Genomic DNA, 112,919 nt, shown 5'->3' on the forward strand with positions numbered 1-112,919 from the left:
CGTCTTGCTGCCCGAGCTTGTGAAGTCCCGTGCGATACCCCCAAGTGCATCGGCGGCCATCGCGGCGTTTTCGGCGTCATCGGGATGGTAAAACCGGACCTGAGTTTCTCTGACCCGGTATCCCACCCGAGCTGTTGCCACCACCGTTGCCTGACCTCGGGCAAGCAGTTCCAATGCCCGGTTGCTGGTCTCTTGCGAAACTCTCGACGGTACAAAAAGCGAGACCTCCAGACCAATGGCTGGCGCCAAAAGAAGCGGTTTCACCTCGGTGTAGGGTCGATTGGCGGGTGTGTCGATCTCTTGCGGAACGGGATCATGGGCTATCTGTGATGTCTGCGATAATCCGCCCTTGTTCAGCGGATTGAGATTGCGAAATCGTGGATCAAACCGGGCTGGAATCGCGGCTTGAATGTCTGAAGCAGTTGCGACGGCCAACATGGGTTCCATCTGGGCAGGAATGAAAATCTTGGGCGGCGTTAAGGAAACTTCCGGCTTCTCCGTTGCCGCTTCAGGATTCGGGCCGGTTGCAAACTCGCTTTCCGGCATGACAGTGTTTTCCGGTTCCTGGGCGGGCGTTGCATCGGATTGATCCAAAATTACCGGATCGACGGACTCGCTATTTGGCTTGTCCAAGGGTTCGCTGACGTCGGCGGGGATTGAGAAAGGCTCAGGCTCGGAGGCCCCTGAAACCAAAAGATCCTCTGGCGAAGGGGCGTCTTTCGGGTCCGGCAGGCTGGTGGTTGCAGCCTCAGGCGGTTCTTCGGGGACCAGAAAGGTTTCAGAAAGCGCATTCAGAACAGCCTGATCTTCTGCGTCTGCGGATGGCCAGTCATCAAAAAGATTTGCAACGACCCATTGCAAGGCGGCCCCACACAAAAGGGCAAGCAGTACTAACGCGACCCAAGTTTTCCGTTTTTTTCTGACGCGCGGTTTGTCCAGATATAGCGAACGGACCCGCTCGGAAACGATCTGCTCAGTATCTGTATCATCCGGAGGGGGAGGATTGTCTGTCTGGACAGATGTCGAATCAGGTTCTTCCTGCGCCTTCGCAAGCACCGACGCGCGCTTCTCCCGCGCCTCTTTCAGGCGCGCTTCCCAGGTTTTCGTGCTTTTCGCAGCAACGGTGTTATCGAGTGTCCCGTTGCCGTTTTCAGTGTCAGACACGGGGTTCAAACTTTCAAAACATATCGAATTTATCCGAACAACACCAAGCGGTTACGACCAGAGCAATCATAACCTTCAGATCCCTACCCGGCGTAGCCCTTGGAAACATAACACCTTGCCGGACGTTTGAGAAGTTTTGCACCTGATACAGGACGGCAGGTTAATCCGGCTGCGTTTCACCCAAGGCGCAAACCACTTTCCATTGATCGTCTGTTACCGGCTGAACCGACAAACGAGAGTTTTTCACCAGCACCATGTCGGAAAGCCGTTCGTCGGCCTTGATCTGGTCCAGTGTCACGGGTTTGGAAAAGGGTCGGACGGCCTTGATATCCACGCATTCCCAGCGCTCATCATCGGTGGAACTGTCGGGATGTGCCTCGGCGCATACTTCGACAATACCCACAACCGATTTGTCCTTTTGAGAGTGGTAGAAGAACCCCCAATCCCCAATGGCCATCTGACGCATGAAATTGCGCGCCTGATAGTTGCGCACACCGTCCCATTCCTCGCCCGTGTCCCCCTTGGCCATTTGCTGTTCCCAGCTCCAGGTCGAAGGTTCGGACTTGAAAAGCCAATATGCCATCAGCCGATCACCTTTTTCCAGGGAATCAGTTCAACCGACTGGAACAATCCAGCCTTCGCATAGGGGTCATTATCTGCCCAGTTTTGCGCAGCAGCCAGATCTTCGACGTCGAGCACAACCAGCGAACCGATCATGGCGTCGCCATCCAACAGCGGCCCTGCCTGCGATACAACACCCGTTTCTTCGATATAGGCCAGATGGGCCGCGCGATTGTCCAACCGGGTCTGCAGTGCCCCGGCTTTGTCACGGGCGATGAGTGCGATCAGCATGTTATTCCTCCTTGAGTGGGCGATTGAGCAGGTTTTGGATGGCCTCGGTCACACTGTAGGCACCATGGCTCAGATCCGCCACAGTTGTACTGATGGGCATGTCCAGCCCTTCCTTGACGGCAATCTCTGACATGGCGCGCGCGGTGGCGACGCCTTCGACGGTAGTATGTTGGTCAAATGGTTGGCTCAGACCCAAACTAAGGCCAAAACGGTAGTTTCGGGACAGTTCTGAGGAGCAGGTCAACACCAGATCCCCAAGCCCGGACAAACCCATCAGGGTGTCAGAGCGCGCGCCACGCAGGGTGGCAAAGCGCTGCATTTCCGCAAAACCGCGAGTCATCAACGCGGCCCGGGCGCTGTCCCCCAGCCCCGCGCCGATTGCTGCGCCGCAACCGATGGCCATGATGTTCTTCAGCGCCCCACCAAGTTCAGCACCTATGGTGTCAGTGGTCCGATAGAGGCGCAGGTTTGCAGTGGCCAGTTTGGTCTGCAATGCTTTGCCAAGATTCGTATGACCGCAAGCCAGCGTTAACGCAGTGGGCAAACCGCGCGCTATGTCATCAGCAAAACTGGGCCCTGTCAGCAAAGCGATCGGGGCGTCGGGGACAACATCCCTGATGACCGCAACGGGCCCGAGGCCAGAATCCAACTCTATCCCCTTACAGCAAGCGACCAGTGTCTTGCCGCGCAGCACCGGGGCGTGATCCTGCAAGGCGCTGCGCAATTGCTGCATAGGAACGGCTAAAAGCAGAATGTCAGCCTTCGACGCCTCAGCGATATTTGCGGTTACGGCGATGTTCGTGGGTAAGGAAACCCCAGGCAGCCGGGTGGAGTTTTCGCGCGTCTCGTGCATCTGCCGCGCCTGATCGGCGTTTCTGGACCACAGAGTTACCGGCCCGTTGCCTGACAGCGAGATCGCCAAAGCGGTACCAAACGCACCGGATCCCAGGACAGATACGTTCATGCCTTGGCCCCTTTCTTACCGCTGCCCAGCATGGCCGGGCTGCGTTGATCCAGCGGCCAGCGGGGGCGGGCAGTCAGGTCCAGACCGTCGCGCGCGCCGGTGCGAATGCGTTCAAGACCCGCATAGGCAATCATCGCGGCATTGTCCGTGCACAAAGCCAGCGGAGGTGCTGTAAACCGAGCGCCTTGCTGCGCACAAACAGACTCTAATGCTGTCCGAATAGCCGAATTCGCTGCCACCCCACCTGCGACCGCGACAACGGGATCAACAGGGTTGTGATCAAGGTACAGATCAATCGCGCGGCGGGTTTTCTCGGCCAATGTGTCCACTATGGCCTGCTGGAATCCTGCGCACAGATCAGCACGGTCCTGACGGGTCAGCCCACCCTTGTCGGCTACGATCTGGTCGCGCATCCGCATCAACGCTGTTTTCAGCCCCGAAAAAGACAAGTCACAGCCGGGCCGGTCGAGCAGTGGCCTGGGAAAGCGGAACCGCTGGGGATTACCATCACGGGACTCAGCCTCGACAGACGGGCCGCCGGGTTGCGGCAGGCCCAGCAGGCGAGCGGTCTTGTCAAAGGCTTCCCCTGGCGCATCGTCGATGGTGCCGCCCAGGCGGGTAAACTGCTCGGGGCTATGGGCGATCAGGTATTGGCAATGGCCGCCCGACACCAGAAGCATGAGGTAAGGGAAGGCGACGCCGTCCGTCAGGCGGGGTGTCAGGGCGTGACCCGCAAGATGATTGACGCCAATCAGCGGCAGGCCCGTGGCGGCGCTCAGCCCTTTGGCGCACATGACACCGGACATGACCCCTCCGATCAGACCGGGCCCGGCGGTGACAGCAATGGCATCCATGTCGCGCAGCGACAGACCAGCGGCGTCCAGCGCCTGCATAACGCAGACATCCAGCTTTTCGGCATGCGCACGGGCTGCAATCTCGGGCACGACACCGCCAAAGGCGCTGTGCAGATCGGTTTGACCGTGCACCACAGAAGACAGGATTTCGGCTTTGGCACCTTCGGTCTGGCGCACGACGGCTGCGGCTGTGTCGTCACAGCTGCTTTCCAAACCCAATACGGTAAGTGTTTGCACCATCACCCTGATCCGTTGCATCATGTATATACGGCGGGGTATCACCCTGCGCGGATGCAAACAATCCTGAAGGGTCAAGGCGCCACACGTTGTTTTTGTTGATGACCCGCCCTCGCTCCGCCTCGGAAAGGTTTGTCGAGCAGCTGCCAACCCGCATCAGGTCCCGGGTTCAGGTCCTCTATTCGCCGATCATGGAAATCTGGCCTCTACCAGTTGCAGTGGATACCAAAGGTGTAAAAGGATTGATCTTTACATCGGCCAATGCGGTGAATGCTGCGGTCTCGAAAGGTGTTGACCGAACTCTGCCGGCCTATTGCGTGGGACCCGCAACAACCGGTACCGCGAAAGGGTATGGGTGGCAGGCCAAGATGGTCGGAACCACGGCAGAAGAATTGGTCGGGCATCTGCTCAAGCATCGGCCCAAAAGCCCCCTTTTGCACCTGCGGGGTGAGCATACACGGGGCAATGTCGCTGGCCGCCTGACCGAATCTGGTCTGACCGTTCGGGAACAGCCGGTCTATCAGCAGCGGTTGTTGCCGCTAACACCCGAGGCAACCGAGGCCGCCAGAGGAAATCTGCCGATAATTGCTCCGCTTTTCTCGCCGCGCACGGCGCGACATTTTGCCGATATCTGGGCCGGATCGGCCCCCCTTTGGCTGGTTGCGATCAGCCAGGCTACGGCTGATCCCCTTTATTCCTTGGGCTATGAGCACCTGAAGATCGCAAAACATCCGACACCCAAGAAAATGCGTAAAGCTGTTAAAAAGCTTGTGAAACATGTGTTGCGGGTTGAGGGTGGCGAGGTCCCCGATTAACTTAACCTGGGCTGTTATTCATCTGAATTTGGATTCGATAAGGGGAATATTGCGGTGGCTGGTAAGAAGAAATCCGATCAAAAGCCGGTGGAACCCCTCGTAGCGGATGATGCAGTTGAAACTGATCTGCGGCAGGAAGATACGCCTGTTGACCCGGCTGAACCCGTAGAAGAAGACCTGTCCGAAGCCGAAGCCGAAGCCGAAGCCGAAGCCGAAGCCGAAGCCGAAGCCGAAGCCGAAGCCGAAGCCGAAGCCGAAGCCGAAGCCGAAGCCCCGGTCGATGAAAAGACCGTCGAACGCGTAGTCGAAAAACGCGGCGGTTTCGTTCCGGCCCTGTTGGGTGGGGCGCTGGCTGCCGTTGCAGGTTTCGCGCTGGGCAATGGAGGGCTGTTGCCAACCGGCCCGGACAACTCGGGGGCGCTGGCGGCGCTGGAAGCAAAGCTGACAGAACAATCGGACCAGATCGCCAAGCTGTCACAGGCGCTTGCAAACGGCCCTGATGTGTCTGGACTGGCAGATCAGATCAAAGCATTGTCGGACAAGCTGACACCGGTTGAAGGCGACCTGAGCACGGTAAAATCCTCGGTTGATGCGCTGTCCGGTGAGGTCGCGCCATTGACGGACCGGATCGCCGCGCTGGAAAAAGCCCCGATTGCCTCCACGGCTTCACCCGAGGCAACCGCCGCGTTTGAGGCGGAACTGAAGAAACTTCAGGACTCGCTGGCCGCTCAACGGGCTGAAGTCGAAAAAATGGTTTCGGACGCTCAGGCTCTTGAAGCGAAAGCCTCGGCAGAAGCACAAGCCGCAACGAATGCTGCCATTCTGGCGCGTCTGCGTGGGCAGCTGGACACCGGCCAGCCTTTTTCGGAATTGGTTGCTGAATTGAAGGCAGGCGGCGTGAATGTGCCGGACGCCCTGTCCGGCCCGTCGGAAAAAGGCGTGGCAACTCTGACCGCGCTTCGGGCGTCGTTCGAGCCTGCTGCGCGAAATGCATTGGCCGAGGCGCGCGAGGCTGACAAAGGAACGGGTTTGGTCGCCTTCCTGCAACGTCAAACGGGCGCCCGTTCCGTCACGCCTCAGGAAGGTGATGGTCCAGACGCTGTTCTGTCGCGCGCGCAGGCTGCGCTGGCAGATGGCGACCTGACCAAAGCTTTGAATGAACTGAAATCACTTCCCGAAGTGGCGCAGGCTGCGATGGCCGATTGGGAGCAGGCGGCCGGGACACGAGCCGCCGCCGTTGACTCCGTGAATACGCTGGCTTCCAGCCTGAACTCGAACTGAAGGACCTGCCATGCTGTGGTCATTGTTTAAGATCCTCGTTTTTGTTGCGATTATCGGCCTGCTGGCGCTGGGCGGTCACTTCCTGATGCAAACCAGCGGTGGGGTGCAGATCACCGTCGCGGGCACGGAATTCACCCTTGGGCCGCTTCAGTCGGTGATTGCATTGGGTGTTCTGGTGCTTGCGGTCTGGCTGTTCTTCAAACTGCTCAGCCTGTTGGTTGCGACACTCAAATTCCTTAACGGCGACGAAACCGCCTTGTCGCGGTATTTCGATCGCAGTCGGGAACAGCGCGGCTATCAGGCGCTGGCCGATGGGTTGATGGCGTTGGCCTCGGGCGAGGGGCGCATTGCCATGACCAAGGCCAGTAAAGCCGAAAAGCTGTTGAACAAGCCGGAACTGACGGATCTTCTGGTGGCGCAGGCTGCCGAGATGACGGGTGACACCAAGAAAGCTTCGGACACCTACAAGAAACTGGTGACAAACAGTGCGACCCGATTTGTCGGGGTGCGCGGTATCATGAAACAGAAGCTGGCCGAGGGAGATGATGAAACCGCCCGCAAGCTGGCCGAAAAGGCACTGGCCATCAAACCGCGTCACGAAGAGACACAGGATGTTCTGCTGAATTTGCAGACCAAGGCGCAGGATTGGGCCGGTGCCCGGTCGACGCTGACTTCCAAGTTGAAAGCAGGGTATCTGCCGCGCGACGTATTCAAACGCCGTGATGCGGTTCTGGCGCTGTCCGAAGCCAAGGGAATCCTAGATGAAGGCGCAACTGTCGAGCAACAGGAGCGCGCGATCGAAGCCAATCGCCTGTCGCCCGATCTGGTGCCTGCCGCCGCCATGGCGGCCCGCGCGTATATCGCCAAGGGTAAGTCGCGGGCGGCGACAAAGATCCTGAAAAAAGCGTGGGAGGTTCGCCCACATCCGGATCTGGCCCATGCCTTTGCCGAGATCGCGCCGGATGAAACCCCGGAACAACGGGTCAGACGATTCACGGCACTGACCCGCATTCATCCTGAAAACATGGAAACTCGTTTGATCCTGGCCGAGCTGAACATTGTGGCCGAAGACTTTCCCGAAGCCCGCCGTGCCCTGGGTGATGTTGTCGAAAAACGGGGTGATGCGCGCGCCTATACATTGATGGCTGCTGTTGAGCGCGGCGAGGGTGCCACGGATGCCGTTGTCCAAGGTTGGCTTGCCAAGGCGCTGAACGCGCCGCGCGGCCCGCAATGGGTGTGCGACAACTGTCATGACATTCAACCCGAATGGGGACCTGTCTGTCAGAACTGCCACAGCTTCGATACGCTCAGCTGGCAGACACCACAGACACCCGAGATTGCAACAGCAACCGGGGTTCACATGTTGCCCCTGATCGTCGGCGCACTTGAGAACCAGACCGAAGAACCCGAAACAGTCGAGCCTGCGGAAGACGATGACGTGGTTGAAGCCACGGTGGATGCCGTAGAGGTCGCGGACGATGCAGAGGCTCAGAAACAGGTCTGAGCCCTGCTGTTGCTAACTGTGAATTGTCGCAATCAATTCGGTTTGCTAACGTCATCCTCGCGTCGGGGAGGGCGTTCAAATCCAAATGCTGGACTACTCTCACAACACTTGGTTGGTGGTGGCTTCGCTTGCCGTGGCGCTCATGGCCGGGTTCACGGGTCTGTACCTGACGCATGGCGCGTCAAGGCTGGATAGCCAGCAGCGCAAGTTCGTGGTGGCATTGGCCGCTGTCATTCTGGGCGGCGGCATCTGGTCGATGCATTTCGTAGCGATGCTGGGGCTGCAACTGCCAATCCTGTTCTACTATGATGCCCTGATCACTCTGATGTCGGCACTGGTCGCGATCCTGATGGTCGGGCTGGCGTTGCTGCTGCTGCATTTCCGGCCTCGCTCGGTTCAGACGATGATCGGATCTGGTGTGATTGTCGGGCTGGGCATCGTCGCGATGCACTTTGTCGGGATGGCTGGTATGCAGCTTTGCCGCCCCGTCTATGACATTTTCGATGTTGCTCTGTCAGCACTGGCATCAGTAATCTTGTCGGTGGCTGCAATTTGGGTGGCTTATGGCAACCGGACACAACGGAACATCCTGCTTGGCACGGTTTGTTTCGGGCTGGCGGTGTTCACCATGCATTTTATTGCCACGGGCCTGACTGATTTCGTCGCGAGCGACAGCCTCGGCGGGGCGGGTCCAGCGCTGGATAATCAGGTTTTGGCAATGGGGGTGACGGTATCCGTCTTTCTGATCTGTGGTGCTTTCCTGTTGACCGGTATTACGTTCATAGAGCCAAAGCCCGTGACTGCACCTGCCTCAGGACCTGTGTCGGAACCCACCCCAATGCGCGCTGGTGTTCCGTATGAGCGCGAAGGCCAGACTTTTTTTGCGCATCCCGCGCGGATCGCCGCAATTCGGGCCGAAGGGCATTACACGGTACTCTATATGGATGCAGAGAAACTGTTCTGCCCCTGGTCGATCACCGATGCGGAAACGCGGCTTTTGCCCGAAGGGTTCCTGCGGGCGCATCGCAGTTATCTGGTGAACCCGAAACACGTCTCGCGATTTGAACGTCACAAGGACAACGGCACCTGTTATTTCGATGGTGTTGACGCGCTGAGCAAGGTGCCGGTCAGCCGGTCCCGCCTGACAGATATTCGCGAGGCACTGGGGGTCTAGGCGCAACTCGTGCAGTTCTTTCGCATTTCGTGAAACAAGCCGCGCGCTCCGTTTTCCTTAACTGGATCAGTTAAATCCGCCGTTCTTTCCTTACCTCAGGTCCCCCAAGGCATATCGCCCGGACCCAGGGAGGAAAAACATGATACCAGCCGGCTTTGAGTATCACCGGCCAGGCGACATTGCCTCGGCCATCGGCATTCTACAGGAATATGGCGACGAGGCGCGCGTGATCGCGGGCGGGCATAGCCTGATCCCGATGATGAAGCTTCGCATGGCCGAGATGGGTCATCTGGTCGATCTTCAGGCCATTGAAGAACTCAAGGGGATAGAGGTCGGGCCTGACACCGTTACTTTGGGTGCGATGGTCACGCAGCACGAGCTGATCACCCACAGCGGTCTGGCCGAAGCCATTCCGTTGATCCGCGAGGCGGCGCTTCAGATTGCGGATCCGCAAGTGCGGTACATGGGCACTGTCGGTGGCAATGTAGCCAATGGTGACCCGGGCAATGACATGCCGGGTCTGATGCAATGCTTGAACGCCGCGTTCGAGTTGTCCGGCCCGGACGGGAACCGGACAGTTGCCGCGCGTGATTTTTATGAGGCCGCGTATTTCACCGCCCGCGAAGACGAAGAAATCCTGACCCGGATTTCGATCCCTGTACCGGGTGCAGGCGTGGGGCAGGCCTATCAAAAGCAAAAGCGCAAGATAGGAGATTATGCGACCGCCGCCGCGGCTGTGATGGTTGGCAACGGTCAGGCCTCGGTTGCGATGACCAATCTGGCCGACACGCCCATCTGGTCGGATGAGTCCAGCACCGCGCTGGCCGGGGGTGATGTCGAAGGGTGCGTTGCCGCAATGCTAGACGCAATCGATCCGGTCGCTGACAACCGCGGCCCCGTCGAATTCAAGAAACACGTGGCAGCCGTGGTGCTGCGCCGCGCCATCGACCGTGCGCAAAGCCGCGCGGGCTGAGGGAGAGGGAACCAATGTCGAAAATGCATGTCAAACTGACCGTAAACGGCAAGCAGGTTGAAGATCTGGCCGAGCCGCGCACGCTGCTGATCCACTTCCTGCGGGAAGACCTGAAAATCACCGGCCCACATATCGGGTGTGAAACCAGCCACTGCGGTGCCTGCACCGTGGATATCGACGGCAAGTCGGTCAAATCCTGCACCGCCTTTGTAGCGCAGGTAAACGGTGCTGAGATCACAACCGTTGAAGGCCTGACCAATGATGATGGCAGCCTTGGAGTGTTGCAGGAAATGTTTCGCGAACATCACGGGCTGCAATGTGGGTTCTGCACGCCGGGCATGATCACCCGGGCGCATCGTCTGTTGCAGGAGAATCCGAACCCGACCGAGGAGGAAATCCGTTTCGGCATGGCCGGAAACCTGTGCCGCTGCACGGGATACCAGAATATCGTCAAAGCGATCTCGGCCTCGGCTGATTTGCTCAATGCACAGAAGGAGGCCGCGGAATGACCGACCAGACTCTGACCCCCGAAGAACGCGCTGCCAACCTCAAAGGTATGGGCTGCGCCCGAAAGCGCGTCGAGGACGTGCGTTTCACTCAAGGCAAGGGTAATTACGTTGATGACATCAAGTTGGACGGGATGCTGTTTGGCGATTTTGTGCGCTCCCCCTACGCACATGCCCGCGTCATCAGCGTGAACAAAGAGGCGGCCTTGGCACTGCCCGGCGTGATCGCCGTTTTGACCGCCGAAGACCTGTCGCCTTTGGGATTGCACTGGATGCCGACACTGGCCGGTGACAAGCAGATGGTGCTGGCCGATGGCAAGGTGTTGTTTCAGGGCCAGGAAGTTGCCTATGTCGTGGCCGAAGACCGCTATGTCGCGGCAGATGCCGTTGAACTGGTCGAGGTCGAATACGAAGAGCTTCCTGTCATCACGGACCCGTTCGAATCGTTGAAGTCGGACGTGGTGCTCCGCGAAGACCTGGAAGGTCAGACCGAAGGCGCACATGGTCCGCGCAAACATCACAACCACATCTTTACGTGGGAACAGGGCGACAAGGACGCGACCGAAGCTGTGCTGGCCGAGGCGGACGTGGTCGCCGAAGAGATGATCTATTACCACCGCACCCATCCGTGCCCGCTTGAGACCTGCGGTTGCGTGGCGTCGATGGACAAGGTGACTGGCAAGCTGACTCTGTACGGGACGTTCCAGGCCCCCCATGCAATCCGGACAGTTGTGTCTCTGATTTCGGGGCTGGCCGAGCATAATATCCGCGTGATCAGCCCCGATATCGGTGGTGGGTTTGGCAACAAGGTGGGGGCTTACGCAGGCTATGTGTGTTCGGTGGTGGCCTCGATCGTTACCGGCAAGCCGGTGAAGTGGGTCGAGGACCGGATGGAAAACCTGATGTCCACTGCCTTTGCCCGCGACTACTGGATGCAGGGGAAGATTGCCGCCACCAAGGATGGCAAGATCACCGGATTGTGGTGTCACACCACGGCGGATCATGGTGGTTTCGACGCTTGTGCCGATCCGACCAAATTCCCTGCCGGCTTCATGAATATCTGCACCGGGTCTTATGACATCCCGACTGCCTATCTGGCGGTGGATGGTGTCTATACCAACAAGGCGCCGGGCGGTGTGGCCTATCGCTGTTCCTTCCGCGTAACCGAAGCTGCCTATTTCATCGAACGCATGATCGAGTTTCTGGCCATCAAGCTGAACATGGACGCGGCCGAGCTGCGCCGGATCAACTTCATCCGCAAAGATCAGTTCCCGTATCAGTCGGCGCTGGGCTGGGAATATGACTCGGGCGATTATCACACCGCCTGGGACAAGGCGCTGAAGGCCGTGAACTATGAGGGTCTGCGGGCGGAACAGGCGCAGCGGATCGCAGATTTCAAGGCTGGGAAAACGCGCAAGCTGCTGGGCATCGGCCTGACACATTTCACGGAAATCGTCGGGGCCGGACCGGTGAAGAACTGCGATATCCTCGGGCTGGGAATGTTCGACAGCTGCGAGATTCGCATTCATCCGACCGGATCAGCGATTGCGCGGCTGGGGACGATCAGTCAAGGGCAGGGCCACGCCACAACCTTTGCCCAGATCATCGCCAGTGAAATCGGCCTGCCCGCCGATGACATCACGCTGGAAGAGGGTGACACGGATACCGCACCTTACGGGCTTGGGACTTATGGGTCCCGGTCTACTCCGGTCGCTGGTGCGGCCACGGCGATGGCGGCCCGCAAAATTCGGGCAAAAGCCCAGATGATCGCGGCCTATCTGCTGGAGGTGCATGACAATGACGTCGAATGGGACGTGGATCGCTTTGCTGTCAAAGGCGCGCCTGAGCGGTTCAAGACCATGAAGGAAATCGCATTCGCCGCCTATAATCAGGCCATTCCTGGACTGGAGCCGGGTCTGGAGGCCGTCAGCTATTACGACCCGCCGAATATGACTTATCCGTTCGGGGCCTATATCTGTGTCATGGAGATTGACGTGGATACCGGTGAATGGGAGGTCCGGCAGTTCTACGCTTTGGATGACTGCGGCACCCGGATCAACCCGATGATCATCGAGGGTCAGGTCCATGGCGGTGTGACCGAGGCACTGGCTATCGCGATGGGGCAAGAGATTGCCTATGATGATATGGGCAATGTGAAGACCGGTACGCTGATGGACTTCTTCCTGCCAACCGCGTGGGAGACGCCGAACTATACCACCGACCATACGGTGACCCCGTCCCCGCACCATCCGATTGGGGCAAAGGGTGTGGGGGAAAGCCCGAATGTCGGCGGTGTGCCTGCGTTCTCGAACGCAGTGCATGACGCGTTCCGGCATTTTGGCTTGGTGCAGAGCCATATGCCGCACGACCACTGGCGGATCTGGAAGATTGCCAATGGTCTGGGGATGCATGGGTGAATGGGGTCGGACCGGCTGTTGCCGGTCCGACCGGACGGAGGGGGCTCTGCCCCCTCCGAACCTCCCCCGGGATATTTATGGCCAAATGAAGATAGGATCCTGGTTTTGACCTTTAAAGATGTGCAGAACGGGCTGGCCGCGCAGGGCTATGTTGCCGATGATCGGTTGGCCATGGCGCTGCATCTGGCGCAGCAACTTGGGCGCCCTTTGTTGCTGGAGGGGCCGGCGGGCGTGGGGAAAACCGAAGTGGCCAAAGCGGTGGCAGCATGGCGCGATACACGATTGATACGTCTGCAATGCTACGAAGGTCTGGACGCCAGTCATGCCATCTATGAATGGAATTATCAAAGACAGCTATTGGCGATAAGGGCGAGCGAAGCGCAAGGCGGCGTCGCGGAGGCGCAGCTGTTTTCGGATGAATATTTGCTGAAAAGGCCTTTGTTAGAGGCTATCTCGGAAACGAAACCTCCGGTTCTTTTGATTGATGAGATTGATCGGGCGGATGAGGAGTTCGAAGCCTATCTTCTGGAAATCCTGTCAGACTTTCAGATCACCATACCCGAGTTGGGAACGGTGCAGGCACATGTGCGGCCTGTCGTCATTCTGACGGCCAACGGGACACGGGATTTGTCGGATGCACTGCGCAGAAGGTGTTTGTACAGCTTTCTTGACTATCCTTCGAGGGAGACCGAACTGGCAATCCTGCGGGCACGCCTGCCTGAAATTGAGGGGATTCTGGCGCGTCAGATCATCGGTGTTGTACAGGCGCTGCGTCAGGAAGATCTTGAGAAGAAACCGGGCATCGCCGAAATGCTGGATTGGGCAGCAGCCCTGTCCGGGTTGGGTGTTAATGATCTGGCCAAATCCCGCGAAGACGTGCAGGCGTCACTGGTGTGTTTGCTGAAAACTGCCGCAGATTACAATGCGGCACCGCCCGAGGTGATGGATCGTCTGATCGGGAAGGTGGCATGATGCAGGTGACGCGCTTTCCCTCTCGGGCCTCGAGTCTTGCCGACCGTATGTCGGGTTTCATAGCGCATTTGCGAATGAACGGTATGCAATTGGGGGCGTCGGATGCGGCGGACGTGCTTGCCGCCTTGTCCGAAGTGGATGCAACGGATGCCAAACAGGCCCGGCAAGCCATGTGCGCGATATTGACCGGAGATGCAGAAGATTGGCGCCGGTTTGATGAACTGTTTGACGCCTATTGGTTCAACGCTGGCGCACAGCGTTCGGGAAAAGCGAAAAACAAGCATGTGCGGGTGCAGTCCGCCAAGCCAATGATCTGGCAGACCAGAACTCAGGGTGAGGACGAACCACGATCCGGGTCGGAGCAAGAGGCCACTCTGCCTGACTGCGGTGAAGGGGAAGCCGAAGGGGTGGACGGCAAGTTGATCGCCACGCGAACGGCCAACCTGTCACGCCGGGACTTGCGAGAGTTGATGGATGAAGAGGCCCTAAAACAGGCTGAAACAGCCGCGCTGACCTTGGCGCGGGCATTTCGGGACAGGCGATCGCGCCGCCGGAAACGGGCGTTGCGCGGGGCTGTTCTGGATATGCGCCAAATACAGCGCGCCAGTCTGGCGCGTGGCGGTGAGCCGCTGGACCTGTATCGCCGAGCGCGGCCACCGCGTCCGATGCGGATTGTGGCATTGTGCGACGTGAGTGGTTCGATGACCGCGTACTCACGCGTGTTTCTGGCCTTCCTGAAAGGGTTGATCGGCAGCGGGATCAAGGCGGATGCGTATTTGTTTCACACACGATTGATGCGGGTTACAGATGCGTTGCGCGACCATGACACCCTCCGGGCTGCGGGGCGATTGTCGCTGATGGCCGAAGGCTTTGGCGGCGGTACGGATATTTCCGGCAGTCTGGAGCGATTTCTGTCGGGATACGGCGCGCGAGCACTGAACGGGCGTACTGTAGTCCTGATCCTGTCGGACGGATATTGCAGTTCTGATCCGCAGGCTCTGGGGGATGTGCTGGCGCGTATCAGGCGCAAGGCACGCCGGATCGTCTGGCTGAACCCCTTAAAGGGCTGGAAGGACTATCAACCAATTGCGGCAGCGATGCAGGCGGCTGAACCCTATCTGGATGCGCATTTGCCGGCCAATACACTGGATGCATTGGCGGCGCTTGAGCCGCAGTTCCAAAAGCTGTGAAAGGAGTCTGACCTTGGCGAATTTCGACATTTTTGACACCATCGATCAGCTGCGCGGAACCGGAGAGTCCTTTTGTGTGGCGACGGTTTTGCGCACGGCGGATGCGACCTCGGCCAAAGCTGGGGGGAAGGCGGCGATTACCCGGGCGGGTGAAATTCTGGGGCATCTTGGCGGGGCTTGTGTGCAGCGCGCAGTCCGGGCAGCGGCGCAACAGGCTTGGGCGTCCGGGGCGCCGCAGATTATCCGTGTCAAACCTTCGGAAAAGGTGGTGAACATGACGGATCCCGATGGTGTGCAAACGTTCAAAAGTGGGTGCCCGTCCGGCGGTACAGTTGATCTTTTGGTCGAACCCTATCAACACGCGCCCCGGCTGGTGATTTTCGGCGAGGGGTTGATTGCCAAAGCTCTGGCGGCACATGGATCGCTGGCCGGATTTCGCACGGTTGTCGAGGATGGGCTTGATATTGCTGGAAACCATGTGCGGTTCGCCTTGGCTCAGGTCGATGCGCTGGGCGTGGAGCCGCGGGACTATGTCGTGGTGGCTGCGCAGGGGCGCAGCGATGCGTCCGCCTTGAAGGCTGCATTGGAAACCGATGCGGCACGCGTGTCGATGGTGGCCAGTCGCCGCAAGGCAGCTACGCTGACTGCAAAGCTTATCGCCCAGGGATTGGACCCTTTGAAAGTTGCGCGCCTGAAATCCCCGGCGGGGTTGGACATACATGCCATAGATCCGCATGAGATCGCCCTGTCGATTTTGGCCGAGATTGTGATGTGGCGGAACGGTGAAAAGGCAGCAAAGGTGTCGCATGATGAAAAGCTTGCTTGAACACCTTTGCCACATGTGGCCTGCGTGGCTGGCTCAAAGGATAGAAACGGCTGCAATGCGCCTATTTCCAAGATGTTGTTGAACAAAGGAAAGACCTGAATGGAACTGACTGATGAAATCCGTATCGCAGCGCCACGCGACGTCGTTTACCGCGCGCTTAACGATCCCGACATTTTGATGGAATGCATCCCGGGATGTGAGGAACTGACGCAGAAATCACCAACCGATCTTGAGGCGAAAGTTGTTCTGAAAATTGGCCCGGTCAAAGCGCGCTTTGCGGGTGAGGTCACATTGGACACGGCCAATGCACCAAACGGGTTCTCTTTGATGGGTGAAGGCAAGGGCGGGGCGGCTGGATTTGCCAAAGGCGGCGCAGACGTTTCGTTGACCGAAGAAGGTGACGAAACCGTACTGAAATACACGGCGAAGGTTGATGTTGGTGGCAAGATCGCTCAGCTCGGCAGTCGGCTGATTGCGGGAACCGCCAAGAAGTTGTCGGCAAAGTTCTTTACGCGGTTCGGAGAGATCGTGTCAGAGCAGTCGACTGCATGATCCGGGGCGTTCCATAGCCGAGAGGTTGTCAAAGCATGGACCACTGACGACAAGGCGGGGGAACCCGCCATCAACCGAAGTGTGGCAATCGGCGGTGACTGCAAATACTCAGTCAGGACAACACCCTTCAGCGAGAGCTGCGAGCACCCCTGTCAACGGGGGGTTGAAAATCGGGTTTTGCCCATAAAAAATTGGCTTTTCCCGAAATAACCGGTAGATTTTCTGCAAAAGGTGGAAAACACCGGAGGCAGTAAGAGAGCAGATGTCACAGGCAAAAACTCGTGTTTTGCGGACCACGATACCTGCCGGTCTTGTCGGCAAACGGGACGGTCTTTTTTTCTTGTGGGGCGAGATTGAGCGCGCCCGTTTGAAAATTGAAGACGGAGCCCACCACGACTCTGCAACGCCAGATGGGCCAAATGTAAACATGGCAGACGCAGCAAGGCGTCTGGTACAGGTGCCGGTGGACGAGTTCATATTTTATTGATGGGCAACGTCTGGATGGAAATAGCGGAATCTATTCTTTTTCAAAGATCAGGAAAACTTCGCCGAGGCGTACGCCAAAGCGTGAGACGTAAGCGCGGTTTAACAGACGGTCCTCGGTCAGCAGCCACATCCAGTCGTCAAAACTGACGCGCATCGTGCCATCTTTGACAGGCAGGTCAATTTTGTATTTCCAGTTGAAGGTGTCGCCCCTTTCGGTCCCGCTGGCGGTTCCCAGCACACCGGGCGCAGTACCAGTCCACGTGTCATCGCCAGTCTTTGTCAACGTCCAGATGCGCTGTTCAGTTGCGCCGTCGTCGTAGATAAAATCCTCGACCAGTGTCAGGGTTTTCCCGTCCCATGTGCCGTCGATATCGACTTCAAATCTGCGTGGAACATTCCCCAACACATCCTGAAACTGCCCGTAAGCTACGGTCTTTCCGTCGAAGAATTCCTCGAGGTTCAGTTGCCGTTCAGACAGAAAAGTTGTCGGAACCTTCGGTTTGCCAGAGCAGGCAACCAGAAGTGCAAAGCTTGCGACGGAAACGCATGTAATCAGAGAGCGACCTGTGATCATTGCACCAGCCGCCTTTCTGAAGTGGTGCTATACTCATTTGCGCCACCTACGTGGATCGGATGTGATTTGGGGGTCGGGCGCATTGTTGCAACGAGCTCAGCAACCTTGATGCCAAACTTACGCATCTCGGAACGATTCATAATGACGCCATGTTCTGTCAGATACATCCAGTCTGTAACATCCAGTGTGTGTCCTCCTGCGTCTTTGGGCAGAATGATCCTGTAGGTCAGCTTGATCGTTGCGCCGGATATCGTGCCGTGACCTTCGCCAACGATATCCTCTGCTGTTGCCGTGAACGTATTTCTGGTGCCTAGCGTCAGATACCATTTACGGTTCATCTTTTTGCCATTTGAGTACGTGAAGAACTCGGAAAGTGTGCCGGTGTTCCCATTCCACTCACCGATCATGCGGGCCACAAAGCTGTTCGACATCCTGCCATTGGGGCCATAGATCAGACCCTCGGACAGGATTTCACCGTTCAGATGCCTTTTCAGCGAAAAGATGGGCCCAGTACCGGCATAGTCTGACGGGGTCTGCGCACGAAAGCTCAGCAGTCGGGCGCGGAAAAACATTGCAATCAGCAGAGCCAGCAGGATGATGGCGAAAGCATTCATTTGCTTGTAACCTCGGTTGGCAGGGTCAGGACCATTCCAAAGGCCCCAAGTTTCAGGATGCAGGGCAGCACCGCGTAGGCGAGATTGAGTGAATCAAGCGCTTGGGCGGAATTGGTTTGACCGGGGGTGAAGCCACTGCGCTCCAGCAATGGCAGGGTAATAAAGGCTGCCAGAGCCAGGCCCAGCTTGCCAGCAAAGGACCAGATACCAAACGCTGTGGACGCGTTAAGACCGGCTCGGGTCAAAGTGACCGAAAACATGGCGGGCAGCACGACCATATCCGCGCCCAGAGCGGCACCCGAGGCGAGGCAAATCAACGCAAAACCGGTGAGGTTCCCAGCGCTCAGTGTGGCGGCACCGATAAACCCCGCGATGGAAAGCGGCATCGCAATTATCAGTGTCTGTTTCGAGCCAATTTTGTTGCTGAGCTTTGCCCAAAGCGGCACGCTTGCGCCCGCGCTGAGGAAAAACAGGATCAGCAACGGTCCGGCTTTGCCGGGCAGTTGCAAACGGTCCTCTACGAAAAAGAGAAACAGGGTCGATGTGGTGGCCACAGGCAGGCTGTTGATCAAAGCCAGCACCAGAAAGCGCAAACCCCCGGCCTTGCCCAGGCTTGCGAAAGACAGACCGGATCCGGTGATTGGGGGCCGCCGCCAGATCGGAACAGTCAACAAAAGGGTTGCGACCGATAACAGACCCAGAAACAGACCAAATGCGGGATAGCCTTGCGCGTGGGCTCCGGCGGCAACAAAAAGGGCAGGGGCACTTGCCGCGATGATAACGCCTGTCAGTTGTCCGCCTTCCCGATAAGCGGCGAGGGTCATCAACTCCTTCGCATCCGCGCGTTTTGCTAGCGTCGCACTTCGCCCGTAGAGCAGGATAGTCCCCAGGCTATAAGCCGAAAACAACAGTATCAGAAGAACAATCAATGTCAGTACATCTGCGCCTTGTTGCAGGCTGAACAGCGCCGGAAATCCAATGGCAAGGCCGAGAGCTGCCATGGACGCAAAGACAAGCTGGCCACCGGGCCATCTATCTATCGCCCAACCGATCAGTGGGTCCTGTACCAGATCGACCAATCGGATCATCAGCAAGACGGTGCCAATCACCCCCAGTCCAATGCCCAGATTCACCGCCGCAAATCGCGGTAGATGAATGTATAGCGGGATGCCCGCCGCAGCGAGCATCAGCGCGTATAAGCTGACCCGAGGGTAAAGCATCACTTTCCCTGAAGCATCTGGGTGAAGGACGCTGACCGTGTGTTTTCGCCGAGGAAAACCGACATGAAACTGCGTTTGATGCCCGGATATGCCATTGTGCAGGTCTTTCGACCGTTCAGCCAGAAACTGACCTTGTCTGGCCCGTCGGACACCGCCAGATAACTGTCACCCTTGGTGACACCCCTAAAACACACGTCCAGTTGGTCGCCGACCGGGGCAGGGTGGCCGACGCGTTTCATCTCGCCGAGCGTCGAGTTGACCAGCGCATTCTTCTTGATGCTTTTACGGTATGTCAGCTGAAGCCCGAAATCTTCACTCCAACTGAACGAAGCACCTTTGGGTGTGTAAAGCTTGGCGTCGTAAATCGGAAACCCGAGATAGCGGAAGGTTGCAGTTCCGCGAAGTTGTGCACCATCCAACTCTTCCGTCACAGGCGACGCGATCAACCCAGTGGGGGCCAGCAAGGAAAGGCTTAGAAGGCTCGCGCGCAACATCCCGCTATTCGGCGGCAACAGAGATGGCCGGATTTTGTCCAAGAATGGCATATTCAGCTCCGATTGTTTGCGGGGCACCATTTATCCGCTCAACAACATGCATCGCGCTGGCGATCCCGTCTTCGTGAAATCCGTGCCGGTTATACGCACCGGCGAACCAGGTTCGGTTCTGTCCTTGTATCTCGCGAATATGCCCCTGTGCTTTCAGGGCGGCTTTGTCGAATACCGGGTGGGCAAATTCGACCTGATCATAGATTTTATCCGCTGGAATCTCTGTCGAGGCGTTCAGCGTCACAAAAAGCGGGTCGTTGTCCGGTATGTTCTGTAGTCGATTCATCCAATATGTAACGCCTACGTCTCCGGCCTGTGATCGATAGGTCCAGCTGGACCAGCATGCACGCCGCTTTGGCATCTGGCCAGGATCACAATGCAGGGTGGCGGTGTTGGGTTGGAACCGAATTGCGCCCAGTGCAGCGGTTTCCGCCGGGGTGGCATTCCCGCCCAAAATGGCAAGCGATTGGTCAGAGTGGGTAGCCAGGATGATCTCATCAAACTGATCCACCGCACCCTGACTGCGGACCGTAACACCTGTCTCACTCCGGGAAATGTTCTGAACCGGACTGGCCAAACGGATTGCCGCCCCTCGTGCCCGTAGGGCGGCATCGATCCTGCGGACATATTCGATACTGCCACCTTTAACTGTGTACCACTGGTGTTGATTTGCGCGGCCACTGGCCAGAAGGGCGTGATTTCGAAAGAACTGCACCAATGAGCGTGCAGGGAACTGATCCACCAGTTCAACCGGAGTTGACCAGATCGCCCCACACATTGGCATCAGATAGTTGTGGCGGAACCAGTGTCCCAGACGAAGCTGATCCACCAACTCACCAATCGTGGTGTCGTCATCTCTTGCAGCCTCCGGAGCCTTTTTGCCAAAGCGCAGAATGTCGGCAATCATCTTGTAATAGGCAGGGCGCGCAAGATTGCGCCTCTGCGCGGTCAGGGTGCGCAGATTGTTCAAACCATATTCGATACGACCATTGTCGATTGTCGCTCCAAAACTCATTTCGCTTTCGATCACGGGAACATTGAGCTCATCAAAAAGTCGGGTCAGAAAAGGATAGGTTGCGTAGTTGAAGACGATGAAACCAGTATCCACCGGTTGATCGCCGTTCTTCCCGGCCATGACTGTGCGGGCATGGCCACCTAAACGCGGTTCCGCCTCATAGAGGGTCACGTCATTGTTTTCTGAAAGGTAGTAGGCGGCTGAAAGGCCTGAAATACCTGCACCAACAACTGCGATTTTCTTCCGTACACCCTGGGTTTCGTCGAACATTCCAGCCTCGTTATGTGGTTCTTAGAATGAAATACGCGGGGTAGGTGCAGCTGGATCAATCCGGTTGGAAGTTTTGTCAGAAGCGCGATCGCATTTGATCCAACTACGTCACGGGCCCGTAGAATATGAAACATGACTGAATCGGCCCGCGCATGAGCAGCTTTGACGGAAAAACCTATTGGATCATCGGCGCAAGCGAAGGTTTGGGTCGTGCTTTGGCTAATGCGCTAAGCGACAGCGGCGCGCATTTGATCTTGTCGGCGCGTAATTCCGAACGTTTGGCTGACATCTGCTCCGAGCTTCCCAATGCCCGTGCGATCCGGTGCGATGTCACCGATTTAGACTCTGTTCGCGGGGCTGTGGCCGAGGCGGGTCTGGTCGATGGGCTGGTTTACAATGCCGGCGCGTATGACCCCGTGCGCTCGGCGGATTGGGATACAGAAGCGTCGCTCAGGATGGGTGATGTGAACTATCTGGGTGCTTTGCGTGTGTTGGGTGAAACCGTTCCGGACCTTGTCAAGGCAGGTCGGGGGGATATTACGCTGATCGGGTCGCTCGCGGGCTATCACGGGTTGCCAGCGGCCATCGGATATGGGGCCAGCAAGGCGGCACTGATTTCTCTGGCGGAAACGATGCGCCACGATCTGGCGGGCACCGGCGTGACCGTGCGGATCATTAATCCCGGCTTCATCAAGACCCGACTGACTGAGAAAAACAGCTTCAGGATGCCCATGCTGATGAGCCCCGAGGATGCGGCGGGTCGTGTGGTCAAGGCGATGTCGCGGCGCCGTTTCCGTACGGATTTTCCTGCACCATTCTCGTGGTTTATCCGTCTGATTGACTATCTGCCGGATCTGTTGGTGTACCGAGGGAAATAGACCCTAACCAAACTGCCCGTGACAGAACCAGCCTGCAGACATGGTTCCGCCATGGCCGTAAAACAGCCACAACCGCTCGCCCTGCTGTGTCACCACAACCCAGTAGTCCCGCACGCCGCTGCGCCAGTTCGGGTCATCCAGCCACCATTCCGGTGCGATCCGTTCCGGGCCGGTGGCCTGCGCCAGCTGCCAGTTACGCCCGCGCCAGCGAAAGGCGCTGGGCACGTCAGGGGTTTCCGGTGCCATCACCGGCTCAGGCTGCCACATCAGCAGGGGGCGGGGGCGTGGCGGCGCAGGCCAGTCGCGGGCAGGTTCCGACCATGCCGCCGCCAGCGTTTGCGCCGTTTTCTCAGGGATGTGCGAGGCCGCGGGATGGCGCCGGGTGATCGCCTCAAGCCCCACCCGCGCGCCCAGCTTGCCGATCAGATCATCCACGGCGGTGTTGCCCGCCAGCCGGTTGCGGGCCACACGGCGGGCTTCGGCATGGCCGGCCACGGTACGGGCGTGGATGGGTTCTGTCTGAACCGCCTCAAGCCGCAGCATGTCGATGCCGTAGCCTGCGTCGATCTTGTCAACTTTCATCTCTAACAAAGGGCGAATGCGGTATTTATCGTAAGTTGGGCGGGCCAGGCCGACCTCGATAACCTCAGCTGCCTGATCGGCGCGGTGCGCCTCCAGCCGCAGGGTGCGGGCACCGCGCCCCTTTTCTTCCAGCTTGGTGCAAAGCGTTGGCAGAACCCGATCAACCGCAGCCATGACATCCTCAACCAGACCAATCGGGTTGGGCAGGGTCATCCGCACCGCGAAATGGTGCGGCGGGCGGGCGGGCGAAACAGGCTCGGGCGCGCTGCCCATGGCCTGATCCAACCGCAGAACCAGCCCGCGTCCAAACCTCCGCGCAAGGCTGGCGCGGGGTTGACCCAGCAGATCGCCGATGCGGCGCAGGCCCAGACGGTTCAGCTGCACGACAACCTGATCTTCCAATCGCAGCGCGGCGATAGGCAGGGGGCTGAGTGCGCCATAAGATTGACCCGGCGGTGCGATCCGCGCGCCTCCGCCCAGGGCCCTCACTTGCGGCGCGGTGCCGCCTTTGGTCCAGTGCCGCCGTTTACCCGCCCGGGCGCGGGTGGCACGGGCCTCCTGACTGATGGCGTCGCCATTGCGGTCGGATGTGGCCGCCTGCCCCGCATAGCGCGCCAAAGCCCAGGCTGCGCCCAGCGTGTCGGCGATGCCAATCTGTACGCTGAGGCCCATATCCGCGCAATCGGTTTCAAGAACGTTCAGCAACGCCTCCTCTCCGCCAAACAGATGGGCGCAACCTGACAGATCGACGATCAGCCCGTCCGGGGCCTCTTCGGCCACCCATGGGCTGAACTTTCCCGCCCAGCGACGCAACGCGGCCAGGAACGCGGCTTCGGCCGGGGCGTTACGGTGCCGCGTGATCAGGTTGGCACACATGGCATGAGCATCCCGCACCGGCTGGCCGATACGCAGCCCGACAGCCTGCGCATCGGCATTCACTGAGGTAATAACCTGCATGTTCGACTGTTCGGCCACGATGGCCAAAGGCCCGGTATGCAACCCCCGCGCAGCGCGGATCAGCCGTTCAGCCCCCAGACGGGGGAACCATAGCGAAAGTATTCGGCGTTTGGGCATTTGCAGGCATCACAATGTTCTTACTTTGTTCTTAAGTGAGAATCGATGCCTGAGTCGAGTCCGCCCTTATCCGCAGGTCAGCCGCAGGATGATCCCGTCGCCATTCACGTACACGTTCAGCCGGTCGATGCGGTAATCCTGTGTGGCGATGCCATCCGGGCCCAGCACGCGCGACCGTGCGGGCAGGTTTGCCTGAATGTTCGAAACCGGCTGGCCAACGGTATCCGAAAAATCTTCGCCCTGACAAAAGGCCAGATCGACCGGGGCAGGTTCCGGTGGCAGCAAAGCGTCTTCGGGCGCGGGCGGGGTCTCAGCGCAGGCCGCCAGAAAGATCAGGATCGGGAAAAATCGATGCATTGGCGTTCCTCATTCTGGCAATGTCGTTTCTGCAATATCAATTAATTAGCCAACCTGCCATGAAAGCACGGTTGAAAACACCCTGTAATTGACGCAGGGTCGGGGCAAAAGTGACAGGGAGATAAGTAGCATGCGTACCCGTGCCGCCGTCGCCATTCAGGCAGGCAAACCTTTGGAAGTGATGGATGTAAACCTCGAAGGCCCCAAGGCGGGCGAGGTTCTGGTCGAGATCAAGGCCACCGGCATCTGTCATACCGACGAATTCACTCTGTCGGGTGCCGACCCCGAAGGCTTGTTTCCGGCCATTCTGGGCCATGAAGGCGCAGGCGTGGTGGTCGAGGTCGGCCCAGGAGTGACCAGCCTGAAGCCGGGCGATCATGTGATCCCGCTTTACACCCCCGAATGTCGCGAGTGTGAATACTGTCTGCACCCCAAGACCAACCTGTGTCAGGCGATCCGGGAAACACAGGGCAAGGGTCTGATGCCCGATGGCACCTCTCGTTTCTCGACCTTGGATGGCGATCCGATCCTGCATTACATGGGCTGCTCGACCTTCTCGAACCACACGGTTCTGCCTGAAATCGCGCTGGCCAAGGTGCGCGAGGATGCGCCGTTCGACAAGATCTGCTATATCGGCTGTGGTGTCACAACCGGTATCGGCGCGGTCATCAACACGGCCAAGGTGGAAATCGGCAGCCGTGCAATCGTGTTTGGTCTGGGCGGTATCGGCCTGAACGTCATTCAGGGCCTGCGTCTGGCCGGAGCAGACCAGATCGTCGGCGTCGACCTGAATCCCTCCAAGGTGGAAATGGCCACCAGGTTCGGCATGACCGACTTCGTGAACCCGTCAGAGGTTGAAGGCGATCTGGTGCCGTATCTCGTCAACCTGACCAAGGGCGGTGCGGATTATACGTTTGACGCCACAGGCAATGTCGGCGTGATGCGTGCAGCACTTGAATCGGCGCATAAGGGCTGGGGTGAGTCGATCATCATTGGCGTGGCACCTGCAGGGGCCGAAATTTCGACCCGGCCATTCCAGCTGGTCACCGGCCGTTCGTGGCGCGGTACCGCATTTGGTGGTGCGCGTGGGCGCACGGACGTGCCCAAGATCGTCGACTGGTACATGGAAGGCAAAATCGAGATCGACCCGATGATCACCCACACCATGGGTCTGGACGACATCAACCACGGCTTTGACCTGATGCATAAGGGCGAAAGTATCCGTTCGGTGGTGATTTACTAAGAGTAAACACCAAAGTTGTCGAAAACGGCGCGCTGATCGGCGCGCCGTTTTTTAGACCTACTTTCCAGGCCGTGTTGCCCCTGTGTCTGCCCGGGGTGAACGAACCCGCAGAACCGGGGTGTTGACCGAGGTGGTGTTGGCCCGGCTTTCTCGCCAAACAACATAGACACCGGATGCGATGATGATGCTGGCACCGACGGCGACCCAGATGTCAGGGCGCTCGTCGAAGAAGATCATGCCAAACAGCGTCGCCCAGATGATCTGGCTGTACTGGCTGGGGGCGACGACACCGGCGGGTGCGGCGCGGTAGGCCAGAATGATCAGGTGTTGCGCGATGACCGAGAACACCCCAACCAGCGCCATCATCGCCAGATGCAGCAGGGACGGCGGCTGATATACAGCCGGTTGGGCAAGGCTCATCACAACGATAGCCAGCAACATCGGATAGAGGATCAGCACGGCCGAGCGCTCCTCATTCCCGATCTTGCGCACCAGGACCGAGGCAAAGGCGCTGCAGAAGGCGGCCATCAGGGCGGCCATGTGGCCCAGTGTGATATCCGTTGCACCGGGGCGCAGAACGATCAGGACACCGATCAGGCCGACACCAACCGCAGCCCAGCGCTGAACGCGGACCACTTCACCCAGTATCGGGATCGACAGCACCGTGACGATCAGCGGGAATGAGAACAGCAGGGAATAGACCTCGGCCAGTGGCAGAACCGAAAACGCGTAAAACGCGCAGGACATAGCCGTTACCATCAGGCCCGAGCGCAGCAAAACCAGCCATGGATGATGCGGCAGAAAATTTCCCGTCGTGCGGTCGGCCAGGATCGTGACGGCCATTGGAACGAACGAAAACAGCGTGGCGAAAAAGATGATCTGCATCACTGAATAGGTGCCGCCCAGCACCTTGATCAGCGCGTCGTGGCTGGCAAAGACGGCAAATCCCAGAAATGCATAGCCAAGCCCCCGCAGGGTGTTGTTTTGAGCACTCATCAATCCGGCCTCGGCCTATGTTGGTATGGTGACGATACATCATAGCAGCGCAGGCAGGGTTCCCGGCTGTCCGTAGTGCTGCTTAACCCTATTCCGAGGGCGCGAATAGCCCTTATTTTATCGCTAACATCGCATGGCCGCCATGATCCGGGATCATCGCAGGATCGGCGGCGCGTCTTTGGGCTGTCGTGCGGATTGGACACCTGCCTTCATGCCGACACCGATGCGGCGGGCCAAGGCGACCCACGGTGTGGCCGTTTCCGCGGGCAGGGTCCGGGCGGCGACCTCCTCGAACAGATCCAGCCAATGGGCAAAGAATTCCGGTTTCACATCGGGCCGTTCGATATGGACCCGTTGCGGATTGCCGTCATAGCAGCGCTCATACAGGATGGCATTGCGCCAGAAGGCGGCGATCTTGTCTTCATGCGCGGACCAGTCGGTGACGTGGTTTGCGAATACGGGTCCAAGAACCGCGTCTTGCCGGACACGGGCATAAAAGGCGCGAACTTGCGCGTTGATCTGCTCGGGCGTCGCGGGAAAGCGCGGGGGAAGGATGGGTCTGGTCATGACGGCCTGAATTTCGCCTCTGTTTTTTGGCAGATAGGGTGTTCCGGGGTTACGGAACAGAGGTGGTTTTGTCGCGCCCATCCGGTGTCAGCAGATGCCGCAGCAGGGCCACCGGGTGCGCCCGCAGGCTGAGGCGGGTGGCGACGTAATCTTCGACCACCTGTTCGCCCAGCGTCATTTGCGGCAGATAAGCCTCGGGTTCGTCCAGCGCCTCGCCCTCCAGATCTTGCGAAAACAGGGGCAGAGGCTTGGCTGTGGCAATTGCCTTGGCCTGCCACAGCGCCTCGCGCCGGGTCAGGTCGCAGGCGGCGAAGGCATCAGCCTCGGCCAGCCGTTCGATCACCGACGGCCCAAGGCCTGCGCGGCGCCAGACATCGTCGACCTGGGTGTAGCCGTTGCCGCGCGCGGCGGTCAGCCAGCTGGCGTCTTCCTCGCTCAGGCCCTTGATCTGGCGAAAGCCCAGCCGCAGCGCTAGCCCGCCATGACCATCAGGCTCCATCACATTGTCCCAAAAGCTGGCATTGATGCAGACCGGGCGCACCTGCACCCCATGCTCGCGCGCATCCCGTACAATCTGGGCCGGCGCGTAGAACCCCATCGGCTGCGAGTTCAGCAGGGCGCAGGCGAAGATGCCCGGATGGTGGCATTTGATCCATGCCGAGGCATAGACCAGCAGCGCAAAACTGGCCGCGTGGCTTTCGGGGAAACCGTACGAGCCGAAGCCTTCGATCTGGGAAAAGCAACGTTCCGCGAAATCCTGTTCATACCCGTTGCGCTTCATCCCGCGCAAAAAGAGCGCGCGGAACTCGCTGACATTGCCATGTTTCTTGAAGGTCGCCAGCGAGCGGCGCAGCCGATCGGCCTGTTCCGGGGTGAAGCCCGCGCCGACAATGGCGATCTGCATTGCCTGTTCCTGAAACAGCGGTACGCCCAGCGTTTTGCCCAGCACCTCGCCCAGCGCGTCCGAGGGGAAGCTGACCTCCTCCTCTCCGTTCCGGCGGCGGATATAGGGGTGGACCATGTCGCCCTGAATGGGGCCGGGGCGGATGATGGCAACCTCGATCACCAGATCATAGAAATTACGCGGCCGCATCCGCGGCAGGAAGTTCATCTGTGCACGTGATTCCACCTGAAACACGCCGATGCTGTCCGCCTTGCAGAGCATGTCATAGACTGCCGGATCCTCGGGTGGCAGGGTGGCAAGGGTATAGCTGGTCTGGTGGTGCTGGCCGATCAGGTCAAACGCCTTGCGGATGCAGGTGAGCATCCCGAGGCTGAGGACATCGACCTTGAGGATGCCAAGACTGTCGATATCGTCCTTGTCCCAGCAGATGACCGTGCGACCCTCCATCGTGGCGTTTTCGATGGGGACAAGCTCATCCAGCCGACCCTCGGTGATGATGAATCCTCCCACATGCTGCGAGAGGTGGCGGGGAAAGCCGTCGATCTCATAAACCAGCATTAGAGTCTGTTTCAGGCGCCGATCTTCGGGGTCGAGGCCAATTTCGCGCATCCGTTGCGCCTCAAGCCCCGAGGCCGAGAAAAAACCCCAAAGCTGTGAGGAAAGCGCCGAGATTGTATCTTCGGTCAGGCCCATGGCGCGTCCAACCTCGCGGATGGCGCGTTTGCCGCGATAATGCACGACAGTGGCGCAGAGGCCCGCGCGTTCGCGGCCATAGCGGTCATAGATGTGCTGGATCACCTCTTCGCGGCGTTCATGTTCGAAATCGACGTCTATGTCTGGCGGTTCATCGCGCGCCTCGGAGACGAAGCGTTCAAACACCATGGTGCCCATCTCGGGGCTGACCTCGGTGATGCCGAGGCAAAAGCAAACGACCGAGTTGGCAGCCGATCCGCGCCCCTGGCAGAGGATGCTGCGCGAACGGGCGAAATGGACGATATCGCGGACGGTCAGGAAGTAGGGTTCGTATTTCAGCTTGCCAATCAGCGTCAGCTCATGCGCCAGCATTTTTTTCGCCTTTTCGGGCGCCCCGGCGGGATAACGCCATTTCAACCCCTCATGCGCCAGACGGTGCAGGCGCTGGGTCGGGGTTTCTTGTGTGCTGCCCTCGTTGGGGTATTCATAACGCAGCTCGTCCAGCGAGAACGTGAGTTGTTCGCTGAGCGCATAAGCGCGGGCAACGGCCCCCTCATGACCTTTGAAGATGCGTAGCATCTCGGCCTCGGAGCGCAGGCGCTGTTCACCATTGGCCAAAGCGTCCCGACCCAATGCATCCACTTTGCGACGCAGGCGGATGGCAGTCAGCACATCGCCCAGTTTGCGGCGGGTGCCGTGGTGCATCATCGGTGTCGCGCTGGCGAGCGTTAGGATGCCAAGCTGTTTTGCTTCAGTCTCTAATAAAGAGAAAAATGCGCTATCGGCGCCATCATACCGGGGGTGCATCAACAGATGCATCCGCCCGGCAAAGCGGCGCGTCAGCTGCTGCGCCTGTGTCCGCCACGCGCCCGTGCCGCCCGGAGAGCCCGCCGCCTGTGGCCACAGCAGCAGGTGGAGGCCATCGGAAAATTCGAGCAGGTCAGACAGGTGCAGGATGCAGTCGCCTTTCTCGGCGCGCAGGCGGCCTTTGGAGAGGATGCGACACAGGTTGGCCCAGCCCTGCCGGTTCAGGGGCAGAGCGGTGACCGTGGGCGCATCGGTGAAGATCAGCCGCGCCGCCGGGATCAGGCGGGGAACCGCGTGGATGGGATAGGAGGGCGGCCTGGGGATGTGATCGGGGCAGGGTGGACCGATTGAGGTATTCTGTGCCTCCCACGCCAGCCGTTCGCGGACCTTGCGGGCGATCTCGCGCGCCTGAGTATGGGCGCGGACGATCCCGGCGACCGAGTTGTCATCGGCAATCGCAATGGCGGGTAGGCCCAGGGTGACGGCACGCTCCATATACTCCTCGGGGTGCGACGCCCCGGTGAGGAAGGTAAAATTCGACGTGATCGACAGCTCGGCATACATGGCGATTCCACATTATATTCACGTTTTGTTCTTTTTCGAGTCCTTTGCGCAGGAAACGGGTCGATTGGGTCCGGTCGCACGGGCATGGTCAGCAAAAAAGGAGATCCGAGATGTTCAAAATCACCGCTTTGCCCACCAACGATGTACGCGCCCTTCAGGCAGGTGGCGCGGATGCATATGGTTCAACGCCGGAACGCGCTGTTTCGACGGGTGCAGGTAACCCGTGCCGCCACTGCCTGCGACATATCCCCGAGGGCGATGAGATGCTGATATTGGCACATCGACCTTTTTCAAAGACACATCCCTATGCGGAAACCGGCCCGATCTTTTTGTGTGCAACACCATGTGACCGGTACGAGGAAGACGCGCTGCCCGAAATTCTGTCCACCTCGCCCGACTATCTGATCAAGGGCTACGGTACGGATGACAGGATCGTCTATGGCACCGGGGCGATCACGCCGACGGATCAGATCGGCGCAAAAGTCAGGGATATCTTTTCCCGATCCGACGTTGCCTATATTCACGTGCGATCTGCGCGGAATAACTGCTATCAGGCGCGAATAGACCGGGCTTAAAGCTTGACGCGGTGGATGCCCCGGCGTGGCTGATCCTGATCATCCGCCGGATGATCTTCGGTACGGGACGAGGTCAGGGCAAGGAATACGTCCTCAAGATCGGCCTCTTCGGTGCGGACGTCGCGGATGCGGATATTCGCGGCGCGTACCGATTCCAGAACCTGTTCGGCGCTGGTCTGGATGTTTCGGTATTGCAGGACAAGGCTGCCATCATTGCGGAGAGCTGCCTCGACGCCTTCTGACGCAGGCAGATCAATGATCGGGCTGTCGGGCACAATCACCATGGTGCGGCTGTCCATGCGGCCCAGCAGGTTGGCGGTGCTGTCCTGCGCGACCTTTTCACCGTGGTTGATAATGGCGATCTCGTCGCACATCTCCTGCGCTTCTTCCAGGTAGTGGGTGGTCAGGATGATGGTCATGCCCTGTTCGTTCAGCTTGCGCACATTGGCCCAGAGCATCTGGCGCAGTTCGATATCCACTCCCGCTGTGGGTTCATCAAGCACAAGGATTTTCGGGTGATGCACCAGTGCCTTGGCCAGCAGCAACCGCCGCCGCATACCGCCCGAAAGAGTGCGGGCATAGGCCTCGGCCTTGTCGCTGAGACCGACCAATTCCAGAATCTGATCACTGCGCCGTTGGGATTTCGGAACGCCATAGAGACCGGCCTGAACCTCAAGCGCGCCGCGCGGGGTGAAAAACGGGTCGAGGTTGAGCTCTTGTGGCATTACACCAATGGCCGATCGCGACTGGCGTGGATTCTGATCCTGGTCGAAGCCCCAGATCGCCACGCGACCCGCCGATTTTACCACCAGACCAGCCAGAATATTGATCAGGGTCGATTTTCCGGCACCATTCGGGCCCAGCAGACCAAAAACCGAGCCGCGCGGGACGGTCAGGTCAATGCCTTTCAGCGCATGCTTTTCGGGCTGACCCTTGCCTCCGCGATAGGTTTTGCGCAGCCCTTCGATCCTGATTGCCGCGTCGCACATGTGGCACTTGCCCCCGGTTTGATCATCGCTCATAAACGCACCTAATACATGCCCGCGTGGCCGACAACCGAAGAAGGATCGCCAGCCGTGACCATCGAAGCGCCGGAAACCAAGATCGTCGAAACCGCCCGTGTTGCCTGTGATGGCGGCGAAGGTGCGTTGGGCCATCCGCGCGTGTGGCTGCAAATTCCAGAAGACGCAGGCTGGGTTGAATGCCCCTATTGCGACTGCAAATATGTTCTGGCCGGGCATCAGACTGACGCCTGAGCCTGTGTTGCCCTGTCTGGGCATTGAGTATTTATGAAAAGATGAAGTTTGCGGCTGCGGTGCGGGTGGCTCTATCGTTGCGCCCGTGGCATTAGTGTTTTCGCAAACGATCAGAGAGGGCGCGAAATGACCACGAATTTCGGAAAAGGGTGTCACCTGCATCTGATCGACGGATCGGCCTTTATTTTCCGGGCCTATCATGCGCTGCCGCCACTGACCCGCAAGTCGGATGGGTTGCCGATTGGGGCTGTTTCGGGCTTTTGCAACATGCTGCAGAAATATGTCGAGGGAAACACCGGGGCAGATGCGCCGACCCATGTGGCAGTGATCTTTGATAAAGGTTCTCATACTTTCCGGAACGATCTTTACGACCTCTACAAGGCCAACCGCGAGGCGATGCCCGAGGATTTGCGCCCACAGATGCCGCTGACCCGCGAGGCGACAAAAGCGTTCAACATCGCCTGCAAGGAGATGGAGGGTTATGAGGCTGACGACATTATTGCGACCCTCGCCGTTCAGGCGCGGGATGCAGGTGGCCGTGTGACCATCGTGAGTTCCGACAAGGATTTGATGCAGCTGGTCGGGGACGGCGTCGAAATGCTGGATGCGATGAAGAACAAACGCATTGACCGGGATGGCGTGGTCGAGAAGTTCGGGGTCGGACCGGAACGTGTGGTCGATGTTCAGGCGTTGGCCGGTGACAGCGTCGACAATGTTCCGGGGGCACCGGGAATCGGGGTCAAGACGGCGGCTTTGCTGATCAACGAATTCGGCGATCTGGAGACCCTGCTGGACCGGGCAGATGAGATCAAGCAGCCTAAACGCCGCCAGACCCTGATCGAAATGCGAGACCAGATCGAGCTTTCGAAGAAACTGGTTCAACTGGACGAGAATACACCGCTGGATTTCACCTTGGACGACCTTGAGGTGAAGGACCCCGATGCGGACACGCTGTTGGCGTTTCTGGCTGAGATGGAGTTCCGCACCCTCACCAAGCGTATCGCTGACAAGCTGGGGGTTGAGGCTCCGGTGATTGCCGACGCCCCTGCGCCAGCGGTGGAAGCGGTCGAGGCCGAGGTGATCCCGTTTGACAGCTCGAAATACGAATGCGTGCGTGATGCAGCGGCCCTGCAAAAGTGGATTGACCAGGCCTATGAGCGTGGTTGGGTTGCTGTGGACACAGAGACCACGGGCCTGAACGAGATGATTGCCGGTCTGGTGGGTATTTCGCTGTGTGTCGAGGCCGGAGAAGCCTGTTACATCCCGTTGACCCACCGCGATGGATCAGCGGATGATCTGTTTGGCTCGGATGCTTTGGCAGAAGGGCAGATGCAATTGGATGAGGCCCTGAGGCTTTTGAAACCGATGCTCGAGGACCTGTCGGTCCTCAAGATCGGGCAGAACATGAAATATGATGCCAAGATCTTCAGGCGGTATGGCATCGACGTGGTACCCATCGACGATACGATGCTGATGTCCTACGCCATGCATGGCGGTGAGCATGGGCATGGGATGGACACCTTGTCCGAGCGTTATCTGGGCCACACACCAATCCCGATCAAACCGCTGCTGGGGTCGGGAAAATCGGCAATTACCTTCGACAAGGTCGCGATTGACGAGGCCACGGCTTATGCCGCCGAAGATGCGGACATCACCTTGCGTTTGTGGCAGCTGTTCAAGCCGCAGTTGCACCGGGCGCAGGTGACCACGGTCTATGAGACGCTGGAACGGCCGCTTGTGCCGGTGCTGGCCGAGATGGAGATGCATGGCATCAAGGTCGACCGTGATGTCCTGAGCCGGATGTCCAACGCATTTGCCCAGAAAATGGCCGGGTTAGAGGCTGAAATTCACGAGCTGGCCGGAGGAAGCTTTAATGTCGGGTCGCCTGCTCAGCTGGGCGAAATCCTGTTCGACAAAATGGGTCTGGAAGGTGGCAAGAAAGGCAAGACCGGCAAATACTCGACCGGCGCTGATATTCTGGAAGACCTCGCAACCGAGCATGAACTGCCGCGCCGTGTTCTGGACTGGCGGCAGCTGAGCAAGCTGAAATCGACCTATACCGACGCGCTGCAGACCCATATCAACCCCGACACAGGTCGGGTGCATACGTCTTATTCGATCACCGGAGCAAATACAGGGCGTCTGGCCTCGACCGATCCGAACCTGCAAAACATTCCGGTGCGGACAGAAGAAGGGCGGCGTATTCGTGAGGCTTTCATCGCCGAGCCGGGCAATGTGTTGGTAAGCCTCGACTACAGCCAGATCGAGTTGCGGATTCTGGCCCATATCGCCGATATTTCGGCTCTGAAACAGGCATTTTCGGACGGTTTGGATATTCACGCCATGACCGCGTCCGAGATGTTTGATGTGCCGTTGGATGAGATGACGCCTGAAATCCGCCGTCAGGCAAAGGCAATCAATTTCGGTGTGATCTACGGCATCTCGGGCTTTGGTCTGGCCCGAAACCTGCGCATTCCGCGGGCCGAGGCGCAGGGCTTTATTGATCGTTATTTCGAACGTTTCCCAGGCATTCGCCGTTATATGGACGACACAGTCGAATTCGCGAAAGAGCACGGCTATGTGCAAACCCTGTTCGGGCGCAAGATTCACACGCCCGAGATCAATGCCAAAGGGCCACATGCCGGGTTCTCGCGCCGCGCAGCGATCAATGCGCCAATTCAAGGTACGGCGGCGGATGTGATCCGGCGCGCGATGGTGCGAATGCCCGATGCGATCAACGGGTTGCCTGCCAGGATGCTGTTGCAGGTTCACGACGAGTTGCTGTTCGAAGTGGCCGAAGATGCAGTGGATCAGGTGATCGACGTGGCCCGAGACGTGATGGAGGGCGCTTCGGATCCTGCGGTCAAACTGGATGTGAAGCTGGTCGTGGATGCCGGGAAGGGTGCAAACTGGGCTGAGGCGCACTAGCGGCGTTGTTCATCAGTCCTCGGCGGGCTGTCCTTGCAGCGGGTCAGCCCTGCGGCCTGACCATACGGTTCACCATTCGTTGCACGGACGGGCCAAACAGCAGGATTACGGTGAAGGCAATGGGCCAGCAAAATGCCCAGGACGCCATCCAGTCGCCAACTGTGCCGGGGTTAAACCCGATTGCTTTGACCGTCGCGATCCCCGTTACAATCAAGGACATGAGGCCGGACATGATCAGGCTGAAAACGGCACGGGCATAGCGGGCTGGTATCAAGGCAGGCATCCTAATGGTCGCAATGCCCTTGATGTGCGGTATCTGAATGAAAATTACCAGTGCAAGTCCCGCATCCAGTCGAGTGTGTCGCAGGTGCGTTGAGTTGAGGGTGTGTATTCCGCGCTGATCCAGCCGCTATAACCTGCCGCGTCCATGGCCGAGAACAAGGCCTTGAAATCCGTTGGTCCGCGACCCGGTTCCGTGCGATCCGGGGCTGCGCCAACTTGGGCATGGACCACCTGCGGATGAAAGCGGTCCCAGACAGCCAGCGCGTCGCCATGGATCATATGGGCGTGAAAGCTGTCATATTGCAGGCCGACATTCGGGCGATCCACCTGGTTGAGCACCTCTGCTGCCAGATCGTAATCGTTCAAAAAATATCCGGGCTGTGAAACCGGGTTGAGCGGCTCGATGGTGAATTGTTGCTGTGGGGCGAAATCGGCGGCCCATTGCAGATTTTGCACAAAACAACTCAATGCATCCGGCCCGGTAGCGTATCCGGACATGATGTGGATCAGGCCGGGGCGTAGCACCCTTGCATATCGCAGGACACGGCGAATGTCCGACTGGAACCGCGATTGACCATCGGGGATTGCTGCGTAACCCGGCGCACCGCCGGTGTAGTTGGGCGGTGGTGCGTTGATCAGCACAAGCTCCAACCCGTTGGCAAGCAAGGCGCGGCGGGTTTCCGTCGCGGCGATGTCGTAAGGAAACAAGACCTCGACCGCTGTGAACCCGGCATCTGACGCAGCCTGAAACCGCTCCAGGTAAGGCATTTCGGTAAATAGCAGTGAAAGGTTGGCAGCAAATCTGGGCATGAGCGGTCAGTGGTTGTGTTGATCCGACCATAACCAAGGGATGATTTTCGGGGAAGGGATCGAAAACGACAGATTGTCGAAAATCGACCAGATCGCTTGCTCCGAATCAGCAAGGGTCAGCACAGCGCGGCGCGTCATTACGGGTGCCGCATTAACAAAAGGTCCGAATCCAATGGCGATGAGCCCGGAACCCGTACGCGGGGCAACTACCGCTATGTCTGGTGGCCGAAACCCTGCGTTGTCAGGGAATGGGTTGGCGGTTGCCTCCATGATTACCTGGGCGGCGGGGTTCCCGGCGGCGGAAGTTTTGCTGCAAACCTGGCCCCCTGTTGCATTGCTGACCGCGCGCCTGGCGCTGGCGATCGCCGTTCTGATACCGGTCTGGATCCTGCTGGATGGCCCCAGCAGAGTGTTACGCGCAAGATGGGGCCGGGCGATGGTTGTCGGCGGCTTTGGTTTTGGCTTTGCCATGTTTCTGCTGATCGTTGCGCAGAAAATGACGGACCCGGTGACAGTCGCGATCATTGCATCCTGCGCGCCTTTGCTGGCAACGGTACTGGAGCTGATGGCAGGAACCCGACGGCTGAAGTGGACCTTTGCGTTGGGTGTTCTGGTGTCGGTTCTGGGTGGGCTGATTGCAACCAGCACCGCCGCGCCCGAACAGCTGGGGCTGGGCGCGGTTCTGGCGATCCTTGCAACGGGCCTGTTTTGCTGGGGCAGCATGGCCACTGCGCGCGACTTCCCCGAACTTAGTCAGATCGGGCGCTGTACGATTACCTTCGTCGGTGGGTTGCTCATGGCCGCGGTGTTGAGTTTTGGGGCGGCCCAGCTGGGAATGGATGTGTTGCCAACCGCTGCCATTGATGGGCAGCAATGGGGGATGCTTGGGATCTATGCCTTGATATCACTGGGGCTCAGCCAGGTGCTGTTCATCTCGGCCGTGGGCAAGCTGGGCGTGGCGCTGGCTTCGTTTCACATCAATATCGCCCCGTTTTACGTGATGCTGATCATGCTGATGTTGGGGGAAGACTGGAATTGGACCCGTGCGCTGGGCGCGGGCGTGGTTGCTTTGGCCGTAGTACTGGCCCAGGATCGCGCATCTCGGTCAGCCAAGATCTGCTGAAGGGATGAGCGGGAAGAACTGTCCACCTGACCAGACACCAAACCAGCCCTCATGGTGGCTGCCAATCTCGACGAGGCGGTAAAAACTTTTGCGGTCTATGCGGGCTTCGAGGTTGGCGCGGATCAATATGTAGGGTGACGGTTCTTCTGTTGCGGGATCAATAACAACCCGGATCGGATGAGCGGGCCCTGCAACAGCGATGCCGTCCACTTGTGTGCGAAAGGTCAGGTTCTGCGTCTGACCTTCGCCGGTTTGCTCGAAATCCACGGCGATGAAGGGCGCGTCCTCGACAGTGATTCCCACCTTTTCAACCGGAGTAACCAGATAATATTTCCCGTCTTCTTTCTTAAGAATTGAGGAAAAAAGCTTCACAAGCTCGAACCGATTGATGGGCGAGCCTAAATAACTCCATGTACCATCTTTTGCGACACGAATGTCCAGATCGCCACAAAACGGGGGATTCCACAGGTGAACGGGCGGTAAACCTCGGGTTTTGGCGGCTTTAACCGATGCGGCCAATCCGTCGGGCGAGGGTTTCACAGGTTTTTGTCCGCTCATTGCTTTTGCCATTTCCTCTCAGCGCGATACACTTCAATCATATTCGTCCACGGAAGGGAAAGTCATGAACGAACCTGCCGACCTCGTAGCCGAGATCGAAGCGCTGGAAAACAAGCTGCAAGAGGCCAAGGCCTCGATCACCCGCCGCTTCATCGGGCAGGAAAGGGTCGTTGACCTGACCCTGGCTGCGCTTTTGTGCGGTGGTCACGCCCTTCTGATCGGTCTGCCGGGCTTGGGCAAGACGCGTCTGGTTGAAACCCTGTCAACGGTGATGGGGCTGCATGGCAATCGCATTCAGTTTACGCCCGACCTGATGCCAGCCGATATTCTTGGATCTGAGGTGCTGGATACGGCCGATGATGGCAGCCGCCATTTCCGTTTCATTCCAGGCCCGATCTTCTGTCAGCTGCTGATGGCGGATGAAATCAACCGCGCAAGCCCGCGAACGCAATCTGCGCTGCTGCAGGCGATGCAGGAGCGTACGGTGACAGTAGCCGGTGAGGACCGTTCCCTTGGTGTGCCATTCCACGTTCTGGCCACGCAAAACCCGATCGAACAGGAAGGCACCTATCCCCTGCCCGAAGCGCAGCTGGACCGGTTTCTTGTGCAGATCGATGTAGAATACCCCGACCGCCAGACCGAGCGGGATATTCTGCTGGCCACGACCGGTGTTGACGAAGACGAAGCACATCAGATTTTCAGCAAGGAAGAGTTGCTGGCTGCGCAGGTCCTGCTGCGTCGGATGCCCGTCGGGGACTCGGTTGTCGAGCTGATCCTTGATCTGGTGCGGGCCTTCCGCCCAGAAGAAGCGGGTGTATCCGAACGGGTTGCCGAAACCGTCGCGTGGGGTCCCGGGCCACGCGCTGCGCAGGCGCTGATGATGACGGTTCGGGCACGTGCGATGTTGCAGGGGCGTCTGGCACCCAATGCCGAGGATGTGCTGGATATGGCACGCCCGGTGCTTAGTCACCGGATGGCTCTCAACTTTGCGGCACGGGCACGCGGCGACAGTTTGGCCGACCTGATCGACTCGACTGCTGTCGGGTTGATCCGGACCGAGGCGGCAGCGTGAATGCCGCGCTGACCCTTCGCGAAAGATCCGAGGCCGAGGCATCGCGGCTGCCGCCCCTTTTGGCGCGGGCCGAGCATCTGGCGGGCACCGTTCTGCTGGGTGACCATGGACGGCGGCGCTCTGGCATGGGGGATGATTTCTGGCAATACCGCCCAGCACAGATCGGGGACAGTCGCCGGATGATCGACCACCGCCGCTCGGCGCGTGGAGATCAGCAATATGTGCGGGAACGCGAATGGCAGATCGCGCAATCGGTAATGCTTTGGGTCGATCAGGGGGCGTCGATGCGGTTTGCGTCCGACAAATCGTTGCCGACCAAGGCAGATCGCGCCCGGCTTTTGGGACTGGCAACGTCCATCCTGCTGGTCCGCGGTGGAGAGCGTGTTGGCCTGACAGGCACTACCTTGCCACCTCGGCGTGGCAATGCGCAGATCATCCGGCTCGCGCAAGCCTGGTCCGAGGATGATCAAACGGATTACGCCCCGCCTGAACATCGCGCCATGATCCCGCATGCCCGTGCCGTGTTCATTTCGGATTTTCTTGGTCCAATGGATGAAGTTGAACTGGCCCTGACCAAAGCTGCCGATCGTGGTGTTCGCGGCGTGATCCTTCAGGTGCTGGATCCGGGAGAAGAGACATTTCCCTATCGTGGACGTACGATTTTCGAAAGCGTCGGTGGGTCCGTCCGACACGAAACGCTCAAGGCCGCAGAGCTGCGGGATCGCTATCTGCAACGCCTCGCCCACCGTAAGGATGCGCTGACGCAGCTTTGCCGGGCGACTGGCTGGCAAATGGGCCTGCATCACACGGGCGATAGCGCACAAGCGGCACTGTTGTGGATATACCGTGCGCTGGACGGGGGAACGCGATGACGGTTCTGGCAGGCATCGGCTTTACCGCTCCATGGGTGCTGCTGGGTCTTCTGACCCTGCCGATCCTGTGGCTGATCCTGCGCGCGGTGCCGCCCGCGCCGATCCGCCGGATGTTCCCGGCGGTGACGTTGCTCTTGGGCCTGAAGGATGACGAAAGCGTTTCGGACCGCACGCCGTGGTGGCTCTTGCTGCTGCGGATGCTGGCAGCTGCGGCGGTGATCATAGGTCTGGCCGGTCCGGTTCTGAACCCGTCGCGGGATGAGATCGGGTCCGGGCCGCTGCTGATGGTGCTGGACGCCAGTTGGGCAGGCGCGACCCGATGGTCGGCCACGCTGGATCAGATCGATGCGCAACTGACCGAGGCCGGTCGCGCAGGGCGCACGGTGGCCATCCTGCGCCTGACCGAACCGGAAACACCCGTTTTTCAGGCGGCCGAGGCATGGCGGGGACATTTGCCGGGATTGATGCCCAACCCATGGCAGCCGACCGAACCTCAGATCGCACAGGCCATTGCGGCTATAAACTCGATTGATGGGGGGTTTGACACCCATTGGTTCAGTGACCGGCTGGATTATGTGGATCATGCGGCGCTGGTCTCCAGCTTGCAGGCTCGTGGCGATGTCGTGGTGTATCAGGCGGCGTCCCGGCCCATGGCGATCTTGCCAGCGGCTTATCAGGATGGGCTGATCAAAGTGACAGTGCAGCGCGCAGGCCCCGGCCCCGAGGAGCGTGTGACAGTATTGGCACAAGGGCGCGACCCGGCGGGAACCGCCCGAGTGCTGCATTCTGTGGAACTGACCCTTGAAGCCGGGAACGCATCGGCGCAGGTCGATCTGGCGCTGCCATCCGAACTCCGCGCCCGGATCACGCGGTTCGAAATCCAGGGCCAAAGGTCCGCCGGGACCGTGACCTTGACCGATGACAGCCTGCGTCGCCGTGAGGTCGCGCTGATTGCCGGGAGTTTGAACCGCGAAGGTCTGGAGCTGCTGTCACCCCTGCATTATCTGACTCAGGTCCTGAGCCCCACGGCGGATTTCGTCGATGGCGGTCTGACTGAGGTTCTGCCCGCCAATCCGGATGTCATTGTTCTGTCAGATGTGGCCCAGATGTCGGAACCAGAAAAGGCGGACCTGATTGAATGGGTCGAACAGGGCGGTTTGTTGCTGCGCTTTGCCGGCCCGCGTATGGCGGCCAGCGATCTTGGGCGTGACACCGAAGACACCCTGCTGCCTGCGCGGCTGCGCAGCGGTGGGCGATCTGTCGGCGGCGCGATGAGCTGGGGTGAGGCCAAGACCCTGGCACCATTCCCCGAAACCTCGCCTTTCTATGGATTGGACATCCCTGATGACGTGGTCGTTTCCACTCAGGTCATGGCGCAACCAGACCCTAACTTGGCGGATCGTGTGATTGCCTCGCTGTCTGACGGCACGCCTTTGGTGACACGTAAGGCGCTGGGGTTGGGGCAGGTGGTGTTGTTCCATGTGACCGCCGATGCAGAATGGTCCAGCCTGCCACTGTCGGGCCTGTTCGTTGAAATGCTGGATCGGCTGGCCGTGGCCTCGGCCGCAAAATCACGGCAAGAGGCTCAGTTACTGGGAACAACATGGGAGCCCGTACAAATCATGGACGGGTTTGGCACCTTGTCAGATGCCGGAACCCTGGCCGGTGTCGACGGGGTTGAACTGATATCGGGCCAGATCGGGCCGGAACTGCGCCCGGGTCTTTATGAAAGTGGCAAGCAGAAGCTGGCGTTGAACGTCGTCTCAGAAGAAACTCAGCTGCGTCCTGTTGTCTGGCCCGCAAATGTGCCGATCAAAGGGCAGGAGGTCAGCACGGAAACGCCGCTCGGTGGCCTGTTGCTCAGCCTTGCGCTGATTTTGCTGACAGTCGATGTTATTGCATCGCTTGCTTTGTCGGGCAGGTTGGGTCTGGCCCGGACGACGGCCTTGGCGCTGGCCGGTTTCCTTCTGGTACCCGAAGGTCACGCACAAACGCCTGAGGACACCGAGTTTGCATTGGCTGCGACCCACGAACTGGTATTGGCGCATGTCCTGACTGGCGATGCGCAGGTAGATGATATTGCGCAAGCCGGGTTGCGCGGGCTTGGCCAAACCCTGCTCTATCGCACATCGGTTGAACCGGCAGACCCCATCGGCGTTGATCTGGAACGGGATGAACTGGCGTTCTTTCCGTTGCTTTATTGGCCGATCTCGGCGAACCAGTCGCAACCTTCGGCCGAGGCCTATGTCAAGCTGAACGCCTATCTGCGGTCCGGAGGGATGATCCTGTTTGACACGCGTGATGCGGATATCGCAGGTTTCGGTGCCTCCAGCCCAAATGGCCGCAAACTGCAACAACTGGCCGGGCCGCTGAATATACCCTCATTAGAGCCGATTCCGCGTGATCATGTTCTGACACGCACGTTCTACCTGTTACAGGATTTTCCGGGCCGATATTCAGGCACCGAGGTTTGGGTTGAAGCCGCGCCGCTGGATGCAGAACAGATCGACGGGATGCCTTTCCGCAATCTGAACGACAATGTGACGCCGGTGGTCATCGGCGGCAATGACTGGGCCGGTGCCTGGGCGGTGGATCGCAACGGGCAGGCCCTGTTGCCCGTCGGGCGCGGTTATGCCGGGGAACGGCAACGCGAGTTGGCCAATCGTTTTGGTGTCAATCTGGTGATGCATGTGCTGACGGGGAACTACAAATCCGATCAGGTTCACGTGCCCGCCCTTCTGGACAGGTTGGGACAATGACAGGAACCGTCATCTTCGATCCGCTGATCCCGTGGGCGATGCTGCTTGTCGTGGGTATGATTGCCGTGGCCGGAGTCGTTCTGGCTTTGTGGCGTGGATTGTCGGGATGGGCCTTGCGTGGGTTGGCGGCGCTGGTGATCATCGCTGCGCTGTCCGGCCCGGTCTATCAGATCGAGGATCGTGCACCTCTGACAGATATCGTTCTGATGTTCGAGGATGAAAGCGCCAGCCAGGCGCTTTCAGACCGGGTGGAACAAACGGCTATGGCCGCAGAGGATTTGGCCACCGAGATCGAGGCACGCGACAATACAGAACTGCGCCGCATCCGGGTCGGCGATGGTGAAGGCGATGAGGGCACGCAGATCATGGCAGCCCTGAACGAGGCCCTGGCCGAAGAGCCGCGTGCGCGTATTGCCGGTATCCTCGTGGTGTCCGACGGGATAGTGCATGATGTCGATCAGGCCCCGGATCTGCCCGCACCGATGCACCTGCTGCAAACCGGGCGGGAAAGCGACTGGGATCGCAGGCTTATTGTCCGAAACGCCCCTGCTTTCGCCATCATTGGTGAATCGGTGACCTTGACCCTGCGCGTCGAAGACAGCGGAGCTGCCCCCGCAGGTGCAACATCTGCACCGTTGGAAATTTCGGTGGATGGGGGCGAGCCCGAGCAGTTCAGCATTCCAATCGGTCGCGATGTCGAACTGCCCGTCACATTGCCCCATGGCGGGCGCAACGTGATCCAGTTTTCCGTTCCTCAGGCTGAGGGCGAGTTGACCGACCGCAACAACACGGCCCTGATCCAGATGAACGGCGTAAGGGACCGCCTGCGCGTGCTGCTGGTCTCGGGTGAACCGCATCCGGGTGGTCGCACGTGGCGTAACCTGTTGAAATCCGACAGTTCTGTTGATCTGGTGCATTTCACCATCCTGCGCCCGCCTGAAAAGCAGGATGGTGTGCCGGTGGACGAGCTGTCGCTGATTGCCTTCCCGACGCGTGAGTTGTTTCTGGAAAAGATCAACGATTTCGACCTGATCATCTTTGACCGCTACAAGCGGCGCGGGATTCTGCCTGCGATCTATCTGGACAATGTCACAAGCTACATCAACGAAGGCGGCGCGGTCCTGGTTGCCGCCGGACCTGATTTCGCCGGTGCCGACAGCATCTTCCGCTCGCCCCTGGCGCCAGTTCTGCCAGCTCAGCCAACCGCGCGGGTGATCGAGGAACGATATGTGCCGATGGTCAGTGATCTGGGGCATCGTCACCCGGTCACGACCAACCTTGGAGAATCCGAGGATTGGGGGGCGTGGTTGCGACAGATCGACGTGAAACATCGCTCGGGCGACGTGCTGATGACCGGGGTCGAGGATCGTCCGCTGCTTGTCCTGAACCGTGTCGGCGAAGGGCGCGTTGCGATGCTTGCGTCTGACCATGCCTGGCTTTGGAGTCGTGGCTTCGAAGGAGGGGGTCCGCAGCTGGAGCTGTTGCGCAGGCTGGCCCATTGGATGATGAAGGAACCGGAACTGGAAGAAGAGGCGTTGTGGGCCGAGGCCAACGGTCAGTCCATGCGCATCATTCGTCAGACGCTCGGGACAGAAGTCGGCCCGGTAACAGTCACCTTGCCGAATGGCGAGACGTTGGAGATTACTTTGAAAGAGGTTTCTCCGGGTCGGTTTGAAGCGCAGTATTACGGCCCCGAGATCGGCCTTTATCGTTTGCAGGAAGGCGACCACATGGCTGTGATCGGCCTTGGCCCTGCTGCACCGAAGGAGTTCGAGCGCACCATCGCGACTGGTGATGTCCTTGAACCGGTGCTGGCCAGGTTGCGGGGCGGTGTGATCCGGTTGGAAGATGGGCTGCCGTCGATCCGCAACGTACGCGCCGGACGCCCCGCCGCCGGTCGGGGTTGGATCGGTCTGACCCCACGCAACGCGTATGAGACGCGGGATGTCACGCAGGCCGGGTTGCTGCCGCCCTGGCTTGTCTTGCTGCTGGCTGGAGGCTTTCTGCTGGGCGGTTGGCTGCGGGAAGGGCGGCGTTAACGCTGGCCCATTGCTGTTCTTTAACGGGAACCGGGCGCGCTCTGGTCGATCCGGAACGAGGCCCGGTCGGATTGGCCCTGTGCATCCACCACCACAAGTGAGGTAAATCCGGGTCCGGGATTGGGAATTTCGAATTCTCGCTGCCGTTGCCCGGTCAAGACAGGCACGCCGTTGGTCAAAACGGAAAACGGCCCGACACCACCGCGTAGTTTCACCGTGAGAGGGCTCCCGAAAGTCTCTAACACAGCGTTTTCTGGTGGAAACAACAGATCAGGTGCGGTTTGGTCCGTTTCGAAAGCCGCCGCGCGGGGCCGGAAACGTTGCAACGGTTGCGGCAATTGCGCCGCGCCAACCAACAGTGTTGATGGTGGCGGTGGGCGCAGGGGCGTGAGTTCGGGTTTCAGCAGGCCGAAAGCCTCGGTCAGAAGCGGCGCGGCAACGTCCCCTCCGAATGCGCCGGGAACAGGTGTGCCATCCGCGCGTCCCAGCCAGACCCCGATGACATGCTGCCCGTCAAAACCAATGGCCCAGGCATCGCGGTGCCCATAAGAGGTTCCCGTTTTGAAGGCCAGCGCCCCTGAAGTGCTGCCCGTGGGTGGTGTGATCCCGGATAGGATATCCGCAATCTGCCATGCTGAGGTTTCGGACAAAACACGAGAGGTGAGCCGTGCATCAGCCAGGGCGTCATGGCGCAGAATCGGGCCTTGCCCACCAGCGGCCAGCGTCACGTAGATCTGCACAAGATCATGCAAGCTCAGACCGACGCCACCCAAGGATATTGCCAATCCGGGTGTACCACTGCTCAGGCGCGGTTCTGATCCTGCTGTCCGCAGTGCTGCCATCACGCGCGCAGGGCCCAGCTCGTGCGTCAGGCGCACGACAGGGATATTCAGCGACAATTGCAGCGCGTCCCGAACCCTTACATCGCCCCGGAAAACGCCATCGAAGTTTCGCGGGGCGTAACGCCCGAACATCACCGGGCTATCGCGGATCAGGGTTTCCGGATGGGCCAGCCCCTGATCGAATGCCAGCCCGTAAACCAGAGGTTTCAGCGTCGATCCGGGCGACCGCACGGCTTGGGTCATATCCACGAACCCTTGTCGTGCATCCTGATACCCGGCTGACCCGACCGAGGCCAAAATCTTACCGTCGCGATGATCTGCCACGATCAGCGCAGCGGACACGTGCGGCCCGACGCGCGCAGCGGCCCGAGCGACCACAGTTTCCAACCGGGCTTGCACCCCTGCATCCAGGGTCAGATCAAATACACCGGTTGCACGGGTTTGGCCTTTCACGCGGTCGGTCAGATGGGGTGCAAGGCGCGGAAACGGGATCATTTGATCAGGAATGGTTTCCGTCAGGGCTGCGTGCGTCTCAGCCTTGGTCAATACGCCGTGGCGCTCTAACCTGCGCAAAATCCGATCACGGGCAATTTGGGCTGTCTCGGGTCTGCGATCCGGGCGCCGCGCCTCCGGGGATTGCGGCAAAGCGACCAGCAGGGCCGCCTGTGCGGCGGTCAAACGGGTTGCTTCTTTGCCGAACCAGGCGCGGGCACCGGCACGGATACCTTCCAGATTGCCGCCATAGGGGGCATGGGTCAGGTAGAGGTTCAGGATCTGTGTCTTGCTCAGCTGCCGTTCCAGCGCCAATGCGACCCTAATCTGGCGAAATTTGCCACTCCAACGCCCGGTCGATCCATCTTCGATCAGCCGCGCGACCTGCATGGTCAGGGTTGATCCGCCCGAAACCGCGCGCCCATTCCAAAGGCTTTGCCCGGCTGCGCGCAGCAACGCGACAGGGTCCACGCCCGCGTGGGTCCAGAAACGTTTGTCTTCGTACCGGACCAGCATGGTGGTGAAATTGGGATCGACCGCGCCGGGCTGCAGCCTCCAGATGCCATTTGCAACCGGAAACACACGCAGGAGGTCACCGTTACGATCCCGCATCTCGACCGAAGTTTCAGTCAGAACGGGCGGCAGCGCCGTGGCGTCGACCCAGCGGTCGACACCATCCCGCGCCAACGCCGCCAGATAGAGGGCACCGGCCAGCGCAAATAACAGGCGCGGCACCCTAGGCATGAGAGCCGCCCAAACAGGGATATGAAAGATGGCCGGTCACTGCACCTCGACCCGTCCCGTCGCCGTTCGCGCACGGTTCTGGGGGCGGTACATATCCTCGACCGAGGCCGCGGGATGGTGGAACACGCCCGGTGTGACAGCACGGGCGACATAAGCCAGTGTCACGGTCTGGCGCCTTGACAGGTCAACCGCAGCCAGGAACCTGTCCGAGCGGAACTCGGTATGTGTGGCATCAGACAGATCCAACCAGTCCAGCGACCGTACATCGCCCGATCGCAGCAGGTTCGGGTTGTCAATCTCGATTCCGGCGGCAAGGGGATCGTCCACCATCAGACGCGCCCCACCGCTTTCAAACGGCGTGACCGTCAGAACCGTGACAAACCGGTCCCCCACGGCAAAGCGGCCTGCGTCAATCAGATCGCCGTCCATCGAATAATACTGCCGTTCGATTGCATAGCCGGTGCCACCAGCCCCAGGCGGATCTTCGGGGATTCCGGTCACCGTCAGGGTGATATCGGTTGCCTGACCGTCGGTCGCAGTGATGTTGACCTCTTCCGCCTGCCCGGATTGCAGAACCTGAACAAAGGGGCCGGATACTGACACGCCATTGACCGTCAAACCGGAGCCGGACGGATCAGACACCAGCGCGTGCGCCGCCAGCAGGGACCATGTGGCCTCTTGCGTGGACAGGGGAGTGCGGCCCGTGCTTACCCGTTGGATCAATGCGTTGCGGTCAATCGCCTCGCTGCCCGCATCTACCGCCAGGGTCAGCAGGCCCGCCGCATCCCGCAGGCGGGTGCCGTAATCCGCGCGCCAGTGGTTTTCCTGATCGTTCGGCACCTGTTGCAGCATCCGCGCCGCACGGGCGAACATCGCGTCTGCGCGGGTCTGGTCCCCGTACGAGGCCAGCGCAGCGCCCAGTTGCGCTGCAGCCAACGGCGTGTCGAAAGCATCCCCTTTGACATCCGCATAATAGCGCAGATCGCCCATCGCCGCCGCGCCTTCCCGCGCCAGAACCATCAGGGCATAAGCGATATCCTGACCACCTTCGTCAAAATCCGGCGCATAATTGACCCGATTGCGCAGGTTATCCATGGCCTGCGCAAAAGCCTGATCCGGTACCGGGTGCCCCTGCGCACGGGCGCGCGACAGGAAATCGGTCACATAGGCGTCCAGCCAGAAATCACCGCTGCCTGCGCGCCACAGGCCAAAGGCACCGTTTGCAGCCTGACGAGTCAGGATGCTTCGGATTGATTCCGTGATGCGTTGATTCACCTCCGGGCCATTGCCCAGCCCCGAGGCCTGCGCAACAGATGACAGGTAAAGCAGCGGCAGCGCCTTGCTTGTGATCTGCTCGGTGCAGCCATAAGGGTAACGGTTCAACTGATCCAGCAGGCCGGGCATATCGAACTTTGCCAGTGCTCCGGCGGACAGGATGGCCTTGGCCGAGCCGGGTTGAAACCCATCAAAAACATCCTGCGAAAACAAAAAGCTGTCGCCCGCACCCAGCGCAAAGCGCCGTGTCCGGGCAATCACGGGATCATTGGCCCGCACCGGCATCCGCAGGGTTTGCGACAGATCGCGCCCGTCTGGCGTGGTGATGGAAACGCTGATCTCTGGATCGCCAATAACATGGGCCGTTACAGGGATGTCGAACACCGCTTTGCCACCATCCTCCAGCAGAAAGCTTGCCGGTACCGGGCCCAGTTCCAGCCCACTGGTGGTGGTCAGGCCAAGCGCCATGTCTCCGGATGCGCCATCCGCATGGACAATCTCAAGCCGCATCCGACTTTGATCGCCGGGGGCCAGAAACCGCGGCAGACTGGCAGTAACCACCACCGGATCGCGGACGATCATGTCAGCTTCGGCCTGACCGACGGCTTTTTGTGACCACGCGACGGCCATCAGTCGGACCGTACCATTGAAGGCGGGCAGGGGGATGTCGACCTCAACCGCGCCATCCGCACCGACCTGAACCGGGCCGCTGAACACCGCCATCAGATCTTGCGTCGGTGGCGGGGATTGGCGGCGCATCCCGTTGTCATTGTCGCCGCCAGAGCGAACCGTACCCATCGTTCCGTTCATGCCGTTGATCAGCCGCCCGTAAACATCACGCAGGTCCACACCCAGCCGACGTTGCCCGAAATAGTACGCTTGCGGGCTTGGGCTTTCGAACCCCGTCAGGTTGAGGATGCCCACATCCACAGCAGCAAGGGTCAGCCAGACTGGATCATCGCTTGTAACATTTTCGACCCTAACAAGGGCCTTCTGTGTTTGACGGGGCGAGGTAACCTCGGGCACCTCAATGGCAACCGACAGCGTGCGATCCGCAGGATCAATGGCAGCATAGGCGACGCCCATGGCGCGTGCCGGGTTCTGACCGGCCGCAACATCCATTGGTCGGATCACCGTGGCAGTGACATAGGCACCTGCACCCCAATCTTCTGTCACCTCTATCGGGATAACACTCTCGCCCTCCTTTACGGCAACCATCTGGCGATGGATCAGTCGGTTCGACAGCACTTCGACTTGGGCGATACCTGCCATGCGCGGAACGATGCGCAGCTGTGCGGTTTCCCCGGCGCGATAGCTGTCGCGATCCAGCGACATCTCAAGCCGGTCAGGCGTGGTCGAAGCATCTGCGGCCTGATACCAGCCTGCGTGGAAATCGACAGCGGTTTCCGTAAAGGTGCCATCAATACGTTGGACCACCAGTTCATAACGGCCCCAGTCCACGGGCTGGGACAACGTCAAAGGATCAGTGGCGACGTCAATCTCTCCGGTGGCAACGCGAGTGCGTCTGGTTGTCGGTTCCCAATTCCAGTTTCCGTAAAGCTGATACCATTGATACCGCGTTTCGATCTTGTTCAGCGTCCAGCGCAGGCGCATCGGGCTGGGGCTCAGGTCGGGTGCAAGGCCGATGATCTGAAACGCTGCCTCGGTACCTTCGGGGAGTACGTCCTCGAACAGGGGTTTGACACCGATCACAGGTTGCGGCGGCAGGACAGGAACGCTCAGGCGACGCTCAATAGGTCGGCCCGAACCATCGGCCAGTCGCGCAATAACCTCGGCTTCAATTGGCTTCCCCTCCGTCTCTAAAACAGGGATTTCAACGGCAATAGATGCTTTGCCGTTTGCATCTGTACGCGTGTCACCAAAATAGGTGCTTTTGATCGATGTCTCGGCGTCATAGCGGCCAAAGCGATATCCGTCGTAGCCCGGCACTGTGTCCGCCGGGCGTGCGATAACCTGACCGTCGATGCTCAGGTCCGACCCCGGCGCACCAAACAGATAGCGCGCGTCGATCGAAAGCGGTGGGCTGTCGCCGGGACGCAGGGGCGCGTCCGGCAGGGTCAGCTCAAAATCTATACGTTCCGGCAGGAAATCTTCTACCAGCACTGTCTGACTCGCCAACGCATCGCCTTTGGGATCAGACCTGATCTCGATCCGCCAAGCGCCGCGTGGTGCATCTGCCGCAACAGGCAGGGCAAAGATATGCCCCCCGGCGACGCCGCCATCCGAGACGGTTCGGCGGTATTCCACGCCGTCAGGGCGATACAGGATCGCAATCAGGGGCAGGCCCTCGATAGCCTGCGCCTCACCATCGCGCGAAAGGGCGGTGAGGTGTATCACCTCTCCGGCCCGATATGCGCCGCGATCCGTGGCCAGAAAAACATCAACCGGCCCCGCAGGTGCACGCCCTTCAACACCACGATCTGACAGGTCAAAGGCGGGATCGGTCAGGGATAGAAAGCTGAAATCGCTGTCTCCAGTTGACGCCATCACCAGTGCGGGAGCGCTGGCCCCCTTGCCGCGCGTCAGACCGGGATCGAACCTGACATAACCCGATTCATCCGTTCGCGCTTCGGCGATGACCGCATTTGCGCTTGTGACCAGTGAAACCTCGACACCTTCACGGGGTGCCGCGTCGCTCAGCCCGCGCACCGTGACGTGCAACCCGTCGGTGCCAAGCACGCTGCTGATCCCAAGATCGGACAGAACAAACCATTGCGTTGCGCCCGGGTCGTCATAGGGATCAGCCCCCGGAACACGGGCGGTCAGAGCATAAATACCGGCGGGCTGATCCGCGATCGCCTCGGCCATGGGCAGGCGCGCCGTCATGGTCTGGTTCAGTTCGTTGGCCACTTCGGCGATGCCAGTCCAGATATCCTCGGCAATTTCATCGGAAAATTCTGCTTCCTGCCATTCACTAAGCGGACGACCGAAGAAATCCTGCTGCACCGCGCGCAACAGGTTCCGGTCGCTGACCCTCCGCAGGATCAGGTTCAGCTCGGTGACGTTGACCGTTTCAACGGGCAACGCAGCATCAGCGGATTTCGGCAGAACGTAGCTGCGCCCGGGAAACCGGACCGAAGGCGCCCGGTCGCGCACGTAATGGGCAAGCTCAACATTGCGGTTCAGCGCCTCGCCCGAGGCGGAGGGCAAGCCTTCGCGTAGCGTCAGGCGATAGCGCTGACCATGGGCGACACCGCCAACGCACAGCTGCCTGCCCTCAGCCTGTACCACCAACCCGTCATCGTTGCGCTGGACAAACGGATCATAGTCGACCCCCGCCTTGACCAGCGGTTCTGAAAACTCGACGCAGATCCGCGGTGCAACGGCGTCGCTTTCCACAGAACTGTCGACCACGCGAAACCCGTATTTCTTGATGGCATCATTCAGCGCGGTCAGTACATCCTCGCGCGGTTGGATTTGCTCTGCCAGCCGCAGCACAGGGATCATATCGCGCCCGCGCTCGACCTCTTCCAGGGCGCGGGCCAATGTCATTAGGGCGGCAACCTGTGTGCCGGGAGTATCGGCGCGCAAGTAGCCATTGGTTGCGGCATTCAGCGCACGGTTGCGCAGGTCGCGCCGTTCACTCCAGTCCGAAGAGTTTGTCTGCAACAACAGGCGCGCGTATTCCACCCATAAATCGGGCGCGTCACTGAGCGATACGGCCACACCAGTCCAATTCATCGCCTGCCGCGGGCTGCTCGCGCTGCGCGCCGCGCCCAGAACAGCCTGCAGGTCGTTGCCTTGCGCCATATGAACAAAGCCCAGATCGCGTGCCTGATCTGCGGCCTGCTTCAGGTCAGCAGTACCAAGTACACTCAACGCATTTGCACGCGTTTTTGCCAATGTTTGGGTCTGATCTGGAGTAAGCATCTTCTGCGCAGACACAGCCCCCTGATAGGCCTCTTGCCGGTTTACACCACTTTTTGGAAAACAGGCATTGGATCGGGTGTTGTAGGTGAACGCGGTGCAACGCGTATTGGCGGAACAGGCCTGAATGCAGGACTTCAGATCGGTATCGAAAAGGGCGTCCAGATCCGAGCCATAAAAATCCACGTCCCGCGTCGTGATGTAACGGAATTCAGGCACTGCATCTTGCGCCTGGGTGGCGCTGGGGAGGACCAAAAGCGAAATGACGTAAGTTATTGAAATAAAAACAAAGCGGCGCATGGTGCCCTCCTCTTTGGGCACAGCGTTGCATGGCGTGCGCCTGTTGTGCAACGGCTTAAACAGTTTTTCATCCTCTGTCGGGATGCTGGGTGCAGAACGTTCTGGAATCAATCAAATGAGTCTTGCACATAAATTGGCACAGGAACGGCGCGCGCGCTTGGCAGCTGAACGGGTGCTGGCCCTGAAGCAGGCAGAGCTGTCGGCAGCCAATCGCAAACTGGGTCAACATGCCATGGCATTGACCAAACGAATTGGCGAAACGCAGGCTGAGGTTGAAACCGTTCGGGATGAAAACGAAAAGGTCAAATCCGACCTCTGCGTGGCCAACGCCAAGATCGAGGTTGCCGAACGCCGCTTGTGGCACTCGATTCAGACAATACAGGACGGATTTGCCTTTTTTGACGGTGACAACCGGCTGATCGGCGCAAACACCGCGTATCTGAGTGTTTTTGAAGGTCTGGACGAAGTCGCGCCGGGGATATCATACCCCCGTATTCTGCATTTGCTGACGTCAGAAGGTATTGTCGATATCGGGGATGAATCCGCGGAAGACTGGCAGGCCAGAATGCTGGCCCGCTGGAGCCGCGCCAATCCGCCACCAATCGTTATGCAGCTTTGGAACGGTCACTATATCCGTCTGATCGACCAGCGTGGCAGCGGTGGTGATATGGTGAGCCTTGCTCTCAACATCACAACGTCGGTCCGGCATGAAATCGAGCTTAAGGCGGCGCGAGAGAGGGCCGAAGCAGCAAACCGGGCCAAGTCGGCCTTTCTGGCCAACATGAGCCATGAAATCCGTACACCGATGAACGGCATCGTTGGCATGTCCGAGTTACTGGACGAGACACCGTTGGACGAAGAGCAGCGGCTATACGTCAATACGATTCGCAATTCGGGTGAGGCGCTGCTGGTCATCATCAACGACGTTCTGGATTATTCCAAGATTGAGGCGGACAAGCTGGCTCTGCACCCCGAACAGTTTGATCTTGAACGCTGCATTCTTGAGGTTGCAATGCTGCTGCAGCCCAGCGTGCGCGATAAGGGGCTGACATTGCTGGTGGATTACGACTTGTTCTTGCCAACCCTTTTTGTGGGCGATCCTGGTCGGATACGGCAGGTTCTGACCAATCTGGTCGGCAACGCCGTCAAGTTCACCTCCGAAGGCTACGTGCTGGTCCGGGTGACAGGGGTGCCCAACCCGGATGCGCAGATCTGCGACATCCATATCGCGATTGAAGACACCGGAATTGGCATCGACGCCGAGAAAATCGACCACATATTTGGCGAGTTCAATCAGGTCGAAGACGAGCGCAACCGCCAGTTTGAAGGCACCGGGCTTGGCCTTGCCATCACCAAGCGGCTGATCACCTTGATGGGCGGCACGGTCTGGGTTGAAAGCGAACCGGAACAGGGATCCTGTTTCGGTTTTCGCGTGACACTGCCCACGGTAGAAGGTCCGCAACCCGAGCCTCCGAACCTGGCGGAATGTTTGAAACATGTCCTGCTGGTCGAAGACCTTGCCGTGAACCGGGCCATTCTTGCCAAGCAGCTTGGGCGACTGGGGGCTGAGGTGACGGTTTGCACGTCGGGGACCGAGGCGCTGTCACAGATGAATGATCAGATTGATCTGGTTCTTTGTGACCACGACCTGCCGGATATGGATGGGCTGGACCTTGCGGTCTCGCTCAGGGATCGGGGGTGGGGTGATATTCCGGTGGTTGTGATGTCGGCAAACCCAGGCTTGATTCACGCGCATCCTGCCCGTGACCTGATCGACGGTGTCTTGCAGAAACCCATCCCGCGGTCCGAGTTGTATAGCAGGCTGATGGCGCTTGACAGCCCATCGTTGGAAAGGTGCCCTTTGGACGTGGGCAAAACAGTCTCTAAAAAGCGAGATTCTGAATCTGCGCACCCCCGACGCATGAGGGTTCTTGCCGCAGAGGACAACCGCACCAACCAATTGATCCTGAAGAAGATGGTCAAGGATCTGAATATCGATCTTCGCTTTGCCTCGAATGGGATTGAAGCGGTTGAGATCTATCAGGAGTTCGAGCCAGATCTGATCTTCATGGATATTTCCATGCCAAAGATGGACGGCAAACAGGCAACAGCGGAAATTCGCGGGCTTGAGGTTGCAACCGGTCGTCACGTTCCCATCGTTGCCCTGACGGCCCATGCCATGGCAGGGGATGATCAGGGAATTCTGTCAGCCGGCTTGGACCACTACCTGACCAAACCGCTACACAAGAACCGAATTCACCAGATGATCCTGCAACACCAACCCGATTGCGTCTGCTCGGTCGCAGACACCATGCCCAGTGGCAAAATCCGGCGTGAGCGGGGCGAAAACCCGAATCCGACCTCATCGGGCTGACACTTCAGGCGTTTGCCATCGGGATGCAAGTTCTAGTGACCTGGGTTTCAGGCGGCATAAGGTCTGACGAAAACGGGCTTATCCGCTTCCGACAGATCAGGGCGGTATTCATAGCCGCCACTGTCGAAATCCAGCAGTCCCTTAGGGTCGGTCAAGCGGTGTTGGATGATATACCGCGCCATGGCACCGCGTGCCTTTTTGGCAAAGAAGCTCACTATCTTTGGGGTGCCGCCCTTATCTTCCATGAAGACCGGTGTGATGACGCGCAGGTTCAGGGCATTCAAATCTACCGCACCAAAATACTCCTGACTGGCACAATTCACCAGAATGTCGCTGTTAATTTCTGCTCCTTGCGCGTTCAGTGCCTTGCTGAGCTGATCGCGCCAGTATTCGTAAAGGTTCTTCCCTCTTCGGGTTTTAAGCTTGCTGCCCATCTCAAGCCGGTAGGGCTGTATCGCGTCGAGTGGCCGCAACACACCATAAAGGCCGGAAAGGATGCGCAAGTGGTCTTGCGCCCATAACAGCTCGTCTTCGTCCAGCGAAGCAGCTTCAAGCCCTTGATATGTGTCGCCAGCAAAAGCAAGCGCAGCCGGGCGTGTGACCTTGGCGTCGGGTGCATCCGAAAAAGCGCGATACCGGTCGCGGTTCAGGCGTGCCAGATCGTCGCTCAGATCCATCAGTTTCTTCAGATCACTCAGCGTCAGGTTGCGAGCGGTTTTGGACAGCCGGATCGCATCCTCCTGAAAATCGGGCTGCGTTACCCCGACATTCCGCTCTGCCCAGTCCAGCCGTTTGGCCGGGGAAATCACGATCAGCATATCCGCCCTCTTTCTTGCCTGTTCGGGGGTATCTAGCCCGCCTCACGCAGCACGTCCAGAAAAGCGGCGCCAAACCTTTCGTGACGTCGATCACCCAGCACCTGCGCAATCCCACGGGGATCGTCTGGGCGGAGTTGCGCAACTTTTGCCAATTGTGAGGCCGAGCAGGTCAGGGGCTTGTCGATCCCGGCTGGACCGCGCGACAGCAAGGACTGAACTTCCATCAAACGGTCGTAAATCTCACCCTGATTGCGGCCAGCCAGTTTTCGGCGCGCCGGATGAACGCTTTTTGCTTCGCCCGCGATTACTTCAAGGAACGTATCGCCATAGCGTTCCAGCTTTTTGGCGCCTACACCGCCGATCCGGGCCATATCGTCCAGCGTTACAGGGCGCTTTTCGGCCATCTCGATAAGCGTGCGGTCGGGAAAGATGACATAGGCCGGAACACGTGCAGCTTCGGACAGGGCACGGCGTTTGGCCTTGAGCGCTGACAGCAGCGGGGCGTCTTCTTCGGACACCATAGCCTTGACCGCAGGCCGACGTACCGCATTGCGCAGCGTATCCTTGCGCAGGTTTATCTTTGCCTCGCCTTTCAAAATTGGTTTGGCCGCCTCGGTCATGCGCAATGCGCCGTGACGTTCAGGGTCTGGGCGCACCAGATCGTGGCCCATCATCTGGCGGAAGATGGCCTGCCATTGCGGGCGCGTCCAATCTTTGCCGATGCCAAATGTGGACAAATCCTCATGGCGGCGGGCGCGGATTTTGTCGGTCTCGTTTCCCAGAAGGATGTCGATCAAGTGGCCTGTCCCGAACCATTCCTCGGTCCGAAGGATCGCGGACAGGGCCATGCGTACCGGAGTTGTGCCGTCGAAAACTTCGGGCGGGTTGTCGCACAGATCGCATTTGCCGCAGCGTGCTGTGGCCTCGCCAAAGTAACCCAACAATGTCTGGCGGCGGCATTCCAATGCCTCGGCCAGACCCAGCAAGGCGTTCAGGCGCGCATGATCGGCCATGCGCCGCTCGGGCGGCGCTAGACCCTCGTCAATCTGTGATCGCCGCAGGCGAATGTCATCGGGGCCAAACAGGGTCAGCGTTTCGGCCGGGCCGCCATCGCGTCCGGCGCGCCCGATTTCCTGATAATAGGCTTCGATCGATTTGGGCAGGTCCGCATGGGCGACCCAACGGATATCGGGTTTGTCGATGCCCATGCCAAAAGCCACGGTTGCGACCACGATCAACCCGTCCTCGCGCGCGAAACGGGTTTCGACAATGCGGCGATCTTCGGGGTCCATCCCGCCGTGATAGTGGCAAGCCGAGTGCCCCTCGGCGCGCAGGGCCTGAGCAATCACCTCGGTTTTATTTCTGGTGCCGCAGTAAACGATACCGGACTGGCCTTTGCGCGCATCTGCGAAATCAAGGATCTGCTTGCGCGGTCCGTCCTTTGCGGCGAAAGCCAGATGAATGTTAGGCCGGTCAAATCCGCGCAGAAATTTGCGTGGCTCAATGCCATCGAACAGTTTTTCGACAATCTCATCCTGCGTTTCGGCGTCCGCCGTGGCGGTAAACGCGGCCAGCGGAACCTTCAGGGCGCGCCGCAACTCTCCGATCCGCAGGTAATCAGGGCGAAAGTCATGCCCCCATTGACTGACACAATGGGCTTCGTCCACGGCGATCAGGCTGACGTTGATCCGACGGAGCATCCCAAGCGCCGACCCGGCAGCCAGACGTTCGGGTGCCATGTAAAGCAGCTTTAGCCGCCCGTCTTCCAGCGCGTCCCAGACGGCCTCGGTTTCCTCGGGCGTGTTGCCGGATGTCAGCGCACCGGCCTCGACCCCGGCCTCTTGCAGCCCCCGCACCTGATCACGCATCAGGGCAATGAGCGGAGATATAACGACCGTCACGCCATCGCGGAGCAGTGCAGGGAGTTGAAAGCAAAGAGACTTCCCGCCACCTGTGGGCATGATCGCCAGCACGTTTTCACCTGCCGTTACGGCGTCGACAATCTCTTCCTGCCCGGGGCGGAAGGCGTCGAATCCAAAGACATCTCGCAGCAAGGGTGCGGCGTCGAACATATGCGGGGGTGCCCTGTTTTAAGGTTTATCTGCTCTTAAGCCAGGACAATCACATACTAAGATTCAGTGAACAAGTGGTCAGTAGAAATAGGGCGCGTTGTTGATAAGGATGATCCGCAAGGCATAGACGCCGATCAGCACCACCAGCGGGGTCAAATCCAACCCACCCATATTGGGTAGAACGCGGCGGATCGGCCCGTAAATAGGCTCTAATATCCGATTTAATCCGTACCAGATTTGTGCAACCAGTTGTTGGTGGAGGTTGAGCACCTGAAAGTTGATCAGCCAGCTCATGATCACATGGGCCAGAATGATGAACCAGACAATGTCCAGGATCAGCAGCAGGATTTGGATCAGCGACAGCATGGGATCTCCGTTTTCTTGTTGGACGAGACCTAAGCACCCTTTCAGCAAAGAGCAAGTAGGCTGAACTCTGCGCTTGCGAATTGCCCCAAAGCCCCGTCTTATGACCGCAACAAGAAAACAGGGGCAGAAATGGCAGAAATATCCAAGCGCAGGCGTATCTGGGGCTGGTGGTTCTTCGATTGGGCCAGTCAGCCCTATCACACTCTTTTGGTCACGTTCGTGTTCGGCCCTTACTTCGCGGGCGTCGCTGCGGAATATTATCTGGCATCCGGCCTGGACGCGGGGTCTGCGGATGCACAGGCGCAGGTGGTCTGGGCCAACTGCATGACCATAGTTGGTTTGATTATTGCCTTCGGTGCACCGCTGATGGGGGCGATGGCCGATGTGTCTGGTCGGCGCATCCCCTGGATATTCGCCTTTTCCGTGATGTACGCAGTAGGTTCCGGCGCGCTTTGGTACACGATGCCCGATGGCTCGAACATGTGGTTGATGCTGTCTGCCTTCGGTCTGGGTTTCATCGGCGCGGAATACGCCCTGATCTTCATCAATTCCCAACTGCCCGATCTGGGTGACGACAGCGAAGTGGGCGAAATCTCCGGCTCGGGCTTTGCTTTTGGCTATTTCGGCGGCCTGATCTCGCTGGCGATCATGCTTGCGCTGTTTGTGGAGCAGGCCAACGGCAAAACGCTGATCGGGATGGACCCCTTGTTTGGGCTGGATGCGTCGCAACAGCAGGGTACGCGCTTTGTTGGGCCGTTTACCGCCGGATGGTTCATTCTGTTCATGGTGCCCTACTTCCTTTGGGTCCATGACGACGAAACGACAAACAAAAAGGGCAGCGTTGCCGAGGCGCTGCGGCTGTTGGCAAAATCAGTGTCTAACCTGCGCCATCGCACCAGTTTGGCCAGTTACCTGGGCTCATCCATGTTCTATCGGGATGCGCTGAATGGGCTTTACAGTTTTGGCGGCGTCTATGCCCGGCTAGTGTTGGAATGGGACCTGATCAAGATCGGTGTTTTCGGCATCGTCAGCGTTCTGGCTGCAGCGGCATTTTCCTGGGTGGGCGGCAAGCTGGACAAGAAATATGGTCCCAAGCCCGTGATTATCGTTGCGATCTGGGTGTTGATCCTTGTCTGCATCACCATCGTTTCAATGGACCGGTCCCAGATATTCGGTATCGCCATGTCCGAAGGGTCGGGCTTGCCGGATATGGTTTTCTTTGGTTGCGGTATCCTGATCGGAGGCATGGGCGGCATCCTGCAATCCTGTAGCCGGTCGATGATGGTCCGGCATACGGACCCGGCAACCCCCGTCGAAAGCTTTGGCCTTTATGGTCTGTCGGGTCGTGCCACCGCCTTTGCTGCGCCACTTCTGATCGGGATCGCCACCACGGTGACAGGAAGTGCTCGTCTGGGGGTGTCACCCATCGTTCTGTTGTTTATTCTGGGTCTATTCCTGATGCGCTGGGTGAGACCGGAAGGGGATCAGAGCAGATGATTTTAAAACGTTTTTTGGTAATTTTGGCGGCGCTTGCTATTGCTGGCACTGCGACGGCAGAACCGCTGGCAAAGCAGTTGTTCGGGGCGCAGAAACAAGGTTCACAGCAAAAACCGGCCGCTTTCGGCAGTTATTCGCGCGGATGTGCTGCGGGGGCAGTTCAACTGCCTGAAACGGGGCCTACATGGCAAGCTATGCGCCTGTCGCGCAATCGCAACTGGGGGCATCCGCAGACGATCGATTACGTGCAGGACCTCAGCAGATTTGCAGCCAGTCAACCGGGATGGAACGGTCTCTATATAGGGGATATCAGCCAGCCACGCGGCGGGCCGATGACCTCGGGCCATCGCAGCCATCAGCTGGGGCTGGACATCGATATCTGGATGCTGCCGGGCGAAAACATGCGCCTGAGCCGCAAGTCACGCGAAAACATCTCGTCCATCTCTCTTCGTCGTTCCAATGGCGCCTACGTCAACAGCAACTGGACCAAGCAGCATCATGCGCTGTTGCGCGAAGCGGCAAAAGACAAGCGTGTCGCCCGGATTTTCGTGTTTCCCGGGGCCAAGGTTCAGATGTGCGACGATGAAAAGGGGAACCGCGACTATCTGCGCAAGATAAGGCCCTGGTGGGGGCATCACTATCATTTCCACGTGCGCCTGAATTGTCCCAGAGGGGCAAAGGGTTGCGTGAATCAGGACCCACCCCCCAAGGGCGATGGCTGCGCCGAGGCCCGTCAATGGGTGCACAACATCCTGAACCCGCCGCCACCCGATCCGAATGCGCCGCCGCCGAAGAAACGCCGGGAATACGTTCTGGCCGACTTGCCGCAACAATGCTCCGCCGTTTTGCAATCCAACTGAGTGTAGCGCTGTTTCTTGCCCCGGTGGCCGCCGCGCTGGATGTGAAATCTGCGGTCCACCTGGACAGTTTCGTTTGGCGGCATCCAGCAAGTTGGTTTGGCGGATTTTCAGCGCTTCATATCTCGGACGACGGAGGCCAAATGATTGCGCTTAGCGACCGGGCGCGGATCGTGACCGCGCGAATTGAGCGGCGCGAAGGCCAGATCGCGGATATTCACGTTCTTGGTCAATGGCCGGTGCTGTCCAGCAATGGGCATATCATGAAAGGCGGCGTCGGCGATTCCGAAGGCATCGCGGTGACGCCGGATGGCGGGATATTCATCTCGTTCGAAGGGGTGCATCGTGTCGCCTATTACCCTACACCGGGCTCAAGCGCGCGTGTGTTACCTCGCCCGAATGCGTTTCGGGACCTTGCCGACAATGGTTCTTTCGAAGCTCTGGCCATTGATGGGCGCGGCTGGCTTTACACTTTGCCGGAAAAGAACCGCACCGCTAAAGGGGACATTCCGGTTTACCGTTGGAATGGCGGCACATGGTCGACCCCGTTTGTTCTGCCACAGCGCAGCGGCTTTAAACCCGTTGCCGCGGATTTCGGTCCCGATGGACGGTTCTACGTTTTGGAACGCAAGGTATCCTTGGTCGGTTTTCGATCGCGACTGCGGCGATGGGACGTGGTAGACGAGAAACCAGGCACCGAGGAAACCCTGTTCGAAACCGGAACGGGCGCGCATGACAACCTCGAAGGATTGTCGGTCTGGCGCGACGGGCAGGGCCGGTTGCGCGCCACGATGATTTCAGATGACAACTTTCTGGCGTTGCAGCGGACCGAACTTGTGGAGTACCTGCTGCCCGATTGACAGGGCGCAGGCAAAGGTCTAAAGGCACGGCTTGCCTTGGGACGGTCCCTTGGCCAAGTCGCCGCTACCTTGTCAAAACGGGCATCAAAACATGCAACGTAACTTCATTCCCGGCATTATTGCCATGGCCACCATTGTTGTGGCCTCGAACATTCTGGTCCAGTTCCTGATCCTTGACGGGCTGCTGACATGGGGTGCTTTCACCTATCCGCTGGCCTTTCTGGTCACAGACATCATGAACCGCGTCTATGGCGTGGGTCCGGCCCGTAAGGTCGTGTTTGCCGGCTTTGTCACCGGTGTTATCTGTTCGCTGATCGGCAGCCAGATCATGTTGCAGGGTGACGGGTTCACCTATGCTGCCGTACCGCTGCGCATCGCCGTTGCATCGGGAACCGCCTTCCTGATCGCGCAACTGACGGATGTCACCGTGTTCAATTCCCTGCGCGGTGGTCGCTGGTGGCGTGCGCCGCTGGTGTCGACGCTGGTGGGATCGGCACTGGATACCGCGATCTTCTTCACCCTCGCCTTTTCGGCTTCGGTCACCTTCTTCGGTGCCAATGCTGACGCCGCAATTAATTGGGCGTGGGAGCCGGTACCCTTCATGTTGTCCGGCCCGGTGGCACCGCTTTGGGTGACGCTGGCTTTTGCGGACTGGTTGGTGAAGCTTTCGCTGGCGCTGATCGCCCTGATTCCGTTCAAGGTGATCGTTGCGCGGCTGACTGTTCAGCCTGTGTAAAAAAACGCTTTGAGAATGGCACAACTTGTGGCACGCTTCTTTTCAACCGCAACAGATAGAAAAGGAGGTGATCCAGTGTCAAGAAAGAGATTGGAGAGAGGTGTCGGAACAACCGGGGGGATCGCCCGTTAGGGCAGCCCTTGGCGGAGCGCTCGCTCCGGCTGGTCGATTGATCTAACCGACCCGACCTCCTGAACTTTCGAAGGGCCGTCCCGCTGGGGCGGCCCTTTTTGTTGCCGTCACCTTCTGGAGGTGATCAAAACTTACGAGGCGCGGGGGCTGGCTGAGCTCGATCCATTGTTGGAACCTGATCGCGACAAAGGCATGAATACGTGTCGTCAAAGCTTCGGTGTCTGGCCGCGTGCACTTGATGTCTGGCAAAGCTGCCGCGCGGCCTGACCCGGATATCCTTCTTCCTCGCTTTCATCGAACACGACATAGGCGGCATAAGCGAATCTGGGTGCCATTTCGATCAACTTGAGCCACCCGTTGCAAAGCTCCGGTTCGACAACACGCCGTGGGAAATATCCGGCCGAGGGAACCGACCGAAGATATTGCAGGCCGAGGGTGCCAATGCCCAGCTGAAGGCGCGGTGCATCAAGTTCCGGAAAGTTCAACATATGATCGGCGCGAAACTCCGGGCCCCAGTCTATCAGGACATAAGCGTTGCCCAGATCAGCGGGCAGGGCTTCCGGGCCGCTGCTGACAAGAACAAACTCGTCCTCGAAAAGCTGGAGCGCGGACAAGCCCGGTGCGTTTCGCGGCCGGTACATGATGGCAAGACCCAGGCTGCCTTCCTCGATTTCGCGCGTGAGTGTTTCCGACGAGGCCGCTGTCGCCCGGATGGCGACGTCAGGGAGTGCCGCCATCAACTCGGGCAGGGCGTTGATTAGATAGCCGTCCCAAAGGCTTGGTGTTGCGCCGATTTCCAAGGCGGCTGCCATCGAAGCAGGCAGACCGGCATCCAGCTTAGCCTGGGTCCACGTTCGCACCAGAACCTGCGCATGTTTGAGGAAATGCCGCCCGGCAATGGTCAGGGTCGCACCAGACTTGCTGCGTTCAAAAACGGGCTGTCCAAGCTGTTGTTCGAGCGTTCGAATCCGCATGCTGACAGTCGATTGCGTAACATGGACCTTGTCCGCTGCGTCAAGAAAAGTACCGGTTTCAACGACCGCAAGGAAAGTTCGGGCGAGCTCAATGTCCATCGTTCACCTATTTGAATATTCGATATTATGGGTGATATAAATTCGTTATTCAACGCTATGCGGATGTGCGATATATGCTGCGTAGCGCGAAAGTGCCCCCACCGGATCGGACCGCCAATCAACAGTTTTCATCGTATAGTGGACAACCCGATCTGCGGAACAGGTGTAATCTGTCTGCCGTAGATAAGCCTCCGACACCCAAGCGCTGCACCAACCCCTCAATGGGTAAACCGCCCATTCCCTGATGGAGAACAAAATGAGTCGAGTTTCTGTTGTTGCTCTGCTCGCGTCATTCCTTGCCCTTCCGGCCGCTGCCTTGCCGGTAGGACTGGACACGGACGGTGATGGTCTGGCTTCGCTGACCGAGCTACAGACAAAGTATCCCGATATTACCAGTGAGAGCTTTGCCGAAATTGACACGGATGCCGACGGTTTCGTCAATGACGAAGAAATGGTCGCTGCGGTCGAGGCAAAGTTGCTTCCTGATCCCAAAGGTGACGAATAAGCCAGGGTTGCCAAGAACATGAGAAACCCCTCTCCACCCTACAGGTGGATGCTTGCCGGAATGGGTATCTGGTTAGTGCTGTCCCCATTTGTACTGTTCAGCCAGAAAACCCTAGCTCACGGTTCGTCTGACCGTGAGTCGCTCGCCTTCATGACGATCGGTATTGGTGTGTTGGTCATGTCAGGCGCTAGCGGCCGGGGCCACCTTCTCGCACGGGTGGCTCCGGTATTGGCGGTCGGGGCATTGCTGATCGCCGCGCCCGAGGTGCTGCATTTTACCGGTCATGGTGTGGCAGTGGCAAATGCTTGGCTCACGGGATCTGCGCTGATCGCGCTCGCCGCTTGGGAGGCGCTGGCGAGCAACAGATTGCGTGCGATCCTGTAGGCTGGCGCGGGGCAGGCAACTGCCCCGCGTTTCTTTTGGCTCCGGCGTCTAAATGATCTCGTCCTCATCGAACATCGGATCGCCGTCAAGCTGGCTGGCAATTGTATCGACCCGCATTTCGACATCCGAGCCGGTCGTTTCCGCAATATGAAACAACGCGTCACCTTCATGAACGACAGGCAGATTAGTGCGCCCCACGATGATACCCGTGGTTTCGCAGATGATATCGGTCCTGAGTTCTCCGAACGGGTCGGAAATGCGTCCAAGCAGGTCACCGGCGGCCACGTATTCTCCGGTCGCTTTGAAAGTCCGCAACAGGCCACCGGCGGGCGCGCGCATCCATGAGCTTGACCGGACATGGACAGGCTTTTCGCGCACAGCGGCGATGCCACGCTTGGCAACCATGCCCTTTGCGTTCATCACCCGAAGGATGCCTGCAACCCCCGCCCGCGCAGACAGTTCGTCGAAACGCAGACCCTCACCGCCCTCGAACAGCAGGATATCCACACCACGCTCTTGCGCGGCCTTGCGCAGTGACCCGTCGCGCAGCTTTGAAATCATCACCACGGGCGCACCGAAGGCATCCGCGTATCTAAGGGTGACATCCGAAGCCGGAGAGACGCGGATCTGCGGCAGATTGGTGCGATGAATCGCGGCAGAATGAAGATCGATCCCCAGGTCCGACCGCTCGACGATCTCGGTCATGAAAAGATGCGCCAGCCGACCGGCCAGCGACCCCCCCTCGCTGCCGGGGAAGGAACGGTTCAGGTCGCGCCGGTCGGGAAGGTATCGGGAATGTGTCATGAAACCAAAGGCATTCACGATCGGGATAACCAGCAAGGTACCCGCAAGCTTGTCAAGTTGTGGCGCCCGAAGCAGTCGCCGCGCGATTTCCACGCCGATCACTTCATCGCCGTGAACGGCGGCACTGACGAACAGGACCGGTCCGGGGCGGCGACCGTGAACCACGTGTACTGACATGCTTACCGGCGTGTGATCCGACAGTACGCTAACCGGCAAATCCAGAGTGGTTCGTGTGCCGGGCGGTACGCGAAAACCTCCGATTTCAAAGGGACCGCGCATCACCTTTACCCACGGCCTCGTGTCTTTGTGTTGCCTTTGGCTGCATTCTTTTCGAGAAACTCGATGATTTTGCCCGCGACATCAATGCCGGTGGCCTTTTCAACACCTTCAAGCCCGGGCGAAGAGTTTACTTCCATCACCACGGCGCCGTGATTGGCGCGCAGCATATCGACACCGCACACATTAAGACCCATGGCCTTGGCCGCACGCACGGCTGTCGAGCGTTCCTCGGGTGAGATTTTGATAGGCTTGGCGCTGCCACCCCGATGCAGGTTTGATCTGAACTCGCCCTCTGCCCCTTTTCGTTGCATCGCCGCGATCACCTTTCCACCGACCACAAGCGCACGAATATCCGTGCCGCCTGCTTCCTTGATGAACTCCTGTACCATGATGTTGACCTTGGCGCCGCGAAACGCCTCGACCACGGATTTTGCCGACCGGTTTGAATCCGCAAGCACCACTCCGATGCCCTGCGTGCCCTCCAGCAGCTTGACCACCAGCGGAGCGTCCCCCGCCAGTTTGAGAACTTCGTCGGTCTGTTTCGGGTCATGCGCGAAGGTGGTGACCGGCAATCCGATCCCGTCACGTGCCATCAGCTGCATGGACCGCAACTTGTCACGGGATCTGCCAATTGCAACCGACTCGTTGAGCGGAAATACACCCATGATTTCGAACTGCCGCAACACGGCCAGCCCATAGAATGTGACCGAAGCGCCGATCCGTGGGATCACCGCGTCATAGCGCCCAAGCTTTTTGCCGTCGTAATAAACCTCGGGTCGGCGCGACGCGATATTCATGTAACAGCGTAGCGTGTTCACGATATCCAACTGGTGCCCGCGTTGTTCAGCAGCCTCTTTCAGACGCTGGTGGGAATACAGGTTTGGATTTCGGGCAAGCATGACAAGCTTCATTGATGTCGTCCTTCTGCGTCCTTGGATCTTGTCTTGCTCTTCATCTTTTTCGGGTCTTTTCGTGCATCCAGAAGATATGAGTGGCCGGGATCGACAAGGATCCCGCGCCGTCGAATGGCGGTACGGCCAAGGATCAGATCAAACTCCATCCTCGCGCGATTGGCCAGCGAAACGTCGATCAGCCAGCGATGCCGTCCAAGCAGAAGTTGCGTTCTGACAATCAACCGGCGTTCCGGAATGCCACCAGTGTTCTTGATTTCCCGCTCGTCTACAACCCGCGTGCGCACCCGACCCGATGAACGGCGGTTATGGACCGGGATCATGAACTCGACCCATCGTTCGCCATCAACCTCGAACACGGTCTGGTCCACGGCATGCAGGGCCGCGGTTCTGGCGCCTGTGTCTATCTTTGCTGGAATATGCTCGATCCCGAACTCGGGCAGGCTGATCCGCTCGCGCCATCCTATGACTTCGGGGTATCCTGTTTGTTTAGCCATGGCGACTAAGCCACGCAGTCATCATTGGCGCGCCGGTAATTCACAAACGAATTCGCGCTCATCACAACGTAAAAACTATCCATATCGATTAACACATACCCAAGTTCAAAAAGTGCGATCGACAGGGCGCGGATATCTGCTTCATACAAACGCCTGCGCCCGGCGATCCGACGCACCAACTTGTCCGGAATGCGATACCGTCCGCTGGCCTTGCCGCCAAACTCCTGATCGTACAAGACGGCCAGACGTTCGGCTGCGGCGGATATCCAGTCATTTTCCTGCATGCACTTTCTTACAAATCAAAAATTTTTTTGTCTATAGGCAAATAATTTCTGCTATATCGGCGTAAGTTAAGAATCTATACCCCCACAGGTCGGCGGATGAGCGATACGGACTCCTTACCAAAGGAAACAGGGACGCAGCTTCAGCTGGCGTTGGAAAATCGCGACGGGGCGGCGCTGGCAGACCTGCTTGATCCGCTTTCGCTCAGCGATGCCTTGCGGGAATTGCTCAACCTGCCCGTTGACCAGCGAAGCGCCGCGCTCTCGTTGCTGCCACCGGAACGTGCGGCCGAACTGGTCGAAGAAGCGCCAAACGCGCTGGCGGTCGATCTTGTTGAACGCTTGGTATCCGAACAGGCCGCCGAGATCATCCTTGAGCTGGATTCCGACATTCAGGCGGATTTGATCGGTGAACTAGAAGACGCCGATGCAGAAGCGATCCTTGCCCGGATGGACCCGGAAGATGCGGCGGATGTCCGGCGGCTGGTTGAATATGACGACGATGTCGCCGGTGGTCTGATGGTGGCCGAAGCCTTTACCTTTTCCGATGGCGATACAGTCGGAAAGGTTCTGCGGCGTTTCGCTCATGAAGAATACGATCTGGAACGTTACCGTGGCCAGCACCCCTACGTTTTGAATTCCGATGGCGTGCCTGTCGGAGTGCTGTCCTTACGCAGCCTGCTGTCCACACGGCGAAGCATCAAACTCACCGATATCATGGTGCCCCCTATCACGGTTCCGGCCGGCATGCCACTGGAAGAACTGGAGGACCTTTTCGATGAGCACCCTTTTCTTGGGTTGCCGGTTGTCGAAACGGACGGGAACCTTGTGGGTGTCGTTTCCCGTTCTGCCGTGGATGAGGCCCTGCTAGAGCGCGCGGAATCCGCAAGCCTGAAACGTCAGGGTGTCTTTGGGGACGAACTGCGATCGATGCCCTTGCCGCTCAGGGCGCGGCGTCGGCTTCAATGGCTGTCGGCCAACATCGTGCTCAACGTGGCCGCGGCCAGCGTGATTGCCGCCTATGAACAGACCCTTGCCGCCGTGATCGCACTGGCTGTGTTCCTGCCGATGGTCTCGGATATGAGCGGTTGTTCCGGCAATCAGGCCGTTGCTGTCAGCATGCGCGAGCTTTCGCTTGGTCTGGTTCGGCCCATTGATGCTATGCGGGTCTGGTTAAAAGAGGTCTCGGTCGGCATCATCAACGGCTGTGTCCTTGGCCTGCTAATCGGACTCGTTGCCTGGATGTGGAAAGGAAACCCGTTTCTGGGTTTGGTGATTGGCGGCGCGCTGGGCCTGAACACGATCATCGCGGTATCGATCGGTGGCGTTCTGCCATTGTTGTTAAAGCGCATCGGTCAGGACCCGGCGGTCGCCAGTGGCCCTTTGCTGACAACGATCACTGACATGGCGGGTTTTTTTCTGGTCCTGAGCCTTGCAACGGCGATGATGCCACTCCTGAATTAGTGTTTTTCATGCGCCCTGATCAACACAGGGGTCGGGCGCTCAATCACGAGGAAGACATGACGATCTCAAGCATTGTCAAAACGCAGAACCTGAAAAAGCCGCCATTTTGCGACACTGACACAACGGTGTTCGATGCGGCCGTCACCATTGCGTTGCTGGACGTGAATGCGTTGGCGGTTCTCAGCGATGGGAAGCTGGTCGGGATTATCACGGATCATGACGTGCTGCTGTGCCTGGCGGATTCCGGCTCGGCTTTTTACAAGCAGACTGTGGGTGACTGGATGACGGAAAAACCCGTCACCTGCGCGCTGGGCTCGAAGTTGTCGACCGGTCTTAATCTGATGGCCAAACACAAGATCCGAAACCTTGTCGTAACTCAGAATGGAAAAGCAATTGCCGTTGTGAGCAGTAAAGAAATCCTGGCACGGGTGCATGAGGAAGACGAGCTGGAGCTGAAGGTGTTGCGTGATATCGCCCGCGGGGCTCAGGGCCAGTCAATCGCCTGACACCGCGGTTCCATGTCTGCTCGCTCTCCACTCAGGACCGCTAAGGAAGGTCACTGTTGGAAATGGAAATGCTGACTTTCCAGGTGCCATCCGTCTGGCGTTTCAGGACGTTCACAAACTTCCCTTTTTCCGGCGGATCAGAGTCAGCAAATGCAAAGGATCCGACCTGATAGGCGGTATCACTATCGACACCGAAATCGATCAACTCATTTGTATGTGTTCCGCCGATGTTTTCCTTCATTCTTTCCTTATAGGCTTCGATGAACGCTTCGCGCCCGCGCAGCAGGGGCTCGCCGGGCGCCAACAACATGACGTCTTCGGTAAAGAACGCAGCTGACGCGAACAAACGTCCCGGCCACCGCCAGGATTCTGAATTGCGCGACCTGCCAAAGCAGGCTTGATCGCACATATGCACTGCGTTAGGCACCGAGGATGAGGAGACTTGCTGAAATGCTGTGCCGCAATGGCTTACGCCCGCCCGCATGTTGCGGGTATCCGACGGCACGGGTCGGGATCGCGACTCTTCTTTTTCATTCGCCCAAGTCACCAAGCTGACACTGCCATGCTGCACATCACCGATGATATCGCGCTGCAAGACTGGGAAATGACCGAAAGCTTTGTACGGTCGTCCGGTCCCGGAGGGCAGAATGTCAACAAGGTGTCGACCGCAGTCGAGCTGCGCTTCGAAGCTGCACGCTCGCCGTCCTTGCCCGATCCGGTCAAGGCCCGGTTAAAGCGACTGGCCGGGCGACGCTGGACCAAAGACGGCGCAATCATCATTCAATGTGAGGAAACACGCTCGCAGGTCCGCAACCGTGAAATCGCGCGCGCAAGGCTGGCGGAACTGATCTCCCGCGCGCTGGTCAAACCTAAACGGCGGATCGCAACGAAACCGACCTATGGCTCGGTCAAGCGTCGGCTTGCCGCGAAAAAGGCGCGTGGCGACGTCAAGGCGCTGCGGGGCAAGGTGTCTGAAGATTGATCTGGCATCTTGCCGGGGCGTTGATAGTCTGGCCCGCAAAGGCTGCAAAAGGGTAACGTCATGAGGCTGGAGGGAAAAACCGCAATCGTCACCGGCGGCGCATCCGGGTTCGGTGCGGGGATCGTGCAGAAATTCCAAGCCGAAGGCGCACGCGTCATGATTGCGGATATCAACGGTGACGCAGCCGCTGAGATGGCGGCGCAACTTGGGGCCGGGGCATTGGCGCATCAGGTCGACGTCGGCGACGGGGCTTCGGTTCAAGTGATGGCGGACACGGCACTTGCCGCCTTTGGGGCGCTCGATATTCTGGTAAACAATGCAGGTGTCACCCACTTGCCAACCCCTCTGGAAAACGTCACCGAGGATGATTTCGACCGGGTCTTCAACGTGAACATGAAGTCCGTCTATCTGACCGCCCGGGCATTTGTTCCCCATATGAAGGCGCGCGGCGCGGGCGCAATTCTGAACGTGGCCTCGACAGCGGGCCTGTCACCGCGCCCGAATCTGAACTGGTACAACGCGTCCAAAGGGTGGATGATCACGGCAACCAAAACTATGGCGGTCGAACTGGCCCCAACCGGCATTCGCGTGAACGCGATCTGTCCAGTCGCGGGTGAAACACCGCTGTTGAAATCTTTCATGGGCGAAGACACGCCCGAGATTCGCGCCAAGTTCCTGGCGACCATCCCATTGGGACGGTTTTCAACACCCGAAGACATGGCCAACGCCGCCTGTTTCCTGTGTTCGGACGAGGCCAGCATGATCACCGGCACCGCGCTCGAGGTTGATGGCGGCCGATGTATCTGATCCGCTCTTCATCTGGCCAAAAATATCCCCGCCGGAGGCAGCGCGCGCCCGCGCGCTTCCCCGCACCAATCCCGAGTTCAAGATGATCCCTGGACCAAGAAACCTGATTACCGATGTCCCCGGCCTGAAGGTTGGAAACGCACAGGACGACGCTCTGAAGTCCGGGACCACGGTTCTCACGGCAGATAAACCGTTTGTAGCGTCGGTCCATGTGATGGGCGGGGCACCGGGTACGCGCGAAACCGATCTGCTTGCGCCTGATAAAACCGTCACAGGGGTGGACGCGCTGGTTCTGTCCGGCGGATCGGCATTTGGACTGGACGCCTGCTCGGGTGTTTCAGATGCGATGCGGGCCGAAGGGCGCGGATTTCCCGTCGGGTCCGCGAAGGTTCCGATCATTCCCGGCGCGATCCTGTTTGATCTGCTCAATGGCGGTGCAAAGGATTGGGCGGAAAACCCCTATCGTGCGCTGGGGCGAGCCGCTTATCTGGCCGCTTCAAAAGATTTTGATTTGGGGTCCGTCGGGGCGGGCACCGGGGCGTTGGCCGCAATGCAGAAGGGCGGGCTTGGCTCTGCTTCGTCCATTCTGCCTGATGGGGTCACGGTCGGGGCCCTCGTTGCGACGAACCCGCTGGGCAGTGTCACAACACCGGGTGACCGGCACTTTTGGGCGGCACCCTTTGAACAAGGTGCAGAATTTGGCGGGCTGGGCCCCGATATGTCGCCGGATCAAAGCCGGATCCGCCCCAGCCGCAAAGCGATGGCCATGAGTCCAGCGCAACCCGAACAGACAAACACGACCATCGCCATCGTTGCCACGGATGCCGCATTGACCAAACCACAATGCCAAAGATTGGCCGTTGCCGCCCACGACGGAATTGCCCGGGCGATCCTTCCCGCACACACACCCGGCGACGGTGATCTGGTTTTTGGCATCAGTACCGGCGCCCGCCCCATCGCATCCGAGGCCGATCTCGCTCTGATCGGGCACGCGGCTTCGCTGTGCCTGTCCCGCGCCATCGCGCGGGCGGTTTATCTGGCGACCCCGGCGGAAGGAGACCTGTTGCCCTGCTGGACCGCTGTACATGACTTAAGTTAAGGACACACCATGTGTCGCAGTGGCACTGTAGATGCGCGCGGCAATCCGCGCGTTGACACTTTTATGCGCCGGGGGTCCATTCGGTGCAGCCAATTTGTATCGGAGCACAAGCTATGAATCGTATCCTCACTATCGCAATCGCTGGCCTGCTGGCGCTGCCCGCCCATGCCGAAGGCGATGCCGAAGCCGGTGAGAAAGCTTTCAACAAATGCAAGTCCTGCCACATGATCGCTGACCCGGCCGGAGAAGTCATTGTCAAAGGCGGAAAAACCGGTCCCAACCTCTTTGGTGTCGCCGGCCGCACTGCCGGAACCTACGAAGACTTCAAATATGGCGACAGCATCGTCGCAGCCGGTGAGAAGGGTTTGGTCTGGGATGAGGCCTCCTTTGCGGAATACACGCAGGACCCTAAGGGCTTCCTGAAATCGTATCTGGACGACACCGCTGCCAAGTCGAAAATGACCTTCAAACTGAAAAGCGGCGGTGAAGACGTCTACGCCTATATCGTCAGTGTATCAGGCGAATAAACGCTAGCATTGTGCACCCATGCACAAGGACCAAAGGCCGCAGCCCCTGCGGCCTTTGGTGCGATTGATACCAGTGTAGAACAGCGCCACTTTGGTATCTGACGGCAAACCGCAGAGTGTGCCGCAACGCCAAGCCGACCCGGCAACAGCTAAACCCAACATCAGCGCCCGTCAGGCGGATTGGCAACAGGAGAGGACAGATGGGCATTATGATCCCGGCTTGGGTCAATGGTGAATTGACCCCGGTAGACAAACTTGAAGCTCACGAAAAGGGCCTCAAGCACAAGGCCGTGTCGGTGTTTGTCGTTAGGGGCACCGAGATTTTGTTGCAGCGTCGGGCGCTGGGCAAGTACCACACGCCCGGCCTGTGGGCGAACACTTGCTGCACACACCCCGACTGGGACGAAAGCTCGTCAACCTGCGCCGTGCGCCGTTTGAACGAAGAACTGGGGATCACAGGTCTTTATCCTGAATACCGTCACCGTTTGGAATACCACGCCGATGTTGGGAACTGCATGGTGGAAAACGAAGTGGTCGACGTTTTTCTGGCCCATGTGCGCGGACCGCTGAAAATCGCGCCTGATCCGGACGAAGTCATGGATATCCGCTGGATCGACTACCATGACCTGTTGGCCGAAGTGGCCCGCCACCCGGATCGGTTTACACCGTGGCTCAAGATCTACCTGCACAACCATGCGGACACGATTTTCGGCCCGGACCTGATCATTTCAGCTAAATCCTGAGGCACACCGAAAATCCCTGCCTTGCAAGGGCGGCCCAAGCCGCCTAAATCAACGCGTCATGGCCAAGCAGAAGACAGACCCGAATTACAAGGTAATCGCCGAAAACCGGCGCGCCCGCTTCGATTACGCAATCGAAGAGGACATTGAATGTGGCATCATCCTGCAGGGGTCCGAGGTCAAATCCCTGCGCGCGGGCGGCTCGAACATCGCCGAAAGCTATGCCACGGTCGATGACGGAGAACTGTGGCTGGTCAACAGCTATATCGCGCCGTATGAGCAGGCCAAGATGTTCAAGCATGAAGAACGTCGCCGCCGGAAACTGCTGGTGTCCCGCAAGCAGATGTCGAACCTGTGGAACGCGACGCAGCGCAAGGGCATGACGCTGGTGCCGCTGGTTCTGTATTTCAACCACAGAGGACTGGCCAAGATCAAAATCGGCATCGCCAAGGGTAAGAAAACCCACGACAAGCGCGAAACCCAGGCCAAGCGCGACTGGTCACGGCAAAAGCAGCGCTTGTTGAAAGATCACAGCTAGAACGCCATCGCCGCCTGAACCGCCCGTTGCCAGCGATCATAGGCCGCGTCGCGTTCGGCTTGCTCTTGCGTTGGCTCGAACCGGCGGTCCAGCGCCCATGTTTCGGCAAAACCGGCCTGATCCGGGTAAATCCCGGCTTTCATACCTGCCACCCATGCGGCGCCTAGGGCGGTCGTTTCCTGCATAACCGGGCGATCCACCGGGGCACCCAGACAATCTGAAAGACCCTGCATGGTCCAGTCAGATGCACTCATCCCGCCGTCGACGCGCAAGATGACATCCGCCTCGGCCCCCCAGTCGCCCTGCATGGCGTGCCACAGGTCGCGGGTCTGAAAGGCGATGCTTTCCAGCGTGGCGCGGGCAATCTCGGCCCGGCCGGAATTGCGTGTCAGCCCGAACATCGCACCGCGGCAATCCGGCTTCCAGTAAGGAGCCCCAAGGCCCGTGAACGCCGGCACCAGAATCACATGCTGGTTCGGGTCGGCCTGCGCCGCCAGATCGCCGCTTTGCGGGGCCGAATCGATGATCTGCAACGCATCGCGCAGCCATTGCACGGCGGCCCCGGCGATAAAGATCGACCCTTCCAGCGCATAGGTGCGCTGACCGTCCAATTGGTAAGCGATTGTTGTCAGCAGGCGGTTTTTCGATTCAACCGGCTGCGCGCCCGTGTTCAGCAGCGCGAAACAGCCCGTGCCATAGGTGGATTTCATCATACCGGGCTGGAAACAGGCCTGACCGATGGTGGCTGCCTGCTGATCGCCTGCCACACCCAGAATGGGGATATTCCCACCAAGCAAGGTGGTTGCGCCGAAATCCGAGGCGCAATCCTGCACGGTCGGCAACATTTGAACGGGTACATCCAGCAATTCGCAAATCTCAGCGCTCCAGGCGCCTTTGTGAATGTCGAACAGCAGGGTGCGGGCGGCGTTGGTGGCGTCAGTGGCATGGACACGACCTTCGGTCAGACGCCAGATCAGGAAACTGTCGATGGTGCCGAACAGCAACTCTCCGGCCTCAGCCCGCGCGCGTGCGCCTGAAACGGTGTCCAGCAGCCATTTGACCTTGGTGCCCGAGAAATAAGGGTCCAGCAGCAGGCCGGTCTGGGCGGTGACGTCATCTTCACACCCGGCTTGCTTGTATCGGGCGCAGATTTCGGCGGTGCGGCGGTCCTGCCAGACAATCGCGTTATGGATGGCCTTGCCGGTCTGCTTGTCCCAGACCACGGTGGTTTCACGCTGGTTGGTGATACCAATACCCGTGATCTGGTCAGCCGAAACACCGGCGCTTTCCATCACCTCGCGACACACATGCATGACGCTGGACCAGATATCCTCGGGGTCGTGTTCAACCCAACCTTCTTGCGGGAAATGCTGGGGGAACTCCTGCTGAGCGGTGCCAACACGGTTCATCTGCCCGTCGAACAGGATCGCGCGCGAGGACGTGGTGCCCTGATCAATTGCCAGAATAAAGGTCATGTCCGCTCTCCCCGGTGTCATTTTGCGCGACTTTAGCGCAAACAACGGCGCCGGGGCCAGAGCAGAAATCAGACCGGATCGACGGGAATATTGTCGATCAGGCGGACGCCATCGGCCCAGGCCGTAACGAACAAGCGCGCGGGTTTGCTGGCATTGGGCAGGCTTTCCAGCGTCTCGGCGCAGCGCAGATCGATATATTCCACTTCGGTAAAACCAGCGTCCAGCAATGCGGCTTTTGCGTCTTGCGCCAGCGCCGCGAAATCCTTGCCAGCGGCAAGCTTATCTGCCACCCGCCGCATGATCTCGTTCATGCGGGACGCGACCTTTACACCCTCAGGCGACAAAAGCAGATTGCGCGACGACATTGCCAGCCCAGAAGGCTCGCGCACGGTTGGGCAGCCGACAACCTCGATGGGAATGTCCAGATCGCGGGCCATGCGGCGCACCACCAGCAGTTGCTGATAGTCTTTTTCCCCGAAGTAGGCTCGGTCCGCCTGCGTTTGCAGGAACAGTTTGGCCACTACAGTGGCCACGCCTTCGAAATGGCCGGGGCGAAACGGGCCTTCCATCATGTCGGTCAAACCGGTCACGGATACCGTGGTGGAAAAGCCGTCGGGATAGATTTCCTGAGGGTCCGGCACATAGATCGCATCCACGCCATAAGGGGCCAGCTTTTGGGCGTCTTCATGTTCCGTGCGGGGATAGTTCGCCAGGTCTTCGGGGTTGTTGAACTGCTTGGGGTTCACAAAGATCGTCACGATCACCCGGTCACAGTTCTCCTTGGCGGCCTGCGCCAGCGACAAATGCCCTTCGTGCAATGCGCCCATGGTCGGAACAACGCCGATAACGTCACCTGCGCGGTGCCATTCTGTCGTCTTGGTCCGCAGTTCCGCCAGCGAGCGCAGGATCGGCGCGGTCACGTCTTTGGTCCTTTCGCCGGAGCCTGATCAGCAAAGACATGTTCGTCCGCCGGAAATGTTCGCGCACGCACTTCGGCCGCGTAATCTGCGATGGCGGCTTCGGCCAACGGGCCAAGCTCGGCATAGCGTTTGACGAATTTGGGTTTGAAGGCGGTGAAAAAGCCAACCATGTCATCGACGACCAGAATCTGCCCGTCACAACCGGCGGACGCTCCGATTCCGATGGTGGGGATGGCAACCTGTTCGGTGATCCTGTCGGCCAGACCTTGCGGCACTTTCTCAAGCACCACGGAAAACGCGCCGGCCTCGGCCACGGCGCGGGCATCTGCCATGACGGTTTCGGCCTGTTCGTCGCGCCCCTGCACCTTGTAGCCGCCCAGCGTGTTGATCGATTGCGGGGTCAGACCGATATGCGCCATCACCGGGATGCCGCGCTTGACCAGAAAGCGGATGGTTTCGGCCATCTCGGCACCGCCTTCCAGCTTGACTGCCCCCGCACCGGTTTCCGCCATCAGCCGCGCCGCGTTGCGAAACGCTTGTGCCGGGCTTTCCTCATAGCTGCCAAACGGCATGTCGATGACCATCATCGCCGTGCTCAACCCGCGTGCGACGGCCTGACCGTGCAGGATCATCATCTCCATCGTGACACCAAGGGTGGATTCCAGCCCGTGCAAAACCATCCCGACGCTGTCCCCCACAAGAACAAAGTCACAATGCGTGTCCATCAGGCGCGCCATAGGCGTTGTGTATGCGGTCAGCGAGACCAGAGGCACGCCGCCTTTTCGGGCGCGAATATCTTCGGCGTTCGGGGCCTTTTTGCGGGCGGTGGCGCTCATGGTTGGCTCCTGCAGGGCTTATGTTGCAGTGCGGCATAGCAGATCGGCCGGGGCCAAAGAAACCCCGGTTGCGCGAACATTCCCTTGATTGACCTCAGGTTTAAAGGAACACTGCCGATAAAACGGCCCGGAAAACATGGGCGCAGATTTTCAGTTGGGAGAGTTCACATGACAAAACACGTGCTTCGAACATTCGTGTCGACCGTGGCGATTGGCGCCAGCCTGTTGGCGACGCAGGTTTTGGCCAAATCCGACATCACCATCGCCATGCAGTTGGAACCCCCGCATCTGGATCCGACCAGCGCCGCAGCTCAGGCCATCGATTCGGTTGTCTACACCAACATCTTCGAAGGTCTGACCCGTTTCATGGGCGACGGCTCGGTCGTGCCCGGCCTTGCGGAAAGCTGGGAGATTTCCGAAGACGGCAAAACTTATACCTTCAAACTGCGCGACGGCGTGACCTTCCATGACGGCACGACTATGGATGCCGAGGATGTCAAATTCAGCCTTGACCGGGCCACGGCCGAGGACAGCGCCAACGCGCAGAAAGCTCTGTTTGCAGGGATCGAAAGCGTCGAGGCCGTGGATCCACTGACGGTCAGGATCACCCTGGCCGATCCGAACGGCAACTTCCTGTTCAACCTTGCCTGGGGTGACGCGGTGATCGTCGCGCCCGAAAGCATCGAGAACATCAAGACAAACCCGGTTGGTACAGGTGCATTTACCTTTGGCGACTGGGTTCAGGGCGACAGCATAACACTGAACCGCAACCCCAATTATTGGGGCGATCAACCCGCTTTAGAGACTGCGACGTTCAAATTCATCTCAGACCCGACCGCCGCTTTCGCGGCCATGATGGCCGAAGACGTGGACGTGTTCGACAACTTCCCGGCACCGGAAAACCTGCCCCAGTTCGAGGCTGACCCGCGGTTTCAGGTTCTGGTTGGATCGACCGAGGGGGAAACGATCCTGTCCACCAACAACAAACAGCCGCCATTCGATGATATTCGGGTCCGGCAGGCGTTGGCCCATGCGATTGACCGGCAGGCCATCATCGACGGCGCCATGTTCGGGTACGGCACCCCTATCGGCACGCATTTTGCGCCACACAACCCCGCTTATGTCGATCTGACGGGCCAGTCCGCGTATGATCCCGAAAAGGCCAGGGCTTTGCTGGCAGAGGCGGGATTTGAAAACGGGTTCGAGACAACTCTGCACTTGCCACCGCCATCTTATGCGCGCCGGGGCGGTGAAATCATCGCCGCACAGCTGGCCGAGGTCGGCATCACGGCCGAGATCATCAACGTCGAATGGGCCCAGTGGCTGGAATCGGTGTTCAAGGGCAAGGAATTTGGTCTGACCATCGTCAGCCATACCGAACCGATGGATATCGGCATCTATGCGCGGCCCGACTATTACTTCCAGTATGACAGCATCGACTTTCAGACGCTGATGGAGACGCTGAACACCACCACCGACCCCGAGGAACGGACCCGTCTTCTGGGTGAGGCACAGCGCCTCATCTCGAACGATTATGTCAATGGGTACCTGTTCCAGCTGGCCAAGCTGGGCGTCGCCAAGGCCGGTGTTCAGGGCCTGTGGGAGAACGCACCGACTGCGGCAATCGACCTGACCGCCATTTCCTGGTCTGAATGACATCAGTTTGCTGGGCCTGCTTATTGGGCCCAGTTTCACCATTGCGAAATGCGTTTCTGACGATCATGAAAAGCTTGTTTGCAGGTTTCGTTCTTTTGCTTTTCGCGTCTGTCCTTCCAGGCGCTGTTTTTGCGCAGGGCTTGTTCCAAGGGCAGCAGGATACGCTGGTGGGAACCCCGGACAACCCGCTGAAAGTCGGGGTTGGTATCAAGATCGACCAGATTACCGGTGTCGATCAGCAATCCGAAAACTATGGTGCCGTGGTTGTACTGCGGTTCGAATGGACAGACCCGGAGCTGGCGTTTGATGCGGAAAGCCTTGGTCGTGATTTTCGGGTTTTTGAACCGCCCGCTTTCGTGAAATACGCCGCTGAGCTGGATGTGGTAACCCCGGCTTTTGTTATCCATAACCAACAGTCCAATCGATGGATTCATGAATCCGCAGTTGCCGTGCGTCATGATGGTCATGTGACTTTTGTCGAAAAATCCTCGCTGACCTTGCAGGCTCCGCATTTCAACTTTCGCAAATACCCGTTCGATACGCAGGAATTTCACTTCGAGGTCGTATCGGTGTTTCCTTCGCAATTCGTTCACTATCACTCGCTTGATGAATACTCCGGCCTGGGTGATATGCTGGGCGAAGAGGAATGGATACTTGGCAATGCCAGGGCTCTGACGTCAACGACGACCGGTTTGTCAGGAAACGAAAGCGACCGGGTCGAACTTGTCTTCGAAGGCACCCGGCACCTGACATATTACACCATCCGCATATTCCTGCCGATGCTGGTGCTGATCACGGTAGGATGGGCGCTTTTCTTTCTGGATGAATACCGAAAACGGATCGAGATCGCAGGCGGCAACCTGTTAGTCTTTGTGGCCTTCAACTGGGCCATTTCCGCTGACTTGCCCAAGCTTGGCTATCTGACGTTTCTGGACTTCATTCTGCAATGCATGTTCCTGATGACAGGAACGATTATCGTCTTCAGCGTGATGTTGCGTAAATTGAAAGTTTCCGGTCGGGAAGAGACGGCCAGAAAGCTCGACAATTACGCGATCAAATGGATTTACCCGTTGGGATATGCCGCCATCATCGGCTATGCCGTCGTTGTCTTTCTGATGACGTCTTAGGCGCTGAACCCCACAACTATGTGGTTCTGAAATCGCGTGTATAGCTTTGGCTACCGGCTGTTCTGACCCTTGTCGGCGCAGCAGGACGGCGTGGCGGACACCGCGCGCTGAAAGCAACAGTAACAAAAAATCGCAAGATTAAGCATGCACCGCTGATTGTCGTGGTGTCTGATTCAACACAACAGATGTCGGATTCTAGAGTATCCAAATTCGGTTTTTTCGCGGATTCTGAAAAAAAAGGTCCGATTCATGCGATACTCTGGTTTCAAAGTCATCAAAGAGGCTCTTACCGGGCACAAAGGGTGGACACCGGCCTGGCGCGAGCCGGAGCCCAAGCCACATTACGACATTGTGATCATCGGCGGTGGCGGTCATGGCCTTTCAACGGCGCATTACCTGTCAAAGGTATTTGGCCTCCGCAATGTGGCGGTGATTGAAAAAGGCTGGATCGGTGGCGGCAATGTCGGGCGCAATACAACCATTATCCGCTCGAATTATTTGCTGGACGGCAACGAACCTTTCTACGAGTTCTCGCTGAAACTGTGGGAAGGTCTTGAGCAGGACGTAAACTATAACGCGATGGTCAGCCAGCGCGGGATCATCAACCTGATCCACACAGACGCCCAGCGCGACGCCTTTACGCGACGTGGCAACGCCATGATCCTGAACGGCGCGGATGCCGAGCTGCTGGATGCCGAACAGGTGCGCAAGGAATACCCGTTCCTGAACTTCAACGATGCCCGGTTCCCGATCAAGGGCGGGCTGGCCCAGCGGCGTGGTGGCACGGTTCGGCACGACGCGGTGGCCTGGGGATATGCCCGTTCAGCAGACAGCCACGGTGTCGATATCATCCAAAACTGCGAAGTGACCGGTTTCCGGATAGAAAACGGAAAATGTCTGGGGGTTGAGACGTCGAAAGGGTTCATTGGCGCAGGCAAGGTTGGCTGTGCCGTGGCCGGAAATTCGGGGCGTGTCATGGGCATGGCGGGTATGCGGTTGCCAATCGAAAGCCATGTCCTGCAAGCCTTCGTGTCAGAAGGTCTGAAGCCGGTTCTGCCCGGGGTGATCACTTTTGGCGCGGGGCATTTCTATGTCAGCCAGTCCGACAAGGGCGGGCTGGTCTTTGGTGGCGATATCGACGGGTACAATTCGTACGCACAACGCGGCAACCTGCCCGTGGTCGAAGATGTCTGCGAGGGCGGCATGGCCCTGATGCCGATGATCGGTCGCGCGCGCCTGCTGCGGATGTGGGGCGGGATCATGGATATGTCCATGGATGGATCGCCCATCATCGACCGGACCGGCATCGATGGCCTCTATTTCAACGGCGGCTGGTGTTACGGCGGGTTCAAGGCAACTCCGGCGTCGGGGTATTGTTTTGCGCATCTGCTGGCAAAGGATGAACCGCACCCGACAGCCACCGCCTACCGGTTCGACCGGTTCCGCACTGGCCGCATGATCGACGAAAAAGGTATGGGCAACCAGCCCAACCTGCACTGAGGGGAGCAGCACCATGATCATCCATCATCCCTTGCTGGGCCCGCGTGACAGTTCCGAATTCGTCTATCTGGGAGACGCTTCGCTGATCAACAGGCCCGGTTGGCAGGCCGAAGATGCCGCCGAAGCGTTTTTTGACTACGCCTATTTGCGCGGCAATCCAGCTGGCGAACACCGCGAGTTGTGGTTCCACGAGGGGGGCGACCGATCCTGGCTGGTCGTGACCCGCAATACCGCGACACATGAGATTTCCAAAGTGGAACTGGCCCGTGACGTGGCCCGGGCACAGGGGCGCTCCAAATGACTCAAGACAACAGGCTGAGCGGCGGTCAGATCGACCGCACCAAAACCCTGAACTTCAAATTCGACAACCGCAGTTACACTGCGCATCCGGGCGATACGCTGGCCTCGGCCCTTCTGGCCAATGGCGTGCGCCTGATGGGCCGGTCGTTCAAATACCATCGCCCGCGTGGCGTGCTGACTGCCGGTTCGGAAGAACCCAACGCCCTTGTCGAGCTGCGCACCGGCAACCGTCAGGAACCCAACACCCGTGCCACGACCGTTGAGATGTTCGAGGGGCTTGAAGCCCATTCCCAAAACCGCTGGCCCAGCCTGAAATTCGATGCTCTGGCGATCAACGACAGATTCTCGACCTTTCTGACGGCGGGGTTCTACTACAAAACCTTCATGTGGCCTGCTGCGTTCTGGGAAAAGCTGTATGAGCCGATGATCCGCCGCGCTGCGGGACTTGGGTCGTTGTCGATGCAGGAAGACCCCGATGAGTATGACAAAGGGTTCCGGCATTGCGATCTGCTGATAATCGGCGCGGGTCCAGCCGGATTGATGGCGGCACTGACTGCGGGCCGGGCCGGTTCCGAGGTCATTCTTGCGGATGAGGATTTCGCACTTGGTGGGCGGCTCAACAGTGAAACCTTTTCGCTGAACGACGGTGATGCGACCGAATGGGTTAAGCAGAGTGTCGCTGAACTGTCAGCAATGCCCAACGTCCGCCTGATGCCGCGCACGACCGTGATCGGTGCCTTTGATCACGGCATCTATGGTGCAGTTGAGCGGACGGGCGATCATCTTGCTTCTCTGCCTTCCGGTAAACCGCGCCAGATACTCTGGCGCATCTACGCCAAACGCGCCCTGTTATGCGCTGGCGCGACCGAGCGGCCCATCGCGTTTGAAAACAACGACAGACCCGGCATCATGCTGGCAAGTGCGTTGCGCACCTATGCCAATCGGTTTGCAACCACGGCGGCGCAACGTGTCGCCATCTTTACGAACAACGATGACGGCCACCGCACCGCTGCAGACCTGCACGCAAAAGGTGTCAGGATTGCTGCTGTCGTCGACGTCCGTGACGACGCCCCGACCAGCCATGACTATGAAGTTCTGCGCGGCGCGCAGGTCAGGGACACCAAAGGCCGACTGGGGCTGACCTTTGTCGAGGTTGAGCTGGCAGACGGGTCGTCGCGCACGCTGGACTGCGGGGCGCTTGGCGTTTCGGGTGGCTGGAACCCCAACGTGCATCTGACCTGCCACCAACGGGGGCGTCCCGCTTGGAACGAAGATCTGGCGGCCTTTGTGCCTGGCACGGACTTGCCGCCTGGGCTGTCCGTCGCAGGGGCGGCGAATGGTGTGATGTCCACCCATGGCGCCCTGCAATCCGGGGCAGAAGGTGCGGCGCAGGCGCTGGGCCTGAAAGGCCCGCTGCCCGATCTGCCTAAGGCCGAGGATACCCCGATCTCGCAGACACCGTTCTGGTATGTTCAGGGTTGCAGCCGCGCGTGGCTGGATCAGCAGAACGACGTGACCGTCAAGGATGTGAAGCTCAGCCATCAGGAAGGGTTCCGTTCGGTCGAGCACTTGAAACGCTATACCACCTTGGGCATGGCCACCGATCAGGGCAAGACCTCGAACATGGGCGGGCTTGCGATCATGGCCGAACTTGCAGGTAAGTCCATTCCGGAAACCGGCACAACGATCTTCCGCCCGCCCTATACGCCCGTTCCGATTGCAACCTTTGCTGGCCGGATGAAAGGCAAAGAGTTTCATCCAACTCGCCTGACCCCGTCACATTACTGGGCCAAGGAACGCGGCGCGGTGTTTGTCGAGGTCGGCAATTGGCTGCGCGCACAGTGGTTCCCGCTGCCCGGTGAAACCCATTGGCGCGAGTCCGTTGACCGTGAGGTGCGCCAGACCCGTGCCTCGGTCGGGGTGTGCGACTGCACCACGCTTGGAAAGATTGATGTTCAGGGTGCGGATGCGGCGGATTTCCTGAACAGGGTCTATTGCAACGGATTTGCTAAACTGGCCGTCGGAAAAACCCGCTATGGGCTGATGTTGCGCGAAGACGGAATTGCGATGGATGACGGTACCGCCGCGCGTCTGGCCGAGGATCATTTCGTGGTCACCACCACAACTGCGAATGCGGTCAAGGTCTACCAGCATATGGAATTTGTCCGGCAATGCCTGTTCCCGGACATGGATGTACAGCTGATCTCGACCACCGAAGCCTGGGCACAATACGCGGTAGCCGGGCCCAATTCGCGCAAACTTCTGCAAAAGATCGTGGATCCCGAGTTCGACCTCTCGAACGAAGGCTTCCCGTTCATGGCTTGCGGCAACATCACCGTATGCGGCGGGTTGCGCGCGCGGTTGTTCCGTATTTCCTTCTCGGGCGAATTGGCCTTTGAAATCGCGGTGCCATCGCGATACGGCGACGCGCTGATGCGGCGTTTGATGCAGAAAGGTGAAGAGTTCGATGTCGTACCCTACGGCACCGAAGCGCTGGGCGTCATGCGGATCGAAAAGGGTCACGCCGCAGGCAACGAGTTGAACGGAACCACCACCGCCCTGAACCTTGGAATGGGTCGGATGGTATCCAAGAAAAAAGACAGCATCGGCTCAATCCTGTCCGAGCGTGAAGGGCTGAACGAACCCGATGCTTTGATGATGGTTGGAATCAAGCCTGTGAACGCTGGCGACAAGGTAACCGCCGGAGGGCATCTGATGAATGCCACGGGTCCGGTGGATGCTGCCCATGATCAGGGCTATGTCACATCGGCGGCATTTTCGCCGTCGCTGGACAGCCATATCGGCCTTGGCTTCTTGAAAAACGGCGGCACACGTCAGGGTGAAAAGATGCGCCTTGTGTCGCCAGTGACCGATCTGACGGTCGAGGTTGAAATCGTCTCGGCCCATTTCGTCGACCCTGAGGGAGAACGGCTCCGTGCATGATCTTGTAGCAATAACCGCGCTGGGTGAAACCGAACCCAAGATCGACAGGGTCGGAAGCGTGACCTGTACCGAAACCCCGGGTGTGGCGCTGGCCTCGGTCGCCGCTCGGCAGGGTCGGGAAGACAAGACCCGGAATGCCGTATCCCAAGTGATCGGAGCGGAAACGCCTGCCGTCGGGCAATTTACCGGCGGGCCGATCGTTGCCTTCTGGACCGGGCCTGATCAATGGATGATCGAAACGCCCTTTGAGACACATGAAGATCTGGCGCATCTGGTGAAAGAACGCACTGGGGACAACGCATCGGTTTCCGAACAGACAGACGCATGGGTCAGGTTTGATCTGGACGGAGAAGGCGTGTTGGCAGTGCTGGAATTGCTAAGCAATCTGGATTGCCGAAAGATGGCGGTTGGAGCCGCATCCCGCACGTCTATCCATCACCTGGGGTGTTTCGTCCTGTGCCGTGCTTCTGGTTCGTTCAGTATTTACGGGCCAAGATCGTCTGCCGGGTCACTGCATCATGCGATTGTGGCCGCAATGAAATCGGCGCTTTGAGGGCAAGATCAGCTTGAGGGCAGCGGAGCGTTATCTTCGACCCGAAACCGGTTGATCCGTCGCCGGTCCTCGCTGGGGCTCAAACCAAAGGCAGATCGGTAGTGCGTCACCAACGGCGTGACCGAGCTGTATCCGATGGCCGCGGCAATGTCGGCAATAGGGTCCTTGGTATAAACAACCATCTGACGGGCCGCCTTCATCCGCATGGAGCGGAAATAATGGCTGGGGCTTTGCCCTGTGGCCTGTTTGAAGGCGCGCTCGATCTGGCGGGGGGTGACGCCCGTTTGATCCGCTATGTCCGCGATCGAGATCGGATTGCCGATACGGCTTGCGAACAGGTCGACACATCGTGCCACAAGCGGCGGCAGCTTTTCACCCGTGGCAGGTTTGCTTGCACTGGGCACCTGTTGCTGAACACCTTCCCCTCGCATCATCGGATGCTGGAACCAGCAGGCCACCTCATGCGCGACTTCGCCGCCCAACCGGTCCTGAATCAGATGCAGGGCGAGATCAAACGCGGCCGCCGCCCCGGCCGCAGTATACCGCGTGGCATCCGACACGATCACTTCGCGCCGTGCATCGATCTGTGGAAACTCGGCCAGAAACGCGGCTTCGTAACACCAGTGCACCGATACCGGATGGCCGGTCATGACCCCCGAGCGCACGAGCGGGAAAACGCCGCCGCTGATACCGCCCAGAATTGTCCCGTGTCGTGACAAAGCCCTCAACGCACCATTCCCCTGGGCAGGGTTTCTGAAGCCCGAGGTCGGACTGCTGAGCAGGAACAGAATATCAATCGGCTTACAGTCTGCGAGGTTGCGTTCAGCCTCAAAACGCACATGAGCGCTGGAGCTGACCTTTCCCCCGTTTTCCGCCACAAGAGACCAGCGAAATGCCTCTTGCCCGGCGATCTCATTTGCAGCGCGCAGCGGTTCGATGACCGAGGTCAGGCAAGCCATCGGAAAGCCATCGAACAGCAGAAACCCGATCTCAATTCTATTTTCTGTCAGCATGAGCGCTACACTATCAGTAAATCCTGGTTCGGCCCGGATTGCTCCTTGGCCGCTCTGGCCTGCGGAAACGGTTCGAACAAGTGTAGCAAAACTCGGAACGTGCGAAATCGAAAAAACGCGCAACAAACATGGTGAAAATCGGGGTCAGGTCCTGCATTCGGATTGACAGGCGGAAAGGAACAAAGGTTGCGCAGCGCCATTTGCCGGTCTGCCGATGCCGTAGATGCTGGACCCGTGACGGCTGAGACCCTAACGTGGCCTCAATGCTTCGCTATACCCTTAAACGACTGATCTCATTGCTTGCCAGCCTTGCCGTCGCCTCGGTGGTCATCTTCGCCGTGATCGAGGTCGCACCGGGGGACCCGGCATCGTTCATGCTGGGTGTCAACGCGCAGGAGGATACGTTGGCCGCGCTGCGGGCTGAACTGGGTCTGGATGGATCCAGGGTGCAGCGGTATTTCAACTGGGTCGGAGGGATGGTAGCCGGAGATTTCGGCACCTCGTACACCTATCGCACACCGGTGTCGCAGATGATTGCGGACCGGCTGTGGGTATCGTTGCCCTTGGCTTTGTATGCGCTCACGCTGTCCACGCTGATCGCCTTTCCTGCCGGGATCTATGCCGCCGCGCGCCGGGGCAAGCCCGGGGATCTGGCGGTGATGGGGGCGACACAGCTTGGTATCGCTGTGCCCAATTTCTGGTTCGCGATGATGCTGGTGCTGATATTCGCCATAAACCTGCGCTGGTTCAATGCCGGTGGGTTTGTTGGCTGGGGCGAGGGCCTTTGGGCGGGGCTGCGTTCGCTGACTTTGCCCGCCATTGCGTTGGCCCTTCCTCAGGCCGCGATCCTGGCCCGCGTTATGCGATCAGCGCTGCTGGATATTCTGGGTGAGGATTTCATGCGCACCGCGCGGGCCAAGGGATTGTCGCGTCGTCAGGCTCTGTGGCGGCATGGGGTGCGGAACGCGCTGATCCCCGTGCTGACGATCATCGGCTTGCAGTTTTCCTTCCTGCTGGCCGGGTCGATCATCATCGAACAGGTGTTCTACCTGCCGGGCCTCGGGCGGTTGGTGTTTCAGGCCATTTCGGCCCGCGATCTGATCGTGGTTGAATCGGTGGTGATGCTGCTGGTCTTTGCGGTGATCACCGTGAATTTTCTGGTGGATCTGGCCTACGCAGCCGTTGACCCACGGTTGAGGAGCCGGTCATGAGCCGCAACCTGATTCTGGGCGCGGCGCTGTCGTCGCTGGTGGTGCTGGCGGCGCTGATCTCGTTTGTCTGGACACCCTACGACTATGCCGCGCTGGATATCCCCAACAAACTTCAGACGCCCGATGCACAACACTGGTTTGGAACAGATCACTTCGGCCGCGACATGTTCTCGATGATCATGGTCGGTGCACGCACTTCGATTGCGGTGGCTCTGGTGGCCGTGGGGATTGGCATGGCGCTGGGCGTACCCCTTGGCCTGACAGCCGCCGCACGCAAAGGGTCGTGGTTGGATGAGGTGATCATGCGTGGCAACGATCTGGTCTTTGCCTTTCCCTCGCTGGTCATCGCCATCCTGATCACGGCTGTGTTCGGTGCCGGTGCCATCAACGCGATCATTGCGATCGGTATTTTCAACATCCCCGTCTTTGCCCGCATCACCCGAGGGGCCGCATTGTCGCTGTGGGAGCGCGAGTTCATCCTTGCCGCCCGTGTGTCGGGCAAAGGTGCCGCACGGATATCAGCCGAACACATCCTGCCCAATGTCGCCAACTTGCTGATCGTTCAGGGCACCATCCAATTTTCGCTGGGCATACTGGCCGAGGCGGGCCTGTCCTATGTCGGTCTGGGCGCGCAACCTCCGACGCCCAGTTGGGGCCGGATGCTGGCGGACGCCCAGACTATGGTCAGTTTTGCCCCGCATTTGGCTCTGATTCCGGGCTTGGCGATTATTGTCACGGTATTGGGTTTGAACCTGCTGGGTGATGGTCTGCGCGACTGGCTGGACCCAAGGATCAGGGTGGCGCGGGCATGACGTTGCTGCAAGTCGAAAACCTGTCCCTGTCGATCCACGGGGTGCCGATCCTGAAACAGGTCAACTTGTCCATCGACCCGGGCCAGATCGTGGCGGTGACAGGTGAAAGCGGCTCGGGCAAATCCATGACAGCACTGGCTGTGATGCAGCTTCTGCCAAACGGGGCAACGGCAGACGGCGTAATCCGACTGGATGGCACTGACCTGCTTTCCGAATCCGAGGCCGAGATGTGCGCCTTGCGTGGCGCGTCCATCGGGATGGTATTTCAGGAACCGATGACGGCGCTCAACCCGGTGAAAACAATCGGCGATCAGGTGATGGAGACCATCCTGATCCACAAGGCGATGCCTCCTGCTCAGGCCCGGACCCGCGCCGCAGAGGTTTTGACCCGGGTTGGCCTGCCACCCGACAGGTTTCCTCTGTCGCGCTATCCGCATGAGCTGTCGGGCGGGCAGCGTCAGCGTGTGGTCATCGCAATGGCCATCGCATTGCGCCCAAGGCTATTGATCGCGGATGAGCCGACTACGGCGCTGGATGTCACCACGCAGGCGCAGATCCTTGATTTGCTGAAAGGGCTGGTTCGCGAATATGATATGGGCCTGCTGATGATCACCCATGATCTGGCTGTGGTCTCGGACATGGCCGATCAGATTGTCGTCATGCGTCACGGCGAGGTCGTCGAAAGTGGCGCGACGCGAAACCTGTTTCGAGATATGCAGCACCCCTATACCCGTATGTTGTTCGAAGCTTCGGGTCATCAGGTCACCCTGCCTGAACCTACACAGCAACGCCCGCTTCTGGAGGTTTCGCAGGTCGTCCGGGATTACCGCCTTCCCCGCAAAGGTCTGCTGGATGCGCCGCGCCACCACCGCGCGGTGGATGGTGTCAGCTTTACCCTCAACCGAGGGGAGCGTTTAGGGCTGGTGGGCGAGTCCGGTTGCGGAAAATCGACCCTAACACGGGCTATTTTAGGGTTGGAAGAGATCCAATCTGGTCAGATTATGCTGGATGGTCAGCCGGTTTTCACCGGCCACAGGCCCAACCTTGCGGTACGTCGCAAGATGCAGGTCGTGTTTCAGGACCCCTATGGCAGCTTCAATCCCCGCCACCGTGTCGCGCGCCTGATTACAGAACCTTTTCACCTGTTGGAAACGCCACCAAAGGGGTCCGAACGCCAGGACCGGATTGCAGAGATGCTGACGGCAGTGGGCCTCGGCCCTGATGATGCGGGCAAATACATTCACGAGTTTTCGGGCGGGCAACGCCAGCGGATCGCTATTGCCCGCGCTCTGATCATTCGGCCGGAACTGATCCTGTTCGATGAGGCGGTTTCAGCCCTCGACGTATCGGTGCGCGCCCAAATCCTCGATCTGCTTGCCGAACTCTGCGAGGCTTATGATCTGACTTACCTGTTCATCAGCCACGATCTGAGTGTGGTGCGCACCATCACCGATCATGTTCTGGTGATGCAATCCGGACGAATTGTCGAACATGGCAAGACCGAACAGGTATTCTCGGACCCGCAGCATCCCTACACGCAAACCCTGATCGCCGCCGCGCCCCAATTGCCTGAAATCGGGAAGTTATTGGCGTAAAACCATTTGTTAGAGCCTGAACGGAGGCCAAAATGACCCAACCACTCTGGTTTGATCCCACCCTGTGCCTGATTGGCGGAAACTGGATACCTGCGACATCAGGCGACTCATTGCCTTTGACCAACCCGTCAGACGGGACCGAGATATGCAGGATTGCACGCGGCTCGGGTGTGGATATTGACGCGGCGGTCGCCGCCGCCAGATCTGCGCTAAAGGGCGACTGGGGGCGCAAGACGGCCTTGGAGCGCGGCCGCATCCTGACCCGGCTGGGTCAGCTGGTGCTGGAACGGGTGGACGATCTGGCGCGGCTTGAGGCGATGGATGTGGGCAAGCCCCTGACGCAGGCCCGCGCCGATGCCATCGCGCTGGCGCGCTATTGTGAATTCTACGGCGGTGCAGCGGATAAGGTGATGGGTGAGACCATTCCCTATCTCGATGGCTACACCGTCTATACACTGCGCGAACCCCATGGGGTGACGGGCCACATCGTGCCCTGGAACTATCCGATGCAGATCATTGGGCGCTCGGTCGGGGCCGCGCTGGCCATGGGCAACGCCTGCGTTCTGAAACCGGCAGAGGAGGCCTGCCTGACCGCGCTGGCCTTTGCCCATCTCGCGCAGCAAGCGGGTCTGCCAGCAGGTGCGCTGAATGTTGTGCCCGGCCTGGGGGCCGAGGCCGGTGCCGCATTATCCGGGCATCCGGGGGTCAGCCATATCTCGTTTACTGGTTCGGTGGCCACGGGTGCATTGGTGCAGCAGGCCGCAGGGCGAAACGTTGTGCCTGTGACACTGGAACTGGGCGGAAAATCCCCGCAGCTGGTTTTTGACGATGCCGATTTGGATGCCGCCCTGCCGTTTCTGGTGAATGCGGGCATTCAGAACGCAGGACAGACCTGTTCGGCCTCGTCCCGCATTCTGGTACAGCGCGGCGTCTATGATCAGGTCAAATCCCGCATGGCCGAGGCCTATGAACAGCTCAGCGTTGGACCCGCGATGCAGGATCTTCGCGTTGGACCGCTGATTTCCGAGCGGCAAAAGCAGATCGTAAACAGTTTTCTGGACAAAAGCGCCGATCTGACCATTGCGGCAGAAGGGACGATCATAGTGGAGGCGCCGGAAACCGGGGCTTATGTCCGGCCCACCTTGTTTGCGGACGTGCCACCGGATCACCCGCTCGCCCGTGATGAAATCTTCGGCCCGGTCCAGGTTCTGATCCCGTTCGACACCGAAGAACAGGCTCTAATGATAGCCAATAGCACTGACTACGGTCTTGTCGCCAGCGTCTGGACACGTGACGGTGCGCGGCAGATGCGGTTGGCAAAAGGGCTGCACGCGGGTCAGGTGTTCCTCAACAACTATGGGGCAGGTGGCGGCGTTGAACTACCTTTTGGCGGCGTGGGCAAATCCGGCCATGGCCGCGAGAAAGGCTTTGAGGCGCTTTATGGCTTTTCGCAACTCAAGACAGTGGCTGCCCATCACGGGTAACAGCGCCCCGGTCTGTCAGATCAACGTTTCTTTCGCGCATATGCGCGAAAGAACAATCTCCTTGATCTCTTTAAGGGAATGGGCAACGGACAATCCAAAGGGCGGTTGGTATCAGTGATTTGTCGTCTCAAGTCACTTTTGAAGCAAAGACCGTTCGGGTCAGGACCCGAAAATCGCAATGAAGGACCCGGGTGGCGCTTGGCATTCCCGCTCTGTTCTGGATTGCCGGCCCCCTGCTTGTAAAAGTGTCGAAACCAAAAGCGGGCGTCTCAACGCCGCTATTACGCGCGCTTTTCACCAATCGAGGTTACGCCCAGAACATCCAGCACCCTGGCTTCGATCTGCTCGGCATTCATACCCGCAACGGCATACATGTCCGCGGGGCCGGCCTGATCGATGAAGATGTCAGGCAAGACCATCGAGCGGTATTTCAAGCCCCGATCAAAAACACCCTCATCCGCCAGAAGCTGTGCCACATGGCTGCCAAACCCGCCAACAGCGCCTTCTTCGATGGTGATCAACGCCTCATGATCTGCAGCCAGGTCCAGGATCAGATCGCGATCCAGCGGCTTGGCAAAGCGGGCGTCGGCGATGGTTGGGCTAATGCCTTTGGCGGTCAGAGACTCGGCTGCTTTCTGAACTTCAGCCAGCCGCGTGCCAAAAGACAAAAGTGCGACGCGCGCGCCTTTCCGGATCATGCGGCCTTTGCCGATCTCCAGTACCTCACCGCGTTCGGGCAAGTCCACTCCGACACCTTCGCCGCGCGGATAGCGGAAGGCAATCGGCCCTTCATCATGCGCGACAGCGGTTGCCACCATGTGCATCAATTCCGCCTCATCCGCGGCGGCCATGACGACCATGCCCGGCAGATTGGCCAAATAGGCAATATCGAACGACCCGGCATGGGTGGCACCGTCAGCCCCCACCAAACCCGCGCGGTCAATGGCAAACCGAACGGGCAAGCGCTGGATTGCGACGTCATGCACAACCTGGTCGTACCCCCGCTGCAGAAAGGTCGAATACATGGCGCAGAATGGCTTCATCCCCCCTGCCGCCAGCGCAGCCGAGAAGGTTACGCCGTGCTGCTCGGCAATCGCCACATCGAAACAGCGCGACGGGTACCGTTCGGCAAACAGGCCCAACCCGGTGCCATCTGGCATCGCGGCAGTCACCGCAACGATCTTGTCATCGCGCGCGGCGGCATCCACCAGAGCCCTGCCAAAGACAGACGTGTAAGAAGGGGCGTTTGAAGGGGCCTTTTTCTGCTCGCCCGTAACCACATCGAATTTGGCTGTCGCGTGGCCTTTGTCGCGGGCCTGTTCGGCTGGTGCGTACCCTTTGCCCTTCTTGGTCAAGACGTGGATCAGGATCGGCCCGGTTGCCCGCGCCTTGACGGTGCGCAGAACCGGCAACAGCTGATCCAGGTCATGCCCATCAATAGGCCCGAGATAGGAAAACCCGAGCTCTTCGAACAGGGTCCCGCCCACGGCCATACCTTTCAGCATTTCCTTAGCGCGTTTGGCCCCTTCGCGGAACGGTTCGGGCAAAAGTGAAACAGCGCCCTTTGCGGCGGCTTTCAGATCGTGGAATGGCGCCTCGGCGTAGATTCGGGACAGATAGCTGGACAGGGCACCAACAGGGGGGGCGATGCTCATTTCATTGTCATTCAGAATGACGATCAGGCGTTTCTTCAGGTGACCGGCATTGTTCATCGCCTCAAAGGCCATGCCTGCGGACATCGATCCATCACCGATCACGGCAATGGCGTCGCCCAACCCTTCAGGGGTTACACCGCCCAGATCACGCGCCACGGCAAAACCCAGTGCAGCACTGATCGAGGTGCTGGAATGCGCGGCGCCAAACGGGTCATAGGGGCTTTCACTTCGTTTGGTGAAACCGCTCAGGCCATCTTTCATGCGCAGCGTGCGGATGCGGTCGCGCCGTTCGGTCAGGATTTTGTGCGGATAGCACTGATGGCCCACATCCCAGATGATCTTGTCGCGCGGCGTGTCGAAAACAGCGTGCAGCGCGGTTGTCAGTTCCACAACACCCAGACCCGCGCCCAGATGCCCACCGGTGACAGAAACCGCCGAAATCGTCTCGGCCCGCAATTCCTGCGCAACCTGATGCAGCTGCGCGTCCGAGAACCGCTTGAGATCAGCGGGGCGGTTCACAAGGTCCAGCAGGGGCGTTTTGGGGCGGTCAGACATTTGGCGCGTTCCTGGCTTAGCTGTCCCGGGCAATAACGAAGCGAGCGGCTTCCTTCAAGGTTTCTGCCGTCGGGCCATACCCGTCCAGTGCGGCACAGGCCTGATCAACAAGTTCACTGGCGCGGGTTCTGGCAGCATCCAAACCCAGAAGCGATACGAAAGTGGCCTTTCCCGCATCCGCATCTTTCTGAAGACGTTTGCCTGCCTTTGTCGCATCACCTTCAACATCAAGGATGTCGTCTGCAATCTGAAAAGCAAGACCAAGGGCTCGGGCATATTGGCGCAAGGGCTCTGGATCCGCTTTCGCCAGACGCGCACCCGCACAGGAGGACCATTCGATCAAAGCGCCCGTTTTGCCGCCCTGAAGCTGTGTTATCGCATTCAGCGTCAGAGGCTCAGAAGCGTTTTCCGCCGCGATATCAAGCGCCTGCCCCAAAACCATACCTTGCGCACCGCTTGCCCTGGCCAGTGTCAGTGCCAGATCAACGCGAATTTCTGCATCTCCAACCTCCGGCCGGGTACACAGCTCAAAGGCCAGTGTTTGCAGCGCGTCCCCGGCAAGTACAGCCGTGCCTTCATCCCATTTCACATGCACCGTGGGGCGTCCGCGCCGCAGATCGTCGTCATCCATGCAGGGCAGATCGTCGTGAACCAGCGAATAGGCGTGCAGGGCCTCTATCGCGGTCGCGGGCCAGATCGCGCGGGACTCGTCGATTTGGTGCAGGCGCGCACTTTCTAGAACCAGAAACCCGCGCAGCCGCTTACCGCCCCGGGTGGCGTAGGCCATTGCCCGTGTCACATCCAGATCGTCCAGCGCGCCCATTATCAGGTCAAAATGATCCTGAAGGCGCGCCGCGTCCTGCGCCAGTCTTTCCTGAAACATTTACTGACCTTCGACAGGTGTGGTCCCGGTCGGTTGGCCATTCGCGTCCAGAGTGATCGCGGCCACTTTTTCCTCGGCCCGCTTCAACTCGTCCTCGCAACGTTTTTTCAAAGCGGCCCCGCGTTCATAAAGCGCAATCGACTGATCCAGCGCCACGTCGCCGCGCTCAAGCTGACCAACCACGGTCTCAAGCTCTTTCATGGCCTGCTCGAATGTCATCTGCTCAACTGGGGTATCGGTCATCGTGCTGCCTTCATCAGTTCTTCCACATGGGCGCGTGTCGCCTCGGCCAGTGCGTTCAGATCATACCCGCCCTCCAGAGTCGAGACGATACGGCCCTGACACACCTCATCGGCTATCCCGCACAGCTCTGCCGTGATCCAGGCGAAATCGCCAGTCGACCAGTTGAGATTGGCCAGAGGGTCGTCCTGATGCGCATCGAACCCGGCCGAGATGATGATCAGCTCCGGCCGGAATGCCCGCAGGCGCGGAAAGGCCTGCGTTTCATAGGCGGATCGCATCTCAGCCCCGCCGGTGCCCGGGGCCAGCGGGATATTCAGAACGTTATCGTAAGCGCCTGCCTCGTCCGGGCGGCCTGATCCGGGCCATAACGGCATTTGCTGGCTGGTGATCACAAGGGCCCGATCTTCATCCCACAGCAGGTCCTGCGTGCCGTTGCCATGATGAACGTCGAAATCGACCACAGCGACCCGCTTCAGCCCGTGGTAATCCAGCGCGTGTTTCGCAGCCAGCGCCGCGTTGCCAAACAGGCAGAACCCCATGGCTTTCTCGGCTTCGGCATGGTGCCCAGGTGGGCGAATGGCACAAAATGCGTTCGGTGCCTCACCGCCCAAAACCAGATCAACGGCCCGCACCGCCGCACCCGCCGCGCGATAGGCCGCATCCACGGAACCCGGCGACATGAAGGTGTCCCCGTCGATCTGCGCAAACCCGTCAGTGGGGCGCGACGATCTGATGTCGCGGATATGGCTTTCGGGATGAACACGCAGCAAATCATCGTCTGCCGCCAGCGGAGCGGTCACGCGCTTCAGATCCAGCCCCTCCAGCGCGTGCAGGATATGCTCCAGCCGCGCCACCTGTTCCGGATGACCCTGGGGTGTGACATGTCCAAGGCAATCGGCATGTGTCAAAAGGGCGGTTTTCATCGGGATCCCATCTTCATCTGGCTAAAAATATCCTCGCCGAAGGCATTAATCGCCGCGCAGCGGCTCATTCAATCGGGTGCCAGCATATAGCCTGCGCCCCGGACTGTCTGCAGATACCGGGGCTGTTTCGGGTCCTGTTCGATCTTCCGGCGCAGGCGGGTGATCTGCACGTCCACGGCACGTTCTTGCGCCTGTCCTTTATCCCGGCCCAGATCTTCCACCAGTTTTGCACGGCTGATCGGCTCGCCAGGTTGGGCCGAGAAAATTTTCATCAGCTGGCTTTCGGTTGCCGTCAGGCGGACCGGCATTTCGCCCTGCCACATTTCACCACGTTCAATGTCATACCGGATGGGACCAAGATGCAGGATCTTCGCCGCTGTTTCCTCGGCCGGGGTTTCCGGCATTCGGCGCAGGATCGCATTGATCCGCAGCAACAACTCTTTCGGCTCGAAAGGTTTGGCGAGATAATCATCCGCCCCGGCTTCAAGCCCTGCAATCCGATGCTCGGTCTCGCCCTTGGCGGTCAACAACAGGATCGGTGTCGTATGGGTGTCACGCAGTGATCTGGTCAGACTGACGCCATCTTCGCCCGGCATCATCACATCCATGACGATCATGTCGAAATCCAATCCCGACAGAACCCGCCGCGCATGGGCCGCATCCCGTGCCGCTGTCACCAGAAACCCGTTTCGCATCAGGAATTTCTTGAGCAGATCGCGAATGCGTTCGTCATCATCAACAATCAGCAGATGGGCATCCATTTCGCTCATGAACTCGTATCCCGCAATTTCGTATAGGCATGACGCATATCAGCATCCATCATTGCTTCAAGTACTTTGCGAAACCCGGCCACGGCCTCGGGACCGGCATCCTTGAAGGCTGCGCGCATTCTTGTTCGTTGCGCATCGGACAACGTGGCCTCCAACGTTTCGCCCTTCTCCGTCAGAAATAGGTGCCGTTCGCGTTTGTCCACGGTTCCGACCCGGCTTTCCACCAGACCATCCTCGATCAATGTCCGAAGAACCCTGTTCAGAGACTGTTTTGTAACCCCGAGGATCGCCAGCAAATTGTTCACCGTGGTGCCCGGCGCACGGTTGATAAAATGGATCGCGCGGTGATGGGCGCGGCCATAGGCCATCTCGGACAGGATACGATCAGGATCCGCGGTAAAGCCACGATAGGCAAAGAACATGGCCTCGATCCCCTGCCGCAACTGTTCATCCGTCAAAAACAACAGGCTCTCGCCCCCATATCGCGGGGCTGGGCGGATTTCGGACATATCATGCCTCATTCGTTACTCGGGTTTGACTTTATGTCAGCGTTATTGACATTCCAAGGGCGGAGCGGTATCGAATCGCAGTTTTTGCGCAACATTGTGTCCGCATCGGACCTAAGTGGCGCAACAATCGGAAATTTAACCCGGTTCAGGAGGTTTCGCATGGCGGGGTATGATGATCGTGACGGTGTCATCTGGTTGGATGGTAAGCTGGTGCCCTGGCGCGATGCCAATGTGCATATTCTGACCCACGCGATGCACTATGCCTCATCCGTGTTCGAGGGTGAACGGGCTTATAACGGCAAGATTTTCAAAAGCCGCGAACATTCCGAACGTCTTATCGCCAGCGCCGAGGCACTGGACATGCCGATGCCTTACACTGTCGATCAGATTGAAGCGGCCAAGGAAGAGACCCTGAAAGCCAGTGGCCTTCAGGATGCCTATGTCCGCGCATTGGTGTGGCGCGGGTCTGGCGAAGACATGGGCGTGGCGTCGGCCCGCAACCCGGTACGGATGGCCATCGCGGTCTGGCCCTGGGGCGCCTATTACGGCGACGCCAAGATGCAGGGCGCAAAACTGGACATCGCCGAATGGAAACGCCCCAGCCCGGAAACCATCCCGGTTCATGCCAAGGCGGCGGGCCTCTACATGATCTGCACCATTTCCAAACACAAGGCCGAAGCCAAGGGATGCTCGGACGCGCTGTTCATGGACTGGCGTGGTTACGTGGCCGAAGCAACAGGTGCCAACGTGTTCTTCGTCAAGGATGGAGAGGTTCACACCCCGCTGGCGGATTGCTTCCTGAACGGCATCACCCGTCAGACCGTCATTCAGATGCTGAAGGATAAAGGCATCACTGTGCATGAGCGGCGCATCAAGCCCGAAGAAATGGCTGATTTCGAACAGTGCTGGCTGACCGGAACCGCGGCCGAGGTCACTCCGGTCGGGCAAATCGGAGATTACACTTTCGAAGTCGGCGACCTGACCCGCGAAATCGCAGAAGATTACGAAAAACTGGTCCGCTCGTAATAACTTGCAAAACCCCGCTTCGGCGGGGTTTTTGTTGCAGATCGTGCAAATTGTCGTGCAAAGCGTTCCGTGATCTGGACGATCGGATCAGTTCCCGTATCTTCACCCCATGTTGGACCTTCTCAGCGATATTCTCACCCGTCTGTCCCTGCGTGGCACGTTCTACTTCCGCACCTCGTTCACACCACCTTTTGGTATTCAGGTGCCGGAATTCGAAAACGTCGCGCGGTTTCATTTTGTTCAACGGGGTGAGCTCAAGGTCCATGTCTCATCCACCGGGGAAACGTTGCGGCTGCGGCAGGGGGATCTGATCCTGATCCCTCATGGGGCGCCACATGCGTTGTTGTGTGCTGAGGTCAGGCCACCGGATGCACTTCCTCTGGAACAGGTTCTTGAGATTGCCGGCTACAAGGGCGATGGCGTCCTTGTCTATGGCGGTGCAGACGAGGACCGGGACACGCAACTGATCTGCGGTCATTTTTCTTTCACCGGCCCGGCAGGGCGAAAAGGCACCGGGCATATGCTGATCGACCGACTGCCGCCCTACATCCTGATCGAGAATTATGGTGAAGAGGCCGGATCGTGGATGGAATCGACCCTGCGCATGATCGGATCCGAAGTGTCCGGGGCCCGTATTGGCGGCGATCTGATTGCGCTGAAGCTGTCCGAAGTTCTGTTTGCGCAGGCGATCCGAACCTACCTGGAACGGCAAAGCCCGCAGGACACCGCCCTTGCGGGCTTTGCGGATACGCGCATCTCACGCGCTTTGACGGCGTTCCACCAAGCGCCAGCGCAAGACTGGAGCGTTGCAACACTGGCACGCGAATCCGGCATGTCGCGCACAGCCTTTTCTCAGTTATTTGCCCAGAAGATGGGCACGACGCCGATGCAATACCTCACCGACTGGCGCATGCAGATTGCGTGCCATGGCCTAACAGAGGCACGATGGAACGTCGCAGATGCAGCAGCCGAAGTTGGATATGCCTCTGAAGCCGCGTTCTCCCGTGTTTTCAAGAAGCAGGTCGGCTTGTCACCAGCCGCATACAGGTCCATGCACTAATACGCCAAGAATTCCGTACGATCTGCAAGATTTTTGAAACGATCGAGAATTCAGCGTTCGGGTCAGGCTTTCTATCTTTCTTTCATCACTGATTGAAAAGAGGAAAATCCTATGTCCCTGCGTTTCGTTACCCGCTCTGTCCACGCGTATCTGGATTATCCGGTTGCCATTGCCCTGATGACACTGCCATTCCTGCTGGGATTGGGTCAGTCCAACCCGCTGGCGCTGTGGCTTTCGGTTGTCACCGGCGTCGCCGCCTTTGTCCTGACAGTTCTGACCGACCATCATCTGGGAATTTGGCGCGTTCTACCTTACAAGTTTCACCTGGCCGTGGACCTGATTGTCGGCATCACCTTTCTGTTTGCACCCAGTGTACTGGGGTTTTCAGGATTGGATGCGGCGTTCTACTGGCTGAACGGTGCGGCTGTGGTTCTCGTCATCTCGCTCAGCGCGCCCGAGCAGGAAGTCGCTGCCTGAGCGCTGTTCCTCAGCACTGGCAACTTTGTCCAAATACTACCGAAATAGCTGAGCCGCCCGTTTTGTAAATCGGCGGCTCAGAGCAGAGAAGCGTGTTGACCGGTCGGGCGAATTTACTTGAAAAAGCCGACTGAATTCATCAGATTTATCCCTGCGCGGGGTGAGGTCACAGATGACAGACACGCTTGACGAAATCATGGCCCGGCATGATGCGCTGGTTGCGTGCGGGTGCAATTGTTGCGAAGGCGACTATTGCGCCTATGCCGACCGCCAGAACCGGGACACAGCAACCGCTGAAGAAGCCCGGGCACAAGGCACCGCCCATCAACGCAAGTCGTTGCGATATATCTTTGAAACTGTGCTTAGCGGCAGAGGATAGCAGCGCAGCAGTTTAGGCTGCGCTGTTGCAAGGTTCAGAAATCCACCCCGCGCTGGGCTTTGATTCCCGCCTGGAACGGATGCTTTTCTTCGGTCATTTCGGTGACCAGATCTGCATAATCACGTAACGCCTGCGGCGCGTCGCGGCCCGTCAGGAACACACTCGTCTTGTCCGAACGCGCGTTCAGCCCGTCTATCACCTGCTCGACCGAGAGATATTCATAGCGAAGCGCGATGTTGATCTCGTCCAGAACCACCAGATCGAATTCGCCACTTGCCATAAGGGCGCAAGCCTTGTCGAAGGCGGCATTGGCGGCTGCAATGTCGCGTTCGCGGTCTTGTGTATCCCAGGTAAACCCCTCACCCATCGTATGCCAGGTGACCAGATCGCGTTCTTCGAAGAAACGGCGCTCGCCGGTTTTCCACTTGCCCTTGATGAACTGCACCACGGCGACCTTCTGACCCCAACCAAGCGCGCGGATGACCACACCAAAGGCCGCCGATGACTTACCTTTGCCTTTGCCGGTATTGATCAGAACAAGGCCGCGTTCGGGATCAACAGCCTCGGACACCTTCTTGCGGTGCTGGGCCTGCACCTTTTGCATCTTTTCCTTGTGATCCTGCGCGTCGCTCATTGGGGAACCTCTTTGATTGTCCGGCCCAACCTAGGGAAAGAATGCAAAAGGTAAAGTCACGCTTTGGGGTCCGTGACAGAACGCGCCTTGCCACGCTCCAGCCCAAGCTGGTGTTCGCGCCAGATCACAACAACATTGCCTGCGATCACCAATGCGGCCCCGATCAGGATCGCAACGGTAGGCAATTCATCAAACACGAAATAACCGATCACAATCGCAAAGAGCATTGTTGCATAGTCATAAGGTGCCAGCATCGATGCCTGTCCAAAGCGATACGAGGACGTGACCAAAATCTGCGCTACTCCGCCAATTAACCCCATGGTGATCAGTATTAGAGCCTGAGACAGAGTTGGCATTGTCCATCCCCAGATGGCCGTCAGGGCTGATAGCAGCGTCGCTGTCAGCGAGAAATAGAACACGATTGCAGCAGGGTGATCGACCTTGACCAGTTGTCGGATGTGGATCTGCACGAAAGCCCGGGCAAAGGTCGCAACCAGTACACACAGCGCCCCGATGGTCGCAGCCGTTTCCATCTGAGTGGTGCCAAGTCGGGGCCAGATCATGATCATCACGCCCAGCAACCCAAGTGCCACGGCACCGATGCGAATCATACGAATGCGCTCACCCAGCATCACTGCGGCCAAAATCAGGGTGAAAATCGGTGTGGCGTAACCGATTGCAGTGACTTCGGGCAGCGGCAGCAGGCTAAGGCCGGTGAATGTCAGCCCCATGGCGCTGGTGCCCAGAACACCGCGCCAGAAATGACCCATGGGTTTCTTGACGACAAAGCCTTGCGCCAGCTCTCGGCGCGCGATCAGCCACAGAATGATGACCGGAATAGCAAACAGGGACCGGAAGAACACCAGTTGGCCCGGCGGGAATTCGTCAGATAAGGCTTTGACCAGCGCCGACATCGACGTGAAAAGGAACAGCGCGCCAAGCTTCAGCGCCACAGCCAGCAAAGGTCGATGCGATGTTAAGGGTTTTGTCATCGGCGCGACCCTGCGCCTTTGCAGAAAAAAGATCAACGGGGTGGATCAGGTAATGGTCCACGAGTTCGGGATCGATGCGCCGATTTCCGCTGCAAAATCCTCAAGGAACTGAAACATTCGGCCCACCCTCGCCTGCGCAATCTGTTTGCCGGCATCCGTCAGCATATCGTTCGGCAGGGTCAGCAGTTTGACCTTCCAGTGATCAATCGAATACCGCAGATCGTCCAGCGGGCGCGCCTCTGCGAATGGGTCAGCCGGATCATAAAGGACACGACCCAAAGCACCCGATACAGAAAATGTGCGCGCAATCCCGATGGCCCCCAAGGCGTCAAGGCGATCCGCATCCCGTAGGATCCGGGCCTCGAGCGTTTCGGGTGGGATGTTGGCCGAGAAGCTATGGGCCGCTATCGCATGTTGCGCGGCCTGAACCTGATCGCCGGAAAAGCCCAATTTTGCCAGAATAGGCCCTGATTCAGCCGCTGACTGGCGTGAGGCAAACAGTCGGTTCGGGTCATTCTTGGGTAGGTTGACCAGATCATGAAGATAACAGGCTGCCAACAGGACGGGGATGTCCGCCTGAGCGTCTGCAATGGCCTGAGCATTGGTCCAAACACGATCCAGATGGGCCAGGTCATGGGCCGGATCAGTTTCCATACGTTGCGCGACAACGGCACGCAAACGCGCGCGCAGATCAGCCGATCCGTCCACGGTTTTCTCCGATCTGACCACGGTGCAGCAGTAGGTGGTCCAGGATGACACAGGCCATCATCGCCTCACCGACAGGGACAGCGCGGATGCCAACACAGGGGTCATGACGGCCTTTTGTGATGATCTCGGTCTCTTCACCGGATTTTGTAATGGTTTTGCGGGTGGTCAGGATCGAAGAGGTTGGCTTGACCGCAAAGCGCACTACAATGTCCTGTCCGGTCGAGATGCCGCCCAGAATCCCGCCTGCGTGGTTTGAACTGTATTGCGGGCCATCCTGACCCATGAAGATTTCGTCGGCATTGCCTTCGCCAGTCAGTTCGGCGGCAGCCATGCCTTCGCCGATCTCGACTCCCTTGACGGCGTTGATCGACATCATCGCGGCCGCAAGATCAGTGTCTAACTTGGCGTAAATCGGTGCCCCAAGCCCTGCCGGGACACCGCGTGCCACAACCTCGACCACGGCACCGACCGAGTTGCCGGATTTGCGCAGGTCATCCAGATAGGTCGCCCAATCCCCGGCCGCCTGTTCATCAGGCGCCCAGAACGGGTTCTGTTCAATCTGCGCCCAGTCGAATTTGGCGCGGTCGATCTTGTGCGGACCGATCTGGGTCATGTAGCCGGTGATCTGCACATTCGGCGCAATCTGCCGGATGGCCTCGCGCGCCAGGCCACCCGCGGCCACGCGCGACGCGGTTTCCCGGGCTGAACTGCGCCCACCCCCGCGATAATCGCGGATGCCGTATTTCTGCCAGTAGGTGATATCGGCATGGCCCGGACGGAACTTGTCCATGATGTCGCCGTAGTCTTTCGAGCGCTGATCGGTGTTTTCGATCATCAGTTGCACGGGCGTGCCTGTAGTTTGGCCTTCGAACACGCCAGAAAGGATCTTGACCTGATCCGGTTCGCGCCGCTGCGTTGTGAACTTGTTTTGCCCCGGTTTGCGCTTGTCCAGCCAGTGCTGGATCATCGCCTCGTCAATCGCAACGCCCGGCGGGCAACCGTCGACAGTGGCGCCCAAGGCGGGCCCATGGCTTTCACCCCAGGTGGTGACGCGGAAAAGATGGCCAAAGCTGTTCATCGACATGGGGCGTGCTCCTTTGCGGATCGTGATTAGCGGGCAAGGCCCCCGGCCTCAAGCGGATTTGGCCGTTGACGGTTTGAGCGCCGCCCGTCGGGCGGCGATTTTGAGTATTTTCGAAAAGATGAAGATCAGGCGGCCTGCGCGACTTTCGCACGGGTTTCCGAGATCATCAGCGCGGCCTGAGCCGCTTCGCGCCCTTTTTGTACGAAATGGTCGCGGTAGATCGCATTGTGATGATTGGTTTCCTGATATTGGTGCGGGGTCAGCGAGACCGAAAGGACAGGAACCCCTGTATCAAGCCCGGCGCGCATCAGGCCATCGACCACGGCCTGCGCAACGAAATCGTGCCTGTAGATGCCGCCATCAACGACAAAGGCAGCGCAGGCGACGGCGGCATAGCGCCCGGTCCGGGCCAGATCACGGGCCAGCAGGGGCATCTCGAACGCGCCGGGAACGTCGTAGACATCGACTTGTTCCGAGGGGACGAGTTCGAGGAAGCCGTCGAGCGCGCGGTCAACAATATCGGAATGCCAGTTGGCTTTTACAAAAGCATAGCGGGTGTGTGTCATCATGATCTCCTTTCAGTTTGGTGGCCTGCTGGCAGTCGCGAGAACCGGTTCCCACTTTTAGCTGCCAGCCCGGCATGACACGTCACCCAAGGCGATCACGAGCAGGAGCGCCGGTTCACCGGCGCGGCTTGCACGTTCTCTTTCATCCGGACTTTGACCGTCGGCTCTGGCGTCTCACCAGATCTGCTGACACCCCGAAAACCGGGGCCGCTCGCGGGCTTACGGGTCGTGGCCCGCATACCGCCGGTGGGGAATTCCACCCCGCCCTGAGAACGAGGCGGACCTTGCCAAGAACTGTCCGACGCTGCAAGAGATTTGACAGGAGGACACTCATGCACCCTAACCCCGTTTTTCGCGCCGAGGATCGTGCGCGTCATGTTGAATTCGCCCGCGACCGGGCGTTTGGCGTTCTGGCACTCTCTGCGGAAGAGGGCCCGTTATTAAGTCATGTCCCGTTTTTGTTGTCCGAAGACGGATCAATGGCTGACCTGCATCTTGTGCGCTCGAACCCTATCGTGCGTGCGCTGCACGAACCGCAGCGCGCAAAGATCGCGGTGCAGGGGCCGGATGCATATATTTCGCCCGATTGGTACGGGGTCGAAGATCAGGTTCCGACATGGAATTATGTCGCCGTACACCTGATCGGAAAGCTTGAGCTACGCCCGCAGGACGAGTTGCGTGACGTACTTGACCGCCAATCTGCATTCTACGAAAAGCGGCTGCTGCCCAAGGCCCCATGGGTCACGGGAAAAATGTCCTCGGACGCGCTGAACAAGATGATGCGCATGATCGTTCCGTGCCGCATGCAGGTTGAAGATATTCAGGGCACGTGGAAGCTTGGTCAGAACAAACCCGAAGGTGCGCGAAATGCTGCCGCTGATCAGGTGTCCTCTGGCTTTGGCAGTGAAATCGCCCGGCTGGCCGCCTTGATGCACAAGGCTTAACCAGCATCAGGCGCCGGGTTTACTGGGGGCTGAAGGTAGCCAGATAAGCGGCAATATCGTCTGCACCGGTCTTGAGTTTGACGCTCATGTTCGGACGGGCAGTTTCGTCATCCAGAAATTCCTTGATGAAGCCGATCGGATCCTGCGCATAAGCAACGATGTTTTCCTCGGTCCAGACCAGACCCGCTTCGCCGGCACGGATCATGTCATCCGTGAACATGCCGATCGGCAGGCGCTCGCTGCCATAGCGATAATCGTTTTCGGACCCGGCCACGCGACCGACGACGCCATACAGATTCGGGCCGGTGATTCCACCTTTGACCAGAACTTCACCATCCTTGATGATCGCATGACACGAAGAACAACGGTTATATATCGCCTCACCTTTCGCGGGGTCGCCCGCGGCAAGGGTCTGAGAGGGCAGGGCCATTGTGCACAAGGCAGCGGCCAGAATGATCTTTGACATTGGGGTCTCCTTGCAGGAGTTCGCACGCCTTTTGCGCTGTCCTTTATTCGCGCGGAAAGTGCAACAGGTGAGGCGCGTGCAATTTGTAATTTAAATCATCTATTTAGCGAGTATGTTTTTGCTGAAAACAATCTCCGTTTCGAAGTCTTGATTATGGACCTTTTGGGCGCAAATCAGCGGCACCCAGGACAGGCTTCAAATACCCAACCCGGGTGGCGGAAGGCGGGGTGCGAAAGCGAATCAATGACGCATGAATCGAAGTTGCCGACAAAGTCGCACGCGAGATTCACCAAAAAACACTCTCCGCAGCTGCTGGAAACGACACATGCGGCGTATTGCGCGTTTATGAACGCTGGACGAACACTATTCTCCCCGATAGTAAGCGCGGTTAAGACACCGCATTCGTGCGGTGCGCGAGCTATTTGCCCGTCCGCGGGCGCCAGACAATCGGAGATAACCTCGTGTCCCACGCAGAAGACCACGAAGGCACCCGCAGAGATTTCCTGTACTACGTCGCTGGCGGCGCAGGTGTCGTTGCAACGGGTGCAGCCGTATGGCCCCTGATCAACCAAATGAACCCATCGGCAGACGTTCAGGCGCTGTCCTCGATCCGTGTGGATGTGAGCGGTGTTGAGCCGGGTACGCAGCTGACCGTCAAATGGTTGGGAAAACCCGTCTTTGTCCGTCACCGCACCGGTGCCGAGATTCAGGAAGCTCAGAAACAGGACGCCGAAGGTGTTGATGCGCTGCCCGATCCGCTGGCCCGCAACTTTAACCTGAGCGCCGATGCCCCTGCGACCGACGCAAACCGTGTGATGCCGTCGCCGGAAGGCGAAGCGCCGGGTGCATGGGTCGTCCAGATGGGTGTTTGCACCCACCTCGGCTGTGTGCCTCTGGGTGATGCAGGCGACTTCGGTGGCTGGTTCTGCCCTTGCCACGGTTCACACTACGACCTTGCCGGTCGTATCCGCAAAGGCCCCGCGCCTGAGAACCTGCCCATTCCGCCCGCAGAGTGGGTGGACAACGGCACAATCAAACTCGGCTAAGGGAGACCCAAACTTATGTCCGGAATTCCCCACGATCATTACGAGCCGAAGACAAACGGCGAGAAATGGCTGAACAGCCGCCTGCCGATTGTTGGCCTGCTGTATGACACCCTCATGATCCCGACCCCCAAGAACCTGAACTGGTGGTGGATCTGGGGCATCGTTCTGGCGTTCTGCCTGGCGCTGCAAATTGTCACCGGTATCATTCTGGTGATGCACTATACGCCGCATGTCGACATGGCATTTGCCAGCATCGAACACATCATGCGCAACGTAAATGGCGGTTACTTCATCCGCTACCTGCACATGAATGGCGCATCGCTGTTCTTTGTTGCGGTCTACATCCACATCTTCCGCGGCTTGTTCTATGGCTCATACAAAGCCCCGCGCGAGATCACGTGGATCGTCGGCATGCTGATCTACCTGATGATGATGGGCACGGCCTTCATGGGCTATGTTCTGCCATGGGGTCAGATGTCCTTCTGGGGTGCGACTGTGATCACCGGTCTGTTTGGTGCCATTCCGTTTGTGGGTGACGCGATCCAGACCTGGCTGCTGGGCGGACCCGCGGTGGATAACGCCACGCTGAACCGCTTCTTCTCGCTGCATTACCTGCTGCCGTTCATCATCGCGGCTTTGGTCGTGGTACACATCTGGGCCTTCCACACCACGGGCAACAACAACCCCACAGGTGTTGAAGTGCGTCGCGGCTCGAAGGACGAGGCGAAGAAAGACACGCTGCCGTTCTGGCCGTATTTCGTGATCAAGGACCTGTTCGCGCTGGCCGTGATCCTGGTCGTGTTCTGGGCCGTTGTCGGTTTCATGCCGAACTATCTGGGCCACCCGGACAACTATATCGAAGCCAACCCGCTGGCGACACCCGCACATATCGTGCCTGAATGGTACTTCCTGCCGTTCTACGCGATCCTGCGTGCCTTTACCGGTGAAGTCTGGGTTGTTCAGTTCGCCAGCTTCATCACCGGTGGTATCGTTGACGCCAAGTTCTTCGGTGTTCTGGCGATGTTTGGTGCGATCCTGGCCATGGCGCTGGCGCCCTGGCTGGACACGTCGAGCGTGCGTTCGGGCAAGTACCGTCCGATGTTGAAATGGTGGTTCTACCTGCTGATCATCGACTTCTTCGCCCTGATGTGGCTGGGTGCGATGCCTGCGGAAGAACCCTATGCGACCTTCTCGCTGATCGCATCGGCCTACTGGTTCGCCTATTTCTTCGTGATCCTGCCGATCCTTGGTGTGATCGAGAAACCTCTGGCCCAGCCCGAGACCATCGAAGAAGACTTCAACGCGCATTATGGCAAGGCTGACGCCGACGCCACGCCGGCCGAGTAAGAAGAGGGACCGGAAACATGTTCAAGAAACTTGCAATCGGCGCCGCGTTTGCTCTGGCCCTGACCCCTGCTGCTTCCATTGCAGCAGGTGGTGGTGAGCAGCATATCGAAGATTTCGCCTTCTCGTTCGAAGGCCCGTTCGGCACCTGGGATCAGCATCAGCTGCAACGCGGCCTGCAGATCTATACCGAGGTCTGCGCGGCTTGCCACGGTCTGCAATATGTGCCGCTGCGCGATCTGGAAGCGCTGGGTTACTCGGAAGAAGAAGTCATCGCATACGCTGCTGGCAACTTCGAAGTCTTCGACCCCGAGCTGGACGATTTCCGCCCGGCGATTCCCACCGATCACTTCCCGGCCAATACCGGCGTCGGCGCTCCGGACCTTAGCTTGATGGCAAAGGCACGTGCTGGCTTCCACGGGCCTTATGGTCTGGGCATCAACCAGCTGGTCAAAGGCATGGGTGGCCCGGAATACATCGCCTCGCTGCTACACGGCTACACTGGCCACGAAAAAGAAGAAGCGGGTGCAGTGCTCTACGAAAACACCGCCTTCCCCGGCGGCTGGATTTCGATGGCGCCTCCGCTGGCTGACGAGCAGGTCGAGTTCGCGGACGGGCACTCGAACACGGTTGAGCATATGGCCGAGGACGTTGCCGCATTCCTGATGTGGGCGGCCGAGCCAAAGCTGACAGACCGCAAGAACGCAGGCTTTGTCGGTGTCATCTTCCTGACCGTTCTGTCGGTGCTGCTGTACCTGGTCAACAAGCGCCTCTGGGCACCGCACAAGGGCAAACTCCGCAAGGAAGATTGATCCGATCCGTCCTACCGGATTTTACTAATTCAGCCCCCGCGCCGTCAGGTTGCGGGGGTTTTCTTTTTCCAAGCCTCCATCAGCGCGCGCTTATTTGACCGAAATAAGCGCCGGGTCAATGGATTGGACAGCTTCACAGGCGCACATCAGCCACAACGGCTGATCAACTGCCGTTTGTCTGAAACACGGAGTCACGACAATGAAACTTCCTATTCTTTTTGCCTCAATTCTATTTGCAACGCCGGTATTGGCACTGGATCTCGCACCCGATGCCGATCTTGGAAAATCCGAAGCCGAAATTCGGCAAACGCTGACAGGCATGGGATTCGATGTCCGCAAAATCGAGACGGAAGACGGCAAGATCGAAGCCTATGTCGTCAAGGATGGTCAACTGGCCGAGGTTTACGTCGACCCCGCAAGCGGCAAAGTCGTCAAGATTGAGGATCAGTAACCAGAATGTCCGAAACAGAATTGATGCATCGTGGGCGCACAGGCGCCCACGAAGTTCAGGTCTGGGATCCTTTGGTCCGGCTGGTTCACTGGGTCGTAGCCTTGTGCGTTCTGATCAATGCGGCGATATCCAATCCCGAGGGCGCGTTCCACGAATATGTGGGCTATGTCGTGCTGGCTTTGGTCTTGTTGCGGTTGCTTTGGGGGTTAACGGGTCCGGCTTTTGCCAGGTTTGCAGCCTTCCCTTTCAGCCCCCGTTCGGCACTCAACCACCTGCGCGACATGGGGCGGGGTGACCAAAGCGTGCACCTTTCACACAACCCTCTGGGAGCCCTTATGGTCTATAACCTCTGGGCGACACTGCTGGCTTTGTGTGTGACAGGGTTCATGATGGGGACGGTTCGGTTCTTTGGCATCGAATGGGTCGAAGATCTGCACGAACTGGCCTTCAACTGGCTGATGCTGTCTGTTCTGCTGCATGTTGCCGGGGTTGTCATTGATCAGAGGCGAACAGGTGTCGCTTTGGCAAAAGCTATGATAACAGGGCGGAAGAATATACCTGAGGACTGGTCAACCAAATGATCAAATGGATCAGCAGCCATTGGCGGCCCGGCGATGCAGACGCTCACCGGGCTGTACTTATGTCGATAATGATCGTTGTTCAGGTACTTTGCGTAGTGTTTTACCTTGGCGACGTCGCTCTGGATTTGAAGGAAGGCGAGGGGCCTTCTCATGTAAGTCTTGAGGCTTTTGTCGCATTTGTTCTGCTTGCCGGAGTTGTTTTTTTCATGATTGAACTTCGACGCCTGCTGGCAAGGGTGGAACAGACCAAGCTTGGCCTACAGGCCGCGCAGGGTGAAATGAGCGTGGTCATCAACACGTTCTTTGACCGTTGGGGGCTTACCGCTGCCGAGCGTGACGTGGGGCTCTTGGTTCTGAAGGGGCTGGATAACGAGAGTATCGCGCGTATCCGGGGGCGGGCCGTTGGGACCGTGCGCGCACAGACCGCCTCGATCTATGCCAAAGCCGCGGTTGACGGGCGTGCGCAGCTGATAAGCGTATTCATGGAAGAATTGCTTGCCGCAGAAGGTGAGGCTGAGGAACTTCAGACAACCAAACTGTGATCATTCGCCCCAATGGCTCGGGCGGTTACGATCTGCCCTTCGGGCTGAGGTGCATTGAACGTAACTTCGGTGAATTGTTCCGTCCGCCCCATATGCGGGTTCTCCATCAGGATCCGGTGAGTTTTGCCGATCTGTTCTGACAGGTGTTTCCTGACCTGAACGTCCCCAGCCGCACGCAGACGGGCTGCGCGATCCTTGATTACATTTCCGTTCACCTGTTGCGGGATGCGAGCCGCTGGAGTGCCTTCGCGTTTCGAATATGGGAAAACATGCAGCCAGGTCAGATCGCAATCGGTAACCAATTTCAGCGAGTTCTCGAAATGCGCTTCGGTCTCGGTCGGGAAACCTGCGATGATGTCGGCACCAAAGGTCATGTCGGGGCGCAGTTTCCGGGCCTCTTCGGTAAATCGAATGGCATCGTCGCGCAGGTGGCGGCGTTTCATGCGCTTCAGGATCAGATCGTCGCCATGCTGAAGCGACAGGTGCAGATGCGGCATCAGGCGTTGTTCGGTTGCGATGGCCTGCATCAGGTTTTCGTCCACTTCGATCGAGTCGATCGAACTGATCCTCAGGCGAGCCAAATCCGGCACTAGCTTCAGGATGCGCATCACCAGATCGCCCAGTTTGGGCTGCGCAGGCAGATCGGCCCCCCATGAGGTTAGGTCAACGCCGGTCAGCACCACCTCATGATAGCCCCGATCCACCAGCCGCTTGACCTGATCCACCACGACACCGGCAGGCACGCTGCGCGAATTGCCCCGACCGTAGGGAATGATGCAGAAGGTGCAGCGATGGTCGCACCCGTTCTGGACCTGCACATAAGCGCGTGAGCGTGTGCCGAACCCGTCGATCAGGTGCCCGGCCGTTTCGGTGACAGACATGATGTCATCGACCTGAACGGTCTCGGTCTCGCCGATAAAGTCGGCGGCCATGCCTTTCCAGGTTTCTGGCCGCATCTTTTCCGTGTTGCCGATCACCGCATCGACCTCGGCCATCTGCGCAAAGGTGTCGGGTTCTGTCTGAGCGGCGCACCCGGTGACAATCAGCCGGGCGTTCGGATTTTCACGACGAAGTTTCCGGATCTCCTGTCGCGCTTTGCGCACAGCCTCAGCTGTGACGGCGCAGGTGTTTATCACCACGGCATCCGTCAGTCCGGCTTGTTGCGACAGCTCTTTCATCGCCTCGGTTTCATAGGCGTTCAGGCGGCAACCCAATGTGGTGAATTTAGGCGGGTTCATCCCAGCGTCCTCAGGAACTCGGGCGACAGCGTTCCCGAGAAGACGTGACAGGTTGACCCGGTCATCCAGACACCATCCTCGCGCCAGTCAACCCACAGGGTTCCCCCATCAAGATCAATCTGCACCTTTCGCCCCGTCAGCCCACGCCGCGCCGCAGCCACCGCAGTTGCACAGGATGACGACCCTGATGCCAGGGTGATGCCCACGCCCCGTTCCCAAACCCGCATGCGGATGTGATCCGGACCCACAACCTGAGCTACCTGCACATTGGTGCGCTCGGGATACAAAGGATGGTGTTCATAGCGCGCGCCGAACTCGGCCAACGGTATCGCCTCGGCGTTTTCAACAAAGAACGTGCAGTGCGGATTGCCCATACCCGTCGCTGTCGGGGCTCCCTCGATGGGCAGTTCCAGCGTGTCCATCTCTTCAGCCAGCGGAATTTCGTGCCATTCCAACTGAGGAAGACCCATATTGACCGAGGTAAGCCCATCACCTGCGTCCTGCGCAAAAAGCGTTCCACGTTCGGTTGTCAACGTCAGTTGGGTTTTGCCCGTCTCATCCATCAACATTCGCGCGATGCACCTTGTGGCATTGCCACAAGCCGCCGATGTTGAGCCATCTGAATTGTAAAACACCAGATGCGCGTCAGCCTTACCGTTTTCGATTACGGCCAGCTGATCGAATCCCACACCAAAATGACGATGCCCGATTCCTCGGGCCAGTGCCGGGGTAATCGAAACATCCTGCATGCGCGCGTCAACGATGACGAAGTCATTTCCCAGCCCATGCATCTTAACAAAGGGCAATCCGGTATCGAGTTTCTGTTGCATGGCGGCGATATAACGTCGGTCAGAACATGAATCCACCCTGTCACGTAGAATCGTGAAAAAAGGGGTTGACCCCCCTGCGCCACCTGCCTAAGTAGGCCGCCTATCGGGTCGCCGGAAACACAGGTTGTTTCAGCGAAACGAGGCGCAAATTAAGGGCTTGAACCCGGCCGGGAAATTGCCGTAAAGAGCGCCACGGATCGAGAAGATCCAATAAAAGAGTGGGCCGTTAGCTCAGTTGGTAGAGCAACTGACTTTTAATCAGTGGGTCGCAGGTTCGAATCCTGCACGGCTCACCACTTTTGTCAATAAAAACAACATCCTGTAAGGCATCTGGCCTCCACTTAAAGTATAGTAACTCCATATGGAGGCCAAATCCGGGGCCAGCGATATTTTCAGGCCGTGTTTTGATTAAGCATCGCCCTAGCCTCATCGGCAGCGGGGCGCCTGGCATACTTCGCATATTTCTGGGTCTGCTGCAGGGTGGCATGACCTAGCAGGAACGAAACTTTATCCAAGGGCATCCCGTTATTCAGGAGGCGCGTGGCATAAGAAAACTAACATCGTGGAACCATGCATGGTTTATCGAAGGGCGGCTGAACACCCAACCCTGAAACTCGCACCATTTTTGCCTGGGGAAGGCTCCGAGCCTTAGGTTTGCTATCAATTGTGGGCGCAAATTATGAGGTTGCTCCGAGGTCAACGTCTGCTGGGTTAGATCAGCCCCCTAAGCCGACAATCCCACCTACAGACACGAAGACAAAGCCCAATATGGTGTTCACGTCGACATAATATCCGTGGATCGCACCTCTGAGGCGCGTGCTTTTCATTTAATGGTCTCACGGCCTCCAGCCGCTCGACTAAGAATCCAGTCGATACCGCGGAGATAGTCTTCAATTGTTAGGGGATTGTTTGCTCCGCTGGATGCGGAGAGCACAAACCCGTGCGCATAGTCGATCAGCAAGTGAACAAGAACATCGCCGCCATCGCTGTATTCAAGCTGGTCCGTGCTGGCCTTCAGGTCCGCCGCCACGTCTGTCAAATCCGCGCTCATCAGCTTAACATCCTCAAGGATCGCGCGCAAAAGGTTGGCGTTCTTCAAGGCATACCCATAGTAGGTCGCCATGATGCTTCGGGCCCGCTCGACCGGCGTGCCCCCCTTCACGCCATCCAGGACGCCGGCGAATGCGTATTCCACCAGATCGGACAGAAGCTGTTTCTTGCTGCCGGCGTGATAGGCCACCGCCATCGGGGTGACCCCAAGGCGATCCGCAAGCATGCGAAACGACAGCGCGTCAACGCCCTTGTCCTGGACGATCGGCAAGGCAGTCTTCACGATCAGTTGTTTCGAAAGACGCTGAGCGGCCTTCGGCGGCCGCCCGGGTAAAGACGCCTTTGTCACGCGGCTTTCAGCCTGTAATCGAGGTCCACCAGACCCGAGGGAAAGCTGTTGACCGACACCAGTTCCAGATCGACGTCGCCCTTGGTCTCGCCAAATATCCGGATGCCCTCACCGATCAGGATGGGAACAAGGGTGATCCGCATGTCTTCCACCAGCCCGGCCTTCAGGAACGAGCGAATGATCGCGCCGCCATCCACATAGACGCGGTTGAAACCTCGTGCCTCAAAGCTTGCCATCAAGTCTTCGGGTGCCATGTCTGACACCTCCACTTTGTCGCGCAGATCGTCTGGGATGTCGTCGGCGTTCATCGTCCGACTGAGAACCACAACCGGTTTGGCATAGGGCCAGGCTCCGAAACCGCGCACCGTCCGATAAGAGCCCGAGCCCATTACGATCACATCGACACTGTCCTGAAAGGCAACAAAGCCGTGATCTTCATCCTCGGTCGGTTGCTTTTCTAACCAATCCAACCGGTGATCGGGCCGCGCGACAAAGCCGTCCAGGCTCATCGCCATCATGATATGTCCTGTGGGCAAATTCGGAGTCTCCTGCAGTGTATTTATACATCGTATAATAATTTCTGGTAGAATACTCAAGAGAGGGTCTTTTCAGGCTTCGCCGAGAAGCCAGTTCGAGAAAGCCTTCACTGCTTCACTCGAAGCAGCGCTGTGGGGTTGAACCAGAAAATATCCGTAATCGGACAAATCGATCTCGGACAATCGAAAAAGCCGTTCCGCCTTAAGGTCATCCCGAACCAGATCATCCATCAAAGCGATCCCTTGC

At 58.8% G+C, this 112,919-nt stretch carries 108 protein-coding genes, 1 tRNA gene, 1 pseudogene and 1 riboswitch (2 of these 111 only partly in view); of the genes and pseudogenes, 58 read left to right on the forward strand and 52 right to left on the reverse strand.

Translation table 11 applies throughout. The features are described 5' to 3' along the window. From ACR0D9_RS08670 to tsaD, 5 genes are all read right to left on the reverse strand, one after another. Nucleotides 1-1,164, reverse strand: partial view of a hypothetical protein gene (locus ACR0D9_RS08670; protein WP_480538426.1) — the 5' portion only. Its footprint begins 120 nt before the window's first position; the window shows 1,164 of its 1,284 coding nt (coding positions 1-1,164); the start codon lies at nt 1,162-1,164; its stop codon lies off the left edge, out of view. Nucleotides 1,165-1,324: 160 nt separating this feature from the next. After that, nucleotides 1,325-1,747, reverse strand: coding sequence for an EVE domain-containing protein (locus ACR0D9_RS08675; protein ID WP_480486854.1), 423 nt, complete (start codon nt 1,745-1,747; stop codon nt 1,325-1,327). Continuing rightward, nucleotides 1,747-2,016, reverse strand: coding sequence for a YciI family protein (locus ACR0D9_RS08680; RefSeq protein WP_480482615.1), 270 nt, complete (start codon nt 2,014-2,016; stop codon nt 1,747-1,749). The genes ACR0D9_RS08675 and ACR0D9_RS08680 overlap by 1 nt, the downstream gene beginning before the upstream one ends. A gap of 1 nt (nt 2,017) precedes the next feature. Beyond that, nucleotides 2,018-2,980: an NAD(P)H-dependent glycerol-3-phosphate dehydrogenase gene (locus ACR0D9_RS08685; protein WP_480486852.1), complete on the reverse strand. Its 963-nt coding sequence runs from the start codon at nt 2,978-2,980 to the stop codon at nt 2,018-2,020. Beyond that, nucleotides 2,977-4,074 (reverse strand): tRNA (adenosine(37)-N6)-threonylcarbamoyltransferase complex transferase subunit TsaD, encoded by a 1,098-nt coding sequence (gene tsaD, locus ACR0D9_RS08690; protein ID WP_480486850.1) that lies wholly within the window; start codon nt 4,072-4,074, stop codon nt 2,977-2,979. The genes ACR0D9_RS08685 and tsaD overlap by 4 nt, the downstream gene beginning before the upstream one ends. Nucleotides 4,075-4,172: 98 nt before the next feature. Here tsaD and ACR0D9_RS08695 point away from each other — a divergent pair, with 98 nt between their 5' ends. The 11 genes from ACR0D9_RS08695 to ACR0D9_RS08745 all read left to right on the forward strand — a co-directional run bounded on the left by ACR0D9_RS08695 (nt 4,173) and on the right by ACR0D9_RS08745 (nt 16,281). Continuing rightward, entirely contained in the window at nt 4,173-4,886 is a 714-nt protein-coding gene (locus tag ACR0D9_RS08695) for a uroporphyrinogen-III synthase (RefSeq protein ID WP_480486848.1), read from the forward strand. A gap of 54 nt (nt 4,887-4,940) precedes the next feature. After that, nucleotides 4,941-6,167: a COG4223 family protein gene (locus ACR0D9_RS08700; RefSeq protein WP_480538428.1), complete on the forward strand. Its 1,227-nt coding sequence runs from the start codon at nt 4,941-4,943 to the stop codon at nt 6,165-6,167. 10 nt (nt 6,168-6,177) lie between these two features. Continuing rightward, on the forward strand, nt 6,178-7,671 hold the full coding sequence (locus tag ACR0D9_RS08705) for a heme biosynthesis HemY N-terminal domain-containing protein (protein ID WP_480487923.1): 1,494 nt from the start codon (nt 6,178-6,180) through the stop codon (nt 7,669-7,671). Nucleotides 7,672-7,756: 85 nt separating this feature from the next. Next, a complete protein-coding gene (locus ACR0D9_RS08710; RefSeq protein WP_480538430.1) occupies nt 7,757-8,845 on the forward strand; it encodes an MHYT domain-containing protein in 1,089 nt (362 codons plus the stop codon). A 139-nt stretch (nt 8,846-8,984) separates the two neighbouring features. Beyond that, complete coding sequence (locus ACR0D9_RS08715; protein ID WP_480482629.1) at nt 8,985-9,818, forward strand: FAD binding domain-containing protein; 834 nt, start codon at nt 8,985-8,987, stop codon at nt 9,816-9,818. A gap of 14 nt (nt 9,819-9,832) precedes the next feature. Next, a complete protein-coding gene (locus ACR0D9_RS08720; RefSeq protein ID WP_480482631.1) occupies nt 9,833-10,327 on the forward strand; it encodes a (2Fe-2S)-binding protein in 495 nt (164 codons plus the stop codon). Next, nucleotides 10,324-12,741: an aerobic carbon-monoxide dehydrogenase large subunit gene (locus ACR0D9_RS08725; RefSeq protein ID WP_480538432.1), complete on the forward strand. Its 2,418-nt coding sequence runs from the start codon at nt 10,324-10,326 to the stop codon at nt 12,739-12,741. The genes ACR0D9_RS08720 and ACR0D9_RS08725 overlap by 4 nt, the downstream gene beginning before the upstream one ends. A gap of 105 nt (nt 12,742-12,846) precedes the next feature. Further along, nucleotides 12,847-13,713, forward strand: coding sequence for an AAA family ATPase (locus ACR0D9_RS08730; protein WP_480538434.1), 867 nt, complete (start codon nt 12,847-12,849; stop codon nt 13,711-13,713). Further along, nucleotides 13,710-14,903 (forward strand): vWA domain-containing protein, encoded by a 1,194-nt coding sequence (locus tag ACR0D9_RS08735; RefSeq protein WP_480538436.1) that lies wholly within the window; start codon nt 13,710-13,712, stop codon nt 14,901-14,903. The genes ACR0D9_RS08730 and ACR0D9_RS08735 overlap by 4 nt, the downstream gene beginning before the upstream one ends. A gap of 13 nt (nt 14,904-14,916) precedes the next feature. Further along, nucleotides 14,917-15,729, forward strand: coding sequence for an XdhC family protein (locus ACR0D9_RS08740; protein ID WP_480538438.1), 813 nt, complete (start codon nt 14,917-14,919; stop codon nt 15,727-15,729). Between the two features lie 99 nt (nt 15,730-15,828). Continuing rightward, nucleotides 15,829-16,281 (forward strand): SRPBCC family protein, encoded by a 453-nt coding sequence (locus ACR0D9_RS08745; protein WP_480487916.1) that lies wholly within the window; start codon nt 15,829-15,831, stop codon nt 16,279-16,281. A gap of 517 nt (nt 16,282-16,798) precedes the next feature. Here the strand turns inward: ACR0D9_RS08745 and ACR0D9_RS08750 are convergent. The 5 genes from ACR0D9_RS08750 to ACR0D9_RS08770 are packed head-to-tail and all read right to left on the reverse strand — an operon-like array spanning nt 16,799 to nt 21,005. After that, nucleotides 16,799-17,341, reverse strand: a complete 543-nt coding sequence (locus ACR0D9_RS08750) for a DUF3833 domain-containing protein (protein ID WP_480538439.1) — start codon at nt 17,339-17,341, stop codon at nt 16,799-16,801. Next, on the reverse strand, nt 17,338-17,955 hold the full coding sequence (locus tag ACR0D9_RS08755; RefSeq protein WP_480487912.1) for a DUF3833 domain-containing protein: 618 nt from the start codon (nt 17,953-17,955) through the stop codon (nt 17,338-17,340). The genes ACR0D9_RS08750 and ACR0D9_RS08755 overlap by 4 nt, the downstream gene beginning before the upstream one ends. Further along, on the reverse strand, nt 17,952-19,175 hold the full coding sequence (locus tag ACR0D9_RS08760; RefSeq protein ID WP_480538441.1) for an MFS transporter: 1,224 nt from the start codon (nt 19,173-19,175) through the stop codon (nt 17,952-17,954). Before ACR0D9_RS08760 ends, ACR0D9_RS08755 begins: the two co-directional genes overlap by 4 nt. Continuing rightward, nucleotides 19,175-19,669 (reverse strand): hypothetical protein, encoded by a 495-nt coding sequence (locus tag ACR0D9_RS08765; protein WP_245220513.1) that lies wholly within the window; start codon nt 19,667-19,669, stop codon nt 19,175-19,177. Before ACR0D9_RS08765 ends, ACR0D9_RS08760 begins: the two co-directional genes overlap by 1 nt. 4 nt (nt 19,670-19,673) lie before the next feature. Continuing rightward, a complete protein-coding gene (locus ACR0D9_RS08770) occupies nt 19,674-21,005 on the reverse strand; it encodes an NAD(P)/FAD-dependent oxidoreductase (protein ID WP_480487908.1) in 1,332 nt (443 codons plus the stop codon). Between the two features lie 152 nt (nt 21,006-21,157). On the opposite strand from ACR0D9_RS08770, the gene ACR0D9_RS08775 reads away from it, so the two are divergent. Further along, entirely contained in the window at nt 21,158-21,883 is a 726-nt protein-coding gene (locus tag ACR0D9_RS08775; RefSeq protein ID WP_480538443.1) for an SDR family NAD(P)-dependent oxidoreductase, read from the forward strand. Nucleotides 21,884-21,886: 3 nt separating this feature from the next. Here the strand turns inward: ACR0D9_RS08775 and ACR0D9_RS08780 are convergent, their stop codons facing one another. Further along, nucleotides 21,887-23,539, reverse strand: coding sequence for a DUF6504 family protein (locus tag ACR0D9_RS08780; protein ID WP_480482653.1), 1,653 nt, complete (start codon nt 23,537-23,539; stop codon nt 21,887-21,889). Nucleotides 23,540-23,605: 66 nt separating this feature from the next. Next, nucleotides 23,606-23,896 carry an I78 family peptidase inhibitor gene (locus ACR0D9_RS08785; protein ID WP_480538445.1) on the reverse strand — a complete coding sequence of 97 codons (291 nt, stop codon included), beginning with the start codon at nt 23,894-23,896 and terminating at the stop codon, nt 23,606-23,608. Between the two features lie 130 nt (nt 23,897-24,026). On the opposite strand from ACR0D9_RS08785, the gene ACR0D9_RS08790 reads away from it, so the two are divergent. After that, complete coding sequence (locus tag ACR0D9_RS08790; protein ID WP_267364409.1) at nt 24,027-25,139, forward strand: S-(hydroxymethyl)glutathione dehydrogenase/class III alcohol dehydrogenase; 1,113 nt, start codon at nt 24,027-24,029, stop codon at nt 25,137-25,139. Between the two features lie 57 nt (nt 25,140-25,196). Here ACR0D9_RS08790 and ACR0D9_RS08795 read toward each other — a convergent pair whose 3' ends face one another. The 3 genes from ACR0D9_RS08795 to ACR0D9_RS08805 all read right to left on the reverse strand — a co-directional run bounded on the left by ACR0D9_RS08795 (nt 25,197) and on the right by ACR0D9_RS08805 (nt 29,670). Beyond that, nucleotides 25,197-26,135 (reverse strand): DMT family transporter, encoded by a 939-nt coding sequence (locus tag ACR0D9_RS08795; RefSeq protein WP_209505203.1) that lies wholly within the window; start codon nt 26,133-26,135, stop codon nt 25,197-25,199. Between the two features lie 153 nt (nt 26,136-26,288). Next, nucleotides 26,289-26,702, reverse strand: a complete 414-nt coding sequence (locus ACR0D9_RS08800) for a group III truncated hemoglobin (RefSeq protein ID WP_480538448.1) — start codon at nt 26,700-26,702, stop codon at nt 26,289-26,291. Nucleotides 26,703-26,751: 49 nt separating this feature from the next. Continuing rightward, nucleotides 26,752-29,670 carry an error-prone DNA polymerase gene (locus tag ACR0D9_RS08805; RefSeq protein ID WP_480482661.1) on the reverse strand — a complete coding sequence of 973 codons (2,919 nt, stop codon included), beginning with the start codon at nt 29,668-29,670 and terminating at the stop codon, nt 26,752-26,754. Nucleotides 29,671-29,780: 110 nt separating this feature from the next. On the opposite strand from ACR0D9_RS08805, the gene ACR0D9_RS08810 reads away from it, so the two are divergent. Then, nucleotides 29,781-30,245 carry a DUF1203 domain-containing protein gene (locus ACR0D9_RS08810; protein ID WP_480506580.1) on the forward strand — a complete coding sequence of 155 codons (465 nt, stop codon included), beginning with the start codon at nt 29,781-29,783 and terminating at the stop codon, nt 30,243-30,245. Here ACR0D9_RS08810 and ACR0D9_RS08815 read toward each other — a convergent pair. Further along, complete coding sequence (locus ACR0D9_RS08815) at nt 30,242-31,234, reverse strand: ABC transporter ATP-binding protein (protein ID WP_480538568.1); 993 nt, start codon at nt 31,232-31,234, stop codon at nt 30,242-30,244. The two genes, ACR0D9_RS08810 and ACR0D9_RS08815, sit on opposite strands and share 4 nt — an antisense overlap. An 87-nt stretch (nt 31,235-31,321) precedes the next feature. Between ACR0D9_RS08815 and ACR0D9_RS08820 the strand changes: the two genes are divergently transcribed. Next, a complete protein-coding gene (locus tag ACR0D9_RS08820; RefSeq protein WP_267364399.1) occupies nt 31,322-31,501 on the forward strand; it encodes a zinc-finger domain-containing protein in 180 nt (59 codons plus the stop codon). 126 nt (nt 31,502-31,627) lie between these two features. Beyond that, nucleotides 31,628-34,429, forward strand: a complete 2,802-nt coding sequence (gene polA / locus ACR0D9_RS08825; protein ID WP_480538450.1) for a DNA polymerase I — start codon at nt 31,628-31,630, stop codon at nt 34,427-34,429. 43 nt (nt 34,430-34,472) lie between these two features. Here the strand turns inward: polA and ACR0D9_RS08830 are convergent, their stop codons facing one another. Then, nucleotides 34,473-34,703, reverse strand: coding sequence for a DUF2798 domain-containing protein (locus tag ACR0D9_RS08830; RefSeq protein WP_480474477.1), 231 nt, complete (start codon nt 34,701-34,703; stop codon nt 34,473-34,475). Between the two features lie 53 nt (nt 34,704-34,756). Next, nucleotides 34,757-35,521, reverse strand: coding sequence for a hydroxypyruvate isomerase family protein (locus ACR0D9_RS08835; protein ID WP_480482667.1), 765 nt, complete (start codon nt 35,519-35,521; stop codon nt 34,757-34,759). 268 nt (nt 35,522-35,789) lie between these two features. Between ACR0D9_RS08835 and ACR0D9_RS08840 the strand changes: the two genes are divergently transcribed. Beyond that, entirely contained in the window at nt 35,790-36,644 is an 855-nt protein-coding gene (locus ACR0D9_RS08840) for a DMT family transporter (RefSeq protein ID WP_480487897.1), read from the forward strand. Here the strand turns inward: ACR0D9_RS08840 and ACR0D9_RS08845 are convergent. Continuing rightward, the gene (locus ACR0D9_RS08845) at nt 36,627-37,202 is read right to left on the reverse strand and encodes a DUF1285 domain-containing protein (RefSeq protein WP_480538452.1); all 576 of its coding nucleotides are present in this window, start codon (nt 37,200-37,202) and stop codon (nt 36,627-36,629) included. The genes ACR0D9_RS08840 and ACR0D9_RS08845 overlap by 18 nt on opposite strands. A gap of 64 nt (nt 37,203-37,266) precedes the next feature. Here ACR0D9_RS08845 and ACR0D9_RS08850 point away from each other — a divergent pair, with 64 nt between their 5' ends. From ACR0D9_RS08850 to ACR0D9_RS08865, 4 genes are read left to right on the forward strand one after another with little or no spacing between them, the layout of a single operon-like run. Then, on the forward strand, nt 37,267-38,274 hold the full coding sequence (locus ACR0D9_RS08850) for an AAA family ATPase (protein ID WP_267365919.1): 1,008 nt from the start codon (nt 37,267-37,269) through the stop codon (nt 38,272-38,274). Continuing rightward, nucleotides 38,271-39,146 (forward strand): DUF58 domain-containing protein, encoded by an 876-nt coding sequence (locus ACR0D9_RS08855; protein WP_267365920.1) that lies wholly within the window; start codon nt 38,271-38,273, stop codon nt 39,144-39,146. The genes ACR0D9_RS08850 and ACR0D9_RS08855 overlap by 4 nt, the downstream gene beginning before the upstream one ends. Further along, nucleotides 39,143-41,905 (forward strand): DUF4159 domain-containing protein, encoded by a 2,763-nt coding sequence (locus ACR0D9_RS08860; protein WP_480538454.1) that lies wholly within the window; start codon nt 39,143-39,145, stop codon nt 41,903-41,905. Before ACR0D9_RS08855 ends, ACR0D9_RS08860 begins: the two co-directional genes overlap by 4 nt. Then, complete coding sequence (locus ACR0D9_RS08865) at nt 41,902-43,944, forward strand: hypothetical protein (protein ID WP_480482675.1); 2,043 nt, start codon at nt 41,902-41,904, stop codon at nt 43,942-43,944. The genes ACR0D9_RS08860 and ACR0D9_RS08865 overlap by 4 nt, the downstream gene beginning before the upstream one ends. A gap of 20 nt (nt 43,945-43,964) precedes the next feature. On the opposite strand, the gene pbpC is transcribed toward ACR0D9_RS08865, so the two are convergent. Then, the gene (gene pbpC, locus ACR0D9_RS08870; RefSeq protein WP_480538456.1) at nt 43,965-46,022 is read right to left on the reverse strand and encodes a penicillin-binding protein 1C; all 2,058 of its coding nucleotides are present in this window, start codon (nt 46,020-46,022) and stop codon (nt 43,965-43,967) included. A gap of 36 nt (nt 46,023-46,058) precedes the next feature. Further along, nucleotides 46,059-51,485 (reverse strand): alpha-2-macroglobulin family protein, encoded by a 5,427-nt coding sequence (locus ACR0D9_RS08875; protein ID WP_480538458.1) that lies wholly within the window; start codon nt 51,483-51,485, stop codon nt 46,059-46,061. Between the two features lie 115 nt (nt 51,486-51,600). Here ACR0D9_RS08875 and ACR0D9_RS08880 point away from each other — a divergent pair, with 115 nt between their 5' ends. Continuing rightward, a complete protein-coding gene (locus ACR0D9_RS08880; RefSeq protein ID WP_480538460.1) occupies nt 51,601-53,859 on the forward strand; it encodes a response regulator in 2,259 nt (752 codons plus the stop codon). Between the two features lie 47 nt (nt 53,860-53,906). Here the strand turns inward: ACR0D9_RS08880 and yaaA are convergent, their stop codons facing one another. The 3 genes from yaaA to ACR0D9_RS08895 form a co-directional block, all read right to left on the reverse strand. After that, nucleotides 53,907-54,677, reverse strand: coding sequence for a peroxide stress protein YaaA (yaaA, locus tag ACR0D9_RS08885; RefSeq protein WP_480538462.1), 771 nt, complete (start codon nt 54,675-54,677; stop codon nt 53,907-53,909). 32 nt (nt 54,678-54,709) lie between these two features. Then, a complete protein-coding gene (gene recQ / locus ACR0D9_RS08890; protein WP_480538464.1) occupies nt 54,710-56,749 on the reverse strand; it encodes a DNA helicase RecQ in 2,040 nt (679 codons plus the stop codon). 78 nt (nt 56,750-56,827) lie between these two features. Then, on the reverse strand, nt 56,828-57,115 hold the full coding sequence (locus tag ACR0D9_RS08895) for a YggT family protein (protein ID WP_170382138.1): 288 nt from the start codon (nt 57,113-57,115) through the stop codon (nt 56,828-56,830). A 129-nt stretch (nt 57,116-57,244) separates the two neighbouring features. Between ACR0D9_RS08895 and ACR0D9_RS08900 the strand changes: the two genes are divergently transcribed. The 4 genes from ACR0D9_RS08900 to ACR0D9_RS08915 all read left to right on the forward strand — a co-directional run bounded on the left by ACR0D9_RS08900 (nt 57,245) and on the right by ACR0D9_RS08915 (nt 61,065). Next, nucleotides 57,245-58,612 (forward strand): MFS transporter, encoded by a 1,368-nt coding sequence (locus ACR0D9_RS08900; RefSeq protein ID WP_209598483.1) that lies wholly within the window; start codon nt 57,245-57,247, stop codon nt 58,610-58,612. Next, a complete protein-coding gene (gene mepA / locus ACR0D9_RS08905; RefSeq protein WP_480538466.1) occupies nt 58,609-59,472 on the forward strand; it encodes a penicillin-insensitive murein endopeptidase in 864 nt (287 codons plus the stop codon). Before ACR0D9_RS08900 ends, mepA begins: the two co-directional genes overlap by 4 nt. Next, nucleotides 59,445-60,329: an esterase-like activity of phytase family protein gene (locus tag ACR0D9_RS08910; RefSeq protein WP_480538468.1), complete on the forward strand. Its 885-nt coding sequence runs from the start codon at nt 59,445-59,447 to the stop codon at nt 60,327-60,329. The genes mepA and ACR0D9_RS08910 overlap by 28 nt, the downstream gene beginning before the upstream one ends. A 91-nt stretch (nt 60,330-60,420) precedes the next feature. Then, nucleotides 60,421-61,065, forward strand: a complete 645-nt coding sequence (locus ACR0D9_RS08915) for a queuosine precursor transporter (protein WP_480538470.1) — start codon at nt 60,421-60,423, stop codon at nt 61,063-61,065. Nucleotides 61,066-61,403: 338 nt separating this feature from the next. Here the strand turns inward: ACR0D9_RS08915 and ACR0D9_RS08920 are convergent, their stop codons facing one another. Next, complete coding sequence (locus tag ACR0D9_RS08920) at nt 61,404-62,270, reverse strand: LysR family transcriptional regulator (RefSeq protein WP_480538471.1); 867 nt, start codon at nt 62,268-62,270, stop codon at nt 61,404-61,406. Nucleotides 62,271-62,526: 256 nt separating this feature from the next. Between ACR0D9_RS08920 and ACR0D9_RS08925 the strand changes: the two genes are divergently transcribed. Together ACR0D9_RS08925 and ACR0D9_RS08930 are read left to right on the forward strand one after the other, a co-directional pair. Further along, complete coding sequence (locus tag ACR0D9_RS08925) at nt 62,527-62,775, forward strand: EF-hand domain-containing protein (protein WP_480487879.1); 249 nt, start codon at nt 62,527-62,529, stop codon at nt 62,773-62,775. Between the two features lie 60 nt (nt 62,776-62,835). After that, entirely contained in the window at nt 62,836-63,159 is a 324-nt protein-coding gene (locus tag ACR0D9_RS08930; protein WP_480487877.1) for an SPW repeat domain-containing protein, read from the forward strand. 48 nt (nt 63,160-63,207) lie between these two features. Here the strand turns inward: ACR0D9_RS08930 and ACR0D9_RS08935 are convergent, their stop codons facing one another. Genes ACR0D9_RS08935 through ACR0D9_RS08950 form a run of 4 tightly spaced genes read right to left on the reverse strand, consistent with a single transcriptional unit; the run spans nt 63,208 to nt 65,934 of the window. Beyond that, nucleotides 63,208-64,242: a succinylglutamate desuccinylase/aspartoacylase family protein gene (locus ACR0D9_RS08935; protein ID WP_480487875.1), complete on the reverse strand. Its 1,035-nt coding sequence runs from the start codon at nt 64,240-64,242 to the stop codon at nt 63,208-63,210. Nucleotides 64,243-64,247: 5 nt separating this feature from the next. Then, nucleotides 64,248-65,153: a 30S ribosomal protein S6--L-glutamate ligase gene (gene rimK / locus ACR0D9_RS08940; protein ID WP_480487873.1), complete on the reverse strand. Its 906-nt coding sequence runs from the start codon at nt 65,151-65,153 to the stop codon at nt 64,248-64,250. After that, nucleotides 65,150-65,650 (reverse strand): ATP-dependent zinc protease family protein, encoded by a 501-nt coding sequence (locus tag ACR0D9_RS08945; RefSeq protein ID WP_480487871.1) that lies wholly within the window; start codon nt 65,648-65,650, stop codon nt 65,150-65,152. Before ACR0D9_RS08945 ends, rimK begins: the two co-directional genes overlap by 4 nt. A 5-nt stretch (nt 65,651-65,655) precedes the next feature. Beyond that, on the reverse strand, nt 65,656-65,934 hold the full coding sequence (locus ACR0D9_RS08950; RefSeq protein WP_480482704.1) for a hypothetical protein: 279 nt from the start codon (nt 65,932-65,934) through the stop codon (nt 65,656-65,658). A 96-nt stretch (nt 65,935-66,030) separates the two neighbouring features. Here ACR0D9_RS08950 and mgtE point away from each other — a divergent pair, with 96 nt between their 5' ends. Together mgtE and ACR0D9_RS08960 are read left to right on the forward strand one after the other, a co-directional pair. Then, nucleotides 66,031-67,395: a magnesium transporter gene (gene mgtE, locus ACR0D9_RS08955; RefSeq protein WP_480487869.1), complete on the forward strand. Its 1,365-nt coding sequence runs from the start codon at nt 66,031-66,033 to the stop codon at nt 67,393-67,395. Between the two features lie 56 nt (nt 67,396-67,451). After that, entirely contained in the window at nt 67,452-67,901 is a 450-nt protein-coding gene (locus tag ACR0D9_RS08960) for a CBS domain-containing protein (RefSeq protein WP_480487867.1), read from the forward strand. A 40-nt stretch (nt 67,902-67,941) separates the two neighbouring features. Here ACR0D9_RS08960 and ACR0D9_RS08965 read toward each other — a convergent pair whose 3' ends face one another. Beyond that, a complete protein-coding gene (locus tag ACR0D9_RS08965; RefSeq protein WP_480528888.1) occupies nt 67,942-68,385 on the reverse strand; it encodes a YybH family protein in 444 nt (147 codons plus the stop codon). Nucleotides 68,386-68,463: 78 nt separating this feature from the next. Between ACR0D9_RS08965 and arfB the strand changes: the two genes are divergently transcribed. From arfB to smpB, 6 genes are all read left to right on the forward strand, one after another. Continuing rightward, entirely contained in the window at nt 68,464-68,883 is a 420-nt protein-coding gene (arfB, locus tag ACR0D9_RS08970; RefSeq protein ID WP_480538473.1) for an alternative ribosome rescue aminoacyl-tRNA hydrolase ArfB, read from the forward strand. A 60-nt stretch (nt 68,884-68,943) separates the two neighbouring features. After that, nucleotides 68,944-69,690 carry an SDR family oxidoreductase gene (locus tag ACR0D9_RS08975; RefSeq protein WP_480482712.1) on the forward strand — a complete coding sequence of 249 codons (747 nt, stop codon included), beginning with the start codon at nt 68,944-68,946 and terminating at the stop codon, nt 69,688-69,690. A gap of 82 nt (nt 69,691-69,772) precedes the next feature. Continuing rightward, complete coding sequence (locus tag ACR0D9_RS08980) at nt 69,773-70,789, forward strand: P1 family peptidase (RefSeq protein ID WP_480482714.1); 1,017 nt, start codon at nt 69,773-69,775, stop codon at nt 70,787-70,789. A gap of 113 nt (nt 70,790-70,902) precedes the next feature. Further along, nucleotides 70,903-71,316, forward strand: a complete 414-nt coding sequence (locus ACR0D9_RS08985) for a c-type cytochrome (protein WP_480482716.1) — start codon at nt 70,903-70,905, stop codon at nt 71,314-71,316. A 200-nt stretch (nt 71,317-71,516) separates the two neighbouring features. Further along, nucleotides 71,517-72,059, forward strand: coding sequence for an isopentenyl-diphosphate Delta-isomerase (gene idi, locus ACR0D9_RS08990; RefSeq protein WP_480487859.1), 543 nt, complete (start codon nt 71,517-71,519; stop codon nt 72,057-72,059). Between the two features lie 58 nt (nt 72,060-72,117). Beyond that, nucleotides 72,118-72,594, forward strand: coding sequence for an SsrA-binding protein SmpB (gene smpB / locus ACR0D9_RS08995; protein ID WP_209505165.1), 477 nt, complete (start codon nt 72,118-72,120; stop codon nt 72,592-72,594). On the opposite strand, the gene glpK is transcribed toward smpB, so the two are convergent. From glpK to panB, 3 genes are all read right to left on the reverse strand, one after another. Then, a complete protein-coding gene (gene glpK / locus ACR0D9_RS09000; protein ID WP_480538474.1) occupies nt 72,591-74,069 on the reverse strand; it encodes a glycerol kinase GlpK in 1,479 nt (492 codons plus the stop codon). The genes smpB and glpK overlap by 4 nt on opposite strands. A gap of 68 nt (nt 74,070-74,137) precedes the next feature. Beyond that, nucleotides 74,138-74,989 (reverse strand): pantoate--beta-alanine ligase, encoded by an 852-nt coding sequence (panC, locus tag ACR0D9_RS09005; RefSeq protein ID WP_480482723.1) that lies wholly within the window; start codon nt 74,987-74,989, stop codon nt 74,138-74,140. Beyond that, nucleotides 74,986-75,825 (reverse strand): 3-methyl-2-oxobutanoate hydroxymethyltransferase, encoded by an 840-nt coding sequence (gene panB, locus ACR0D9_RS09010; RefSeq protein WP_480487855.1) that lies wholly within the window; start codon nt 75,823-75,825, stop codon nt 74,986-74,988. The genes panC and panB overlap by 4 nt, the downstream gene beginning before the upstream one ends. Before the next feature lie 168 nt (nt 75,826-75,993). On the opposite strand from panB, the gene ACR0D9_RS09015 reads away from it, so the two are divergent. The 6 genes from ACR0D9_RS09015 to ACR0D9_RS09040 all read left to right on the forward strand — a co-directional run bounded on the left by ACR0D9_RS09015 (nt 75,994) and on the right by ACR0D9_RS09040 (nt 83,904). Further along, nucleotides 75,994-77,481, forward strand: a complete 1,488-nt coding sequence (locus tag ACR0D9_RS09015; RefSeq protein WP_480538476.1) for an ABC transporter substrate-binding protein — start codon at nt 75,994-75,996, stop codon at nt 77,479-77,481. A gap of 167 nt (nt 77,482-77,648) precedes the next feature. Next, nucleotides 77,649-78,608, forward strand: a complete 960-nt coding sequence (locus tag ACR0D9_RS09020; protein ID WP_480482727.1) for a ligand-gated ion channel — start codon at nt 77,649-77,651, stop codon at nt 78,606-78,608. Between the two features lie 249 nt (nt 78,609-78,857). Continuing rightward, nucleotides 78,858-80,108: a sarcosine oxidase subunit beta family protein gene (locus tag ACR0D9_RS09025; RefSeq protein WP_480474535.1), complete on the forward strand. Its 1,251-nt coding sequence runs from the start codon at nt 78,858-78,860 to the stop codon at nt 80,106-80,108. Nucleotides 80,109-80,121: 13 nt separating this feature from the next. Beyond that, a complete protein-coding gene (locus tag ACR0D9_RS09030; protein WP_480538478.1) occupies nt 80,122-80,409 on the forward strand; it encodes a sarcosine oxidase subunit delta in 288 nt (95 codons plus the stop codon). Next, on the forward strand, nt 80,406-83,351 hold the full coding sequence (locus tag ACR0D9_RS09035; protein WP_480538480.1) for a sarcosine oxidase subunit alpha family protein: 2,946 nt from the start codon (nt 80,406-80,408) through the stop codon (nt 83,349-83,351). The genes ACR0D9_RS09030 and ACR0D9_RS09035 overlap by 4 nt, the downstream gene beginning before the upstream one ends. Beyond that, complete coding sequence (locus ACR0D9_RS09040; protein ID WP_480538482.1) at nt 83,344-83,904, forward strand: sarcosine oxidase subunit gamma; 561 nt, start codon at nt 83,344-83,346, stop codon at nt 83,902-83,904. The genes ACR0D9_RS09035 and ACR0D9_RS09040 overlap by 8 nt, the downstream gene beginning before the upstream one ends. 8 nt (nt 83,905-83,912) lie before the next feature. Here ACR0D9_RS09040 and ACR0D9_RS09045 read toward each other — a convergent pair whose 3' ends face one another. Next, nucleotides 83,913-84,917: a GlxA family transcriptional regulator gene (locus tag ACR0D9_RS09045; protein WP_480482737.1), complete on the reverse strand. Its 1,005-nt coding sequence runs from the start codon at nt 84,915-84,917 to the stop codon at nt 83,913-83,915. Nucleotides 84,918-85,180: 263 nt separating this feature from the next. On the opposite strand from ACR0D9_RS09045, the gene ACR0D9_RS09050 reads away from it, so the two are divergent. The 4 genes from ACR0D9_RS09050 to ACR0D9_RS09065 are packed head-to-tail and all read left to right on the forward strand — an operon-like array spanning nt 85,181 to nt 90,019. Beyond that, nucleotides 85,181-86,128, forward strand: coding sequence for an ABC transporter permease (locus ACR0D9_RS09050; RefSeq protein WP_480487848.1), 948 nt, complete (start codon nt 85,181-85,183; stop codon nt 86,126-86,128). Next, nucleotides 86,125-86,940, forward strand: a complete 816-nt coding sequence (locus ACR0D9_RS09055) for an ABC transporter permease (protein ID WP_480487846.1) — start codon at nt 86,125-86,127, stop codon at nt 86,938-86,940. Before ACR0D9_RS09050 ends, ACR0D9_RS09055 begins: the two co-directional genes overlap by 4 nt. Continuing rightward, nucleotides 86,937-88,535, forward strand: coding sequence for an ABC transporter ATP-binding protein (locus ACR0D9_RS09060; RefSeq protein WP_480487844.1), 1,599 nt, complete (start codon nt 86,937-86,939; stop codon nt 88,533-88,535). Before ACR0D9_RS09055 ends, ACR0D9_RS09060 begins: the two co-directional genes overlap by 4 nt. A 32-nt stretch (nt 88,536-88,567) precedes the next feature. Further along, entirely contained in the window at nt 88,568-90,019 is a 1,452-nt protein-coding gene (locus ACR0D9_RS09065) for an aldehyde dehydrogenase family protein (protein ID WP_480538484.1), read from the forward strand. A gap of 281 nt (nt 90,020-90,300) precedes the next feature. On the opposite strand, the gene dxs is transcribed toward ACR0D9_RS09065, so the two are convergent. The 6 genes from dxs to ACR0D9_RS09095 form a co-directional block, all read right to left on the reverse strand. Next, nucleotides 90,301-92,229, reverse strand: a complete 1,929-nt coding sequence (dxs, locus tag ACR0D9_RS09070; RefSeq protein ID WP_480538486.1) for a 1-deoxy-D-xylulose-5-phosphate synthase — start codon at nt 92,227-92,229, stop codon at nt 90,301-90,303. Nucleotides 92,230-92,245: 16 nt separating this feature from the next. Beyond that, nucleotides 92,246-93,112, reverse strand: a complete 867-nt coding sequence (locus ACR0D9_RS09075; RefSeq protein WP_480538487.1) for a polyprenyl synthetase family protein — start codon at nt 93,110-93,112, stop codon at nt 92,246-92,248. After that, nucleotides 93,113-93,355 carry an exodeoxyribonuclease VII small subunit gene (locus tag ACR0D9_RS09080; protein ID WP_267363166.1) on the reverse strand — a complete coding sequence of 81 codons (243 nt, stop codon included), beginning with the start codon at nt 93,353-93,355 and terminating at the stop codon, nt 93,113-93,115. Continuing rightward, the gene (locus ACR0D9_RS09085) at nt 93,352-94,278 is read right to left on the reverse strand and encodes a histone deacetylase family protein (protein WP_480487836.1); all 927 of its coding nucleotides are present in this window, start codon (nt 94,276-94,278) and stop codon (nt 93,352-93,354) included. Before ACR0D9_RS09085 ends, ACR0D9_RS09080 begins: the two co-directional genes overlap by 4 nt. Nucleotides 94,279-94,346: 68 nt before the next feature. Beyond that, nucleotides 94,347-95,048, reverse strand: a complete 702-nt coding sequence (locus ACR0D9_RS09090) for a response regulator (RefSeq protein ID WP_209506983.1) — start codon at nt 95,046-95,048, stop codon at nt 94,347-94,349. Further along, nucleotides 95,045-95,557, reverse strand: coding sequence for a MarR family winged helix-turn-helix transcriptional regulator (locus ACR0D9_RS09095; RefSeq protein WP_209598920.1), 513 nt, complete (start codon nt 95,555-95,557; stop codon nt 95,045-95,047). The genes ACR0D9_RS09090 and ACR0D9_RS09095 overlap by 4 nt, the downstream gene beginning before the upstream one ends. 159 nt (nt 95,558-95,716) lie before the next feature. On the opposite strand from ACR0D9_RS09095, the gene ACR0D9_RS09100 reads away from it, so the two are divergent. The 4 genes from ACR0D9_RS09100 (at nt 95,717) to ACR0D9_RS09115 (ending at nt 98,499) form a co-directional block, all read left to right on the forward strand. Further along, complete coding sequence (locus ACR0D9_RS09100; RefSeq protein ID WP_480482753.1) at nt 95,717-96,583, forward strand: branched-chain amino acid aminotransferase; 867 nt, start codon at nt 95,717-95,719, stop codon at nt 96,581-96,583. 109 nt (nt 96,584-96,692) lie between these two features. Then, nucleotides 96,693-97,643: an AraC family transcriptional regulator gene (locus ACR0D9_RS09105; protein ID WP_480538489.1), complete on the forward strand. Its 951-nt coding sequence runs from the start codon at nt 96,693-96,695 to the stop codon at nt 97,641-97,643. Nucleotides 97,644-97,754: 111 nt separating this feature from the next. Continuing rightward, nucleotides 97,755-98,120 (forward strand): SPW repeat domain-containing protein, encoded by a 366-nt coding sequence (locus ACR0D9_RS09110; protein ID WP_050604526.1) that lies wholly within the window; start codon nt 97,755-97,757, stop codon nt 98,118-98,120. A gap of 172 nt (nt 98,121-98,292) precedes the next feature. Continuing rightward, nucleotides 98,293-98,499, forward strand: a complete 207-nt coding sequence (locus ACR0D9_RS09115; RefSeq protein ID WP_480538491.1) for a hypothetical protein — start codon at nt 98,293-98,295, stop codon at nt 98,497-98,499. A 34-nt stretch (nt 98,500-98,533) separates the two neighbouring features. On the opposite strand, the gene cobO is transcribed toward ACR0D9_RS09115, so the two are convergent. From cobO to ACR0D9_RS09140, 5 genes are all read right to left on the reverse strand, one after another. Then, nucleotides 98,534-99,133 (reverse strand): cob(I)yrinic acid a,c-diamide adenosyltransferase, encoded by a 600-nt coding sequence (cobO, locus tag ACR0D9_RS09120; protein ID WP_480538493.1) that lies wholly within the window; start codon nt 99,131-99,133, stop codon nt 98,534-98,536. 56 nt (nt 99,134-99,189) lie between these two features. After that, complete coding sequence (locus ACR0D9_RS09125; protein ID WP_480506921.1) at nt 99,190-100,125, reverse strand: DMT family transporter; 936 nt, start codon at nt 100,123-100,125, stop codon at nt 99,190-99,192. A 45-nt stretch (nt 100,126-100,170) separates the two neighbouring features. After that, on the reverse strand, nt 100,171-100,833 hold the full coding sequence (locus ACR0D9_RS09130) for an HD domain-containing protein (RefSeq protein ID WP_480538495.1): 663 nt from the start codon (nt 100,831-100,833) through the stop codon (nt 100,171-100,173). Continuing rightward, nucleotides 100,817-101,917, reverse strand: a complete 1,101-nt coding sequence (gene aroC, locus ACR0D9_RS09135; protein WP_480538496.1) for a chorismate synthase — start codon at nt 101,915-101,917, stop codon at nt 100,817-100,819. Before aroC ends, ACR0D9_RS09130 begins: the two co-directional genes overlap by 17 nt. Before the next feature lie 125 nt (nt 101,918-102,042). Further along, on the reverse strand, nt 102,043-102,483 hold the full coding sequence (locus tag ACR0D9_RS09140) for a 6,7-dimethyl-8-ribityllumazine synthase (RefSeq protein ID WP_480487827.1): 441 nt from the start codon (nt 102,481-102,483) through the stop codon (nt 102,043-102,045). 130 nt (nt 102,484-102,613) lie between these two features. Then, a riboswitch (FMN riboswitch) is annotated at nt 102,614-102,761 on the reverse strand. Between the two features lie 54 nt (nt 102,762-102,815). On the opposite strand from ACR0D9_RS09140, the gene ACR0D9_RS09145 reads away from it, so the two are divergent. Beyond that, the gene (locus tag ACR0D9_RS09145) at nt 102,816-103,427 is read left to right on the forward strand and encodes an FMN-binding negative transcriptional regulator (RefSeq protein WP_480487825.1); all 612 of its coding nucleotides are present in this window, start codon (nt 102,816-102,818) and stop codon (nt 103,425-103,427) included. Nucleotides 103,428-103,446: 19 nt separating this feature from the next. On the opposite strand, the gene ACR0D9_RS09150 is transcribed toward ACR0D9_RS09145, so the two are convergent. Then, complete coding sequence (locus ACR0D9_RS09150) at nt 103,447-103,893, reverse strand: c-type cytochrome (protein ID WP_480482769.1); 447 nt, start codon at nt 103,891-103,893, stop codon at nt 103,447-103,449. A gap of 461 nt (nt 103,894-104,354) precedes the next feature. Between ACR0D9_RS09150 and petA the strand changes: the two genes are divergently transcribed. The 6 genes from petA to ACR0D9_RS09180 all read left to right on the forward strand — a co-directional run bounded on the left by petA (nt 104,355) and on the right by ACR0D9_RS09180 (nt 108,669). Continuing rightward, the gene (gene petA, locus ACR0D9_RS09155; protein ID WP_267363183.1) at nt 104,355-104,939 is read left to right on the forward strand and encodes a ubiquinol-cytochrome c reductase iron-sulfur subunit; all 585 of its coding nucleotides are present in this window, start codon (nt 104,355-104,357) and stop codon (nt 104,937-104,939) included. Between the two features lie 15 nt (nt 104,940-104,954). Further along, the gene (gene petB / locus ACR0D9_RS09160) at nt 104,955-106,286 is read left to right on the forward strand and encodes a cytochrome b (protein WP_267363184.1); all 1,332 of its coding nucleotides are present in this window, start codon (nt 104,955-104,957) and stop codon (nt 106,284-106,286) included. 17 nt (nt 106,287-106,303) lie between these two features. Then, entirely contained in the window at nt 106,304-107,095 is a 792-nt protein-coding gene (locus ACR0D9_RS09165; RefSeq protein WP_480482771.1) for a cytochrome c1, read from the forward strand. 199 nt (nt 107,096-107,294) lie between these two features. Continuing rightward, nucleotides 107,295-107,546 (forward strand): PepSY domain-containing protein, encoded by a 252-nt coding sequence (locus ACR0D9_RS09170; RefSeq protein ID WP_480487824.1) that lies wholly within the window; start codon nt 107,295-107,297, stop codon nt 107,544-107,546. A gap of 5 nt (nt 107,547-107,551) precedes the next feature. Further along, the gene (locus tag ACR0D9_RS09175; protein WP_480474557.1) at nt 107,552-108,127 is read left to right on the forward strand and encodes a cytochrome b/b6 domain-containing protein; all 576 of its coding nucleotides are present in this window, start codon (nt 107,552-107,554) and stop codon (nt 108,125-108,127) included. Further along, nucleotides 108,124-108,669 carry a helix-turn-helix transcriptional regulator gene (locus ACR0D9_RS09180; protein ID WP_480538498.1) on the forward strand — a complete coding sequence of 182 codons (546 nt, stop codon included), beginning with the start codon at nt 108,124-108,126 and terminating at the stop codon, nt 108,667-108,669. The genes ACR0D9_RS09175 and ACR0D9_RS09180 overlap by 4 nt, the downstream gene beginning before the upstream one ends. Here the strand turns inward: ACR0D9_RS09180 and mtaB are convergent. Further along, nucleotides 108,651-109,907, reverse strand: a complete 1,257-nt coding sequence (gene mtaB, locus ACR0D9_RS09185) for a tRNA (N(6)-L-threonylcarbamoyladenosine(37)-C(2))-methylthiotransferase MtaB (RefSeq protein ID WP_480538500.1) — start codon at nt 109,905-109,907, stop codon at nt 108,651-108,653. The two genes, ACR0D9_RS09180 and mtaB, sit on opposite strands and share 19 nt — an antisense overlap. Further along, entirely contained in the window at nt 109,904-110,737 is an 834-nt protein-coding gene (dapF, locus tag ACR0D9_RS09190; RefSeq protein WP_480538502.1) for a diaminopimelate epimerase, read from the reverse strand. The genes mtaB and dapF overlap by 4 nt, the downstream gene beginning before the upstream one ends. Before the next feature lie 220 nt (nt 110,738-110,957). Between dapF and ACR0D9_RS09195 the strand changes: the two genes are divergently transcribed. Further along, a tRNA-Lys gene (locus ACR0D9_RS09195) sits at nt 110,958-111,033 on the forward strand. A 96-nt stretch (nt 111,034-111,129) separates the two neighbouring features. On the opposite strand, the pseudogene ACR0D9_RS09200 reads toward ACR0D9_RS09195, so the two are convergent. From ACR0D9_RS09200 to ACR0D9_RS09215, 4 genes and pseudogenes are all read right to left on the reverse strand, one after another. After that, nucleotides 111,130-111,276: pseudogene (locus ACR0D9_RS09200) on the reverse strand (hypothetical protein); the annotation flags it as partial. Nucleotides 111,277-111,560: 284 nt separating this feature from the next. Then, nucleotides 111,561-112,136 carry a TetR/AcrR family transcriptional regulator gene (locus tag ACR0D9_RS09205; RefSeq protein ID WP_480482783.1) on the reverse strand — a complete coding sequence of 192 codons (576 nt, stop codon included), beginning with the start codon at nt 112,134-112,136 and terminating at the stop codon, nt 111,561-111,563. Continuing rightward, nucleotides 112,133-112,654 carry a dihydrofolate reductase family protein gene (locus ACR0D9_RS09210; RefSeq protein ID WP_480482785.1) on the reverse strand — a complete coding sequence of 174 codons (522 nt, stop codon included), beginning with the start codon at nt 112,652-112,654 and terminating at the stop codon, nt 112,133-112,135. Before ACR0D9_RS09210 ends, ACR0D9_RS09205 begins: the two co-directional genes overlap by 4 nt. A gap of 90 nt (nt 112,655-112,744) precedes the next feature. Further along, nucleotides 112,745-112,919 carry the end of a LysR substrate-binding domain-containing protein gene (locus ACR0D9_RS09215; protein ID WP_480487819.1) on the reverse strand. 698 nt of this gene lie beyond the right edge of the window, so 175 of the gene's 873 nt are visible here — the last part of the coding sequence; its start codon lies off the right edge, out of view; it ends in the stop codon at nt 112,745-112,747.

This window comes from Ruegeria sp. AK11, assembly GCF_056541095.1.

What these genes read in the sequence shown, in the direction of transcription:
- ACR0D9_RS08675 (WP_480486854.1), bottom strand. Translation starts at nt 1,747, where the DNA reads ATGGCATATTGGCTTTTCAAGTCCGAACCTTCGACCTGGAGCTGGGAA.
- ACR0D9_RS08680 (WP_480482615.1), bottom strand. Translation starts at nt 2,016, where the DNA reads ATGCTGATCGCACTCATCGCCCGTGACAAAGCCGGGGCACTGCAGACC.
- ACR0D9_RS08685 (WP_480486852.1), bottom strand. Translation starts at nt 2,980, where the DNA reads ATGAACGTATCTGTCCTGGGATCCGGTGCGTTTGGTACCGCTTTGGCG.
- tsaD (WP_480486850.1), bottom strand. Translation starts at nt 4,074, where the DNA reads ATGGTGCAAACACTTACCGTATTGGGTTTGGAAAGCAGCTGTGACGAC.
- ACR0D9_RS08695 (WP_480486848.1), top strand. Translation starts at nt 4,173, where the DNA reads ATGACCCGCCCTCGCTCCGCCTCGGAAAGGTTTGTCGAGCAGCTGCCA.
- ACR0D9_RS08705 (WP_480487923.1), top strand. Translation starts at nt 6,178, where the DNA reads ATGCTGTGGTCATTGTTTAAGATCCTCGTTTTTGTTGCGATTATCGGC.
- ACR0D9_RS08710 (WP_480538430.1), top strand. Translation starts at nt 7,757, where the DNA reads ATGCTGGACTACTCTCACAACACTTGGTTGGTGGTGGCTTCGCTTGCC.
- ACR0D9_RS08715 (WP_480482629.1), top strand. Translation starts at nt 8,985, where the DNA reads ATGATACCAGCCGGCTTTGAGTATCACCGGCCAGGCGACATTGCCTCG.
- ACR0D9_RS08720 (WP_480482631.1), top strand. Translation starts at nt 9,833, where the DNA reads ATGTCGAAAATGCATGTCAAACTGACCGTAAACGGCAAGCAGGTTGAA.
- ACR0D9_RS08725 (WP_480538432.1), top strand. Translation starts at nt 10,324, where the DNA reads ATGACCGACCAGACTCTGACCCCCGAAGAACGCGCTGCCAACCTCAAA.
- ACR0D9_RS08735 (WP_480538436.1), top strand. Translation starts at nt 13,710, where the DNA reads ATGATGCAGGTGACGCGCTTTCCCTCTCGGGCCTCGAGTCTTGCCGAC.
- ACR0D9_RS08745 (WP_480487916.1), top strand. Translation starts at nt 15,829, where the DNA reads ATGGAACTGACTGATGAAATCCGTATCGCAGCGCCACGCGACGTCGTT.
- ACR0D9_RS08750 (WP_480538439.1), bottom strand. Translation starts at nt 17,341, where the DNA reads ATGATCACAGGTCGCTCTCTGATTACATGCGTTTCCGTCGCAAGCTTT.
- ACR0D9_RS08755 (WP_480487912.1), bottom strand. Translation starts at nt 17,955, where the DNA reads ATGAATGCTTTCGCCATCATCCTGCTGGCTCTGCTGATTGCAATGTTT.
- ACR0D9_RS08760 (WP_480538441.1), bottom strand. Translation starts at nt 19,175, where the DNA reads ATGCTTTACCCTCGGGTCAGCTTATACGCGCTGATGCTCGCTGCGGCG.
- ACR0D9_RS08765 (WP_245220513.1), bottom strand. Translation starts at nt 19,669, where the DNA reads ATGTTGCGCGCGAGCCTTCTAAGCCTTTCCTTGCTGGCCCCCACTGGG.
- ACR0D9_RS08770 (WP_480487908.1), bottom strand. Translation starts at nt 21,005, where the DNA reads ATGTTCGACGAAACCCAGGGTGTACGGAAGAAAATCGCAGTTGTTGGT.
- ACR0D9_RS08775 (WP_480538443.1), top strand. Translation starts at nt 21,158, where the DNA reads ATGAGCAGCTTTGACGGAAAAACCTATTGGATCATCGGCGCAAGCGAA.
- ACR0D9_RS08780 (WP_480482653.1), bottom strand. Translation starts at nt 23,539, where the DNA reads ATGCCCAAACGCCGAATACTTTCGCTATGGTTCCCCCGTCTGGGGGCT.
- ACR0D9_RS08785 (WP_480538445.1), bottom strand. Translation starts at nt 23,896, where the DNA reads ATGCATCGATTTTTCCCGATCCTGATCTTTCTGGCGGCCTGCGCTGAG.
- ACR0D9_RS08790 (WP_267364409.1), top strand. Translation starts at nt 24,027, where the DNA reads ATGCGTACCCGTGCCGCCGTCGCCATTCAGGCAGGCAAACCTTTGGAA.
- ACR0D9_RS08795 (WP_209505203.1), bottom strand. Translation starts at nt 26,135, where the DNA reads ATGAGTGCTCAAAACAACACCCTGCGGGGGCTTGGCTATGCATTTCTG.
- ACR0D9_RS08800 (WP_480538448.1), bottom strand. Translation starts at nt 26,702, where the DNA reads ATGACCAGACCCATCCTTCCCCCGCGCTTTCCCGCGACGCCCGAGCAG.
- ACR0D9_RS08805 (WP_480482661.1), bottom strand. Translation starts at nt 29,670, where the DNA reads ATGTATGCCGAGCTGTCGATCACGTCGAATTTTACCTTCCTCACCGGG.
- ACR0D9_RS08810 (WP_480506580.1), top strand. Translation starts at nt 29,781, where the DNA reads ATGTTCAAAATCACCGCTTTGCCCACCAACGATGTACGCGCCCTTCAG.
- ACR0D9_RS08815 (WP_480538568.1), bottom strand. Translation starts at nt 31,234, where the DNA reads ATGTGCGACGCGGCAATCAGGATCGAAGGGCTGCGCAAAACCTATCGC.
- polA (WP_480538450.1), top strand. Translation starts at nt 31,628, where the DNA reads ATGACCACGAATTTCGGAAAAGGGTGTCACCTGCATCTGATCGACGGA.
- ACR0D9_RS08835 (WP_480482667.1), bottom strand. Translation starts at nt 35,521, where the DNA reads ATGCCCAGATTTGCTGCCAACCTTTCACTGCTATTTACCGAAATGCCT.
- ACR0D9_RS08840 (WP_480487897.1), top strand. Translation starts at nt 35,790, where the DNA reads ATGATTACCTGGGCGGCGGGGTTCCCGGCGGCGGAAGTTTTGCTGCAA.
- ACR0D9_RS08845 (WP_480538452.1), bottom strand. Translation starts at nt 37,202, where the DNA reads ATGAGCGGACAAAAACCTGTGAAACCCTCGCCCGACGGATTGGCCGCA.
- ACR0D9_RS08850 (WP_267365919.1), top strand. Translation starts at nt 37,267, where the DNA reads ATGAACGAACCTGCCGACCTCGTAGCCGAGATCGAAGCGCTGGAAAAC.
- ACR0D9_RS08860 (WP_480538454.1), top strand. Translation starts at nt 39,143, where the DNA reads ATGACGGTTCTGGCAGGCATCGGCTTTACCGCTCCATGGGTGCTGCTG.
- ACR0D9_RS08865 (WP_480482675.1), top strand. Translation starts at nt 41,902, where the DNA reads ATGACAGGAACCGTCATCTTCGATCCGCTGATCCCGTGGGCGATGCTG.
- pbpC (WP_480538456.1), bottom strand. Translation starts at nt 46,022, where the DNA reads ATGCCTAGGGTGCCGCGCCTGTTATTTGCGCTGGCCGGTGCCCTCTAT.
- ACR0D9_RS08875 (WP_480538458.1), bottom strand. Translation starts at nt 51,485, where the DNA reads ATGCGCCGCTTTGTTTTTATTTCAATAACTTACGTCATTTCGCTTTTG.
- ACR0D9_RS08880 (WP_480538460.1), top strand. Translation starts at nt 51,601, where the DNA reads ATGAGTCTTGCACATAAATTGGCACAGGAACGGCGCGCGCGCTTGGCA.
- yaaA (WP_480538462.1), bottom strand. Translation starts at nt 54,677, where the DNA reads ATGCTGATCGTGATTTCCCCGGCCAAACGGCTGGACTGGGCAGAGCGG.
- recQ (WP_480538464.1), bottom strand. Translation starts at nt 56,749, where the DNA reads ATGTTCGACGCCGCACCCTTGCTGCGAGATGTCTTTGGATTCGACGCC.
- ACR0D9_RS08895 (WP_170382138.1), bottom strand. Translation starts at nt 57,115, where the DNA reads ATGCTGTCGCTGATCCAAATCCTGCTGCTGATCCTGGACATTGTCTGG.
- ACR0D9_RS08900 (WP_209598483.1), top strand. Translation starts at nt 57,245, where the DNA reads ATGGCAGAAATATCCAAGCGCAGGCGTATCTGGGGCTGGTGGTTCTTC.
- mepA (WP_480538466.1), top strand. Translation starts at nt 58,609, where the DNA reads ATGATTTTAAAACGTTTTTTGGTAATTTTGGCGGCGCTTGCTATTGCT.
- ACR0D9_RS08910 (WP_480538468.1), top strand. Translation starts at nt 59,445, where the DNA reads ATGCTCCGCCGTTTTGCAATCCAACTGAGTGTAGCGCTGTTTCTTGCC.
- ACR0D9_RS08915 (WP_480538470.1), top strand. Translation starts at nt 60,421, where the DNA reads ATGCAACGTAACTTCATTCCCGGCATTATTGCCATGGCCACCATTGTT.
- ACR0D9_RS08920 (WP_480538471.1), bottom strand. Translation starts at nt 62,270, where the DNA reads ATGGACATTGAGCTCGCCCGAACTTTCCTTGCGGTCGTTGAAACCGGT.
- ACR0D9_RS08925 (WP_480487879.1), top strand. Translation starts at nt 62,527, where the DNA reads ATGAGTCGAGTTTCTGTTGTTGCTCTGCTCGCGTCATTCCTTGCCCTT.
- ACR0D9_RS08930 (WP_480487877.1), top strand. Translation starts at nt 62,836, where the DNA reads ATGGGTATCTGGTTAGTGCTGTCCCCATTTGTACTGTTCAGCCAGAAA.
- ACR0D9_RS08935 (WP_480487875.1), bottom strand. Translation starts at nt 64,242, where the DNA reads ATGCGCGGTCCCTTTGAAATCGGAGGTTTTCGCGTACCGCCCGGCACA.
- rimK (WP_480487873.1), bottom strand. Translation starts at nt 65,153, where the DNA reads ATGAAGCTTGTCATGCTTGCCCGAAATCCAAACCTGTATTCCCACCAG.
- ACR0D9_RS08945 (WP_480487871.1), bottom strand. Translation starts at nt 65,650, where the DNA reads ATGGCTAAACAAACAGGATACCCCGAAGTCATAGGATGGCGCGAGCGG.
- ACR0D9_RS08950 (WP_480482704.1), bottom strand. Translation starts at nt 65,934, where the DNA reads ATGCAGGAAAATGACTGGATATCCGCCGCAGCCGAACGTCTGGCCGTC.
- mgtE (WP_480487869.1), top strand. Translation starts at nt 66,031, where the DNA reads ATGAGCGATACGGACTCCTTACCAAAGGAAACAGGGACGCAGCTTCAG.
- ACR0D9_RS08960 (WP_480487867.1), top strand. Translation starts at nt 67,452, where the DNA reads ATGACGATCTCAAGCATTGTCAAAACGCAGAACCTGAAAAAGCCGCCA.
- ACR0D9_RS08965 (WP_480528888.1), bottom strand. Translation starts at nt 68,385, where the DNA reads ATGCGGGCGGGCGTAAGCCATTGCGGCACAGCATTTCAGCAAGTCTCC.
- arfB (WP_480538473.1), top strand. Translation starts at nt 68,464, where the DNA reads ATGCTGCACATCACCGATGATATCGCGCTGCAAGACTGGGAAATGACC.
- ACR0D9_RS08975 (WP_480482712.1), top strand. Translation starts at nt 68,944, where the DNA reads ATGAGGCTGGAGGGAAAAACCGCAATCGTCACCGGCGGCGCATCCGGG.
- ACR0D9_RS08980 (WP_480482714.1), top strand. Translation starts at nt 69,773, where the DNA reads ATGATCCCTGGACCAAGAAACCTGATTACCGATGTCCCCGGCCTGAAG.
- ACR0D9_RS08985 (WP_480482716.1), top strand. Translation starts at nt 70,903, where the DNA reads ATGAATCGTATCCTCACTATCGCAATCGCTGGCCTGCTGGCGCTGCCC.
- idi (WP_480487859.1), top strand. Translation starts at nt 71,517, where the DNA reads ATGGGCATTATGATCCCGGCTTGGGTCAATGGTGAATTGACCCCGGTA.
- smpB (WP_209505165.1), top strand. Translation starts at nt 72,118, where the DNA reads ATGGCCAAGCAGAAGACAGACCCGAATTACAAGGTAATCGCCGAAAAC.
- glpK (WP_480538474.1), bottom strand. Translation starts at nt 74,069, where the DNA reads ATGACCTTTATTCTGGCAATTGATCAGGGCACCACGTCCTCGCGCGCG.
- panB (WP_480487855.1), bottom strand. Translation starts at nt 75,825, where the DNA reads ATGAGCGCCACCGCCCGCAAAAAGGCCCCGAACGCCGAAGATATTCGC.
- ACR0D9_RS09015 (WP_480538476.1), top strand. Translation starts at nt 75,994, where the DNA reads ATGACAAAACACGTGCTTCGAACATTCGTGTCGACCGTGGCGATTGGC.
- ACR0D9_RS09025 (WP_480474535.1), top strand. Translation starts at nt 78,858, where the DNA reads ATGCGATACTCTGGTTTCAAAGTCATCAAAGAGGCTCTTACCGGGCAC.
- ACR0D9_RS09030 (WP_480538478.1), top strand. Translation starts at nt 80,122, where the DNA reads ATGATCATCCATCATCCCTTGCTGGGCCCGCGTGACAGTTCCGAATTC.
- ACR0D9_RS09035 (WP_480538480.1), top strand. Translation starts at nt 80,406, where the DNA reads ATGACTCAAGACAACAGGCTGAGCGGCGGTCAGATCGACCGCACCAAA.
- ACR0D9_RS09045 (WP_480482737.1), bottom strand. Translation starts at nt 84,917, where the DNA reads ATGCTGACAGAAAATAGAATTGAGATCGGGTTTCTGCTGTTCGATGGC.
- ACR0D9_RS09050 (WP_480487848.1), top strand. Translation starts at nt 85,181, where the DNA reads ATGCTTCGCTATACCCTTAAACGACTGATCTCATTGCTTGCCAGCCTT.
- ACR0D9_RS09055 (WP_480487846.1), top strand. Translation starts at nt 86,125, where the DNA reads ATGAGCCGCAACCTGATTCTGGGCGCGGCGCTGTCGTCGCTGGTGGTG.
- ACR0D9_RS09060 (WP_480487844.1), top strand. Translation starts at nt 86,937, where the DNA reads ATGACGTTGCTGCAAGTCGAAAACCTGTCCCTGTCGATCCACGGGGTG.
- ACR0D9_RS09065 (WP_480538484.1), top strand. Translation starts at nt 88,568, where the DNA reads ATGACCCAACCACTCTGGTTTGATCCCACCCTGTGCCTGATTGGCGGA.
- dxs (WP_480538486.1), bottom strand. Translation starts at nt 92,229, where the DNA reads ATGTCTGACCGCCCCAAAACGCCCCTGCTGGACCTTGTGAACCGCCCC.
- ACR0D9_RS09075 (WP_480538487.1), bottom strand. Translation starts at nt 93,112, where the DNA reads ATGTTTCAGGAAAGACTGGCGCAGGACGCGGCGCGCCTTCAGGATCAT.
- ACR0D9_RS09080 (WP_267363166.1), bottom strand. Translation starts at nt 93,355, where the DNA reads ATGACCGATACCCCAGTTGAGCAGATGACATTCGAGCAGGCCATGAAA.
- ACR0D9_RS09085 (WP_480487836.1), bottom strand. Translation starts at nt 94,278, where the DNA reads ATGAAAACCGCCCTTTTGACACATGCCGATTGCCTTGGACATGTCACA.
- ACR0D9_RS09090 (WP_209506983.1), bottom strand. Translation starts at nt 95,048, where the DNA reads ATGAGCGAAATGGATGCCCATCTGCTGATTGTTGATGATGACGAACGC.
- ACR0D9_RS09095 (WP_209598920.1), bottom strand. Translation starts at nt 95,557, where the DNA reads ATGTCCGAAATCCGCCCAGCCCCGCGATATGGGGGCGAGAGCCTGTTG.
- ACR0D9_RS09100 (WP_480482753.1), top strand. Translation starts at nt 95,717, where the DNA reads ATGGCGGGGTATGATGATCGTGACGGTGTCATCTGGTTGGATGGTAAG.
- ACR0D9_RS09105 (WP_480538489.1), top strand. Translation starts at nt 96,693, where the DNA reads ATGTTGGACCTTCTCAGCGATATTCTCACCCGTCTGTCCCTGCGTGGC.
- ACR0D9_RS09110 (WP_050604526.1), top strand. Translation starts at nt 97,755, where the DNA reads ATGTCCCTGCGTTTCGTTACCCGCTCTGTCCACGCGTATCTGGATTAT.
- ACR0D9_RS09115 (WP_480538491.1), top strand. Translation starts at nt 98,293, where the DNA reads ATGACAGACACGCTTGACGAAATCATGGCCCGGCATGATGCGCTGGTT.
- cobO (WP_480538493.1), bottom strand. Translation starts at nt 99,133, where the DNA reads ATGAGCGACGCGCAGGATCACAAGGAAAAGATGCAAAAGGTGCAGGCC.
- ACR0D9_RS09125 (WP_480506921.1), bottom strand. Translation starts at nt 100,125, where the DNA reads ATGACAAAACCCTTAACATCGCATCGACCTTTGCTGGCTGTGGCGCTG.
- aroC (WP_480538496.1), bottom strand. Translation starts at nt 101,917, where the DNA reads ATGTCGATGAACAGCTTTGGCCATCTTTTCCGCGTCACCACCTGGGGT.
- ACR0D9_RS09140 (WP_480487827.1), bottom strand. Translation starts at nt 102,483, where the DNA reads ATGACACACACCCGCTATGCTTTTGTAAAAGCCAACTGGCATTCCGAT.
- ACR0D9_RS09145 (WP_480487825.1), top strand. Translation starts at nt 102,816, where the DNA reads ATGCACCCTAACCCCGTTTTTCGCGCCGAGGATCGTGCGCGTCATGTT.
- ACR0D9_RS09150 (WP_480482769.1), bottom strand. Translation starts at nt 103,893, where the DNA reads ATGTCAAAGATCATTCTGGCCGCTGCCTTGTGCACAATGGCCCTGCCC.
- petB (WP_267363184.1), top strand. Translation starts at nt 104,955, where the DNA reads ATGTCCGGAATTCCCCACGATCATTACGAGCCGAAGACAAACGGCGAG.
- ACR0D9_RS09165 (WP_480482771.1), top strand. Translation starts at nt 106,304, where the DNA reads ATGTTCAAGAAACTTGCAATCGGCGCCGCGTTTGCTCTGGCCCTGACC.
- ACR0D9_RS09170 (WP_480487824.1), top strand. Translation starts at nt 107,295, where the DNA reads ATGAAACTTCCTATTCTTTTTGCCTCAATTCTATTTGCAACGCCGGTA.
- ACR0D9_RS09175 (WP_480474557.1), top strand. Translation starts at nt 107,552, where the DNA reads ATGTCCGAAACAGAATTGATGCATCGTGGGCGCACAGGCGCCCACGAA.
- ACR0D9_RS09180 (WP_480538498.1), top strand. Translation starts at nt 108,124, where the DNA reads ATGATCAAATGGATCAGCAGCCATTGGCGGCCCGGCGATGCAGACGCT.
- mtaB (WP_480538500.1), bottom strand. Translation starts at nt 109,907, where the DNA reads ATGAACCCGCCTAAATTCACCACATTGGGTTGCCGCCTGAACGCCTAT.
- dapF (WP_480538502.1), bottom strand. Translation starts at nt 110,737, where the DNA reads ATGCAACAGAAACTCGATACCGGATTGCCCTTTGTTAAGATGCATGGG.
- ACR0D9_RS09210 (WP_480482785.1), bottom strand. Translation starts at nt 112,654, where the DNA reads ATGATGGCGATGAGCCTGGACGGCTTTGTCGCGCGGCCCGATCACCGG.